The 89545-nt window shown below is 62.8% G+C and carries 72 protein-coding genes and 1 pseudogene (1 of these 73 only partly in view); 45 read left to right on the forward strand and 28 right to left on the reverse strand.

What is annotated here, in order from left to right:
- Positions 1-32: the 3' end of a DUF4337 domain-containing protein gene (locus F3J17_RS28205; protein WP_167067008.1), read on the forward strand. Its footprint begins 586 nt before the window's first position; the window shows 32 of its 618 coding nt (coding positions 587-618); its start codon lies off the left edge, out of view; it ends in the stop codon at positions 30-32.
- 43 nt (positions 33-75) lie between these two features.
- On the opposite strand, the gene F3J17_RS28210 is transcribed toward F3J17_RS28205, so the two are convergent.
- Both F3J17_RS28210 and F3J17_RS28215 read right to left on the reverse strand, forming a co-directional pair.
- Positions 76-549 carry a hypothetical protein gene (locus tag F3J17_RS28210; protein ID WP_167067011.1) on the reverse strand — a complete coding sequence of 158 codons (474 nt, stop codon included), beginning with the start codon at positions 547-549 and terminating at the stop codon, positions 76-78.
- Between the two features lie 148 nt (positions 550-697).
- Positions 698-1177: a DUF2501 domain-containing protein gene (locus tag F3J17_RS28215; RefSeq protein ID WP_167067014.1), complete on the reverse strand. Its 480-nt coding sequence runs from the start codon at positions 1175-1177 to the stop codon at positions 698-700.
- 287 nt (positions 1178-1464) lie between these two features.
- Between F3J17_RS28215 and F3J17_RS28220 the strand changes: the two genes are divergently transcribed.
- Both F3J17_RS28220 and F3J17_RS28225 read left to right on the forward strand, forming a co-directional pair.
- Complete coding sequence (locus F3J17_RS28220) at positions 1465-1917, forward strand: hypothetical protein (RefSeq protein ID WP_167067017.1); 453 nt, start codon at positions 1465-1467, stop codon at positions 1915-1917.
- A gap of 93 nt (positions 1918-2010) precedes the next feature.
- Positions 2011-3237: a transposase gene (locus tag F3J17_RS28225; protein WP_167067020.1), complete on the forward strand. Its 1227-nt coding sequence runs from the start codon at positions 2011-2013 to the stop codon at positions 3235-3237.
- A 271-nt stretch (positions 3238-3508) separates the two neighbouring features.
- Here the strand turns inward: F3J17_RS28225 and F3J17_RS28230 are convergent, their stop codons facing one another.
- Positions 3509-5038 (reverse strand): mannose-1-phosphate guanylyltransferase/mannose-6-phosphate isomerase, encoded by a 1530-nt coding sequence (locus F3J17_RS28230; RefSeq protein WP_167067023.1) that lies wholly within the window; start codon positions 5036-5038, stop codon positions 3509-3511.
- Positions 5039-5539: 501 nt separating this feature from the next.
- On the opposite strand from F3J17_RS28230, the gene F3J17_RS28235 reads away from it, so the two are divergent.
- The 10 genes from F3J17_RS28235 to F3J17_RS28280 all read left to right on the forward strand — a co-directional run bounded on the left by F3J17_RS28235 (position 5540) and on the right by F3J17_RS28280 (position 18534).
- Positions 5540-6919 (forward strand): undecaprenyl-phosphate glucose phosphotransferase, encoded by a 1380-nt coding sequence (locus F3J17_RS28235; protein ID WP_167067026.1) that lies wholly within the window; start codon positions 5540-5542, stop codon positions 6917-6919.
- 129 nt (positions 6920-7048) lie between these two features.
- A complete protein-coding gene (locus tag F3J17_RS28240) occupies positions 7049-8473 on the forward strand; it encodes a UDP-glucose/GDP-mannose dehydrogenase family protein (protein WP_167067029.1) in 1425 nt (474 codons plus the stop codon).
- Positions 8474-8504: 31 nt separating this feature from the next.
- A complete protein-coding gene (locus F3J17_RS28245; protein WP_167067032.1) occupies positions 8505-8954 on the forward strand; it encodes a low molecular weight phosphotyrosine protein phosphatase in 450 nt (149 codons plus the stop codon).
- Positions 8951-10126 (forward strand): polysaccharide biosynthesis/export family protein, encoded by a 1176-nt coding sequence (locus tag F3J17_RS28250; protein ID WP_167067035.1) that lies wholly within the window; start codon positions 8951-8953, stop codon positions 10124-10126. Before F3J17_RS28245 ends, F3J17_RS28250 begins: the two co-directional genes overlap by 4 nt.
- A gap of 51 nt (positions 10127-10177) precedes the next feature.
- On the forward strand, positions 10178-12406 hold the full coding sequence (locus F3J17_RS28255; protein ID WP_167067038.1) for a polysaccharide biosynthesis tyrosine autokinase: 2229 nt from the start codon (positions 10178-10180) through the stop codon (positions 12404-12406).
- Between the two features lie 17 nt (positions 12407-12423).
- The gene (locus tag F3J17_RS28260; protein WP_167067041.1) at positions 12424-13350 is read left to right on the forward strand and encodes a glycosyltransferase family 2 protein; all 927 of its coding nucleotides are present in this window, start codon (positions 12424-12426) and stop codon (positions 13348-13350) included.
- A 79-nt stretch (positions 13351-13429) separates the two neighbouring features.
- Positions 13430-14581 carry a glycosyltransferase gene (locus F3J17_RS28265; RefSeq protein WP_167067044.1) on the forward strand — a complete coding sequence of 384 codons (1152 nt, stop codon included), beginning with the start codon at positions 13430-13432 and terminating at the stop codon, positions 14579-14581.
- A gap of 101 nt (positions 14582-14682) precedes the next feature.
- A complete protein-coding gene (locus tag F3J17_RS28270; protein WP_167067217.1) occupies positions 14683-16113 on the forward strand; it encodes a glucose-6-phosphate isomerase in 1431 nt (476 codons plus the stop codon).
- Positions 16110-17324 carry a glycosyltransferase family 4 protein gene (locus F3J17_RS28275; RefSeq protein ID WP_167067047.1) on the forward strand — a complete coding sequence of 405 codons (1215 nt, stop codon included), beginning with the start codon at positions 16110-16112 and terminating at the stop codon, positions 17322-17324. The genes F3J17_RS28270 and F3J17_RS28275 overlap by 4 nt, the downstream gene beginning before the upstream one ends.
- A 52-nt stretch (positions 17325-17376) precedes the next feature.
- Positions 17377-18534, forward strand: a complete 1158-nt coding sequence (locus F3J17_RS28280; RefSeq protein ID WP_167067050.1) for a glycosyltransferase family 4 protein — start codon at positions 17377-17379, stop codon at positions 18532-18534.
- 69 nt (positions 18535-18603) lie between these two features.
- On the opposite strand, the gene F3J17_RS28285 is transcribed toward F3J17_RS28280, so the two are convergent.
- The 3 genes from F3J17_RS28285 to F3J17_RS28295 are packed head-to-tail and all read right to left on the reverse strand — an operon-like array spanning position 18604 to position 21737.
- Entirely contained in the window at positions 18604-19566 is a 963-nt protein-coding gene (locus F3J17_RS28285; protein WP_167067053.1) for a GDP-mannose 4,6-dehydratase, read from the reverse strand.
- Positions 19553-20596 (reverse strand): GDP-mannose 4,6-dehydratase, encoded by a 1044-nt coding sequence (gene gmd, locus F3J17_RS28290; RefSeq protein WP_167067056.1) that lies wholly within the window; start codon positions 20594-20596, stop codon positions 19553-19555. The genes F3J17_RS28285 and gmd overlap by 14 nt, the downstream gene beginning before the upstream one ends.
- A 43-nt stretch (positions 20597-20639) precedes the next feature.
- Positions 20640-21737 carry an acyltransferase gene (locus tag F3J17_RS28295; RefSeq protein ID WP_167067059.1) on the reverse strand — a complete coding sequence of 366 codons (1098 nt, stop codon included), beginning with the start codon at positions 21735-21737 and terminating at the stop codon, positions 20640-20642.
- A gap of 408 nt (positions 21738-22145) precedes the next feature.
- On the opposite strand from F3J17_RS28295, the gene F3J17_RS28300 reads away from it, so the two are divergent.
- Genes F3J17_RS28300 through F3J17_RS28310 form a run of 3 tightly spaced genes read left to right on the forward strand, consistent with a single transcriptional unit; the run spans position 22146 to position 28339 of the window.
- The gene (locus F3J17_RS28300; protein WP_167067220.1) at positions 22146-24329 is read left to right on the forward strand and encodes a hypothetical protein; all 2184 of its coding nucleotides are present in this window, start codon (positions 22146-22148) and stop codon (positions 24327-24329) included.
- A 39-nt stretch (positions 24330-24368) separates the two neighbouring features.
- Positions 24369-25835, forward strand: coding sequence for a flippase (locus F3J17_RS28305; protein ID WP_167067062.1), 1467 nt, complete (start codon positions 24369-24371; stop codon positions 25833-25835).
- Entirely contained in the window at positions 25832-28339 is a 2508-nt protein-coding gene (locus F3J17_RS28310) for a glycosyltransferase family 4 protein (protein WP_167067065.1), read from the forward strand. Before F3J17_RS28305 ends, F3J17_RS28310 begins: the two co-directional genes overlap by 4 nt.
- Before the next feature lie 118 nt (positions 28340-28457).
- Here F3J17_RS28310 and F3J17_RS28315 read toward each other — a convergent pair whose 3' ends face one another.
- Positions 28458-29570 carry an acyltransferase gene (locus F3J17_RS28315; RefSeq protein WP_240161191.1) on the reverse strand — a complete coding sequence of 371 codons (1113 nt, stop codon included), beginning with the start codon at positions 29568-29570 and terminating at the stop codon, positions 28458-28460.
- A gap of 315 nt (positions 29571-29885) precedes the next feature.
- Between F3J17_RS28315 and F3J17_RS28320 the strand changes: the two genes are divergently transcribed.
- Both F3J17_RS28320 and galU read left to right on the forward strand, forming a co-directional pair.
- On the forward strand, positions 29886-30029 hold the full coding sequence (locus F3J17_RS28320; protein WP_167067073.1) for a hypothetical protein: 144 nt from the start codon (positions 29886-29888) through the stop codon (positions 30027-30029).
- A 337-nt stretch (positions 30030-30366) separates the two neighbouring features.
- Positions 30367-31257, forward strand: a complete 891-nt coding sequence (galU, locus tag F3J17_RS28325) for a UTP--glucose-1-phosphate uridylyltransferase GalU (RefSeq protein WP_167067076.1) — start codon at positions 30367-30369, stop codon at positions 31255-31257.
- 73 nt (positions 31258-31330) lie between these two features.
- On the opposite strand, the gene F3J17_RS28330 is transcribed toward galU, so the two are convergent.
- Positions 31331-31846, reverse strand: a complete 516-nt coding sequence (locus F3J17_RS28330; protein ID WP_167067079.1) for a nucleoside deaminase — start codon at positions 31844-31846, stop codon at positions 31331-31333.
- A gap of 55 nt (positions 31847-31901) precedes the next feature.
- On the reverse strand, positions 31902-33002 hold the full coding sequence (locus tag F3J17_RS28335) for a BMP family ABC transporter substrate-binding protein (protein WP_167067082.1): 1101 nt from the start codon (positions 33000-33002) through the stop codon (positions 31902-31904).
- A 340-nt stretch (positions 33003-33342) separates the two neighbouring features.
- Between F3J17_RS28335 and F3J17_RS28340 the strand changes: the two genes are divergently transcribed.
- A complete protein-coding gene (locus tag F3J17_RS28340) occupies positions 33343-34941 on the forward strand; it encodes a S53 family peptidase (protein ID WP_167067085.1) in 1599 nt (532 codons plus the stop codon).
- 159 nt (positions 34942-35100) lie between these two features.
- Complete coding sequence (locus F3J17_RS28345) at positions 35101-36768, forward strand: peptidase S1 (protein WP_167067088.1); 1668 nt, start codon at positions 35101-35103, stop codon at positions 36766-36768.
- 21 nt (positions 36769-36789) lie between these two features.
- Here F3J17_RS28345 and F3J17_RS28350 read toward each other — a convergent pair whose 3' ends face one another.
- Complete coding sequence (locus F3J17_RS28350; protein WP_167067091.1) at positions 36790-37314, reverse strand: nucleoside 2-deoxyribosyltransferase; 525 nt, start codon at positions 37312-37314, stop codon at positions 36790-36792.
- Between the two features lie 282 nt (positions 37315-37596).
- On the opposite strand from F3J17_RS28350, the gene F3J17_RS28355 reads away from it, so the two are divergent.
- The 10 genes from F3J17_RS28355 to recD all read left to right on the forward strand — a co-directional run bounded on the left by F3J17_RS28355 (position 37597) and on the right by recD (position 55648).
- Positions 37597-38922, forward strand: coding sequence for an MFS transporter (locus tag F3J17_RS28355; RefSeq protein WP_167067094.1), 1326 nt, complete (start codon positions 37597-37599; stop codon positions 38920-38922).
- A 184-nt stretch (positions 38923-39106) separates the two neighbouring features.
- A complete protein-coding gene (locus F3J17_RS28360) occupies positions 39107-39970 on the forward strand; it encodes a transporter substrate-binding domain-containing protein (protein ID WP_167067097.1) in 864 nt (287 codons plus the stop codon).
- Between the two features lie 134 nt (positions 39971-40104).
- Entirely contained in the window at positions 40105-41346 is a 1242-nt protein-coding gene (locus F3J17_RS28365) for an FAD-dependent oxidoreductase (protein WP_167067100.1), read from the forward strand.
- 172 nt (positions 41347-41518) lie between these two features.
- Positions 41519-42781, forward strand: a complete 1263-nt coding sequence (locus F3J17_RS28370; protein ID WP_167067103.1) for an autotransporter strand-loop-strand O-heptosyltransferase — start codon at positions 41519-41521, stop codon at positions 42779-42781.
- 107 nt (positions 42782-42888) lie between these two features.
- Complete coding sequence (gene ugpA / locus F3J17_RS28375; RefSeq protein WP_167067106.1) at positions 42889-43770, forward strand: sn-glycerol-3-phosphate ABC transporter permease UgpA; 882 nt, start codon at positions 42889-42891, stop codon at positions 43768-43770.
- Entirely contained in the window at positions 43770-44615 is an 846-nt protein-coding gene (ugpE, locus tag F3J17_RS28380; protein ID WP_167067109.1) for a sn-glycerol-3-phosphate ABC transporter permease UgpE, read from the forward strand. Before ugpA ends, ugpE begins: the two co-directional genes overlap by 1 nt.
- 30 nt (positions 44616-44645) lie before the next feature.
- The gene (locus F3J17_RS28385) at positions 44646-45749 is read left to right on the forward strand and encodes a sn-glycerol-3-phosphate import ATP-binding protein UgpC (protein ID WP_167067112.1); all 1104 of its coding nucleotides are present in this window, start codon (positions 44646-44648) and stop codon (positions 45747-45749) included.
- A 229-nt stretch (positions 45750-45978) separates the two neighbouring features.
- On the forward strand, positions 45979-49581 hold the full coding sequence (recC, locus tag F3J17_RS28390) for an exodeoxyribonuclease V subunit gamma (protein WP_240161187.1): 3603 nt from the start codon (positions 45979-45981) through the stop codon (positions 49579-49581).
- Positions 49578-53414, forward strand: coding sequence for an exodeoxyribonuclease V subunit beta (recB, locus tag F3J17_RS28395; protein ID WP_167067115.1), 3837 nt, complete (start codon positions 49578-49580; stop codon positions 53412-53414). The genes recC and recB overlap by 4 nt, the downstream gene beginning before the upstream one ends.
- A 170-nt stretch (positions 53415-53584) precedes the next feature.
- A complete protein-coding gene (recD, locus tag F3J17_RS28400; protein WP_205194999.1) occupies positions 53585-55648 on the forward strand; it encodes an exodeoxyribonuclease V subunit alpha in 2064 nt (687 codons plus the stop codon).
- Between the two features lie 114 nt (positions 55649-55762).
- On the opposite strand, the gene F3J17_RS28405 is transcribed toward recD, so the two are convergent.
- The 4 genes from F3J17_RS28405 to F3J17_RS28420 form a co-directional block, all read right to left on the reverse strand.
- Complete coding sequence (locus F3J17_RS28405) at positions 55763-56188, reverse strand: organic hydroperoxide resistance protein (protein WP_167067121.1); 426 nt, start codon at positions 56186-56188, stop codon at positions 55763-55765.
- A gap of 339 nt (positions 56189-56527) precedes the next feature.
- Complete coding sequence (locus F3J17_RS28410) at positions 56528-57094, reverse strand: TetR/AcrR family transcriptional regulator (protein WP_167067125.1); 567 nt, start codon at positions 57092-57094, stop codon at positions 56528-56530.
- Between the two features lie 124 nt (positions 57095-57218).
- Entirely contained in the window at positions 57219-57854 is a 636-nt protein-coding gene (locus F3J17_RS28415) for a LysE family transporter (RefSeq protein WP_167067128.1), read from the reverse strand.
- Positions 57855-57955: 101 nt separating this feature from the next.
- Positions 57956-58666 carry a CerR family C-terminal domain-containing protein gene (locus F3J17_RS28420; protein ID WP_167067131.1) on the reverse strand — a complete coding sequence of 237 codons (711 nt, stop codon included), beginning with the start codon at positions 58664-58666 and terminating at the stop codon, positions 57956-57958.
- 188 nt (positions 58667-58854) lie between these two features.
- On the opposite strand from F3J17_RS28420, the gene F3J17_RS28425 reads away from it, so the two are divergent.
- The 4 genes from F3J17_RS28425 to kdgT all read left to right on the forward strand — a co-directional run bounded on the left by F3J17_RS28425 (position 58855) and on the right by kdgT (position 64295).
- Entirely contained in the window at positions 58855-59913 is a 1059-nt protein-coding gene (locus tag F3J17_RS28425) for an HlyD family secretion protein (RefSeq protein WP_240161192.1), read from the forward strand.
- A complete protein-coding gene (locus F3J17_RS28430) occupies positions 59849-61510 on the forward strand; it encodes an MDR family MFS transporter (RefSeq protein ID WP_167067137.1) in 1662 nt (553 codons plus the stop codon). Before F3J17_RS28425 ends, F3J17_RS28430 begins: the two co-directional genes overlap by 65 nt.
- Positions 61511-61529: 19 nt before the next feature.
- A complete protein-coding gene (locus F3J17_RS28435) occupies positions 61530-63017 on the forward strand; it encodes an efflux transporter outer membrane subunit (RefSeq protein ID WP_167067140.1) in 1488 nt (495 codons plus the stop codon).
- A gap of 243 nt (positions 63018-63260) precedes the next feature.
- Complete coding sequence (gene kdgT, locus F3J17_RS28440) at positions 63261-64295, forward strand: 2-keto-3-deoxygluconate transporter (RefSeq protein WP_240161188.1); 1035 nt, start codon at positions 63261-63263, stop codon at positions 64293-64295.
- A 6-nt stretch (positions 64296-64301) separates the two neighbouring features.
- Here the strand turns inward: kdgT and F3J17_RS28445 are convergent, their stop codons facing one another.
- On the reverse strand, positions 64302-64835 hold the full coding sequence (locus F3J17_RS28445) for a cytochrome b (RefSeq protein ID WP_167067143.1): 534 nt from the start codon (positions 64833-64835) through the stop codon (positions 64302-64304).
- Positions 64832-65890 (reverse strand): catalase family peroxidase, encoded by a 1059-nt coding sequence (locus tag F3J17_RS28450; protein WP_167067146.1) that lies wholly within the window; start codon positions 65888-65890, stop codon positions 64832-64834. The genes F3J17_RS28445 and F3J17_RS28450 overlap by 4 nt, the downstream gene beginning before the upstream one ends.
- Positions 65891-66101: 211 nt before the next feature.
- On the opposite strand from F3J17_RS28450, the gene F3J17_RS28455 reads away from it, so the two are divergent.
- On the forward strand, positions 66102-66494 hold the full coding sequence (locus F3J17_RS28455; RefSeq protein ID WP_167067149.1) for a GFA family protein: 393 nt from the start codon (positions 66102-66104) through the stop codon (positions 66492-66494).
- A gap of 53 nt (positions 66495-66547) precedes the next feature.
- Here F3J17_RS28455 and F3J17_RS28460 read toward each other — a convergent pair whose 3' ends face one another.
- The 7 genes from F3J17_RS28460 to F3J17_RS28490 all read right to left on the reverse strand — a co-directional run bounded on the left by F3J17_RS28460 (position 66548) and on the right by F3J17_RS28490 (position 74100).
- Positions 66548-67990 (reverse strand): NAD-dependent succinate-semialdehyde dehydrogenase, encoded by a 1443-nt coding sequence (locus tag F3J17_RS28460; RefSeq protein WP_167067152.1) that lies wholly within the window; start codon positions 67988-67990, stop codon positions 66548-66550.
- Positions 67991-68134: 144 nt separating this feature from the next.
- Complete coding sequence (locus tag F3J17_RS28465; RefSeq protein WP_167067155.1) at positions 68135-70294, reverse strand: phospholipase C, phosphocholine-specific; 2160 nt, start codon at positions 70292-70294, stop codon at positions 68135-68137.
- Positions 70295-70351: 57 nt separating this feature from the next.
- The gene (locus F3J17_RS28470) at positions 70352-70807 is read right to left on the reverse strand and encodes a hypothetical protein (RefSeq protein ID WP_205195000.1); all 456 of its coding nucleotides are present in this window, start codon (positions 70805-70807) and stop codon (positions 70352-70354) included.
- A gap of 303 nt (positions 70808-71110) precedes the next feature.
- Complete coding sequence (locus F3J17_RS28475) at positions 71111-71383, reverse strand: hypothetical protein (protein ID WP_167067157.1); 273 nt, start codon at positions 71381-71383, stop codon at positions 71111-71113.
- Between the two features lie 120 nt (positions 71384-71503).
- On the reverse strand, positions 71504-73063 hold the full coding sequence (locus tag F3J17_RS28480) for an MlaD family protein (RefSeq protein WP_167067160.1): 1560 nt from the start codon (positions 73061-73063) through the stop codon (positions 71504-71506).
- 116 nt (positions 73064-73179) lie between these two features.
- A complete protein-coding gene (locus tag F3J17_RS28485; RefSeq protein ID WP_167067163.1) occupies positions 73180-73380 on the reverse strand; it encodes a hypothetical protein in 201 nt (66 codons plus the stop codon).
- Between the two features lie 57 nt (positions 73381-73437).
- Entirely contained in the window at positions 73438-74100 is a 663-nt protein-coding gene (locus tag F3J17_RS28490) for a DUF3313 domain-containing protein (RefSeq protein ID WP_167067167.1), read from the reverse strand.
- A gap of 254 nt (positions 74101-74354) precedes the next feature.
- Here F3J17_RS28490 and F3J17_RS28495 point away from each other — a divergent pair, with 254 nt between their 5' ends.
- The 3 genes from F3J17_RS28495 (at position 74355) to F3J17_RS28505 (ending at position 75916) form a co-directional block, all read left to right on the forward strand.
- Positions 74355-74936: a TetR family transcriptional regulator gene (locus tag F3J17_RS28495; protein ID WP_167067170.1), complete on the forward strand. Its 582-nt coding sequence runs from the start codon at positions 74355-74357 to the stop codon at positions 74934-74936.
- 101 nt (positions 74937-75037) lie between these two features.
- Positions 75038-75367: a hypothetical protein gene (locus tag F3J17_RS28500; RefSeq protein ID WP_167067173.1), complete on the forward strand. Its 330-nt coding sequence runs from the start codon at positions 75038-75040 to the stop codon at positions 75365-75367.
- An 84-nt stretch (positions 75368-75451) separates the two neighbouring features.
- Positions 75452-75916 carry an RbsD/FucU domain-containing protein gene (locus tag F3J17_RS28505; protein WP_167067175.1) on the forward strand — a complete coding sequence of 155 codons (465 nt, stop codon included), beginning with the start codon at positions 75452-75454 and terminating at the stop codon, positions 75914-75916.
- A gap of 22 nt (positions 75917-75938) precedes the next feature.
- On the opposite strand, the gene F3J17_RS28510 is transcribed toward F3J17_RS28505, so the two are convergent.
- Positions 75939-76268, reverse strand: coding sequence for a DUF1330 domain-containing protein (locus tag F3J17_RS28510; RefSeq protein WP_167067178.1), 330 nt, complete (start codon positions 76266-76268; stop codon positions 75939-75941).
- Positions 76269-76697: 429 nt separating this feature from the next.
- Here F3J17_RS28510 and F3J17_RS28515 point away from each other — a divergent pair, with 429 nt between their 5' ends.
- Entirely contained in the window at positions 76698-76940 is a 243-nt protein-coding gene (locus F3J17_RS28515) for a hypothetical protein (RefSeq protein ID WP_167067181.1), read from the forward strand.
- 50 nt (positions 76941-76990) lie between these two features.
- Here the strand turns inward: F3J17_RS28515 and F3J17_RS28520 are convergent, their stop codons facing one another.
- Positions 76991-79138, reverse strand: a complete 2148-nt coding sequence (locus F3J17_RS28520; RefSeq protein WP_345891262.1) for a tetratricopeptide repeat protein — start codon at positions 79136-79138, stop codon at positions 76991-76993.
- Between the two features lie 255 nt (positions 79139-79393).
- On the opposite strand from F3J17_RS28520, the gene F3J17_RS28525 reads away from it, so the two are divergent.
- Complete coding sequence (locus tag F3J17_RS28525; RefSeq protein WP_167067184.1) at positions 79394-80389, forward strand: aldo/keto reductase; 996 nt, start codon at positions 79394-79396, stop codon at positions 80387-80389.
- Between the two features lie 70 nt (positions 80390-80459).
- Here F3J17_RS28525 and F3J17_RS28530 read toward each other — a convergent pair whose 3' ends face one another.
- Entirely contained in the window at positions 80460-81512 is a 1053-nt protein-coding gene (locus F3J17_RS28530) for an alcohol dehydrogenase (protein ID WP_167067229.1), read from the reverse strand.
- A 376-nt stretch (positions 81513-81888) separates the two neighbouring features.
- Between F3J17_RS28530 and F3J17_RS28535 the strand changes: the two genes are divergently transcribed.
- Positions 81889-82305 (forward strand): MarR family transcriptional regulator, encoded by a 417-nt coding sequence (locus tag F3J17_RS28535; RefSeq protein ID WP_167067187.1) that lies wholly within the window; start codon positions 81889-81891, stop codon positions 82303-82305.
- Positions 82306-82345: 40 nt separating this feature from the next.
- Complete coding sequence (locus F3J17_RS28540; RefSeq protein ID WP_205195005.1) at positions 82346-82501, forward strand: hypothetical protein; 156 nt, start codon at positions 82346-82348, stop codon at positions 82499-82501.
- Positions 82502-82586: 85 nt separating this feature from the next.
- Here the strand turns inward: F3J17_RS28540 and zwf are convergent, their stop codons facing one another.
- Together zwf and F3J17_RS28550 are read right to left on the reverse strand one after the other, a co-directional pair.
- Positions 82587-84062 (reverse strand): glucose-6-phosphate dehydrogenase, encoded by a 1476-nt coding sequence (gene zwf, locus F3J17_RS28545; protein ID WP_167067193.1) that lies wholly within the window; start codon positions 84060-84062, stop codon positions 82587-82589.
- Between the two features lie 253 nt (positions 84063-84315).
- A complete protein-coding gene (locus tag F3J17_RS28550; protein WP_167067196.1) occupies positions 84316-85641 on the reverse strand; it encodes an Nramp family divalent metal transporter in 1326 nt (441 codons plus the stop codon).
- A 429-nt stretch (positions 85642-86070) separates the two neighbouring features.
- Here F3J17_RS28550 and F3J17_RS28555 point away from each other — a divergent pair.
- The 3 genes and pseudogenes from F3J17_RS28555 to F3J17_RS28565 form a co-directional block, all read left to right on the forward strand.
- Positions 86071-87000: pseudogene (locus F3J17_RS28555) on the forward strand (beta-propeller fold lactonase family protein); the annotation flags it as partial.
- A 15-nt stretch (positions 87001-87015) separates the two neighbouring features.
- Entirely contained in the window at positions 87016-88023 is a 1008-nt protein-coding gene (locus F3J17_RS28560) for a sterol desaturase family protein (RefSeq protein ID WP_167067202.1), read from the forward strand.
- Between the two features lie 198 nt (positions 88024-88221).
- On the forward strand, positions 88222-89349 hold the full coding sequence (locus F3J17_RS28565) for a 3-deoxy-7-phosphoheptulonate synthase (RefSeq protein ID WP_167067205.1): 1128 nt from the start codon (positions 88222-88224) through the stop codon (positions 89347-89349).
- Positions 89350-89545: the final 196 nt, after the last annotated feature.

Here is an 89545-nt window from a genome sequence, read left to right on the forward strand (position 1 = left end):
TGATGGGCGCGCTCGCGTTCTTCGCGGGCTAAGCTTGATAAGCGTGTTAAACGCGCCGCCAGACGTCATCAAACCCTAACCGCCACATACGATGGCGGTCAGCAACAGCGGCACCACGGATTTGACCGTGGCGTCGCTGTTCGCCTCGCTCACACGCGTGCGCACCGAATCTGCGGGCGCCGATACCACCACGCCGTAAAGCGGCGCCTTGATCTCTTTGCCCGCGCCGCGCCGGAACAGGTCGTCATCGCGCGCATAGCCGAGCACAACATAAATCGGAAAGCCAAACGCGCTCATGCGACTGCCCTGGGCCGGGCGGAAGGCGTTGACCGAATTGGCCTCGACCCGGCTTGGCTTCGGGTCGATGGACTTTTCTTCAATCAGCGTCGAAATAAATTCATGCGGATTCGACGTGCAATCGAAGTGCTTGTCCTGATTCTGCTGGCTCTGTTGAGGTTGCGCGCCGAGCGGCTGGCAAAAACCCAGCAGCGTCGCGAGGGCGGCGAAGGCGGCAAAGAAGGGCACCACAGGGACTCGACGCTGTTTCATGGCAGTGACGATGGCAGTAACGGCTACCGCTTGAGTTCCACTGGAATCCATTCGACACCGAAACCCCGTTCCTGTTCAAGGGGGCGGCATACAAATTGCGCACTTCTGCGCCGCGCCGCCGTCCCTTTCGATGCGATTGATGCGGCCGTTACAGCATCGACTTCGCCTGGCTCAGGATCTTGTCGCATACCTGTTTGGTGGCGGCCTGCTTGAGCCCGCTGCCGGAGAGGTCGAGCTGCTGGCCGTCGCCGGCCGTGAGAATGCCGCCCGTGCCTTTTTCGTAGCCGCTGTCGGTGGTGGAGGCGCCCCCGGGCAACTTGCTGAGTAGCGAGTCTTTCACGTTGCCGGCCGTGTCCGCGTTCAGGTAATTGTTCTTGATGCAGAACTGCAGCAGGCCCGTAACGTTGCCCATGCTGTTCGAGGTGACGGAAGAGCCGGAAAGCGAACTGCCGAGCCCGCCCAGATTGCCGAGCGCGCCCGAGGTCGAGCCGCTGCTGCCACTCTGGTTGAGCAGGTTGCCGAGTTGGGCGTGTGCGGCATGCCAGGGCGCGAGCAAGGCGGCGCTCGTGGCAGCAATAGCGGCCGCGGCGATCAACGCGCGCGTGCCGCGCGAGGTGGATGTTTGCATACGACGAATCTCCGTGAAGGCCATGGCCTTCGTACTATAGACGGATTCGTTGCGTGGCTTTTTCTGGATGGCTAGGCGCAACACGACGAAGCCTGTACAAAACCGACGTAATTCGCACGCGTCATTTGCATGCGATGCAAACAGATTTGGGCTATGAGCAAATGCTGGCAGGATGAAACATCAGCGCGCCCGACGTATTGAATGCAATTCATCGTCGTGTCATTTGTTGCGTGCACAACGGAGTTTCGGGGCTGAGTTTCGAAAAAGGACGGACCGCGACGAAATGAGTGCGCGCAGTTGAAAGCGATGCAATTGAAATAATGAAATTGCGTTGGAGCGGTAAGGGCATTCAACTCAAGAGGGAAGGCGTCAGGGTCGGTCACGCGAAGCATGAAGTAACGCGCATTAACATGCCGATACGACGCTACAGCGGCGCATCAGTTGTCTTGCAGGACGCATACGATCAAGAAAATCCCTTGCTACAAGGGTTTTTATGGCGATTCGAAGAGGGATCACGCACTGTTTTGCAAGCGCGATCGGGCATATTTCACGCCATTCAAGACGTGACTTTGTTTCTAACCGTAACACTTATTACGGCCCTCCTCATTGGCTGGTTTCAGGTGGTATGCTTCCTGCACAAATTCTCCCTTGCACGAGTGAGACCACGTTTTTTGCGTCAATACCGTGAACACGCGCACTGCCTGAGTGCAGTCGGTGACGCAAAAGAACAAGTCATATAAACATATGGTGCAACCGAGCACGCCCACGCGGACATCAAGATCCGCGAGCGAGCTCCGTCACTGCAGCCCCGGTCCGGCTGCGTGGAGAACAGCATGAATTTCGAAGAACTGAGCGACGACGAGTGGATGGTTGTGTCCTCGCTCGTATCCGATGAACCGCCTATACGGCTCAACCGACGCGGCCGCCCGCGCGCGGAGCCGCGCGTCGTGGCGAACGCCGTGCTGTGGATCTTGACGACCGGCGAGTCCTGGTCGCGCCTGCCCGCACGTTATCCGTCCGGACCGACCTGCCGCCGCCGTTTCGAGGAATGGCACGTCAGCGGCACGCTGCTTGAGCTGGTGCAATTGCTTACGCAGCGCGGCCGCAGCTTCGTCTATGTGCCTGAGCCCGCTCAGGCACAGGCTGCGTCGAGCCCGCAGGCAACGCCTGCCGTGGCCGTCGTGGTGGAGGAAACCGTCGAGGACGACGGTCTGCCCGCTGTTTACTGGAAGAGCCCGGAAGCCTGGCAGGCGCCCGCATCGCTGGCCGATGCTACGCCGCTGGCCGCCAATCCGGCCGCTAATCCAATCGAGAGCATGACGCGTCAGCTCGCCCGTCTGGACGAGGCATTGACGCAGGCCCAGCATCGCACGCCCGCCGCCAGGGCAGGGCACGCGTCGCCCATCGTGCCGCCTCAGGCCGATTCCACCGCCCACGCCGCGCGCGTCAAAGCGCCCTCGGCTGCAGCGGTGCGCACGGTCGTTCCCGAAGAAAACTTCGAGTTTTCCGATGCCACGCCGCAGGTCGAGCAGATCGCGGAATGGCGTGGCTACGTGGTTTATTTGAGCGTGGAAACCGCGCGCAGTCGCACGCATCGCGGCATGTATCGCGCGGCTGCGGAAATCCTCAAGGATGGCAAGCGTGTCGAGCGTTCGGGCCTTGTCGGCCCCGCGTTCGACGATGCCGATGCGGCGCGTCACTATGCGTTCGACTGGGCGCGTCAGTGGATTGATCGCGAAGGCCCGCATCGGTCGAGCGGTGGCATTGAGGGTATCGACGGCGTCGATATGGACCCCGAAGATAAGGATCCGGGCGTCTCGTTCGCGCGCGCCTATGCAGAAAACGGCGCCGATAATGGCGGCGTGGTCACTCGTGCAATGCCCGTCGCAACCCCGGCTTTGGCGACCGCCAGCTCGCATGTCGTCACCAACGGCGTGCGCCATGCGCCGCTGCAACGCTATACCAGCAGTGCGCTGCGCGCGCCCGGCGATAGCCGCGAGGCTTCCACTGCCAACGATCGTCATCCGCACGCTTCGCGCTATAGAACGCATCTGAGCTAGGCGGCGGCCTGCTTCATCACCGGCCGCTGCTGTCGCCCTCGCTGTCCCGCTGTTCGCTGAACGTCTCGTTGACCGTTTTTCCCGCTTCATCTTTCCGCCCCAAGGTACGCCGTCAATCGGAATCGCTTCCGTTGCGGCGCAAGCCGTGGTGTCTCCGTCCATTTCATCGGGTGCGGGGCGCTCTCATGGGCGCTCCGTCACGCACTGACTGAATGCAATCCAGCACGCGCTCAAGCCCTTGCGGGCCTGAGCGTTTGCCTGGACGTTTTCTCTATTGCCGGCCGTATACATCCTCCAGACGCACAATGTCGTCTTCGCCGAGATACGAGCCCGACTGCACCTCGATGATTTCGAGCGGCATCTTGCCCGGGTTTTCGAGTCGGTGCGCCACGCCTAGCGGGATATACGCCGATTCGTTCTCCGAAACGATGAAGCGCTCCTCTCCGCGCGTGACGAGCGCCGTGCCACGCACGACGACCCAGTGTTCGGCGCGATGATGGTGCATCTGCAACGACAGGCGCGCGCCCGGTTCGACCACGATGCGCTTGACCTGGAAGCGCTCGCCGCTATCGACGCTGTCGTAGTGACCCCACGGGCGATGCACGAGACGGTGCGCAACAGCTTCGCTGCGTTTCGCTGTTTTCAGGCGCTGGACGATTTTCTTGACGTCCTGCGCGCGTGAACGGTCGGCCACGAGCACCGCGTCTGCGGTTTCGACCACCACGAGATTGTCGGTGCCCAGGCACGCGATCAGGCGTCCGTCCGAATGTGCGAAGGTATCGTTCGCGCCTTCGAACATCACTTCGCCTTGGGCCACGTTGCCCGCATCGTCTTTCGGGGCGACCTGCCAGACCGTGTCCCACGAACCGAGATCGGTCCAACCCGCCGAAAGCGGTACCACCACGCCGCTGGCCACGGACGTATCGCCGGACAACGGTTCCATCACCGCATAGTCGATCGAGTTCGACGGCGAGCGCGCGAAGCATTCGGGATCGACGCGGAAGAAGTCGCCATCGGCCTTGCCGTGTTCGACGGCCGCCGTGCAGGCCTCGTAAATTGCGGGCTGGAAGTGGCGGATCGCTTTGAGCCACGTGGAAGCGCGCACGATAAAGATGCCGCTGTTCCACCAGTAGCGCTGCGAGGCAACGTATTGCTGTGCCAGTTCGATATAGGGCTTTTCGACAAAACCATTCAGACGACGCGCGCCATCGGGCTCCTGCGTGGCAAGCGGCTCGCCCACATGGATGTAGCCGTAGCCCGTTTCAGGGCGCGTGGGCACGATGCCCATCGTCACGATCTGGCCATTGGCCGCGTGGCGCACGCCATCGGCTACCGCGGTCTGAAACGCTTCGAGATCCGCGAGCGCATGATCCGCGGGCATCACCACCATGATGCCGTCCTGCTGCGTCGAGGTCACGGACAAGGCCGCGATCGTCAGCGCCGGCGCGGTGTCGCGCGCGAGCGGTTCGAGAATCAGGCGCGCTTCCTTACCGGCCGCGCGAACCTGATCGGCGGTCGTGAAGCGATGTTCCTCGTTGCACACGATCATGAGCTTGTCGGCGAGCGTCACGCGCTCGGCGAGGGCGTCGAGACGTCCCGCCGTATCCGCGAGCAGCGACCGCTCACCGACCAGGTTGATCATCTGCTTCGGGTATTGCTCGCGCGACAGTGGCCACAGCCGCGAACCTGCGCCGCCGGCCAGCACCACAGGACACACCTGCAGCGCATTGCGCGCATCGCCGCGCGACTCTGCCTGTTGAGCCGCGCGTGCCGAGGCCGTTGCGGAACCCGTATCCGTCATCTCGCTCTCCTGAAAGGGGTTTCGGTTAAGCGATTTGTAGCACGCTTAAAATCGCAATAAATCGAGTCGTAAAGAAGAAAACGGAAAATATTCGAATTAAATTAAAAAATGATGACCCGTCATGAATGGGTTCGAATAAAAATAAAAAGAAAAATGTCCGCTATGACCGGAATGTTGCGAAATAAATCAGAGTGTATCGGGATCGATCCGGCAAATTTTTCCGCTCAAATGATGGGGTGGAAGGCTTGCTGGACGGCCTTCCCGGCAATCGTTGCCGAAAAAATCAGACAAAAATAAGGTCGTTAGCAACGAAACATTTGGAGATACTTTTTGCCCTTGCGCTCGCAATTTTTATAGCGCTTTATTAGGGTTTATTCGGATGCGCATTAGCAGTGCCGGAGCGATTCCGGTGCAGTTCCCTGATTTCCGCAGATTCCCGTAGCCGTGGCCATGATGCAAAACGCGTGGCTGCATTTCATTTTTTTAACCGAGGTGCCGGACATGCTGAGCGTTCTAGCCAGAATTATCGACGTTGCCGCGATCGCCGCCGGCGCGCTGCTTGCAGCGGCCCTGCACCACGGACGGTTCGCCACACTCTCCGATCCGGAAAGCGTGGCGCTCGCCTTTAATTGCGTGCTGGCAATCTGGATGTTTCCCGCCTTCGGCATCTACCAGTCGTGGCGCGGCAAGTCGCTCTATGTGCTGGCGGCGCGCGTATGCGCTGCCTGGATCGCGGTGGAGTGCACGGGCATTCTGCTGAGTTTCAGCGTGCACCGTGCCGATTCGCTTTCGCGTATCTGGCTCGCGTACTGGGTGGTGGCGTCGGTGGCCTTCCTGATCGTTTCCAAGGCGCTGGTGCACATGGTGCTGCGCAGCCTGCGCCGCGAGGGCTACAACCTCAAACAGGTGGCTGTGGTGGGCGGCCCGCGTTACGCGCGCTTTCTGATCGAGCAGATGAAGAGCCGTCCGGAAGCGGGCTTCCATCCCGCACTGGTGTACGACGAAGACAGCGATGCCGATGGCGATGCGCGTCTCGACGGCGTGCCGGTCGAACGCAACCTGCAGGCGATGCTCGAATTCGTGCGCGAGCACGACGTGCGCGAACTGTGGCTCGCATTACCGATCACGAAAGAGCGCACGATTCACCGCATCGTCATGGCAATGCGCAACGATTTCGTGAACATTCGTTTTATCCCCGATGTGCGCAGCCTGTCGTTCTTCAGCCAGCCCGTGGTTGATCTGCTGGGCGTGCCAGCGATCAATCTCGCCGCTTCGCCGGTAACGGATCTGAGCGTGCTGCCCAAGCGCGTGTTCGACTTCCTGTTTGCCGGCGCGGTGCTGGTTGCGCTCTCGCCGCTGTTCGCGCTGGTGGGGCTGGCGGTGAAGCTCACGTCGCGCGGACCGGTGTTTTTCAAGCAGCGCCGCAAGGGTCTCGACGGCAACGAGTTCGAAATCTACAAGTTCCGCTCGATGAAGGTGCATGCGGAAGTCGCGGGTCAGGTGACGCAGGCGCGCCGTAACGATCCGCGCGTGACGCGCGTGGGCGCGTTCCTGCGCCGTACCAGCCTTGACGAACTGCCGCAGTTCATCAACGTGCTCAAGGGCGAGATGTCGGTGGTGGGGCCGCGTCCGCACGCGCTGGCGCACGACGACATTTATAAGGATCTCGTGCGCGGCTATATGGCGCGCTATCGCATCAAACCGGGCATTACCGGCTGGGCACAGGTCAACGGTTTCCGTGGCGAAACCGATCGTGTGGAAAAGATGCGCGACCGTGTACGTTTTGACCTGCATTACATGCAGCACTGGAGCTTCGCGCTCGATCTGCGCATCGTCGCGATGACCATGTGGAAGGGCTTCGCTGGGCAGAATGCTTACTAAGTCATACTGAATAACGCGCTGAAAAAATCGAAAGCGCATTGAATTTGCATTGAGCATACCAGGCGCGCCGCGTGCGCATGTGGCCGCGGCCCTGGTAGACACCAACAGGCAATCACATTTGAGGTGGGCATGAATCTGACGATCATTGGCAGCGGTTATGTGGGTCTCGTGACGGGCGCGTGTCTGGCCGACATCGGCAACGACGTGTTCTGTCTCGACGTGGACCAGCGCAAGATCGATCTGCTCAATCAGGGCATCGTGCCGATTCACGAGCCGGGCCTGAAGGAAATCATCGAGCGCAACGTGCGCGCGCGCCGTCTCACGTTCTCGACCGATGTGGAAGCGGCGGTCGCGCACGGCGACGTGCAGTTCATCGCCGTGGGCACGCCGCCCGACGAGGACGGTTCCGCCGACCTGCAATACGTGCTGACCGCCGCGCGCAACATCGGCCGCCTGATGAACGGCTTCAAGGTCATCGTCGATAAATCGACGGTGCCGGTGGGGACGGCGGCGCTGGTGCGCGACGCGATCGCGTCCGAGTTGCGCAAGCGCGGCGAGAACCACATGTTCTCGGTGGTTTCGAATCCGGAATTCCTCAAGGAAGGCGCGGCCGTCGATGATTTCGCGCGGCCCGACCGCATCGTGCTGGGCTGCGACGAAGACGTGCCGGGCGAGCGCGCACGCGAGCTGATGAAGCGCCTGTACGCGCCGTTCAACCGCAACCACGAACGCACGCTTTACATGGACGTGCATTCGGCGGAATTCACCAAATACGCGGCTAATGCGATGCTCGCCACGCGTATTTCATTCATGAACGAACTGGCGAATCTGGCCGATCGCGTCGGCGCGGATATCGAAGCGGTGCGCCGCGGTATCGGCTCCGATCCGCGTATTGGCTATGACTTTCTCTATGCAGGCTGCGGTTACGGCGGCTCGTGCTTCCCGAAAGACGTGAAGGCGCTGATGCGCACGGCCGAAGATTTCGGCGAACCGCTGCAGATCCTGCGCGCCGTGGAAGCGGTGAACGAAACGCAAAAGCAGGTGCTGGCGCAGAAGATCGTGACGCGCTTTGGCTCGGATCTCACGGGGCGCACGTTTGGTCTCTGGGGCCTCGCATTCAAGCCGAACACGGACGATATGCGCGAAGCGCCCAGCCGCACGCTGATCGCCGAATTGCTGGCGCGCGGCGCGCGCGTGCAGGCTTATGACCCGGTTGCGGTAAAGGAAGCGCAGCGCGTGCTGGAGATGGATCTGCAAAAGACGCCTGAGCAGCTGGAACGTCTCGTCTATGCCAATGACGCCATGGAAGCCGCTAACGGTGCGGATGCGCTGGTCGTGGCCACCGAATGGAAGGTGTTCAAGGCGCCGGATTTCGAAACGCTCAAGGCGCAGCTGAAAACGCCAATCGTCTTCGACGGCCGCAATCTGTACGAGCCGCTGTCGCTGCAGGAACTCGGCATCGAATATCACGCCGTGGGGCGCGCAAGCGCCACGCAGGCAAGCCGTGCACGCGCCGAAGCAGTAACTTCGACGCAAACGCAAGTGACTGCGTAATCGAGCAGTCGAAACGAGGAGTCACCCGTCCATGTTCAACGACGTATTGATCGTCTGCCACGCGAATGTCTGCCGCTCGCCCGCGGCGGAGCAGCTGTTTCGCGCGCGTCTTCGCGAGCGTGCGGCCAGCCATGCAGGTGCGTTTCATTCGGCGGGTCTGCGCGCACGCGAAGGCGTGGACATGGACCCGGTGATGCAACGCCTGCTCGCGGAGCGCGGTGTAGAAGTGGGCGAACATCGTTCGCGCCGCCTCACGAGCCGCCTCGTGCGTCAGGCCGACCTCGTGCTGGTCACGGAGCGCCATCAGGTCTCCGAGGTCGAGCGTATCGAACCGACCGCGCGCGGCAAGGTGTACGCGCTCGGCAATTGGGAAAACTCGGACGTCGCTGATCCGCATGGCCAGGATGAAGCCATGTATCGCGACAGTCTGGAGTTGATGGATCGTCTGGTTAAGGGATGGCTGAGCCGAATATGCCAATGAGTAAACTCAATCTGATGAGCGCGCTGGCGCTGAGTGTTTTTGTTTCCGCCTGCGCAACCGCGCCCGGTAACTACCTCGACTCGTCCAGCCTCAAGGAGCAGCCGAGCAATCAGCCGCAGAAGCAGTACGACGTGCATCTGATCGACTCGCAGCTCGTCATGCGTCAGGCGCAGGAAGCCGTGGCCGCGCAACAGCGCGAACTGCCGCCGGCGAAATACACGTCGCCGACCGACTACGTCTACCACCTCGCGCCCCAGGACATTCTGGGCGTGACGGTGTATGACCATCCGGAACTGTCCACGCCGCAAGGCTCGACGTTCTCGACGGGCGGCAACACCACGCAGACCGTGGGGCAGGCGCTCACGCAGCCATACACCAATGCGCTGTCGGGGCAGTCCGATCCGTACGGCCAGACCATCGCCAAGGACGGCACCATCTACTTCCCGTTCGTGGGCCGCGTGATGGCCGCAGGCAAGACGCCTGGCCAGTTGCGCGACCAGCTTGCTTCGGGTCTGGGTCCGTACATCAAGAATCCGCAGGTGGACGTGCGCGTGCTCGCCTACCGTAGCCAGAAAATCCAGGTGACCGGCGACGTAAAGACGCCGGGCCCGCTTTCCATGAGCGACGTGCCGCTCACGCTCGTCGACGCCATCACGCGTTCGGGCGGCAGCACCGACAACGCCGATATCAACCGCGTGCGCCTCACGCGCAACGGCAAGCTCTATGTGCTGGATGCGAACCGTATGCTCGATTCGGGCGACGCGACGCAGAACGTGATGCTTCAGGACGGCGATATCGTCAATGTGCCGGATCGTTCGGATAGCAGAGTATTCGTGATGGGCGAAGTGAAAACGCCCACCCAGACCGGCATGATCCGCGGCAAGCTGACGATTGCCGATGCGCTCACGACCGCTGGCGGCATTCTCGATACCGATGCGAATCCGCGTCAGATCTTCGTGATGCGCAATATGAAGGACAACCCGGGCGAGCCGGAGATCTACCGTCTCGACATGACCAAGCCGGACGCGATCATGCTGTCTTCGCAATTCCAGCTCAAGCCGATGGATGTCGTGTATGTCGGTACGGCGGCCTCGACGACCTTCAACCGCCTGTTGCAGCAGATTCTGCCAACGGTGCAGACGGTCTTCTACCTGAAGCAGATCACGCGCTAAGGGCGTGAGGTCTTCCCTCCCACGCAACACGATTTAATACGGGATCGAAACGTGAGCATTCAAGCCAACAGTCAGGCGGCCCCGGCGGCCCGCACAGAGGAAGAGGACGTCGTCCTCGGCCAGTTGCTGCGCGTCATCATCGACGACATCGGCTGGCTCATCGCGATCGCGGCGGTGGTGGTCGGCTGCGCCGTGTTCTACTGCTTCGTCGCCAAGCCGGTCTATACGGCGGACACGCAGGTGCGCGTCGAGCAGGCCGATTACACCTCGCAGGCACTGACGCAAACGCAGTCGGGCGCCAACATCACGAGCGGCCAGCAGGGCTCCCTGCCGACCGATGCGGAAATCCAGATGATCCAGAGCCGCAGCGTGCTCGAACCGGTCGTCAAGCAGTTCAAGCTGAACTTCACGGTTTCGCCGGTCACGTTGCCGGTGGTCGGCAGCCTCGCGGCGCGTCTGGCGACGCCGGGCACGCCGTCGCATCCGTGGTTCGGTCTGGGCAGCTACGCATGGGGCGGCGAAGTCGCCAACGTGGATTCGATCGAAGTGTCGCCCGAGCTTGAAGGCAAGAAGCTCACGATGACTGCCCTCGACGACAACCGCTTCGTGATTTCCGGCCCGGATGGCGGGCGTCTGGTGGAAGGCACGGTGGGCCAGCAGGTGCAGGGCGGCGGCGTCACGATGCTCGTGAGCGAGCTGAAGGCACGCCCCGGCACGCGCTTCACGGTGGTCCGCATGAACGATCTGGACGCCGTCACGGGCTTCCAGAACGCGGTCAAGGTGCAGGAGCAGGGCAAGCAGACGGGCGTGATCGATATCTCGCTCGAAGACAACGATCCGGATCACGCTGCCCAGGTGGCGAATGCAGTCGCAGAATCGTATCTGCGTGAACACGTCGCCACCAAGCAGGCCGATGCAAGCAAGATGCTCGACTTCCTGCGCAGCGAGCAGCCACGCCTGAAGTCGGACCTTGAAAATGCCGAAGCTGCGCTCACCGCGTATCAAAGCAAGTCGGGCTCGATCAACGCCAGCGATGAAGCAAAGATCTATCTGGACGGCAGCGTGCAGTACGAGCAGCAGATTTCCGCGCTGCAATTGCAGATCGCTTCGCTGCAACAACGTTTTGGCGACCAGCATCCGGTGCTGATCGCGGCGCGCCAGCAGCTCGCGCAACTCCAGGGCGAGCGCGCCAAATACGACACCAAGTTCCGCGATCTGCCGGCCACCGAAGTGAAGGCCGTGCAGTTGCAACGCGACGCAAAGGTGGCGGAAGACATCTACGTGCTGCTGCTCAACCGTATCCAGGAGCTCTCTGTGCAGCGTGTGGGCACGGGCGGCAACGTGCATATCGTCGATCCGGCGATGCGTCCGGGCAAGCCGTCGAAGCCGAAGAAGCTGCTGATCATTTCGGCGGCTACGATGCTTGGCCTGATTCTGGGTACCGGCTTCGTGCTGATGCGCCGGAACATGTTCAAGGGCATCGTCGATCCGGACGTCATCGAGCGCAATTTCCAGCTGCCGGTCTATGGTCTCGTACCCCTTTCGCCGGAACAGGCGGTACTGGAAAAGCGTGCGCCGGTGCGTGGCGGTACGCGTCTGCGTGAAGTGCTCGCCAACGCTGCGCCGAAGGACCTCACGGTCGAAAGCCTGCGTTCGCTGCGCACTTCGCTGCAGTTCAGCGTGATGGACGCGCGCAATCATGTGGTGGCGCTGACCGGTTCGGTGCCGGGCGTCGGCAAGAGCTTTCTGACTGCGAATCTGGCGGTGCTGCTGGCGCACTCGGGCAAGCGCGTGCTGATGATCGACGGCGATATGCGCCGCGGCGCGCTCGAACGCTATCTGGGCGGCCCGCAGGAAAACGGCTTTTCCGAGCTGCTTTCTGGGCAGATTGCGCTGGACGAGGCGATTCGCGGCACCGAAGTGGATAACCTGCAATTCATTTCGTGCGGCCGCCGTCCGCCGAATCCGTCTGAATTGCTGATGTCGCCGCGCCTGGGCCAATACCTCGAAGGCCTCGCCAAGCGCTACGACATTTTGCTGATCGACACGCCGCCAGTGCTGGCCGTGACCGATGCCGCCATCATCGGCGGCCACGCGGGATCGACCTTCGTGGTGCTGCGCTCGGGCATGCATACGGAAGGCGAGATCGCCGATACGCTCAAGCGTCTGCGTAATGCGGGCGTGCGCGTGACGGGCGGTGTTTTCAACGGCGTGCCGGCGCGTGCGCGCGGCAGCTACGGCTATGGCTACGACGCGGTGCAGGAATACCTGAGCGCCTGATGAAGGAGGAACACGCGATGAAAGTGACCGTGCTCGTGCCGACGTATCGGCGTCCTGAGGATCTTGCGCGTTGTCTGTCCGCGCTGCTGTGCCAGCAGCGCGCACCCGACCAGATCGTGGTGGTGGCGCGTGCCGACGATGCGATTACGCATGCCTGTCTCGCCGAACACGTCACGCCGCGCGTGCTGAACGTGGACGTGGCGACGGTGGAAGAGCCGGGTCAGGTGGCTGCGCTCAATCGCGGTCTGGAAGCGGCGACGGGCGACGTGATCGCCATCACCGACGATGATGCTGCGCCGCGCGCCGACTGGGTGGCGCGCATCGCCGCGCATTTCGAGTCAGATGCGAAACTCGGCGCGCTGGGTGGCCGCGACTGGGTGCATGAGGAAGGCCGCATTCTCGACGGCGAGCGTGAACTGGTGGGTCGCGTGCAGCGGACCGGGCGCATCGTCGGCAATCATCATCTGGGCGTTGGCGAGGCGCGTGAAGTCGATCTGCTCAAAGGCGCGAATATGAGCTACCGGCGCGCGGCGATCGGCGATCTGCGTTTTGACCGCCGTTTGCGCGGCACTGGCGCACAGACCCACAACGATATGGCCTTCAGCATGGGCGTGAAGCGTGCGGGCTGGAAGCTCGTGTACGACCCGCTCGTGGCCGTCGATCACTATCCCGCACCGCGCCCCGGAGAAGATCCGCGCAACGCACAGACGCTCGCTTCGATCCGCAATGGCGCATTCAATTTCCACCTGATCCTGCGCGGCCATCTTGCGCCAATGCACCGAGAAACCGCCTGGTGGTGGTGGGCGCTGGTGGGCACGCGCGTTTATCCAGGCTTGTTGCTGACGGGTTTGAGCGCAGTGCGCTCAGGCTCGGCAGGCGCGGCGTTCGCGCGCTGGCGCGCGGTACGCGGCGGCGCGCGTGAGGCGCGCCGCGCGATGGCGTAAAAAAGATCGCCAGAAGTTTTCGCTTGCGCGTCGATGAAATGATCGACGCGAGCGCACACGAATTTACGGAGGACCCCGAATGAGCAGTACGAACGTCCACGTGCACCTGTTTTACGGCGCGGATCCGCGCCACTATCGTAAAGGCGAGAATATCGGCTCGCTGTATGGCTATCATCACGCGGAATCGTCGGAATTCGCGCTGAATTACGCGCAGGACGCACGCGAAGGCAAGCCGGTGCGTTTCGTGCGCCGTGCGCTCAAGGCGGCGCTTGGTTTCGATTTCATTCACGCATGGCGTAACCGTGAAGCCATGCTCAATTCGGATGTGATCTGGACGCATACGGAACAGGAGCATCTGGCCGTGGCGCTCGTGCTGCTGATGCAGGCGAAAAAGGGCGGAGCGCGTCCGCTGCTGCTCGCGCAAAGCGTCTGGTTGCTCGACCGCTGGCCGGGCTATGGCGGCCTGCGTCGTGCCTTCTACAAACGGCTGCTCGCGCGGGCCGATCGTCTCACCACGCTCGCGAGTGAAAACGCAGCGCTCTGCAAACAGTTTTTCGGCCGCGCGGCTACGCCGCTGCTTTACGGCCTGAATACCACCGATTTCCCGCTGTGCCCGCCCTCGCACTGGAAGCCGCATACGCCCGTGCGTGTGGCTGCCATCGGCAACGACCGCGACCGCGACTGGACCACGCTCGTGGCTGCCTTGCGCGACGATGCGCGCTACGAGGTGCGTATCGCCACGCGCCGTCGCATGCCCGCCTCCGCGCGCGCTGCCAACGTGGAGATCGTGCGCGTATCCGGCATCCAGCAACAGCATGCGCTCTATGACTGGGCCGATATCATCGTCGTGCCGCTGCGCCCCAATACGCACGCTTCGGGCATCACCGTGATGCTGGAAGCGGCCGCGCTCGGCAAGCCGATGATCGTCACGAAAGTGGGCGCGCTCGACGATTATTTCGACGACAAAGCCGCGTTCTATATCGAGCCTTTCAACGCGCAGCAATTGCGCGAGGCTGTTGACGCGCTGGTGGCAGCTCCCGCACGCACGCTGGCGCAGGCGCGCGAGGCCTGCGAGCAATTGAGCACGCGCGATCTCACTACGGAGAACTACGCGCGCCAGCACGCGCAACTCACGCGCGAAATGCTGCTCGAACGCGATCCGCGTACGCAGCCCGCTACGCCCGCAGCGATGGCGGCGAGCGCTACCGGCCAGATGCCGCGCGGGATGTGATCATGCGTGCGCCGTCCACCTTTCCCGGCTCCATGCCGCCTCCCGGTCCCGCTGCAGCGCCAGCGACGCAGCCTGCGCCGAAATCGGGCCTGCGTCGCGCGATGGGCCGCGATACGCTGCCGGTCATCGCGCTGTGGACGCTGACCGGGCTCCTGATCCTCGCGCATCAGGGCTCGGTGCTTACGCTCGCGTTTCCTGCACTGGCCATCGCTACGGGACTGTGGCTCTATTTTGTGAATCCGGTGCGCTATATCGGCTTCATGTGGTGGCTGTGGTTCCTGAGCCCCGAAGTGCGCCGTCTCGCCGATTACGGCAAGGGCGGCTTTACGCCCACCAGCCTGATTCAGGTCGCGCCGCTCGCGGTGACGATGATCAGCGGGCTCTCACTGCTGCGCTATTACCCCGTGCTTGCGCAGCGTCGTGGTCTGCCGCTGCTGCTCGCCTTGCTTGGCATCGGCTATGGCTTCGTGGTGGGTGTGGTCGCCAACGGGCCGGCCGCCGCCGTGTTCGATCTGGCGAACTGGGTCTATCCGCTGCTGATCGGATTCCACATTATGGTGCTCACGCGCAATTACGAGGAAACCCGCGACACCATCGTCAATACCTTCATCTACGGCATGTTCGTGATGGGCGCGTATGGTCTGGTGCAGTTTTTCATCATGCCGCCGTGGGACGCGATGTGGATGATCGGCTCCGATATGAATTCGCAGGGCGACCCCGTTCCGCTCGGCGTGCGCGTGTTCAGCACGATGAACTCTTCGGGGCCGTTCGCCTTCGCCATGATGGGCGCGATGGTGCTGGTGATGGCCGCGAAGCATCGCGTGCGCTGGATCGCGGCGGCATTCGGCTTCTTCTCGTTCGCGCTTTCGCTGGTGCGTTCGACCTGGGGCGGCTGGGCAATCGCCATGGTGATCCAGCTGATGAAGTCGAGCAACAAGGTGCGCCTGCGCATCATTGTGAGCGCTTTCGTGCTGGCGGGCGTGTGCGTACCGCTGCTGACGTTCGGACCGGTCGCCGACCGCATGCAGCAACGCCTGAACACGCTCGTGAATCTGAGCGACGACCAGAGCTACGAAGCGCGTAACCAGTTTTACGCCGATTTCGCCAAAACCGCCTTCACCGATGTGACGGGCGAGGGCCTGGGCGCAACCGGCGCATCGACCAAGCTGTCCAGCAGTAACGGCCAGCTCGGCCAGTACGGCAGTTTCGATAGCGGCGTGATGAACATTCCGTTCGTGCTCGGCTGGCCAGGCACGCTGATGTACATGTCGGGCGTGCTGTGGCTGCTCGCGCGCGCGGTGCGCGTGGCGCTGCGCATGCCCGAGGACCGCTACGTCTGCGCATGTCTGAGCCTGATGGTCTCGATCTTCGCGATGCTGGTGTTCACCAATTCGCTGGTGGGCACGGGCGGTCTGCTGCTGTTTTCCAGTGTTTTTTCCATTCTCAGCGCGGGGCATTGGCGCAGGATGACGCGGCGTCAGGCCAGCGCCATCACTCCAGACACTACCCCGACTACGGAGGTCTCCGATTGAGAGTCGCAATCGTCACGCATGTGGTGCGCCATAACGACGGCCAGGGGCGCGTCAACCATGAAATCGCGCGCGCGGCGCTCGACGAAGGTTTCGAAGTCACGCTGGTGGCTTCGCATGTCGCGCCCGAACTGCTCGTCCATCCCAAGGTGAAATGGGTGCGCGTGCAACCATCAAAGCTCTGGCCCACCAACCTGTTGCGTCAGCAGGTGTTCGCGCTCAAGAGTGCGCTGTGGCTCAAGAGTCATCGCAGTGAATACGACGTGCTGCACGTCAACGGCTTCATTACGTGGGCGCAAGCCGATGTCAATAGCGCGCACTTCGTGCACGGCGGCTGGGCGCGCAGCAAGTATTACCCGTTTGGCCTTACGCGTGGCGTGTGGTCTGCCTACCAGTTCATCTATACGCGTGCGAACGCGGTGCTGGAGCGCTGGGCATATCGTCGCTCGCGTGTGATCGCAGCGGTGTCGCGCAAGGTGGCGGACGAGATCATTGCTTCCGGCGGCAACCCGATCGAACGCGTGGACGTGATCTATAACGGCGTGGATACGCGCGGCTTCTCCGGTGCAACGCCCGATCGCGCGAAGTTCAAGCTACCCGCCGATAAATTCCTGCTGCTGTTCGTAGGCGATCTACGCACGCCGCGCAAGAATCTAGGCACCGTTCTGCATGCGCTCAAACAATTGCCCGAGCATGTGCATCTGGCGGTGGCCGGCTATCTGCCGGGCAGCCCCTATCCGGAGATGGCGCGCGAACTGGGCATCGATTCGCGCGTGCACTTTCTCGGCCTCGTGCGCGAGATGCCGGTGCTGATGAGCAGCGTCGACAGCTACGTGTTTCCTTCGCGCTACGAAGCAATGAGCCTATCGCTTCTGGAAGCGATGGCGGCGGGATTGCCGGTGGTGACGGCGCGCACGGCAGGCGGCGCGGAAATCATCACGCCCGATTGCGGCATCGTGCTGGAAGACCCGGATGACGCCACGGCGCTCGCAGGCGCAATCAAACAACTCGCCGACGATACGCCGCGCCGTGTTGCGATGGGCGAGGCCGCGGCGGAACTGGCCTGCGGTTTCGGCTGGGCGCGCATGGCGGAGCAATACATCGCGCTTTACCGCGAACTGGCGGGTGAAGCCGGCGCGACAGTGCGCAGCGACGCGTCCACACTCTCGCCGCTTTCGGGCGGCCAGCCTCTGCCGCGAGCAGAGACAACCTGATACTTCTATCGCCCGCACGGGTGCATAACAAGTTGCATAAAAAGGAATCGCGATGACGAAACATTCCATCCATTCGCTACAGATCGGCATGCACTGGTTCCCGGAGCGCGCTGGCGGTCTCGATCGCATGTATTACTCGCTCGTGGGCGCGCTGCCTGGCGCGGGCGTGCAGGTGCGCGGCGTCGTGGCTGGTTCGCCCAAGGTGGCGGAGGATAGCGGCGGCGCGATTCAGGGCTTCGGCTCGGCGGCACGTGCGTTGCCTTTCCGCTTGATGGACGCGCGTCGCGCCTTGCGCAGCGAAATCCGCCGCCATCGCCCCGATGTGATTTCGTCGCATTTCGCGCTGTATACCTTCCCGGGCCTCGACGTCACGCGCGGCATTCCGCAGGTCTCGCACTTCCAGGGACCGTGGGCCGACGAGAGTTTCGTTGAAGGCGCGGCCACCTTGAGTCAGCGCATCAAGCACTCGCTGGAACAATCGGTGTACGAACGATCGTCGCGACTGATCGTGTTGTCGAAGGCCTTCGGCGATATTCTGACGAAGCGCTACGCGATCTCGCCCGAGCGCGTGCGCATCGTGCCGGGTTGCGTGGATACGGCGCATTTCGATCCGGCCTGCTCGCAAGGCGAGGCGCGTCTGCGTCTGCAATTGCCGCAGAATCGCCCGATCGTACTGGCGGTACGTCGCCTCGTGCGCCGCATGGGTCTGGAAGATCTGATCGATGCAGTGAAGCAGGTCAAGCAGCGTCACCCGGACATTCTGTTGCTGATCGCAGGCCGTGGCCGCCTGGAGGCGGAATTGCAGCAGCGTATCGATGCAGCCGATCTCACCGATAACGTCAAGCTGTTGGGCTTCGTGCCTGACGCGCATCTGCCTTCGCTTTATCGCGCCGCTACGCTGAGCGTGGTGCCGACCGTGGCGCTCGAAGGTTTCGGCCTTATTACGGTGGAGTCGCTTTCCGCGGGGACGCCGGTGCTGGTCACGCCCGTGGGCGGTCTGCCCGAAGCAGTAGCCGGTCTCTCGCCGGATCTGGTGTTGCCGGAAACCGGCGCGGCGGCCATTGCCGAAGGCATCGATGCGGCGCTCTCGGGCCGTATCAAGCTGCCCGATGAAGAGGCATGCAAGGCCTACGCACGCGAGCATTTCGATAACGCCGTGATCGCGCGTCGCGTGGCCGATGTTTACGCCGAAGCCATTGCCGCGCACTAACGCGAATCGCGTGCTCAAATGAAATCGCCGCCCAAACGGGCGGCGATTCAATAAACAGGCAAGCAGGATTTAAAGAGGACGCAGACGTTCGCGTGCTTCCTCATACATCCAGCGCAGCGTTTCTTCAATCGACGTGCGCTCGCCTTCGCCTACCAAAGTGCGCAGTTTCGCATTCGAGCCAACGAGATGGCGCACTTCGTTGGCGCGCACGAAACGCGGATCGACTTTCACTTCGATGGCATAGCCTGCAATGCGCGAGAGCGTCGCCAGCAATTCGCCGAGCGTCCACCCCATGCCCGAACAGACGTTGACAGTCTTGCCGCGCGGTGCGACTTCAATGAGCTTTGCGTAAGCATCGACCACATCGCGTACATCGGAAAAGTCGCGGCTCACCTCGATATTGCCGAGCGAAATCGTGCGATCGCCGCGTGCGTAATGCTCGACGATCTTGGGCAGCAGGAAATCGGTGCTCTGGCCCACGCCCGTGTAATTGAACGGGCGCGCAATTACAAGCGGCAATTGCGCGTTCCAGCGCTTCGCCACATATTCCATCGCGAGCTTGCTCACGGCGTAATCGTTGGCGGGTTGCGGCGCAACCGTCTCGTCGATCACGCCTGGCGTGACGTTGCCATAGACGTTCGCGCTGCTGGCGACCAGCACTGCGCGCGGCACATGGCGCTGTTGCGCGAGCGTGTCCAGCAGATTGCGCGTGCCGACCACATTGACGACATAGGTACGCGCAACATCGTCATCGGCAACATTGGCGACTGCCGCGAGATGCACCACCACGTCGGGCCGCGCTGTTTCCACCGCGTGCGCGAGCGCTTCGCGGTCGAGCAGATCGGCGGCGAGCGGCGTGGCGTTACCCGGCAGATCGCCGATGTTGTCGGCTTCACCCGCGCGCACGGTGCCCCAGACCTGGTAGCCATCCGCAGCGAGGCGGGCCGCCATATAGCGGCCCGTGAAGCCATTCACGCCGGTGATGAGCGCGCGCGGCGCCGAGGCCGCGCTGGAAGAATCAGAACGTGTCATGTCGTTCGTTGCGTGCAAGGTCTGCCGTCACCATCATCTGGCAGAGCTGTTCAAGCGAGGTTTGCGGTTCCCAGCCGAGTTTGCTGCGCGCCTTGTCGGCGTTGCCGATCAGCAGTTCGACTTCGGCGGGGCGGTAAAAACGCGGGCTCACGCGCACCAGCGTGCGGCCCGTCGAGATATCCACGCCCGTTTCGCGTTCGGCGCGGCCCGACCATTCGAGCTGGTAACCGGCGGCGGCGAAGGCCATCGTCACGAAATCGCGCACGGTTTCGGTACGGCCAGTCGCGAGGACATAGGTATCCGGATCGTTGGCCTGCAGCATGCGCCACATGCCTTCGACGTATTCCGAAGCGTAACCCCAGTCGCGCTTTGCGTCCAGATTGCCGAGTTCCAGCACGCTTTGCTTGCCGAGCTTGATTTTGGCGACGGCATCGGTAATTTTGCGCGTGACGAATTCACGTCCGCGCAGCGGCGATTCGTGATTGAAGAGAATGCCGCTGGTCGCGAAGATATCGTAGGACTCGCGGTAATTGATGGTCGACCAGTGCGCGAACAGCTTGGCGATACCGTATGGGCTGCGCGGATAAAAGGGCGTGTCTTCGCGTTGCGGCACGGCCTGCACCTTGCCGAACATTTCGGACGTGGACGCCTGATAGAAACGCGTACGCGGATTGATCACGCGAATCGCTTCGAGCAGATTGAGCGCGCCGATGCCGGTGACTTCGGCCGTGGTGACGGGCTGATCGAATGAAACGCCCACGAAGCTTTGCGCGGCGAGGTTGTAGATTTCGCCGGCCTGGGCGCGTTCGAGCAGGCGAATCGTCGAGCCGGCATCGGTGAGATCGTGTTCGACGAGTTCGAGCGACGGATGATCGGTGACGCCCAGTTCGTTCATGCGCCAGAAGTTGACCGAACTGGTGCGGCGGTAGGTGCCGATTACCTGGTAGCCCTTGTCGAGCAGCAGTTTGGTCAGATACGCGCCGTCCTGGCCGGATACGCCGGTGATGATCGCTTTGCGTCGTTCGTTCATGGTTGTGCCTTTGAAGGTGCGAACATAAGGTGGAATCGGTCTTTCAGGACTGCGAGCTGGTGGCGTTCACGCTGCTTCTTACAGGGGAAACAGCGATCGCATCGCGACGGGCAGGGCCGCGCGTAAGGCGCTTTTCGAACAGGAACCAGCTCGCGCTTGCATAGACGAGCGTGATGGCGAGCGCGATAGCGGCGCTCACCGGGCGGCTGTAGTGGAGGGGCCACACCGCGTAGAGAATCGTGAGGTGAATCAGGTAGATCGTGTAGCTGATGGTGCCGATATAAACGAGCACCGGATGACTAAGCACGCGTTTGACGATGCCTTTCGATTGCAGCGCGAATACGACCGCGGAGGTGCACAGCACGAGCGACACGCTATAGAGCAGCGCATTCGACAGCGGCGTGTTCATGCCTCGGAAACGTGGGTAGTGCAGATGCAACCAGGCCAGCACGGCGAGCGCTGCAAAGAACAAAATCGCCGCCGGTAGTTTGAACGGTTCGAGCGCATTGCGGTCGCGTCGCACCAGCACCGCGAGCAGGGCGCCTGCCGCGAGCAGATCCATGCGAAACGGCGTGAGGTAGTAAATCGGCCAGTAAGTGGCGAACCAGGGCGTGGCGATGGCGCGCAGCACGGGCACGATGAAAATCAGCGACGCGGCCACCACGGCCAGCCAACGTTGCGGCAGCAACAACACGACGAAGGGCCAGAAGATATAGAACTGCTCTTCAACCGCGAGCGACCAGAGAATGTTGAGACTGTCATGTCCGCTCTGGCCGAGCGCGTCGCCGATATTGGTGGCGAAAAACGCATACCACGGCCAGTAATGCGCCCATCCCAGACCGAACAGCAGCGATGAAACAATCATCAGCAAAATGTACGGCGGCAGGATGCGGCGCACTCGGCGCGCATAGAAGTAGCTGAAATACGACTGCCCGCGCGACTTGCGCTCCATCAGGATGCCGGTGATCAGAAAGCCGCTCAGCACGAAGAACAGATCGACGCCCATCCAGAGCGGCGCGCGCAAGGCGTGCTGCGCGAATACGGCGAGCACGGCGATCGCCCGCATGCCGTCGAGCTGGACGATACGGTGAGCGTGTTGCGTGTGTTGTGGCGGTGAGCTGGCGAGGCTGTTAACGGTCATCGGTTATCCGGTGGTTTGCATGCATGCACAGTCCGATTGATTTTAGAAAGAATTTAATGGGCAAAAACGCGGTCAAAAAATCGAAATATATCGATATGTGAATTTGAAAATCGAATGGTTTTTCATTCGGTAATTTCGGCGAATCACAGAATCAGGCCGGAAAATCTTTCCGTTGCGAAGTGGCTGTGAACAACGCTTTCCCATGCGGAACGGGCGGTTGCTGCGCTGCGCCATTTATTTCGCATTTAAGTTGTAAGTCGTTCAAAAGACATCAAAAATCATTGAATTTTTTTGAATTATTTTCGGATTTTGTGGGGTCATTTTTCTTCGTGAATGTGCGGCATGATCCAGCCAGATTGCCGTCACCACGGAGGAATTGCCTTGCCGTTTCCGATTCCCGACCGCCGTATGCGCAGGGCGCTGGCGTTCGCCGCGCTGGGCGCGTTCGCCTGTACCTCGTCGGTGCAGACGATTGCCGCGCCGCAACTCAATGTGACGTCCTCGTGGATCGGTAACACCTATGGTTACGGGCAGGGGACGTGGATGCAGATCAACGTCACCGCGATTGCCGTTACGCCGGAAGGCAAGGTGTATACGGACGCGCCGTGGGACGAAAGCGGCGGCGAAATCAGCGCATATCAGGACGGCAAGGCACTCGGCTTTGCCGGCGGTACGCATGGTTGGGGCGGGCAGGGTGGGAATGCCGTGGCCGTGAATCACCGCTACCTGTATGCGGCGGTGGGCGTCGGCAATGAGAAGGGCCATCTGGTGGGCGGCGGCATCTGGCCGGATAAGGGCCGCCAGTGGTTTGGCATCACGCGCAGGCCGCTTGATGAGCCTAAGCGCGCAGCGGCCTTCCAGGCGTCGCCTCAGCCGCTTAATCCGCACGCGCAGCTTGCGGGCGCATTCCTGAAGATCGCCGATGTGCCGACCGGTACGCAACCGGGTATCGGCGGTCTCGCGGCGAGCGATTCGCTGCTCTATGTGAGCAATACGGCGATGAACCGCATTGAGGTCTACGATGCCAACTCGATGCAGCGCAAGTCGCAATTCGACGTGCACGAGCCCGGTCGCATTGCGATTGCCGGTGACGGCTCGCTCTGGGTGCTGACCGGCACCGCGACCGATCACGCGCCGCGTGTCGCGCATTATTCCGCCGATGGCAAGCCGCTGGTCGAAACCTTCGACCTTCCCGCTGATTCGATCGCTGTCGATCTTGCGGTCGATCCTTCACAACGCATTCTGGTGGCGGATAACGGTCCGCGCCAGCAGATCCTGATCTATTCGCGCAGTGGCAAGGCCTATACGCAGAGCGGCACGCTGGGCGAGCGCGGCGGCATTTTTTCGGGCGTGCCGGGGCGTCCCGGCCCGGGACGTTTCAATGGCCTGACCGGCGTGGGTACGGACGCGAAGGGCAATATTTACGTGTCGACCAACGGTATTGGGCCGCATCACGACACAATCGGCGCGGGTCTGGGCGCTACGCTCGAAAGCTATACGCCTGCCGGAAAGCGCCTGTGGAACCTGGAAGGGCTGCTGTTCGTGGATGGCGCGTGGATGGACCCGGCGCGGCCCAATAGCGTCTATACGGGCAACAAGCGCTTCGAACTCGATCTGTCAAAGCCGCCCGGCCAGGACTGGAAGTACGCAGGATTCCTCTCGAATCGATTCAAGTATCCGGACGATCCCGTTTTCCATACTGACCAATGGCCCGGTCTGCCGACCGCGCGTTCCTTGAACGGTCACACGTTCCTGTTCCTCACGGACATGTACGCGGACCACCTCAAGATTTATCGCTTCGATGCGCAGCGTGACGGCGAGGTGGCGATTCCCTCGGGCTTCCTCGCGGGGCGCGAGCGACCCGTTCTGCATGTGCCGAACGCGCCGCCGGGCGGTGACTGGATCTGGCGCGATACCAACGGCAATGGCGCGTTCGACAGCGACGAATTCACGCGCAACCCGGGCCGAGAAAAGCTGGGCGGTGGATGGGGCTGGTGGATCGACACGCGCGGCGACATCTGGCGTGCGCGCGACGAAAAGGGCATCTGGCGCTGGCGCTTTGGCGGGCTCGACGCCAAGGGCAACCCGATCTACAGCTACGACAAGCTGGACAAGTACGACATTCCCGCGCCCTTCACCGAAGTCCACCGCGCGATCTACGAGCCGGAAACCGACACGCTTTACGTGACGGGCTATACAGCCGATGCGCCACACGATCCCGGTTTCTGGAAAGAGGCCGGCCGCGTGCTGGTGCGCTACGACAAATGGTCGAGCGGCCATCCGGAGCAGCGCTACATGCTGCGCCTGCCGTGGGACCCGAAGGCGAAACCGCCGGTCACGCCTGCAGGGCTGACCGTGGAAGAGCGCTACATCTTCGTCGTGGAGCCCGCAGGCGGTGTCCACGTGTATGACAAGGATTCCGCGAAGGAGATCGGTACCTTTGGTCCCGGCGCGGAAGTGGGCAATACCTCGGGCTGGGTCGACGTGCCGTTCGGCATTACGGCGCATCGCCAGTCCAACGGCGAATACCTGATCTTCGTCGAGGAAGACGCACGCGGCAAGGTGCTCATGTACCGCTGGAAGCCGGCTTGACGCTGCTCTAGCCCGCAACCGCACGCTACAGGAAACCGCATGGATAAAGGCTTATTACGCAACGTCGCGATCAATCTGTTTGGACTCGTGCTGCCGACCTTCGTGTCGTTGGTCACGGTGCCGACGTACATCAAGATGCTCGGCGTCGAACGGTATGGCGTGATCGCGCTCGTGTGGACGCTGATTGGTTATTTCAGCGTGCTCGATCTGGGCATGAGCATGGCCGCGCAGAATCATATTTCGAAGGCCTACGCATCAAAAGACAGTGAGGCCTGCGAGCGCGTGTTCTGGAGCGCGTTCTGGCTCAACTTCACGACCGGCGCGATTGGCGGCTTGCTGATCTACACGGGCGGTGCGCTGTATACGGCGTATTTCACGCACGTCACGCCTGAATTGCGCCATGAGGTGTATCTCGCGCTGCCGTGGCTGGCGATTGCGATTCCCATTGCCAATGTGTCGTGGGTGTTTGCCGGTGCGATCAACGGCGCGGAGCGCTTTGGCATTTACAACACCAATCAGACGCTCGGCACCTTTCTGTTCCAGCTATTGCCGCTGGGGGCGGCGTGGGCCATCGCGCCGAATCTGCAAACGGTGCTGGCCGCTGCCGTGCTTGCACGCCTGTTCGCAGGCCTGCTGCTGGGCCGCTCCGCGTTGCGCGTGCTGGGCATTCGCCATATCCGTGGGCCGCGCTTCGATACCTCGAAGGCGTTGTTCAATTTCGGTGGCTGGATGCTGATCGCGAGCATCACGACGATGGTGGCCGATTCGCTCGATCGCATGATGCTGGGCGCGGGCCTGGGCGCGCGTTTCGTGACTTATTACACGGTGCCGCAGAACCTGGTTACGCGTCTGAATATGGTGCCGAACGCACTGGTGCGCACATTGTTCCCACGTCTTTCGGCACTGCGCCGCGAGCATGCGGACGAGATCGCGGCACAGTCGCTGCAATTCCTCAATGCCGTATTCACTCCGGTGGCGATTGGCGCAATTGTGGTGCTGGAGCCTTTCCTGAAGGTGTGGGTGGGCCCGGAGATCGCCGGGCATGGCGCGCCCGTTGGGCGCTTCCTGATCGTTGCCGTGTGGCTGATCGGGCAGGCCGGTGTGACGCGCATCCTGATCCAGTCGCAAAACAATCCCGCCGCCGCCGCGCGCGTGGGCCTGATCGAGCTGCCGCTGTTCGCGGGGCTGCTGTGGCTGGGAATCGACCGCTTTGGCCTGCCGGGTGCGGCGGCAGCGGTGCTGTTGCGCTCGCTGTTCGACTACGTGGTTCTGCTCTGGCTGTCGCGCATTCATAGTCGCGCGATCGTCGTCGATATGTTTGCACACCTGAGTTTTCTGGCTACCGCGCTGGCAATTGCGTGGTGGCTGCCGGACGCGTGGTATGCGATCGGCGCGGGCGTTGTCCTGGCCCTCGCCAACTGCGTCTGGTCGGTGGCCACCACGCCAGTCCTGCGTGGTTATGCCCGTTCCCTTCTGTTTCGACTAAATTCACGGAAAAGCGCATGAGTCACGAATTGATCGACGAAGCGGCGTCGTCCGAACGCGCCGCCGTGCCGCTGCAACGGCGCGAAAATACGTCCACCGCGCGCGGCGAATTGCGCGCCGTGAACACCACGGCTGGCAAGGGCACACCGGAGGTCGAGCGCGAAGCGCGACGTCAGCCGCGCGTCGCCATCGTGCACGACTGGCTCGTCACCTATGCGGGCGCCGAGCGCGTGCTGGAGCAGATCATCGACTGCTTTCCGGACGCGGACCTGTTCTCCGTGGTCGATTTCGTCGACGACAAGGACCGCAAGTTCCTGCGCGGCAAGCGCGCAACGACCTCGTTTATCCAGCGCTTGCCGAAGGCGCGCACTAAATATCGCGCGTATCTGCCGTTTATGCCACTGGCCATCGAGCAGCTCGACGTATCGGGCTACGATGTGGTCATTTCCAGTTCGCACGCCGTCGCGAAGGGCGTGCTCACCGGGCCGGATCAATATCACATCAGTTACGTGCACTCGCCGATTCGTTACGCGTGGGATCTCCAGCATCAGTATCTGCAGGAGTCGCATCTCACGCGCGGACCGAAGTCGATGCTCGCGCGGCTGATTCTCCATTACATCCGCAATTGGGATGTGCGCACCGCGAATTCTGTCGATCAGTTCGTGGCGAATTCCGAATTCATCGCGCGACGCATCCACAAGGTCTATCAGCGCGATGCGGAAGTGGTGTATCCGCCGGTCGACGTCGATTCGTTCGAACTCGAAACGCGCAAGGAAGATTTTTATCTGACCGCTTCGCGACTGGTGCCGTACAAGAAGATCGATCTGATTGTCGAGGCGTTTTCGCGCATGCCGGATAAGCGCCTGGTTGTGATCGGCGATGGTCCGGATATGCAGAAGGTGCGTGCGAAGGCTGGCCCGAACGTCGAGGTGATGGGTTATCAGCCATTTTCGGTGCTGCACGATCGCATGCGCCGCGCGAAGGCGTTTGTGTTCGCGGCGGAAGAGGACTTCGGCATTTCGGTGGTGGAGGCCCAGGCGTGCGGTACGCCCGTGATTGCCTACGGCAAGGGCGGTGCGCTCGAAACCGTGCGCGATACGGGTTCGCGTCCCACCGGCCTGTTCTTCGAAGAGCAGCGCGCGGAGGCGATCATTGCTGCGGTGGAAACCTTCGAGCGCGATCCCAAGCGTTTTCGCGCGGAGGATTGCCGCGCGAATGCCGAGCGCTTTTCTTCCGCGCATTTCCGCGATCAATTCTTTGCGCGCGTGGCGCGTGCGGTCCCGGCCATTGCAGCAGCAGGTCCGGCTTATCGGGATCCTCAGCGCATGCAGGAGGCGATCGATGCCACTGCACTGGAAAGCGCGCCGCGTGTGCTGGCGATCGACCAGAGCGGCGTGCTGGGCGGCGCGGAGTTGTCGCTGCTCGAAGTGGTGAAGGGTCTGCGGGCACGCATCGAAGTGCTGCTGTTCAACGATGGTCCGTTCCGTGAAGCGCTCGACGCTGCGGGAGCGCGCGTGGACGTGGTGGATTCGGGTGCGCTACGCAACGTGCGTCGTGACGCCGGTGCAGTGCCTAAATTCGGCGTGCTGGCTGGCGTGGCCGCGCTGGTGCGCGAGACGCGCCGCCGTGCGCGCGAGGCGGACGTGCTCTATGCCAACACGCAGCGCGCGATGGTGATCGGCGTGTTGGCCGGCAAGCTCGCGCGCAAGCCGGTGGTCTGGCATCTGCGCGATATCGTCAGCGACGAGCATTTTGGGCGTGTGCAGCGCGCGATCATCAAGGGTTGCGCGAAGCTGGGTCTCGCGCACGTGATTGCCAATTCACACGCTTCGGCGCAGGTGTTCGCCGATCTGACCAAGTTCGATTCAGACAAGATCGACGTGGTGCACAACGGCGTGGACGAATCACCGTTCCGTGCGCTCGCACGCGTGCCGAAGGATCAGTTGCGTGCGCAGATCGGTCTGCCGCAACGTGCGTTTCTGGTGGGCGCATTCAGCCGCCTCGCGCGCTGGAAAGGCCAGCATGTGTTGCTCGAAGCGCTGTTGCACGAGCCGCGCGCGCATGCCGTGTTCGTGGGCGCGCCGCTGTTCGGCGAGGACGACTATGCGCAGGAACTGCGCGATTTCGTCGTCAAGCACGAGTTGCAGGAGCGCGTGCATTTCCTGGGTTTCCGTCACGATATTGCGGCTTGTATGCGTGCGATGGATGTGATCGCCCACACCTCGATCACGCCGGAGCCGTTCGGCCGCGTGGTGGTGGAAGGGATGATGGCGCAACGTCCGGTAGTGGCTTCGCGCGATGGCGGCGTGAAGGAGATCGTCGAACACGGCAAGACCGGGCTGCTGTGCACGCCGGGCGACGCCGTGGCGCTGGCCGGGACGATCTCAGCGCTGCAGGACGACGAAGCCTTGCGTGAGCGTCTGGCGCGCAACGGTCTGGCGGTCGCGCGTGAACGCTTCGGCAAGGAGCAGTACGTGGAAGCCGTGGGACGCGTGCTGGACGGTGTCGTGACGCGCGCTCGCTAGGCACGCGCGAAGCAGGACTCAGGGAGAAGTGGGAACAAGCAGGGCAATAAAGACAGTGAGCAGTAAACAAGCGGGGCCGCCAGATGGGCGGCCCCGCTTGTTTTCGGATATCGGATCGTCAAGCAGCGCGCTTGCGCAGGCGGCTCGCGACGTTGAGCGCGGGACGCTCGAACAGGCGATAGAAGACCCACGCAACCGGCAATACCGCAAGCGTGAAGCCAAATGAAGCCCAGATCGACGTTTGCAGTTCGGAGCGGAACAGCCAGGAGCCAAGCAGTACGAAAAGCGGCAAATGGATCAGATAGAGCGAATAACTGAATTCGCCGAGCTTCGAGAATATCGGCATGAGCACGCCGCCCGATGCCAGCGGACGCGACAGCGCCTTGACGAGGTAGCAGGCAAACGCGCAGGCCCACAGCTGGAACGCGCCGTACTGACCAAAGTGGAATGCGACGCAACCGGCCACTGCGAACACCGCAGCGGCAACATAGGCGAAGCGGAAACCTTCGTAGCCTCGTAGACGCGCTTCGGCGATCCAGGCGCCGAGCATCCACGAGAACCAGTACGAAGTGAAGAACACAATGTCGTGCGGGGCGAGCGTCAACGCCGAAACCACGTTGATCACGGCCACGCCTGCGAGTACCGCGTTGAGGCCGACGAGGCGGCGCACCGCGAACAGCAGCGGATAGAGCAGATAGAACTGCACTTCGAGCGACAGCGTCCAGAGCGCGCCATTCGAGCCGTAAGTCTTACCGGCCACGCCTTGCAGCGAAAACAGATTGACGAGGAACGCCTGCGGGCCGATATCGAGAATCTTGTGGCTCACCGGTGTCATCGTGAGGCTGATCGAATCGGCCACGAAGGTTAGCGCAAGCGCCGCGAGCAGCACCGGATAGATCCGCACGAGGCGGCGCAGCCAGAATTGGCCGGCGTCGAGCCGGTAGTCAGGATTGGCAAGCAGACGTGACGCGCCGCTTCGATGAATGCAATAGCCGCTGATGACGAAAAAAATCGGCACGCCCGCTGATCCCCACGCAATCGGGAACGTGAGCCACGCGGCGATCGTGCCAGGGCTGGCCAGACTGGCGTGCATTTGATGAAAGGCGCCCATGCCGATCCACGTAACCTGCCGGCAGTGGAAATACGCTACCAGCAGGGCGGCAAAGCCGCGCAATGCATCGATCAGATGGTCGCCGGCGATGGCTGCGGGCCGCGCCGCGGCGGCAGGCATGGCAGATGCAGGCGGCAGGAGAGTTTCGAGTGCGGGATCGCTCATCTTGACAGGTCGCGTGATGTAGGCCGGGATGGCGTTCGTGGCTCTGAGGGGAGGCTAGTTCACGATCATAGGGATCTCGCGCGAGGAAATTATGCAAAAGTTTTTCAAAAAGTATTCACGGCGCTTATTGGGTGACGCGGTGACGGAAAGACAAAAATCGGCTGATCGAATCGAAATAGGGAAATAAAACCTTGTAACGCAAAAGCGATTTATTTGTTCAATTTGAACTGCTAGTTTTAAGGGGATCGCCTATGGTCGATGGAGATTTCGATGAACCTGCATTTGCTGGCCGGCATTGCCGTGCTATTGATACTCGTCGCGGTGTCGGCGTATCGCGAGGCGTTGCGCAACGAGCCTATCCGGCGCTCGCGCACGCAGGCGGGCCGCTTGCCGCCCGCCGATGAAGTCGAGTAGACTGCGCGGACATGACGCTGTCATTGCGCCGCTATTTCGAATCGATTGGCTAAATGTGTTGTGAGTCAATCGATATCCGGATCAGGAAATTCATGCCGATTATCCGGGGCGCATGGCAATAATTTCCGCTGTTCTGCCTGCTCCGCGCCATCGGTTTCAGATTCTGGATTTTTTCCATTTCTTTATTGCTGAAATGGAAATGCGGTAAAACAAAGCAGTACGAATCGCAACGATGCCGACGCATTCAATATAAAAACTGCCCAACAGAACCCTCGGGGACGCCGGCTTGCCTTGCTGCGAGACCGTTACTCAAACGATCGAACTGGGAATGGACATCATGCTAAAAGTAACCAAAGCGGTATTTCCTGTAGCTGGCCTCGGCACGCGCTTTCTGCCCGCCACCAAGGCCAGCCCCAAGGAAATGCTGCCGATCGTCGATAAGCCGCTGATTCAATACGCGGTAGAAGAGGCGATCGCCGCCGGCATCACCGAAATGATTTTCGTGACCGGCCGCAGCAAGCGCGCTATCGAAGATCATTTCGACAAGTCGTATGAGATCGAAGCCGAACTCGAAGCGCGCAACAAACAGAAGCTGCTCGACGTCGTGCGCAGCATCAAGCCCGCTAATGTCGATTGTTTCTACGTGCGCCAGGCCGAAGCGCTGGGTCTGGGCCACGCCGTGCTGTGCGCGGAAAAGCTCGTGCAGGGCAGCCCGTTCGCCGTGATTCTCGCCGACGATCTGCTGTACAGCCCGAAGCCCGTGATGAAGCAACTGGTGGACACCTTCAATCACTACCACAGCTCGGTGGTGGGCGTGGAATCCATCGCGCGTGAAAACAGCGCATCGTACGGCATCGTCGATGGCCGCGAGTGGGAAGAGGATGTGTTCAAGCTTTCCGGCATCGTCGAAAAGCCCGCGCCGGAAGTTGCGCCGTCGAATCTGGGCGTGGTGGGCCGTTACGTGCTGATGCCGACGATTTTCGACCATCTGCGCGCCCTCAAGCCGGGCGCAGGCGGCGAACTGCAACTCACCGATGCACTGCAATCGCTGCTCACGGATGAGCAGGTGCTGGCCTACCGCTACATGGGCACGCGTTTCGATTGCGGCAGCAAGATTGGCTATCTGAAGGCCACGGTGGAATTCGCGCTGCGTCACCCCGAGGTGAAGGACGAATTCGAAGCCTATCTGCAGAATCATCTGCCGCAGGCGCTCGCCGCAGCGGCTTAACAGCGGCTTAGATTACCCGGCAGATCTGATTACTGAAAAGCGGCGCGCGCTGAAAGGCGTGCGCCGCATACCATCAGGCGTGCGTTTGCCAGAACGCGCGCTGCACGCGCATCACGTCGTCCTCCACATCGGCTACGGGGCCGATCAGATCGACACGCTTCTGGCAGTGATCGAATACATAACGCGACGACACGCTCATCGTGGGATTTTCCGCGTGATTGCCGGTCGCTTCCAGCAGTCGTTCCTCCGTCATGCCGAATACCACGCGACCGATATTGGCCCAGTAGGCCGTGCCCGCACACATGCAGCACGGTTCCACTGAGGTATACAGCGTGCAATCCCACAGATAATCCGCGCTGAAATTCATCGCGGCGATACGCGCGAGCACGGCTTCCGCGTGATTGACGGTATCCACGTTGCCTTGCTCGATCAGCACGGTTTCGTGATCGGGGCCGACCAGGATCGCTCCGAACGGATGGTGGCCGAACGAGGCGGCGCGCTCGCCCACGGCCGCCGCGCGGCGCAGGTGACGCACGATCTGCTCGTGCGTAGGTGCGCTACGCGGGGCGGCGGGAGTGTTGCTGCTCATTGCCTGTCTCCTGCATGAATCGCTTTGTCGTCATGTTTAGCGCTTGTTTTCAGGCTTATTTCGGCACGGTGCCGTCTACGCCCTCGACGAACCAGTTCAGGCGCAGCAGATCCGCATCGCTCAGCGATTTTCCCGCCGCCACACGAATCGTGCCGCCCTGATCCTTGATCGGGCCTGCGAACGGGTCGAACTTGCCGGCGACGATATCGTCGCGCTTCGCGGCCAGCGCTTTTTGCGCGGTGGGGGAAACGGCGCCGGTATTGATATCGGCGAGATCGATGGCCTTTTCCTTCAGGCCCCACCAGACCGGCGCATTGGTCCACGTGCCTGCCATCACCTGCTGGACCAGATGCGAGTAATAGACGCCCCAGTTGCTCACGCAGGCGCCCAGTTGCGCGTTGGGGCCGAACTTCTTCATGTCCGAATCCCAGCCGAAGGCATGCACCTTTTTCTGCTCGGCGGTCTGCATCGTGGCGGTGGAATCGGTGTTCTGGATCAGCACGTCCGCGCCTTGGCCGATCAGCGTTTCGGCAGCCTGTTTTTCGCGGCCCGGATCGAACCAGCTATTGATCCACAGCACCTTCACCTTGGCGTTCGGATTCACCGAACGCGCGCCCATCGTAAAGGCGTCGATATTGCGTACGACTTCGGGCACCGGCACGGAGCCGACGAAGCCCAGCGTATTCGTTTTCGTCGTGTAGCCCGCCACGAGACCGGCGAGATACGCACTTTGATAGGTGCGTACATCGTAGGTGGCGAAATTCGGCGCTTTCTTGTAGCCGGTTGCGTGCATGAAGACGGCATCCGGATAATCTTTGGCGACCTTTAATTCGAAGTCCTGAAAACCAAAGCTCGATCCGACGATGATCTTGTTGCCTTTCGCGGCGAGGTCGCGGAACACGCGCTCGGAATCGGCGGATTCGGGCACGTTTTCAACGCGCGTGACCTTGATCTTGTCGCCGTATTGCGCTTCGACGGCTTTCACGCCCTGTTCGTGGGCGTAGGTCCAGCCGGCGTCGCCGGGATTGCCCAGGTAGACGAAGGCGACACCCACGGGCGGTGTGGCGGCGTGACCGATGCCGCTCGTGAGGGCGGCGAACAAGGCGGTGAGGACGGTGGCGCAGGCGCGCCGGACGCGCGTCTTGGGTGCTTTCATGGGTTCTCCGTAAGAGGCAAACATCGTGCGATGGGAGCCATCTTCAGGAGCCAAATATTGGGGAAATATTTGTTGCCGTTATCGTCGGTATAACAAACTTCATATGAAAGCCGAGTCCTCTAACGCGTCAAAGCCATAGTGATTCGAAGTCGGGCACGCGGTTTGCTCGCCCTAGTCAGTTTTGCGCGTATCGCACGGCCTGCAGGCCAGCCTGGGGCGATGCGCGTTGAATTGCCAGGCGTCGCCGGGACGCGCACGACCCGCGCGGCGCGTGGAACCTGCACAATCCGGCACATGCCTCGCTCGCGAGGGGGCGTGTGCCCATCAAGGAGAAGCGGCCATGACCAGGCATCCCGTGGCAGGCAGTGACCATCCCGTACCGGCCGGCGCTCAATGCGTCGGCGCGTGCGACCCCACCGAACATTTCAACGTCGTGCTGATCCTGCGCCGCCAGGACGAAGCGGGCTTTCGCGCGCTGGTGGACGGCATCACGGCGGGCGCGAAGGGCGCACAACCGGTTTCACGCGCCGACTACGAGCAGCGCTTCGGCGCGTCGGCCGCCGATGTGAAGCGCGCCGAGGACTTCGCCAGGGCGCACGGTCTCACGGTCGTGAAGGCCGATACCGGAGCGCGGCGCATCGTGCTCTCGGGCACGGTGCAGCAGTACAACGACGCATTCGGCGTCGATCTGCAGCGCTTCGAGCATCAAAGCGGCAAGCTCAAACAGCACTATCGGCAACCCGTCGGCCCGGTGCATCTGCCCGACGATATGCACGACATCGTCACGGCGGTCGTGGGTCTCGACAGCCGTGCGAAGGTGCAGCCGCATTTCCGCATCGAATCCACCTCGACCGGCGATAGTCCGATCCATGCGCCGATCCGCGCGGCGCGCGCGGTGAACAATTCCTTTACGCCCTTGCAACTGGCCGAGCTTTACGGCTTCCCCGATGGCGACGGCAAGGGCCAGTGCATCGCGCTCATCGAAATGGGCGGCGGCTACGCGCAAAGCGATCTGAAGGCCTATTTCAGCGCACTGGGCGTGACGCCGCCCAACGTGCAGGACGTCTCGGTCGATCAGACTAAGAACGCGCCCACTGGCGACCCCAACGGCCCGGACGGCGAGGTCACGCTGGACGTGGAGATCGCCGGCGCGCTCGCGCCCGCCGCGCTGATCGCCGTCTATTTCGCGCCGAATAGCGAGGCCGGTTTCGTCGATGCCGTGAGCGCCGCGTTGCACGATAGCCAGCGCAAGCCCACGGTCATCTCGATCAGCTGGGGCGCGCCGGAATCGTCGTGGTCGCAGCAGTCGCTGGGCGCGCTCAACGACGCGCTACAGACTGCCGTGGCGCTGGGCGTGACGGTGTGCGCGGCGTCGGGCGACAGCGGTTCCTCGGACGGCGTGAGCGATGGCGCGGATCATGTCGATTTCCCGGCATCGAGCCCCTATGCGCTGGGCTGCGGCGGCACGCATGTGACGGCGGCGAACGGGCGCATTTCGCGCGAAACGGTCTGGAGCACCGGCGACGATGGCGCGACCGGCGGCGGTGTCAGCATGACCTTCGCGCTGCCCACGTGGCAAAAGGGCCTGCGGCTCGTGCGGGCGAGCGGCGGGGCCGGCGCGCTGGTGCGTCGCGGCGTGCCCGACGTGGCTGGCGATGCCGATCCGGCCACTGGCTATGCGGTGCACATCGGCGGCGCGGATACGGTGGTGGGTGGTACCAGCGCCGTCGCGCCGCTGTGGGCCGCGCTGATCGCGCGCATCAACGCGAACGCCGGCAAGGCGGCCGGCTTCGTCAATGCGAAGCTCTATGCGCAAGCCGATGCCTTCAACGACGTCACGAGCGGCAGCAACGGCGACTACGCCGCCGCGCCGGGCTGGGATGCCTGCACGGGGCTGGGTACGCCCGTGGGTACGAAGGTGGCCGCCGCGCTCGCATAGCGCGTCCATCGGCGCGTTCGGTATAGCATCACCGTGGGCGCGCGCACGCGATGTCAAGACAATGCGGCGCAGCGCCCGGCAGTGCTGGCTTCCTGTTTCCGATGGTATCCGAGGCGCTTCGGAGGTTTCCGAAGCGAAACATGCGAGCAAGGAGACGACATGAACGACGAGGCGCATTCCACGAAAGGAAACGGCCATACGCCGGGACCGGCCGGCGGCAACGGCAAGCACCGCAGCCCGGCCGACCAGCCGTGCTTCGATCCCACCGCCTACGGCAACGGCCCCGACGACTTCGTCACCGACATGACCGAAAACGCGGCGATCACGCATCACGCAATCCAGATCGGCAGCGAAGTGATCGCTTATACCGCGACCGCGGGCCATCTCGTCACCGTGGACCCGAGCAGTTCGCAACCCAACGCCAAAATTTTCTACGTGGCATTCACCAAAGACGGCGTGCAGGCGCAGGATCGGCCCGTGACCTTCTTTTATAACGGTGGGCCTGGATCATCGTCGGTGTTCGTGCTGCTGGGCTCGTTCGCGCCCAAGCGCATCAAGACGTCGATGCCGGGCTTCACGCCGCCCGCGCCCTATACGCTCGAAGACAACCCGGACAGCCTGCTCGACCGCAGCGACCTTATTTTCATCAATCCAGTGGGAACGGGCTATTCGGCGGCGGTGGCGCCGCATCACAACCGCGACTTCTGGGGCGTGGATCAGGACGCGGATTCGCTCAAGCAATTCATCAAGCGTTATCTGAGCGCGAACGATCGCTGGAATTCGCCGAAGTTTCTTTATGGCGAATCGTATGGCACGGCGCGTAGTTGCGTGCTTGCGTATCGCCTGCATGAGGACGGCGTGGATCTCAACGGCATCACGCTGCAATCGTCGATTCTCGATTACACGCAAAGCGGCAACCCGATGGGCGCGCTGCCCACGGCGGCAGCCGATGCGTGGTATCACCAGCGTCTGGGTGTGAAGCCCGCGCCCAGGGATCTGGGTACGTTCGCGGCGCAGGTCGCGCAATTCGCGCGTACCGATTATCGGCTCGCGCTGCAGAAATTCCCCGATCCGAACAACAAGGCGCTGCCCGCCACGCTCAAGACGCTTTCGCAATACACGGGTATCGATACGCAAACGCTCGAATCGTGGAATCTGGATATCGCTGCCTACGATAGCCGCGGCAACTCGCTCTTTCTCACCTCGCTGCTCAAGGATAAGGGCATGGCGCTCGGCTCGTACGACGGTCGCGTAACGGCCATCGACACGGGTATCGCCGGCAATATCGATCCGAACTCAGGCGGCAACGATCCGACCATGACGGCGGTGAGCGGCGTTTATACGGCGATGTGGAACAGCTATCTGAACGAGCAGTTGAAGTTTCGCACCAACTCGTCGTTCACGGATCTCAACGATCAGGCCTTCAAGAACTGGGATTTCGGTCATATCGATCCAACGGGCGCGCAAAAAGGCCTGGATGCGCAGGGCAATATCATTCTCTACACGGCGGGCGATCTTGCTGCTGTGATGGCGCTCAATCCCGATCTGCGCGTGCTATCCGCGAATGGCTATTACGATTTCGTCACGCCGTTCTATCAGACCGTGATCGACCTGCAGCAGATGCCGCTGCTCGACCAGAAAGTGCGCAATAACCTGAGCGCGCGTTTCTATCCTTCAGGGCATATGGTCTATCTGGATGGCGCGTCGCGTACCGCGCTCAAGGCCGATCTGACGAAGCTTTATCAGAGCGCGGTGACGGATCGCCCGGCGATCGCCCGCATTCGCGCGTTGCAGCGTATGAGCACCATGAGCTCGATGCACCATTAATTGGAATAGGGCGGCGCGGCGCTAGTCGAGGCGACCGCGCGCCATCGCCTCCAGACACGCGCGCGCATCGCCCTGCACGATGCGCGCCGCGCAGGCGATCATCAGATTCTTTGGCAGATCGAAATCTTCCACCAGATAACCTCGCTCGCATACGCGTCCTTGCGGGCCCGGCTGCGAGGGCACGCGTTCGATCAGTGCGCCCTGATCGGTTGTGTAAGCCCAGATTTCCTTGCCGAGTGCAGCGGCGAAACCGATCTCGAAGGCCGTGCCCGAGTCCGGCTCGCCAGGCCCGCGGAAGTCAACGACATTGGCCATGACGATATCGGCGCTGCGAATGGCGTCGATATTGGCGCGATAGATCCACGCGGCCTGTCGCGGGCCGTCCAGATCGGCGGGCACCTGGGCATCGAGCGGATACAGGCCTTCGAAGCCGAATTCGGCGCAGGCGGCGACCAGACGCGCGCCATGTTCGACTGCATCGAGGCGAAACACGTCGAAGCCCGCGAGATAGACGCGCGGACGGCGCGGCGAAGTGGCAAGAGTCATCACGTGTGTTCCTCCAGACGAGTGTTTCGATACAAAGCGTGGATACCGTGAAATCCGAAAGCCGATTCTAGCGTGCGGCCACCGGGCTATGCAGATTGGGCGAAATTGCGACATTCTTACGAATGGTTGACAGCGCGGAAGCCGCGCCGCTACGATCATGCCGTTTGCATGCGGGCCGCGTGACCGGTAACATCCGCGCTTGCAGCGAAGCATCAGCGCACGTAGAACACGGAAAAATAGCGGCACCCACGCTGCGATTTTCCGGCAAACCATGTGGAGACCATGAATACAATCGCCAGCGGCCTGTCGAGCGCCGCACAACAGCAACTCGAATCCCGGGCCTATGCCAAGGCCACGTTGCGCCTGTTGCCCTTTCTTTTTCTTTGCTACGTCGCGGCCTATCTGGACCGCGTGAATGTGGGCTTCGCCAAGCTGCAAATGCTGAGCGATCTGCAATTCAGTGAGACCGTTTATGGCCTTGGCGCGGGCATTTTCTTCATCGGATATTTTTTCTTCGAAGTCCCGAGCAATCTGTTGATGCACAAGGTGGGTGCGCGCGTATGGATCGCACGCATCATGCTGACATGGGCCGTGATTTCGGCGGCCTCGTTGTTCGTCACCACGCCCACGCAGTTCTATATCGTGCGTTTTTTGCTGGGCGTGGCGGAAGCGGGCTTCTTTCCCGGCATCGTGCTGTATCTGACTTACTGGTTTCCCGCCGCGCGACGCAGCCGCATGAACGCCCTGTTCATGATCGGCATTCCGGTTGCGGGCGTGCTGGGCGGCCCGCTTTCTGGCTGGATTCTCGCGGCTTTCGACGGGCGCGATGGCCTGGCAAGCTGGCAATGGCTGTTTCTCATCGAGGCAGTGCCGTCGTTCGTGCTCGGCATCGTCACGCTGTTCTATCTGCCCAACAGCATTCGCGCGGCGAAGTGGCTGAGCAATGAAGAGCGCGCCGTGCTCGAAAAGAATATCGAACTCGATCAGGCGGGCAAGGGCCATGCGTCGGTGGCATCGGTATTCGGCAATGGCCGCGTGTGGCTGATGGCTGGCATCTACTTCTGCTGCATGATGGGGCTTTACGGTATCAGCTTTTATCTGCCGACGCTCATTAAGGCCAGCGGCGTGAAGAATGCGCTCGACGTGGGTCTGCTGACCGCCATTCCCTATGCCTGCGCCGTGTTCAGCATGTTGTTCGTGGCGAAGAGCGCCGACCGCCGCGGCGAGCGCCGCTGGCACTTTGCGATTGCATCGTTCGCTTCGGCGCTTGGACTGTATTTCAGTACGGTGTTTGCCAGCAACGTGCCGCTCGCGATGCTCGCGCTTTCCGTAGGCGCGGCGGGCATGCTCGCGACCATGCCGGTGTTCTGGGCCTGGCCGAGCGCGATTCTCGCGGGGGGATCGGCTGCGGCGGCAATCGGCATGATCAACTCGATCGGCAATCTCGCGGGATTCGTCAGCCCGTCGATCATCGGCTGGATGAAGGACGTTACGCATAGCACCAACGCCGGCATGTATTGCGTGGCGGCCGCGATGGCGCTGGGTGCTGTGCTCGCGCTGCTGCAGCCGAAGGCCATCGTCAACGGGCAAGCGAAGCGCAGCGCCTGATACGACGACACGATGATATAAAAGCAGCGGATGCGTCCGCTGCTTTTTTTTGTCCGGAATATTCGCGGATTGGTACGATTGGCACAGCACGCTAACATCGAACTCACAACGTTGAAATGGAACAGCGAGCATGAGGGAGCGAGACTGGAAACATGGGGCGTGGATCCTGGCTTCAGGGTTATGCATGTTGCTGGGCGTTGTGAATCCGGCACGCGCGCAGATCGCGCAACCCACGCTGGAGAAGATCCAGTCGGCCAATCGTATTGCCGTGGGGTATCGCGAAGCGTCCCTGCCATTTTCTTACCGTGATGCGAATGGCAAGGTGATTGGTTTTTCGCAGGATATCTGCAATCGCATCATCGCAGCGGTGAAAGTCAGGACGCAGCGGCCGAATCTCGAAGTGCGCTTTATTCCCGTGACGTCGCAGAACCGTATTCCGCTCGTGCAGAACGGCACCGTCGACCTCGAATGCGGCGTGACTACCCATCTGCGCGCGCGTCAAAGCCAGGTGACATTTTCGAATACCTTCTTCGTCGCGGGCACGCGCCTGCTCACACGCAAGGATTCGGGCATCCACGATTTCGGCGATCTCGTGGGAAAGAGCGTGCTCACCAATCAAGGCACGAATTCCGAGCGCATTCTGCGAACCATGAATCTGCACAAGCAGATGGATATGCGCGTGATCAGCGCGCGAGACTATGTCGAAGGGCGCGAGGTACTCGAATCTGGCCGCGTCGTCGCTTACATGATGGACGATGTGCTGCTCGCCGGTGTGCGTTCGTTGACGACGCATCCATCCGATTGGACCATTGTCGGCACGCCGCAATCCTGGGAGGCCTATGCATTCATGATGCGCAACGGTGACCCGGCCTTCCGGCAACTGGTGAACGATACGATGAGCGCGCTCATGAAGAGCGGCGAAATGGAGGCGCTGTATCGCAAGTGGTTCGAGCAGCCGGTTCCGCCGCATGGTGTGACGATTGATTTCCCGATGACCGGGCAGTTGCGCGCCCTGTATTCCGCGCCTGATGACCAGGCACTCGACTAATGACCGCTTCACGAAACCTATGCCGGCATATGCGGGCTTTTTTGGGGCTGGCTGCGCAGTCGTGAGATGATCTCGGTCCTGAACGAAGCGCGCCCGCGGGTGGCAGCGCAGCAATTGAACGACTGGGAGCGGACATGCAGGAACAGGGCAGCACGGTAGTGATCGTCGGGGCAGGGCACGCAGGCGGCAACTCAGCGGCCATGCTGCGCCAGTATGGTTTCGAAGGGCGCGTCGTACTGGTGGGCGAAGAGCCGGTGCCGCCTTACCATCGGCCGCCGCTGAGCAAGGCCTATCTCAAGGGCGAATCGGACGTCGAGCGTCTGTGGCTCAAGCCGCGCCAGTTCTACGAGGACCAGCGCATCGAGCTGAAGCTTGGCGTGGCGGCGCAGTCGCTCGACCGCGCCAGCCACACGCTCACGCTCGCCGACGGCACCGCGTTGCAGTACGACAAGCTGATTCTCGCGACCGGCTCCACGCCCCGCGCGCTGAGCGTGCCGGGCCACGATCTGGCCGGCGTGGTGGCGCTGCGCTCGCTGGCGGACGCCGACGTCCTGCGCGAACGCGTCAAGCCCGGCGAGAAGCTCGTGGTGATCGGCGCGGGTTATATCGGCCTGGAAGCCGCAGCGGCCGCGCGCCAGCTCGGCCACGACGTGACGGTGCTCGAAGCCGCGCCGCGCGTGCTGGGCCGCGTGACCGGCGAAGCGGTCTCGTCCTTCTATGAAAACGAACATCGCGCGCAAGGCGTCGATCTGCGCCTGAACGCGAAGATCGAGGCGCTGGTGGGCGAGAACGGCAAGCTCACCGGCGTGCAACTGGCGGGCGGCGAGATCGTGCCCGCCACGCTGGCGCTGATCGGCATCGGCATTGCGCCGAACGTGGCGCTGGCCGAGGCCGCTGGCATCTTCTGCGTCAACGGCGTGCAGGTGGACGACGACGCGCGCACGTCGGACGCGGACGTGTTCGCGATTGGCGACTGCGCAAGCCGTCCGCTCTCGCATTACGGCCGTACGGGCCGCCTGGAAAGCGTGCATAACGCGGTCGAGCAGGCAAAGCTGGCGGCATCGGCGATTGTCGGCAAGCCGCGTCCTGCGTGCGACGCGCCCTGGTTCTGGTCCGATCAGTACGATCTGAAGCTGCAGACCGTGGGCCTGCACGAAGGCTACGACGAGACGGTAGTGCGCGGCGATCCGGCGGCGCGCCGCTTCGCCGTCTATTATCTGAAGAACGGTGCACTGCTGGCGGTCGACGCCGTGGCCTCGATGCCCGACTTCCTGTGCGGCAAGAAACTCGTGGGCTCGGGCAAGACCCTCGACGTGGCCGCCTTGCGCGATCCGGCCACGGATATCGGCAAGTTCGCGGCGGCTACGCTGGCCTGACGCCAGCAAAGACAGGGCACGATCAGACTTTTCGCATGAAAGCTTGATCTGCATGCCGGGGCGCCCGGACAGGGCTGCACTATCATCGCGCACGCGGCGCGCCGGTGGCTTTCTCCCGGCGCGGCCGCTATCCGTCGGCGTGTTTGCGCCGCCTGCACGCGAGATCCGCACGATGAATACGCCCGGTCAGCCTGAATCCGCCCAGTCGCCCACTGAATTACCGAAAGTTTCCGATCGGCAACGCGGGCGCGCCACCGCCAGTTTTGCGCGCGCCGGCATGCCATCCACGCCGCTGCTGGCCGGCCCCGAGGGCATCCGCTTCGACTTCAACTACGGCTGCCGCGTGCAGGTGCCGGTAGCGGGCTGGCGCGTGCGTATGCACGATCTCGATACCCATAATCTCGTTTTCGATGCCACGCTTGCACAAGGCGAGGTCGCGGCCAGCCGTCGCAAATACTTCGTGCGCTTTCTGCTGGAGGTGTTCGACGGCGAACGCCGGGTGTTCTCGCATGCGTTCGATGCGCAAGGGCGGCGCGTCTGGATGACGCTCGGCTCCGGTGCGTTGGGCGACGCTATCGCCTGGGTGCCCGCCATCGAGGCGTTCCGTCAGCGGCACGGCGGCGAAGTGACCGTCGAGATGAAGCCCTGGCTGCATCCGCTCTTTACCGAAGGCTATCCGGCGCTGCGTTTCGTATCGGAATCGCCGCAGCAGGAGCCGCAGGCGGAGCATGACGATCCGATCTACGCGACCTACCGCGTCGGCTTTTACTCCCCCTATAGCGATCGCGATCATCAGCCGACCGATCCGCGCATCAGCAGCCTCCAGGATTCTGCTTCCTACATGCTCGGCGTACCCGCGGTGGAGCGGCGCACCAATATCGTGGTCGCCGACCGCGCGCGCATCGTGCCCGAGCGTTATGTCTGCATCGCGGCGCAGGCGTCGGCGCAATGCAAATACTGGAACAACCCGGATGGCTGGCGCATGCTCGTTGCGCATCTGAAGTCGCGCGGCTACCGCGAGCTGTGCATCGACCGGGACCGTGAATACGGCCTGCCGGGCGCGCTGAACACGATGCCCGAAGGCGCGGAAGACTTTACCGGCGAGCGGCCCTTGCAGGAGCGCGCCAGCCTCTTGATGCACGCGGACTTTTTCGTCGGGCTGGGCAGTGGGCTGTCATGGCTCGCATGGGCCGTGGGCGTGCCGGTGGTGATGATCAGCGGCTTTTCGCACCCGGGCGCGGAGTTTCGCACGCCGTGGCGCATCATTAATTTCCACGCCTGCAATAGCTGCTACAACGATCTCGCCTTCGAGTTCGGCGGCGATTTCAGCTGGTGCCCGCGCCACGCGAACGATGCGCTGCGCTATCAATGCACCACGGCGATCACGCCGGGCCACGTGATCCGCGTGGTGGACGATCTGATCGCCTCTCAGTAGACGCTTCGTTCATACGGCCTGCGCCGACTCTCGGCTAGAATGCTTGCGCGGCGAAAGCGCCGGCATTCGAGACGAAATTCGAAGTGAAATTCGAGGAGATCGACGCGATGGAACCACGCTCCCGTTTCGGCGCGAGCCTGTTGCCTTATCTGCTGATCGGACCCCAGCTAGCGGTCACCGCTATTTTCTTTCTCTGGCCTGCGGGCGTTGCGCTGCTGCAGTCCACTCAAGCCCAGGACGCCTTCGGCACATCGTCCGAGTTCGTCGGCTTTGCGAATTTCACGCGGCTCTTTCAGGACCCGCTGTATCTGGGCTCCGTCAAGACCACGCTGGTGTTTACCGTGCTTGTGACCGTGTGCGGACTGGCGCTGTCGCTCATGCTCGCGGGCATGGCGCATCACGTCACGCGCGGCAAGCGTTTCTATCAGACCTTCCTGATCTGGCCATATGCGGTTGCGCCGGTGATCGCTGCCGTACTCTGGGGTTTCCTTTTCAATCCGAGTATCGGTCTGGTGACCTACGCGCTCGCGCGCGTGCATGTGATCTGGAATCACGCGCTCAATCCGGGCCAGGCGATGACGCTGGTCGTGATTGCATCGGTGTGGCAGCAGATCAGCTACAACTTTCTGTTCTTTTACGCAGGCTTGCAGGCCATTCCGCAATCGCTGTTCGAAGCCGCGGCCATCGACGGCGCGGGGCCGGTGCGGCGTTTCTTCGGCATTGCCTTTCCCCTGCTGTCGCCCACCAGTTTCTTTCTGCTGGTGGTGAACGTGGTCTACGCGCTCTTCGATACCTTTCCGGTGATCGACGCGGCAACGGGCGGCGGACCCGGCCAGTCGACGCGCACGCTGGTCTACAAGATCTTCGACGAAGGCTTTCGTGGCCTCGATATCGGCAGTTCCGGCGCGCAATCGGTCGTGTTGATGCTGCTCGTGATCGGTCTGACGATCTTCCAGTTCCGCTTTATCGAAAGGCGGGTGCAATACTGATGGTCGAAAATCGCCGCTTCTTCAATCTTTTCTGTCACGCGATGCTGCTGCTTGGTGTCGCCGTCGTGGCGTTTCCCGTCTACGTGGCGTTCTGCGCGGCCACCATGAACGAGCAGCAGGTGTTTAGCGTGCCGCTTTCGCTGGTGCCCGGCACCCATTTTCTCGAAAACGTGGCGACGGTCTGGAAAACCGGCACTGGCAGTGCGGCTAGTCCGTTCGGCAGGATGCTGCTCAATAGCGTGATTACGGCGCTGATCATTTCGGTGGGCAAGATTGTGATTTCGATTTTGTCCGCCTATGCGATCGTATTCTTTTGCTTTCCATTTCGACGACTGTCGTTCTGGCTGATTTTCGTGACGCTGATGTTGCCGGTGGAAGTGCGCATCTTCCCCACGGTGCAGGTGGCGGCCACGCTGCATCTGACCAACACCTACGCAGGTCTCACGTTGCCGTTGATTGCTTCCGCCACGGCTACGTTCCTGTTTCGCCAGTTCTTTCTCACGCTGCCAAATGAATTGATCGAGGCCGCGCGCATCGATGGTGCGGGCGCGTTGCGTTTCTTCTGGGACGTGGTGCTGCCATTGTCGAAAACGAATATCGCGTCGCTATTCGTCATCACCTTTATTTACGGCTGGAATCAGTATCTGTGGCCAATTTTGATGTCGAGCACGGCGTCGATGACGACATCGGTGGTGGGCATCAAAAGCATGATCGCAAGCGGCGATGCCGCGACGCAGTGGCAACTCGTCATGTGCGCGACGATGATCGCCATGTTGCCGCCCCTCGTGGTGGTGCTGGCGATGCAGCGCTGGTTCGTGCGGGGACTGGTCGATGTCGAAAAATAAGCGGAAAACAGGCGTAAAACGGGAGAAGGCATGGCGGCGTTGAGCATGCGGGGCGTGACGAAGTCCTACGATGGGACGCAGCAGGTATTGCACGGAATCGATGTCGATGTGGCCGACGGTGAATTCATGGTGCTGGTCGGGCCGTCCGGCTGCGGAAAATCGACGCTGCTGCGCATGGTGGCGGGGCTCGAAAGCGTGACTGGTGGCGAGATCGCCATCGGCGGCAAGGTGGTCAACCGCATGGAGCCCAAGGATCGCGATATCGCCATGGTGTTCCAGAATTACGCGCTTTATCCGCATATGACGGTCGCGCGCAATATGGGTTATAGCCTCACATTGCAGGGGCTGGACAAGCGCGAGATCGAGGCGCGCGTGGCCGCGGCGGCGGGCATTCTGGAACTGGGCGCGCTGCTCGGACGCAAGCCGCGCGAACTCTCGGGCGGCCAGCGTCAACGCGTGGCGATGGGGCGCGCCATCGTGCGCGAGCCTTCGGTGTTTCTCTTTGACGAACCGCTGTCGAATCTCGATGCGAAACTGCGCGTGCAAATGCGCCTTGAAATCCAGCGTTTGCACGCACGACTGCGTACGACGAGCCTTTATGTCACGCACGACCAGATTGAAGCGATGACGCTCGCGCAGCGCGTGATGGTGCTCAATGGCGGGCGCGCGGAGCAGGTCGGCACGCCAGGCGAGGTCTACGACCGGCCCGCGTCGATGTTCGTGGCGAGCTTTATCGGCTCGCCCGCCATGAACCTGCTGCACGGGCGCGTGAGCGCGGATGGGCAGCGCTTCGAAACGGCGGGCGTGGGGCCGCATCTGCCGCTGCCGATCGGCGCACTGGCGAGCGGATTGCGCGCGCATCTGGAACCGGGACGCGAATGCGTGCTGGGCGTGCGTCCCGAGCATATGTACGACGGCGATTCCGCACCCGGCTCTGCAGTCGTTACGCTTGAAGTCGAAACCTGCGAACTGCTGGGCGCGGATAACCTTGCGCATGGCCGCTGGGGCAGCAACGAAGTGATCGTGCGCCTGCCACACGAAACGCGGCCCGCGCGCGGCGAGCGCATTGCGGTGCGACTGCCCGCGGCGCGCCTGCATTTCTTCGATTCCGCCAGGGGTATGCGTCTCGCCTAGGCCGACGATGTCGTAACATGTTGCCTTGGGCCGGCGCAGCGTCGGCCCACGCCGTGTTTCGCTTCGGAAAGCGGGCGCGGCGCGTTGAGTTTCTTATCGGCAACACACTCGGCAACAGTCCGGAAACTACCCGGCAACAGACACGACCAGGCGACATGGCCGCATCCCTCACGCTTCGATTTCGCCCACGCGGCGCGCATAGTCCATTCTCCGCGAACGGGAGCTGCAGTTGAGCGCGCGCGAACTGCCCACTGGGCTGATGCTCGTTCATGGCAACGAGCCGGAGCGCCTGCGCGATCTGATCGTGAACTGGATCAGCCAGCATCCGATCGCGCCGCTCGAAAAGGAAATGCTGCTGGTGCAGAGTAACGGCATCGCGCAGTGGCTCAAGCTCGCCTTCGCGGCCGACCCGGAGGACGGCGGCTGTGGGATCGCGGCGGCGCTGGAAATGTCGCTGCCTTCGCGTTTCCTCTGGGCCGTCTATCGCGCCGTGCTGGGCGAGGAGGCGGTGCCGGCGGTCTCGCCGTTCGACAAATCACGCCTTGTCTGGCGTCTCATGCGCATGCTGCCCGCGCTGCTCGACGAGCCGGGCTACGAGCCGCTCAAGCGCTTCATGGCGCACGACGAGGAGCAGCGCAAGTGCTTCCAGCTTGCGCAGCGCGTGGCCGACCTGTTCGACCAGTACCAGGTTTATCGCGCCGACTGGCTGGCCGCGTGGGCCGACCACGAGGACGTGGTGATCGACGCGCGCAACAACCGTATTCCGCTCGCCGACGACGCGCGCTGGCAGGCCGCCCTCTGGCGCGCCTTGCTGGCCGACGTGAGCGAACGCGATACCGGGGGTCACGCCCTCGCGCAGACCGGCCGCTCCACTGTGCACGACCTCTTCATGCAGCGCGCGCAGAGCTGGCAGGAAGGCGACGCGCGCCCGCGCGGGCTGCCGCGCCGCCTAGTGGTGTTCGGCATTTCGAGCCTGCCGCGCCAGTCGCTCGAAGTGCTGGCAGCGCTCGCACGCTGGAGCCAGGTGCTCCTCTGCGTGCATAACCCCTGCATGCACTACTGGGCCGATATCGTCGCCGATCAGGATCTGCTGCGCGCGCGCCATGCTCGCCAGCGCCGCCGCGCGGGTGCGCCTGCCGTACTCGACGATTCGCAATTGCATCTGCATGCGCAACCGCTGCTGGCGGCCTGGGGCAAGCAGGGCCGCGACTTTATCGGTTTGCTCGACGAATACGACAGCGACGAAGCGCGCGAGACGTACACGCCGCATTTCACGCGCATCGGCCAGCGTATCGATCTGTTCGACGGCGGCGAGGCGCATACGCTGCTCCAGCAGTTGCAGGACGATATCCGCGATCTGCGGCCCTTGCCCGAGACGCGCGAGCACTGGCCGCCCGTCGATCCGCAGGTGGACGATTCGATCCGCTTTCACGTCGCGCATAGCGCGCAGCGCGAAGTGGAGATTCTCTACGATCGCCTGCTTGCCGCGTTCGCTGAGGATCCGGCATTGCGACCGCGCGATGTGATCGTGATGGTGCCCGATATCGAGGTCTATACGCCGCATATCCAGGCCGTATTCGGCCTCGTGGATGGCGACGATCCGCGCTACATTCCGTTCAGCATCGCGGATCGCGCGCAGCGTGCGTTCGATCCGCTGATCGGCGCTCTGGAAATGCTGCTGTCGCTGCCGCATGCGCGCGTGACGGTTAGCGATGTGCTCGATCTGCTCGAAGTGCCGGCCGTGCGCTCGCGCTTTGGCATCGACGCCGAAGACGTGCCGACGCTGCGCAACTGGATCGACGGCGCGAATATTCGCTGGGGCCTGCATGCGCAGCAGCGCGCGAGTCTCGGGCTGCCGCCGGGCGATGAAGATAGCGCGCCCAATAGCTGGATGTTCGGGCTGCGTCGCATGTTGCTGGGTTACGCGGCGGGCGACCGCGCGGGCGCGTGGCGCGGCATCGAACCGTACGCGGAAATCGGCGGTCTGGATGCCGCGCTGCTCGGGCCGCTCACGCGCCTGATCGATGCGCTCGACGACGCCTGGCGCACGCTCAGCGAACCGGCCACCGTTGAAGACTGGTGCGTGCGTCTGCGCGCGCTGAAAACCACGTTCTTCGCCGCCGACGAGGGCGAGGACGCCTACACGCTGGAGCGCCTCGACACGGCCTTGCAGACGTGGCGCGAGGCCTGCGACGAGGCGGCGCTCACGCAGACGCTGCCGCTTGCGATCGTAGCGGAGAACTGGCTGGGCCAGCTCGACGGCGGCGGCCTCGCACAGCGCTTTTTTGCGGGCGCGGTGACGTTCGCGACCTTGATGCCGATGCGGGCGATTCCATTTCGCATCGTTTGCCTGCTGGGCATGAACGACGGCGATTATCCGCGCAGCCGCACGCCGCTCGACTTCGACCTGATGCGCCGCGATTATCGTCCTGGCGACCGTTCGCGCCGCGAGGACGACCGTTATCTGTTTCTCGAAGCGATGCTGTCCGCGCGCGATCATCTGCATATTTCGTGGGTGGGGCGCAGCGTGACCGACAACACGCCGAGGCCGCCTTCGGTGCTGGTTGGGCAGTTGCGCGACCATCTGAAGGCGGGTTGGCGGCTCGAAGACGACGTGGCGGATAAATCGCACAAACTCGTCGACGCATTGACGATCGAGCATCGGCTGCAGCCGTTCAGCGCCGAATACTTTCCGGCCGATCCGCAGGACGCAGCGCTCTACACGTTTGCGCACGAGTGGAGCCGTCCTGCGCCGCTTGCCAATGCAACGCAGGCCGACGCGGTACTGCCAGCGCCGGAGCGCGACGAACCGCTTTCGATCCGCGAACTGGGCGAATTCCTGCGCGACCCCGTGCGCAGCTTTTTCCGGCAGCGCTTGCGCGTGGGCCTGGAAATGCAGGACGAAGCGAGCGAGAACCACGAGCCGTTCGAGGTTGACGCCTTGCAGGCGTGGCAGTTGCAGGACGAACTGATTCGCGCGCAGTTGCGGGCGATGGAGCGCGGTGAAGACGACCTCGATGCCGTGGCGCGCGAGCGCCTCGAACGCATGCATCGCAGCGGCGACCTGGCGGCGGGCGGCTTTGGCGAAGTGATCGGCGAAGAACTGCTCAAGCCGATGGAGGAACTGTTCGGCGAATATCGCAAGGCGCTCGCGCGCTGGCCGACGCCGCTATCGCATCAATACGAAATTCGTCTCGATCTGCCGGATGCGGGGCGTGACGGCCGCGCGCTCGACCTGCTTGACTGGATCGACGACGTGCGTGAAGGCGAGGGCGGCGCGCTCGGGCGCGTGATTCTCGACGCCGGTACCCTCATCAAGGACAACAAGTATCGCGGCGACCGTCTGGTGGCCTATTGGGTGGCGCACGTCGCCGCGCAACTGGCGGCGGGCGAAGTGACGACGATGATCGTCAGCAAGGTGGGCGTGGCGGAATTCGCGCCCGTGTCGCCCGATGTTGCGCGCGCGTGGCTGCTGGCATTGATGGCGGCGTGGGATGAAGGTTCGCGTCGGCCTCTGCCGCTGGCGGTCAAGACCGCCTTCGCGTGGCTGCGCAAGCTGCCCGTGGATTTTGCCGCGGATACCTCGGCAATTCCCGCCGAGGCGTGGGACGCGGCGCGCACGGCTTTTGAAGGCGCAGTGCGCCTGCCAGGTGAGCGCGACACGAATCCTTATCTGCGCAGGGCGTTCCCGGATTTTGACGCGCTCATTGCCAATGACGAATTCGTTGCGTTAGCAACTTCGTTGCTGATGCCGATACAGCGTGCGCCGCTGTCGTCGTCGAAGAGTAAGCGCACGGCCAATGCTGCCGATACGGTTGGAGAAAACGCATGACCCCGGCAGACGACATGATCGCCGATGTGCTGGAGCCGCTGCGCTTTCCGCTTTATGGCAGCCGCCTGATCGAAGCGAGCGCGGGCACTGGCAAGACCTTTACGATCGCCATGCTCTACGTGCGGCTCGTGCTTGGCCATCACGGCGCTAGCGAGCCGCACGACGGCTATGACGAGGATGGCGAAGCGGCAGTCGAGCAGGGCGGCATGCGCCCGCTCACGCCGCCTGAAATTCTCGTCGTGACCTTTACGGACGCCGCGACCAAAGAACTGCGCGAGCGCATTCGCGCACGTTTGATCGAAGCTGCCGATTATTTCCGCGCGCTGCCCGACGAAGTGCCGTTTCGCGCGCCGGGCGTGGATCTTCTGCATGATCTACGCGAAGCCTACGCGCCCGAACAATGGTCTGGTTGCGCGCGACGCCTGCAACTGGCGGCCGAGTGGATGGACGAGGCTGCGGTGTCGACCATTCACGGCTGGTGCAATCGCATGCTCAGTGAGCATGCATTCGATAGCGACAGTCTCTTCTCGCAGACGCTGGAAACCGACCAGACCGAACTGCGCGCCGAAGTCGTGCGCGATTACTGGCGCACGTTCATGGCGCCGCTCGACGCACAGGGCGCGGGCGAAGTGCGCGCGTGGTTCGCGAGTCCCGATGCGCTGCACAAGGCGATCAAGGCCCTTCTCCCGTACGCCGAACAACTGCCCGACGCCGGCGCGCCCGCCGCGACTTTACTCGAAGCGCGCACGCAGGCGCATGAAGAACTCGAAGCGCTGAAAGCGCCGTGGCGCGAGGGTATCGATGAAGCGCAAGGCTTGATCGAGGCGGCGCGTGAAAAGAAGCTGTTTGACGCCAAAAAACTGAATACGCGCAATTGCGAAAACTGGTTCACAAAGCTGCGCGAATGGGCCAACGATCCGCAAAGCGCGCATCCCGGCTTTAAGGACGACGCTGCGGTGTGGACGCGTCTGACACCGGATGGTCTCGCGGAAATATGGAAGGAAGGCAAGCCGCCTTCGCACCCGTGTTTTACGGCGATGGAAACCTTGCTGGATTCGCTGGGCGCGAAGCCCGAAGCAAAGCTGCCTGTTCTGTGTCACGCGGCGCGCTGGGTCGCGCGGCGTTTCGAGGAAGAAGAGGCTCGCCGCTCGCAGATGGGCTTCGACGATCTGCTTACGCGCTTACTCGCCGCGCTGAAAAAGCCGAACGGTACGCGCCTAGCCGAGATCATACGCAAGCAGTATCCGGTCGCCTTGATCGACGAGTTCCAGGACACGGACCCGGTGCAGTATCAGATATTCGATTCGGTCTATGCGATCGAGTCGAACAACATTGAGACGGCAATCGTCTTGATCGGCGATCCGAAGCAGGCGATCTATGCGTTTCGCGGCGCGGATATCTACACCTATCTGCGCGCGCGTCGCGCCTGCGAGGGGCGGCTCTACACGCTCAAGAAGAATTTCCGCTCGACGCGCGCGATGGTCGATGCGGTCAATCGCTGTTTCGAGGCGGCGGAAATACGCCCTGAAGGCAGCGGCGCATTCCTGTTTCGCGGCGGACAAGGCGAGGCAAACGCGTTGCCGTTCGTTGCCGCCGACGCGAATGGCCGTCCCGATGAGCTTGTCGCAAACGGCAAGCCACTGGCGGCGCTGAACGTGTGGTGGCTGCCGGGCGCGGACGACGGCAAGGCCATGAGCAAAAGCGCGTATTTTGCGAGCATGGCGGCAAGCTGCGCGACGGAGATGGTGCGTCTGCTCAATCTGGGCCAGATGGGCGCGGCCGGCTTCGAAGGCGAAAATGGCATGAAGCCGTTGCGGCCCGCGCATATGGCGGTGCTCGTCAACAACCGTGACGAAGCGCGGGCGATTCGCGAAGCGCTGGCCGTGCGTGGCGTACGCAGCGTATATCTCTCGGATCGCGATTCGGTGTATCGCACGCCTCAGGCGGAAGAGTTGCGTTACTGGCTGGGGGCATGCGCCGAGCCAGACGATGGCCGGCTCGTGCGCAGCGCCCTTGCGACGGCGTCGCTGGGGTTGAGCTGGAGCGAACTGGACGCGCTCGGCCGCGATGAAATTGCCTGGGAAGCGCGCGTGCTGCAATTCCGCGGCTATCGCGAAGTCTGGCGCAAGAAGGGCGTGCTGCCGATGCTGCGCCGCTTGCTCAACGATTTTCACGTGTCGCAGCGCTTGCTGGGCGAACACGCGGCGGCGGGTCTGAACGGCGAGCGTGCGCTGACGAATCTGCTACATCTGGCCGAATTGCTGCAACAGGCGAGCACACAGCTTGACGGCGAGCATGCATTGATCCGCTATCTCGATGAGCAGCGCGAGGACGAAAGCGCGGGCGGCGGAGGCGATGCGCGTCAGTTGCGTCTGGAAAGCGATGCGGGACTTGTGCAGGTAGTGACGATCCACAAATCGAAGGGCCTGGAATATCCGCTGGTTTTCCTGCCGTTTGCATGTGCGCATCGGGCAGTGAAGGCCGACGACGTACCGTTCAAATGGCACGATCAGGATGGCGAACTAAAGGTTACGCTGGAACCCGAGCCTGCCGTATTGACACAGGCCGATCGTGAGCGTCTGGGCGAAGACCTGCGCAAACTCTATGTGGCGCTGACGCGCGCATGCTACGCGACATGGATTGGCTATGCGCCAGTGCAGAACGTGGAAGGGAGCGCGTTCGGCTATCTGGTGGGTGGCGGCGCGGCGTTGCCGGCTGAACAGACCGACACGTTGCTCGAAGCGCTGCGCGGGCCGTGCCACGATATTGCTATGGCGACGGCGCCTGTGGCCGGCAACGAAGTCTTTGCGACGCAAGGTCCGAGCGCAGCTCGCGGAAAGGCTCGCTCTTTTCCACGTCGCACACGCACGCCGTGGTGGATCGCGAGCTATTCGAGCCTCAAGACGGTGGAGGGTGCGCACGACGCGTATGCGACAAAGCTCGAAGACGAGGAGCGCGCCGCGCCCGACACGCGCGGCGAAGACGTATTCCTCGAACTGCTGGGCGCAAGTGCGCCACAAGACGACGAGTTCGACGCCAACGCACTCGCGCCCGCGGGTGCGCCGATGCATGGTTTCGAGCGCGGCGCCGACGCAGGCAGTTTTCTGCACGAATTGATGGAGTGGGTGGCGAACGAAGGCTTCGCGGAGATCGCTGACGAATCCGCACATGTGCGTTTGCGCGACATGATCGCGCGGCGCTGCAGCGTGCGCGGCTGGGACCGATGGATCGACACGCTGACACAGTGGATGCTGTCCTTCATTAACACACCGCTGAAACTGCCTGATTTCGAGGGCGAACCGGTCTCGCCGTTTTCGCTGGCGTCGCTCAAAAAATCGGCCTATATGGCGGAAATGGAATTCTGGGTGGCCGCGCATCGCGTGGATACGCTTGAACTCGATGCGCTTGTTACGTCGCTGACGCTCGACGGGGCCGATCGCCCGCTGCTGGATTCAGCCCGTCTGAACGGCATGCTCAAGGGTTTTATCGACCTTGTTTTCGAGCATGAGGGCCGCTATTACGTGGCCGACTATAAATCGAACTGGCTTGGCCCGGACGACGCTTCCTACACCGTGGAGAAAATGCGCTCGCAGATCCTGCATTCGCGTTACGAGCTGCAATATGCGCTCTATCTGTTCGCGCTGCATCGCTTGCTGAAGTCGCGCTTGCCCGACTATGACTACGACCGGCATATTGGTGGCGCGGTCTATATGTTCCTGCGAGGTGGGAATTCACCGAGTCAGGGAATGCACTGTGAACGGCCGCCTCGCGAGTTGATCGAAAGCCTAGATGCGCTGTTCTCGCATCACGGCACGCTGGAGGGCGCAGTATGACGAAGCGACGCACGACGACGACCGCGGGGCCGAAAGATAGCATCGGCGTGACGGGGGATCTGTTTGCGCAACTGGAAGCGCAAGACGAAGCTGTGGCGCTCGAACCAGTCCATGCGGTCGAAGCTCAAAAAACAGTTGTACGCGCAACGTCTCAGGAGTCGGCGGCACAGATGCTTGCCACCTTGGAGCGTTGGGTCGAACGGGGCTGGCTACGCGCGCTCGACGGTGCGTTTGCGCGTTTTCTGCTTGAGGAGACGCCACACGCGCCGCCGTTGCTCTTGCTTGCGGCGGCGCTGGCCAGCCATCAGTTAGGGCGCGGGCATGTGTGCCTCGATTTGCAGGCCACGCTGGAAGATCCGGCGTTTGCCTTGTCCTTGCCGCCCGACGGCCCGCAGGTGCTGACCGACGAGCCGCCTCAACCGCCAGCGGAAGTACTCGCGGGCGTGACGCTCGAAGACTGGTTCGCGGCGCTCGACTTTCCCGATCTGGTGAGCGCAGAGGAGGGCAACACGCCGCTGGTGCTGACCGGAACGCGCTGCTATCTGCGCCGTTACTGGCAATACGAACAGGACGTGCGTGCAGGCATCGAGGCGCGTCTGGCGCAGCGTGCGCGCATCGAGGCGGAGTTGCCCGCCGAAGCGGCGCGCGTGGCGCTCGATGCACTGTTTGCGCCGCGGGAAACCGCGAATCCCAATCCCGCTAACCAGACCAGGCGCGCGGACTGGCAAAAGCTCGCCTGTGCGCTCGCGGCACGCAGCGCCTTTAGCATCATCACGGGCGGACCTGGCACAGGTAAGACCACCACTGTGGTGAAGTTGTTGGCACTCCTGCAAACTTTGGCGCTTGGCGGCAAGGTGTCGGCGCGGCCTTTGCGAATCCGTCTTGCTGCTCCAACGGGGAAGGCGGCGGCGCGCCTGAACGAATCGATCGCGGGTGCGGTCGCGCGTTTGCCGTTCGATGCTCTTGCGCAAGGCGTGGACGCGCAGGCGTTGCGTAACGCGATTCCCACGGCTGTGACTACGCTCCATCGGGTGCTCGGCACGCGCCCTGGCAGCCGGCGTTTTCGTCATGATGCGGCCAATCCGCTGCCCGTCGATGTGCTGGTGATCGACGAAGCCTCGATGGTCGATCTGGAAATGATGGCGGCGGTGCTCGATGCCTTGCCGCCCACGGCGCGTCTGATCCTGCTTGGCGACAAGGACCAGTTGGCGTCGGTGGAGGCGGGCGCGGTGCTGGGCGAGCTTTGCGATCGCGCACGCGAAGGCCACTACACCGAGGCAACGCGCGCGTGGCTGGAGGCCGCGACGGGCGAGCGCATCGACGCCGCGATGCTCGACGCGCATGGCACGCCGCTCGATCAAGCCGTGGCGATGCTGCGCCAGAGCCATCGTTTCGCATCGGAAAGCGGCATCGGCGCACTTGCCGAACTGGTGAATACCGGTGACGCCACGGGCGTGGCGAAGATCTGGCGGCACGGCTACGCGGATCTCGCGCGCCTCATTTGCCCCGCGCACGACGACGCATCGCTGCGCGCGCTGATCGTCGACGGAAACGTGGGCGAAACGCACGAGGCACAGCGCCGCGGTTACCGCCACTATCTGGAAACGATGCGTAGCACGCGTCCCGAGCCCGGTGCAGCGCCCGAACAACTCGTCGAGTGGGCGGCGGATGTCCTCAAGGCGCATACGGAGTTTCAATTGCTCTGCGCCTTGCGGCGCGGCACGTGGGGCGTGGAAGGACTGAACAGGCGCGTGGCGCGGCTGCTGCAGGAAGAAGGCCTGATCGAGCCGCTGGGCGACTGGTATGCGGGGCGACCCGTGCTGGTCACGCATAACGACTACGAACTGGGCCTGATGAACGGCGATATCGGCATTGCGCTCGATTTGCCGGTTGAGGCTGGGATGCCGCCGGTGCTGCGTGTGGCGTTTCCTTCGGGAGACGGTACGGGCGGCGTGAAGTGGGTGTCGCCTAGCCGCTTGCAAGGTGTGGAGACCGTGTTTGCGCTAACGGTGCACAAATCGCAGGGCTCAGAATTCACACACGCGGCGCTCGTGCTGCCGGACACCTACAGCCCTATATTGACGCGCGAACTCGTTTATACGGGCATCACGCGCGCGCGGGCTTTCCTGACGCTGGCCGTGCCGGAAGGACGCTCGGTGCTCGACCGCGCGGTGGTCGCCAAGGTGCAACGTGCGAGCGGTTTGATGGCGGGTCTTGCCCGCGACGCACAGTGAACGGACCGCAGTTTCCGATCCGATATAGAGAAAACGCGTCGGGTGCCGGGTCGGGCCCTGACCTGGCCCGCTCCGTCACCATCCGACGCGTTTGATCCTGTTTCCGCTGCGTCCTTAGACGATCGTCAGCGTCACGTCGATGTTGTTGCGCGTGGCGTTCGAGTACGGGCAGACGATGTGTGCCGCGTCGACCAGCTTTTGAGCGGCAGCGCGGTCCAGGCCCGGCAGCGAGATGCGCAGTTCGACCTGGATGCCGAAGCCGTTGGGGATCTGGCCGATGCCCACGTGGCCGTTGACCGAAACGTCAGCCGGGATCGCGATCTTGTCGCGCGCCGCCACGAACTTCATCGCGCCGATGAAGCAGGCGCTGTAGCCCGCTGCAAACAGCTGTTCCGGGTTCGTGCCGTCGCCGCCTGCGCCGCCCAGTTCGCGCGGCGTGGTGAGCTTGAGGTCCAGGTTGCTGGCGGGCACCACGGCGCGGCCGTCGCGGCCTCCGGTTGCGGTGGCTTCGGCGGTGTAGAGGACTTTTTCGATCGACATGGTGGTTTCTCCAGTGTGGGCAATGTTGCCAGGAAACTGCGGTGATAAATCGTTAGTCATCCAGACCGATAGCGGTCTTCGCGACAGGTGCTTGACTGCGTAACTTCGACGATAGCGTTCGATCGTGGCGTCTGCGTGATTGTGATCGGATCACCATCGTCTTGCTTCAAATACTATCTATCACTAGATAGATATAGGGCGACGACATCAGCATACATTAGTCTCTGTCTGACTTCGCGTCCCTTAACAAGGCTATCTATCAGAAGATAGATAAACCGTTCTGCAAAAAGGCGGTGAACCGCCTTCCTTGAATCTTTTACGCCAGTCGCCCTGCAATGCTCAGGGGGCGACTTTCCACATGGCCTCGACGTCTTCCAGACGCGTCTTCGTGTGAAACAGCCGGCTTGCCAGCACACTGCCTTGCAACGCGGCGAACAGTGTACGCGCCGCGCTTTCCGGCTTGCCGCGCGCCACCAGCGTGCCTTCCTTGACACCTTGGGCCAGCACCTTTGCCAGCCACGCCTCGTTGGTGCGAAAGAACGCCTGCACAGCTTCGCGCACGGCTTCCGGCAGCGTCTCGATGTCGGCGGCCAGCATGCCGCACAGACAGATCTGATTGCCGTCACCCAGCGTCTTGCCGAAGAAGCGCGTGTACATCGCGAGCTTCTGGTCGGCCGGCAACGCCGGATCGACCGCTTGCAGCGCCTGCATGACTTCCTCGCTGTACTGCTTCACCGCCTCCAGCACCAGATCGTCTTTCGACGGGAAGTAGTAGTGGATGCTCGACGTCTTCACGCCCACGAGTTCAGACAGATCGCGATAGCTAAACCCGTTGTACCCCCGCAGCATCATCAACGTGATGGCGTGGTCGAGAACCTGTTCGCGTACTGTCAACTTCGTGTTCATGGGCTCTAATTTATCTACTGGAAGGTAGACTGTCAAGCGCTGTCTGGAAATTTTTGTTTCGCGGCTGGGTTTCCTTTGGGAAACGGGCGGCTGGATGCCGCCCGGGACAAGAATTCAGACGGCTTCAGAGACCACGATGGCCGGCGCTGACAATCAGGCGCAGGCCCAGCGCGGCGATCGCACCGGCGGCAACACGATCGATCCAGCGCTTCGCACGCAGATAGAGATCGCGCGGACGCTGGCTCGAAAAGCTGAGCGCGACCACGGTGTACCAGCCCGTCTCGATCGCGAAAACCAGCGGCGGCAGGGCGAAATAACACCAGAGCGGCGGATGTTGCGGCAGCAAGGCCACGAAGATACTGCCGTAGGCCACGGCCGTTTTGGGATTGCTGAGTTGGGTCGTCAGGCCGGTCCAGAACGACTTGCCCGGATGCGCAGCCTGAGTTTCGCTCTTGCCCATCGACACCGGCTGGCCAGCGCCGCGCCAGATGCGCGAGGCGATGTAGAGCAAATAGACGCCGCCCGCAATCTTGAGCCCCGCATAGAGCCAGGCAACCGTGGCGAGCAAGGTATACAGCCCGGCGAGCGCGATGCCCGCAAAGCAGATCGCGCCGATACCCATGCCGAGCGCGGTCGCCACGCCATCGCGCCGCGACAGCCCAATCGAATTGCGCGCGACCATCACGAAGCTGGGTCCGGGACTCATCGCACCGAGCAAAACGGCGGCGAGGATGCTGACAACGGCGGTAGTGGGGGACATGGCGACCTTGGGTGGGCGGAAGGGGTCTTTAACAGTAGCACGCGTTTCCGATACGGCATTAAACGCCTTTCAATTCTCTTATCGGAAACGCGTAGCTGCCTTCACGTCTTGTTGCGCTGTCGGCTCCAGTGCTCCAGCAGCACACGTGTCTGCTCGCAGACGCTGGCCTTCAGAAACTCGGCTTTCTCACGATCGATCTCGTTCCATTCGAGCGTCGTCAGCGCCGAGCGGCGCGCGATATGGAACACCAGCAATTGCCCATAGAGGCTGAACATGCGCACGGTGGTCAGCGTGTCGTCGGCGCGGCTGCCGGTGATGCGCGCCAGCAGTTCGACGTTCACGGTATTGAGCGGCGTACGCACGCGCTCGCGCAGCACTTCCGAGCCGACTTCCGGTTCGCCGCCGCCTTGCTCGCGCGCGAAGAACAGGCGTTGATCGGGTTCGCTGCTCTTGATGAACGTGCGGTCGGCTACCGCGCGCTGGATGTCGAGGAAGGCTTCAATCAGCGCTTCGGTGTCGCCGTTGCGTTCCAGCACGGCACGCGCGCGCAGCACGGCGGGTTCGAATGCTTGCCAGGATTCGTCGGCAATTGATTCGGCGCACGCGCGGTAAAGCCCTTCCTTGTTTTCGAAGTAGTACTGCAGCGCGGGGGCATTCACGCCCGCGCGGGCGGCGATGTCGCGTGTGGAAGCGCCTTCGAAACCATGCTGCCCGAACAGGCTGATGGCGGCTTCGATGATCTTGCGGCGGGTTTCGTCTCCGCGCGCATAACCGCCCGCCGAGGGGCGGCGCAGTCGTTTTGGTTCGTTCATGTCATGTGGGGTTGCGGCTTGGCTGACGAAAATATAACACTTGACAGAATTTTTCCGGGTGGAATAATTTTGCCAACTGGAAATAATCTTTTACTGGGGTTGTGAAAATCATGTCAACGACTGCGGGAGCGCCCGGGCGCGAAGTGCCGGGCGACGCCGTTTCGCCGGAGAAGCGTGGCAATAAACGCATGGTGCTGATCGGTCTCGGGCTCGGGGCGCTGGTTGCCGCCGGCGTCTGGGGCGGTCACTGGTGGCTCGTGGGCCGCTTCATCGAAAGTACCGACGATGCCTATCTGCAGGCGGATAGCGTGACCGTCGCGCCGAAGGTCAGCGGCTATGTCACCGACGTCTATGTCGCCGACAACCAGACCGTGAAGGTGGGCGATCCGCTCGTGAAGCTCGACGCGCGCCAGTATCAGGTGGCGCTCGATCAGGCCAACGCGACCATCGACGCACGCGCCGCCGACATCCAGCACGCCGATGCGCAACTCGCGCAGCAGCGCGCCAACATCGCGCAGGCGCAGGCCCAGCAGGAAGTGGCGCGTGTGAGCTTGCGTCACGCTCAGGACGAAGTTGCGCGCTATACGCCGCTCGCGGCGACCGGTGCGGAAACCACCGAGCGTCTGGCTGAACTCAAGAGCAACCGCGACCAGGCGCAGGCAACCCTGGCCGCCGATTCCGCCGCCGTCGAAGCGCAGCGTTCGCAGGTCGCGGCACTGACGGCGCAGCAGGCGCAGGCGCGTGCGCAGCTTGAAGCGGCGCGCGCCAGTGCGGCGCAGTCGCAACTCGATCTGGACAATACCGTGGTCAAGAGCGCGCTCGCTGGGCGCGTGGGCGATCGCACGGTGCGCGTGGGGCAGTACGTGCAACCGGGCACGCGCATGCTGACGGTCGTCCCGGTGCAGAAGACTTACCTCACCGCGAACTTCAAGGAAACGCAGATCGGCCGCATGCGTATCGGTCAGCCGGTCGAGCTGTATGTCGACGCATTGCCGGGCCACACGCTGCATGGCGTGGTGGACAGTTTCTCGCCGGGCACGGGCGCGCAGTTCGCGCTGTTGCCGCCGGAAAACGCTACGGGCAACTTCACGAAGATCGTGCAGCGCGTGCCGGTGCGTATCCGGCTCGATACCGGTCCTGAAACGCGCGGCGTGCTGCTGCCGGGCATGTCCGTGACCGTCGATGTCGATACGCGTTCCGCGCGCGACGACGATCGCCGTATCGACGCCGAGAACCATCGTGGCTGATCCGGCAAGCGCGGCAACAGGTACGACCCCGGCGCCGCACCCGCACGGCGAGCGCGCCAGCGCCGCCGACTGGATCGCCGTGGCGGCAGGTGCATTGGGCGCGCTGATGGCGACGCTCGATATCTCGATCACGAACTCGGCGCTGCCGCAGATTCAGGGCGAAATCGGCGCGACCGGCACGGAAGGCACGTGGATTTCCACGGGCTACCTGATGTCCGAGATCGTGATGATTCCGCTTGCGGCCTGGCTCACGCGCGTATTCGGACTGCGAAATTTCCTGCTGGCGAATGCGGCGCTCTTTATCGGCTTTTCGATGATGTGCGGCTGGTCGGGCACGCTCGGCCTGATGATCGCCGGGCGCATCGGCCAGGGCTTCACGGGCGGCGCGATGATTCCCACCGCGCAGACCATCATCCGCACGCGGCTGCCGCTTTCGCAGTTGCCGGTCGGCATGACGGTGTTTGGCTTGATCGTGCTGCTAGGCCCCTTGCTGGGTCCCGTGCTGGGCGGCTGGCTGGCGGAAAACATCAGCTGGAGCTGGTGCTTCTTTATCAATCTGCCGGTGTGTATCGCGCTCATCACGCTGCTGATCGTGGGGCTGCCCAAGGACAAGCCGCATTGGGAAGCCTTTCTCAAAGCCGACTGGCTGGGCATCGTGGGCCTTGCCGTGGGTTTGAGCACGCTCACGGTCGTGCTCGAAGAAGGGCAGCGCGAGCGCTGGTTCGAATCGCACATGATCGTGACGCTGACCTTTGTCTCGCTGGCGGGCATGGTGCTGATCGGCATTTCGCAGTTCGTGGCGAAAAAGCCCATTTTGCGGCTGTCGCTGATGCGCAATCCGCGTTACGCCAGTGTGATCGTGATTGTGTCGGCGGTGGGGGCGGGTCTTTACGGCATTTCCTATCTGCTGCCGCAGTTCCTCAGCATCGTGGCGGGCTACAACGCCGAACAATCCGGCGCGATCATGCTGCTGTCCGGCTTGCCCGCGTTTCTGGTGATGCCAATCCTGCCGCGGCTGCTGGGCAAGGTGGATTTCCGCGTGCTGGTGGTGAGCGGTCTGCTGCTCTTTACGCTCAGTTGCATGCTCGATATTTCGCTGACCGCGCAGAGCGTAGGCCACGATTTCGTCTGGTCGCAGCTGATTCGCGGCGTGGCGCAGATGCTGGCGATGATGCCGCTCAATCAGGCTTCGATGGCGGCGGTCGCGCGCGAAGACTCGGGCGATGCGGCGGGCTTGTACAACATGGCGCGTAACCTGGGCGGCTCGATTGGTCTTGCGATCATCGGCACGCTGATCGACCGGCGCGAGACCTATCACACGGCCGTATTGCGCGAGTCCCTGAGCGGCAATTCGCTGATCGGGCAGGAGCGTCTCGCTTCGGGCGCGGCGAACTGGTTCGCGCAGACCGGCGATATGGCGTACTCGCAGATGCAATCGCTCGGCCAGATCGCTACGCAGATCCAGCAGCAATCGACAGTCATCACGTACTCCGAAACATTCTGGGTGCTCGGCATCGCGCTCGCTGCCTGCGTGCCGCTCGCGCTCCTGCTCAAGAAACCGCAGCCCGGCGTGAAGGCGCCGTCAGCCGGCCACTGATGCTTCATTTTCCCGACTCATGACGGCAATTCGCTCGTATCAACTCACATTCCGATCGGCACTCGCGCCGGTCACGGCGCTGGCGGCCGCCTGCGCGCTTGCCGCTTGCACCGTTGGCCCCGACTATCACGGCGCGCCGGCGGTGGCGCCCGAGGCGGCCAGCGCAGCCACCTTCGTGCGCACGCCCGCACAGGGCGTCACGCCCACGCGTGCGCCCAGCCAATGGTGGCTGGCGTTCAACGATCCGCAACTCAATGCGCTGATCGCCGCTGCTTTCGAACATAACCCCGACCTGCGCGCGGCCCAGGCGCGGCTGCGCGAATCGCGTGCGCAACTGCAGACGCAGCGCGCTGCGGAAATGCCGAAGGTCTCGGCTGCCGTCGCCGCGCCGCGTATGCGCGAGCCTAGCCTGAGCGCGTTTTCGCAGTCCGATGGCAGCAGCAGTTCGAGTTCGGGCGGCGGTGGCCCGCTGCAGTTCTACACCGCGGGCTTCGATGCCTCGTGGGAAATCGATCTGTTCGGCGGCACGCGTCGCGCGGTGGAAGCCGCGAGCGATGAAGCCGACGCCGTGCAGGCCGATCTCGCCGATGCGCAGGTTTCGCTCGCCGCCGAAGTGGCGCAGGCCTATATCGATCTACGCGACGAGCAGCAGCGTTTGTTGATCGCGCAACGAACTGCTGAGTTGCAGCAGCAATCGCTCACGCTCACTGAGCAGCGCCGCGCCGGTGGTACCGCTGCGGACGTGGATGTCGAGCGTTTGACTACGCAGGTCGAAAACACGCGATCGACGATCACGCCGCTCGCGTCGCAAGTGGAAATATCGCTCGATCAGCTGGCGGTGCTCACGGGCAAGGCCCCTGGCGCGCTCGATGCCGAACTGGCGACGCCGCAAGCGTTGCCGGTGTTGCCCGCATCGGTGCCGGTGAGCGATCCGGCCACGATGTTCGCGCAACGTCCCGACATTCGCGCCGCCGAGCGCCGTCTGGCGTCGAGCAACGCGCAGATCGGCGAGCATGTGGCCGATTTTCTGCCGAAGCTCACGCTGTTCGGCGACCTGGGCTTCACGGCTGCAGACCCCGGACATCTGCTGCGCAAGAACAATTTCAGCTGGGTGGGCGTGCCTTATCTGCAATGGAATCTGTTCGACTTTGGCCGCACGCTAGGCGCGGTGCACGGCGCAGAAGCGTCGCGCGACGAAGCCGAAGCGCGTTATGAAAAAGCGGTGCTGGCCGCACTGCAGGACGCGAACGGCGCGCTTTCGCGCTACGGTTATCAGCGCGAGCACCTCGTCACGCTGCAGAAGGTGCAGGATTCGGCGCAACGCTCGGCGGTGCTGATGCGTCAGCGTTATCGTGCGGGAACGTCGACGCTCGTCGATCTGCTGGACACCCAGCGTTCCGAATTTCTTGCCCAGCAGGACGTGATCTCGGGGCAGGCCGAGTTGCTCAAGGACTTCATCTCCATCCAGAAGAGCCTGGGTCTGGGCTGGCGCAGCAACGCAAGCTAATTGCCTTGCATGAAGGGATGCGATGCAACGCTGCATTCGCGCTCCCTGACTCAAATAGTGAGAAATTCCCGTGATTTAGCGGGTAAACGCTGAGCGTCGCCACGAAAAAAATCAAAACGCCACTTCTTTAGCGCTGCTACTATTTTTCCGAAGAAAGCATCCCGAGACTGACCGGGCGCGCTGCATGCCTTGCTTTGTGTCTTTAGCGACCCGGCAGCCGGACATGAAGTCCAAGGAGGAGGCATGAAGCTGAAGAAGGCCATCGACCGCATACCCGGCGGTCTGATGCTGGTGCCGCTGCTGCTCGGCGCCTGCGTTCATACGTTCGCGCTAGGCGCGGGCAAATACTTCGGTTCGTTCACCAACGGCCTGATTGCGGGCACCGTGCCCATTCTTGCCGTGTGGTTCTTCTGCATGGGCGCCACCATCGATCTGCGCGCCACTGGCACCGTGCTGCGCAAATCCGGTACCTTGCTCATCACCAAGATGGCGGTGGCGTGGATCGCTACGCTGGTCGCCGCTCACTATCTGCCTGTTGACGGCATCAAAAGCGGCCTTTTTGCAGGGCTTTCTGTGCTTGCGATTACCACGTCGATGGATATGACCAACGGCGGCCTCTATGCGGCGGTCATGCAGCAATACGGCACCAAGGAAGAAGCGGGCGCGTTCGTGTTGATGTCGATCGAATCGGGGCCGCTCGTCAGCATGATCATTCTGGGCGCAACTGGCGTGGCGTTTTTTGAGCCGCGTCTATTCATGGGCGCGGTGTTGCCGTTCTTCATCGGCTTCGTGCTGGGCAATCTGGACCACGATCTGCGCGAGCTGTTTGGCCGCTGTGTGCATCCGCTGATTCCGTTCTTTGGCTTTGCGCTGGGCAACGGTATCGATCTCAACGTGATCGTCACGAGCGGCTTTTCAGGGGTGATGCTGGGGCTGGGCGTGATCGTTGTGACCGGCATTCCCCTGATTCTCGCCGATCGCCTGCTCGCAGGCGGCAATGGCGCGGCGGGGTTAGCCGCATCGTCCACGGCGGGCGCGGCGGTGGCGAATCCCGCGATCATCGGCGAGATGATCCCGCGCTTCAAACCGCTCGTGCCCGCCGCAACGGCCATGGTGGCAACCGCGTGCCTCGTCACGGCGATTCTCGTCCCGATCCTCACGGCGTTGTGGGTGCGCCGAAGGAGCGCGCGGGAGGCGCTGCGCGAAAGTCTGGCGGATGCCTTGCCCGACGATTTCATGGGGCCGCAGCCCATTACGGGCCGCGACGCTCACGTATAGCGGCGATCAACCTCGCGCCATGCTCTCAAGCACGCCATCGCGTCGAATCAGCCCATGAAACAGCGCTGCGCCCAGATGCAGCAGCACGACCGCGAACAGCAGCATGGCGAGCCACGTATGTGCCGCGCGCAGCAATGCGTAGAGCGCGACGCTATGCGGTGCGATAGCCGGTAGGTGCAGCGCCCCTGCGAGCACGACGGGGTAACCGGCTGCGGACAGCATGGCCCAGCCGATCAGCGGCATCGCGATCATGAGCGCGTAGAGCACGAGATGCGAGGCGTGCGCGGCGACGCGTTGCCACGCGGGCATATCGCTGGGCAGGGCGGGCGTGCCCCGTGTGAGCCGCACGACTACACGCACAATCACGAGCACAAGGAAAGCGATGCCCAGCGGCCGATGCAGCGCAATCAGGCTGTTATGAAGCTGCGAGACGGTGGCAACCATGCCCACGCCAACGAACAGCATCGCAACGATCAGGACTGCCATTGACCAGTGCAGCAAGCGGGCGAGGCCGCTGAAATGCGCTTGAGCGGGTTTCATTGCTGGGCTTCTCCGTGTGCATGAGCGAGCGCCGCTTCTTCATGCGTGCGGCGGTTGAACGAGACCGAATAGGCGGCGGAGCGCGCGGCGAGCAGCGGATCGTCCGAGGGCTTCAGTCCATCGGGCAACACCGTCGGGTCGTAATTGACGTCGCGGCAGGCGCCTGCGCGTTGTGGCGTGGCCTGCCGCAGCACGAGCGTGCCCGCATCGATCTGCTCGCGCGAGGCCGGCCATTGCTGCGTGGCATCGCTAGTTTGATCCTCGGGCGCAGCCACGGTGAGCACGAGATGCCAGCGCAGCGGGCCTTGCGCGAGCCGCGCTTCGAGATCGTCGGCGAGGAAGTCGGGATTACGTTTCTGATCGGCCGATTCAGCCTCGTAAGGCGTTTGCGGCACCATCTCCCACCGTACCGCATGCGTATTGCCGTTGGCATCCGTGGCGATAAATGCGTTGATGCTCCAGAACGCGGTGTTTGCGAAGCTCGATGAAGGCGGATGTGCCTTAAGCCACTGGCGAAACGGCAGGGTTTCCGGATTGGCGCTAAAGAAAGCATCGAGCTTCGCGGGGTCGGGCTTGCCGGTCTTTGGATCGGGCTTCGAGGCAACCAGTTGCTGATAGAACTGATTCGGTGTGCGAACCACAAAAACCGGCGCGGAATTCATGCCAGTGCGCCACTGTTCTCCGTCGTTCAACTGAAACAGCAAGGCCATGCTGCGCACGGGTATGCTGGCGTCGGGCGCGGACGGATTGCTGCCCGGAATCGCGAAGCGGCCGATCACTGGCGTCTCGCCCGGCGCGAACACCGCCGCGCGCGAGACCTTTGCGCCATTGCCATTGCTCTCGAATTCGCCTTCCACGCACAGGCCTTTGGCGTGATTGCGCCGGTATCCTGCGTGGATGCCATAGTTCGATTCGAAGGTATTGACGATGTGGGGCGCGTCCACGCGTTTGGGCGTCAGCCAGCCCGCCGTCCATGCGAAGGCGGCGGCCGTGCAACCGATCACAGCCGCGATGGCGGCAAGCCGGCATGGCACGCAGATATCGGCGCGACTCATGATGCGCCTCCGCACCGCACGCTGGCGCGTGTGAGTCGCATGAGGATCGGCGAGCGTGGATAGAGCGAAGCGCGTTGGGGCATGATCGGTCCTGTCGAGGGTCGTGGTGGCCGTTACAGGCGTCAACAGGGTGAAGGCGCGTTCTATTCCCTGCGCATGCAAAGAAAGTGAAGCTGTAAGGCGAGCGCAAGAAAGCGCAAAGGAGCCGGCGATGCTGAAAGGGGGCTGTTTGTGCGGCAAGATCCGCTATGAAATCACGGGCGAGCCGATTGGCACGACCGCATGTCATTGCGCGGATTGCCGCCGCGCATCGGGCGCGCCGTTTGTCGGCTGGATGAGCGTGGCGCGCGATACGTTCAGGTTCGTTGCAGGCGCAACAAAAACCTACGCATCGAGTAAAGGCGTGGAACGGGGTTTTTGCCCCGAGTGCGGCACGCCACTTACCTATCGCAGCGTGGCGTATGCCGACGAAATCGATATCGCGACCGGTACGCTGGACGAGCCCGGCGATGCGCCGCCCGAGGATCATACGTGGACGTCGCAACAACTCGGCTGGGTGCGGCTGGCGGACGGATTACCCAGTTATCCGCGCAGCCGTTCATGAATGAAGTTCAGGCGATCAAGCGGGGCCGATGCGGCGCGCGCCGCATCGAACGATCAACGATGCTCGGTGACGAACTTGGTCACGAGGTACGGCTCCATCGCTTCGGTGCCGCCTTCCGAACCGTAGCCTGAATCCTTCACGCCGCCAAACGGTACTTCGGGCAGTGCAAGGCCGTGATGGTTGATCGACAGCATGCCGGTCTCGACGTCTTCCGAGAGCGCTGCCGAAGTCGCGCTCGAACGCGTGTACGCGTAGGCGGCGAGACCATAGGGCAGGCGGTTCGCTTCCGCAATCGCTTCTTCGTAGGTGGAGAAGCGCGAGACCAGCGCGAGCGGGCCGAACGGCTCTTCATTCATGATGCGGGCGGAAAGCGGCACGTCGGTCAGCACAGTCGGCGCGAAGAAATAACCTTCGCGGCCGATGCGTTCGCCGCCGGTATGCACCTTTGCGCCCTGTTCGCGCGCGTCGGCTACGAGGCGTTCCATCGCGGCGAGGCGGCGATCGTTCGCGAGCGGCCCCATCTGCACGCCTTCGGCCAGACCATTGCCGACCTTGATCGTTTTCGTAGCCGCGACGAAGTGTTCGAGGAACTCGTCGTAGGCCGCGTCCTGGACCATGAAACGCGTGGGCGAAATGCAGACCTGACCCGCGTTGCGGAACTTTGCGCCCGCGAGCAGTTTGGCGGCGCGCGGAACGTCCGCATCGGCGAATACGATGGCCGGCGCGTGGCCGCCCAGTTCCATGGTGGCGCGCTTCATGTGCTCGCCAGCCTTCGCCGCAAGCAGCTTGCCTACCGGCGTCGAGCCCGTGAACGAAATCTTGCGGATGGCCGGATGCGCAATCAGATACGACGAGACCTCGGCGGGCACGCCGAATACCAGGTTGAGCGCACCTTGCGGCACGCCCGCATCGATAAAGACCTGCACGAGCGCCGCGCAGCTTGCGGGCGTTTCCTCCGGTCCCTTGAGCACGACGGTACAGCCCGAGGCAAGCGCCGCCGAGACCTTGCGCACCGCCTGATTGAGCGGGAAATTCCACGGCGTGAAGCAGGCGACCGGACCCACCGGCTCGCGCGTCACGATCTGGCGGACAGCATCCGTGCGCGAGGGCACCACACGGCCATACGTACGGCGGCCTTCTTCAGCGAACCAGTCGATAACGTCTGCGCCTGCGAGCGTTTCACCCTTGGCTTCAGCCAGCGGCTTGCCTTGCTCGCGCGTCATGATGGCGGCGATCTCGTTTGCGCGTTCGCGCAGCAGGTCGGCGGCGCGGCGCATCGTCTTGCTGCGTTCGAGCGGCGAGACCTTGCGCCATGCGCCAAACGCGCGCGCGGCGGCATCGGCGGCGTCCGAGAGGTCCTGCTCGCTCGCGAGGCTCAGGCGTCCGATCTCCGCCTCGGTGGCGGGATCGATCACGGCAATCGTCTTCGCGCCGGCGCGCCATGCGCCATCGACGTAAATCTGGGTATCCGGATAAGGCTTCACGTTCGAAGTCATGATGGGACGATCCTCTTCAACGGTTGGGGGCGGGGGCCGTCTATTCTGCCACCGCTGCGCGCGCTTTGCAGGAGACGCAAATGACAAGGGCCTTCGATATGCTCGAAGGCCCTTGACTCAAGCGCTATTTAAAGCGCTTTCGCTTCAGCTGATCTGCGTGATGGGCGCAACGGCTGCCGGATCGCTGATACTCGGGCGGCCGGTTTCGACGTGACCGGCGTAGCGGCGCGCGAAAGTCGAATCATCGGGGCTGGTGACCGTGAGGTCGTACCAGTGATGACTCGACGCGAGCACCCACGGTTCCTCGATACGCGCATTGGCGGGCACCACCACGAGGCGCTCGCGCGCGCCGTAGGCGTTGTCCGTCACCGTGAGGCGTGCGATGCCGCCGCCGTGGTTGGTGAACTTGAGGAACAGGTTGCCGTTCGCCACGTCGTATTGCGCCGAGACTTCCGGCTGCGGCGTGCCGTTATGCTTGCCGAAGAACCCCTGCACCGACGAAGCCGCCGATGCCGAAGAGCTTGCCGCCGTGCCCGAGAAGCGGCGCACGAAGCCATTCGGGCCATGCACCTCGAAGGCGTAGACGCCGTTCGTCACGCTCAGATCCCACGTGTCGTCGAGCGACTTGCCCGCTTCGACCGTATAGCGCCACGGACCATCGGTGCGATTCGTGCCGTACACATAGAAGTGCGCGCCCTGGCGGCCCTTGTTTGCGAAGGTAATCGAGAGCGTCTGCTTCGACGGATCGACGTGCGCGTTCACGTGCAACTCGTAGGGCAGCGCGCGGGCATAGCGCACGCCCGGTTCCTGCGCGTCGATCGGACCCGGCGTGGCGGGCACGGTTGGCGCCTTGTTCGCCGAGCACTGGTTGTCGGCTTGCGACATATAGTTGCTCGTGTCCGGCAGCGAAGGCATCGACGAATCGGGCGTGCGGAAGTCGAACGCCGTGGTGAGGTCGCCGCACACCGCGCGACGCCATGCCGTGATGTTCGGCTCATGCACGCCAAAGCGCTCTTCGATAAAGCGGATCACCGAGGTGTGATCGAATACCTGCGAGCACACGAAGCCGCCCTTGCTCCACGGCGACACGATCGTCATCGGCACGCGCGGGCCGAGGCCGTAGGGCAGGCCGTCGGCGGTGTACTTGCCGCCGCGCCCCGGATTGACGACATTGTGGATTTCGCCATCCACGCTTACCGTCGATTTACCCTGGGTCGACGTGGTGGGCGGTTGCGGCGGCACGATGTGGTCGAAGAAGCCGTCGTTCTCGTCATACATGATGAAGAGCACGGTCTTGCTCCATACTTCGGGGTTCGAAGTAAGTGCGTCGAGGATCTGCGAGGTGTACTCCGCGCCGTAAGCCGGCGTGTATTTCGGATGCTCGGAGAATGCGGCGGGCGGCAGCAGCCAGGACACTTGCGGCAGCTTGTTCGCGAGCACGTCGTTCTTCAGATCGGCAATAGTACGCGCCGTCTGCGCGCGCTGATAAAGCTCCGAACCCGGTTGCGCGTTGATGAAGTTGGCGAAATTCTGCAGGATGTTGGTCCCGTAGTTGCCATTCATCGGATCGCTGCCGTTGGTGCCTTGCTGATAGATCTGCCACGTGATGCCAGCGGCCTGCAGGCGTTCGGGGTAGGTCGTCCACGAGAGCAGTTGATACGCGGGCGGCACATCGCCGTCCACATAGTCGTTGTTGTCGAGCAGCGGGCCGCCCATCGTGCCGGTCGGATCGACCATGCCCGTCATCAGATACGAACGGTTCGGGTGCGTCGGGCCCGGCAGCGAGCAGAAATAGTTATCGCAGACGGTGAACGCATCGGCCAGCGCGTAATGGAACGGAATGTCCGCGCGCATGTAATAGCCCATCGTCATATCGGTCTTGTACTGCGGCCACTGGTTGTACAGACCGTTGTTGATGGCGTATTGCGTCGGATACCACGAGTGGTCGAGATCGCCCACGCATTGCGCGCTGGTCGTCTGCGTATCCAGGTGGAACGGCAGCACCGGCTTGGTGGCGTCTTCCTTCGACGGCTGATACCAGACCGGCTGGCCGCCCGGTAGCGGGATCGGCAGGCGGTCGTTATAGCCGCGCACGCCGCGCAGATGGCCAAAATAATGGTCGAAGGAGCGGTTCTCCTGCATGAACACGACGATGTGCTCCACATCGCGGATCGAGCCCGTGCGCGAGAACGCCGGAATGGCGAGCGCGTTACGGATGGACTCGGGCAGGACGGTCATCGCTGCTGCGGCGGCGCCGGAGGAAGCGACAGTCTGCAGGAAACGGCGACGGCTGTTTGACGTCATTCTTGTTCACCTTTCTGCTTGTTGGATGAGTGTGTGCATAAGCACACGAACGGTGTATTACTGACGCGTCGTTGCGGTACTGCGGGAATCGGTGCTGTCGGTGGTGCTGTTGTCCGCGCTGTTGCCCGCGCTGGTGCTGGCTTGCGGCGGCTCGTCGCCGGGGGCATAGCTCATGACCGGCGCGACCTGCTGGCTGTCGGCGGCGAGGCTCGCCTGCACGCTTTGCACGGGATCGCTTGCGTAGGCGTAGCTGGCGGGGTTGGCGGCGTCAGCGGGCGCGGCGGTGCCGATGCTGCTGGCGAGCGTGGCGCTGCTTGAGTTGTTTGTGCCGCTTGAGCCGGCGTCTGCGGGAGCCGGTTGAAGTGCCGCGTTGTTCTGTTGCTGGCTCGGCGCGCTGGTCGTGTCAGACGCAGCCGACGATCCCATTCCCGGCCCGCACGCGGCGAGCGAGATGGTTGCTAGCACAACGGAAATCACGATTGCCGGTGACGGCTCGAACAGGCGTCTTTGCATGTGCGCTTGCACTCCGATGATCGGGTCGGCGCACAGTTTCTACGGTCTCGAAGAAAGAATTGTGAAACGCGTGTAAACGTTTGCGGACGATGATTTTTCTTATGCAAACGTTTTTAAAGCGAACGAAACAGGGTAAACAGTTGGTGTCGAAACCATGTCAATTACAAACTGTTTCTAATTCGTTCGAGCAGGTAAGTTTTTGGTGAAGGCAGGTCGAAACGCCGAATTGAAAGGCTTTTGAAAAAACAAGGCCGACGGAATCGTCGGCCTTTCAGGGGAACTGGATCAGGGAATACGGCGGTTTCAAATGGTGCGTTGGCCCAGCGCCTCCTCCACGATGCGTCGCCCGACGCTGTAGCCGCGCATCAACGCGTCAACCTCGGTCACGAACCAGCGGTCGCCAATGTCGGTAAGACGCATTTGCGGAAAGCACGGCTCCTGGCGGTCCGATTTGTAAATCGACACCATGGCGATGTAGCCGCTGTCTGCCATCCGCATTTTGCGCAGCACCGGTACTGAAATCGAATCGGTGCTGACTCGAATCGCATATCCCATGTAATCGTAATTGCGTTCCATGCCTGTGTATTCTCCGCGCATATCCAACACTTTTCTGGTTAACGAGCACCGCCAGAAAAAGTTGATAGCAAGAGATGTGCCCCGATTTCTTTAAATGATCGAACGTCTTTCTTTGCCTTTCTAAGGGGCGCCAGTTCGAGTCGGCGAGCCTTTTCCCCAGACAATTGATTCTGGATGCCGTTCCAGATAGTCGGCCAGCGCGTTAACGCTGACGAGCGTTCGTTTTAGCTGCGCCATGGCCCGATGAACATCCGACTGCAATGGGGAGTCCGCTTGCAGCGTCGCACGTGCCGCCGCGAATGACTGCTGCGCGGTGATGAGCGTGGCCTGCGCTTGCGGCACGACTTCGTCGTTGATCGTTTTGAATAGCGTATCGGCGCTTTTCAGCGAAGCGTCCAGGTGCGTTCCTATCTGATCGAATGGCACGCGATCGAGTCTCGAAACGATGCTGCTCAACTGATCCTGCAATTCTTCGATGGCATTGGGCACGGTGGGCAATTCCACCGGACCGCGCGCGACGTCGATATGAACGACCGGCGCGTGAGGGAAAAAATCGAGTGCGATGTAGCGCTGTCCCGTAAGCGCATTGCCCATGCGCAGTTGCCCGCGCAGACCTTGTTCGATCATTTTGCGCAGCAATGCGCGGCCACCGGAACTGTCGCCTTGCCCAAGTGTTTCCCGATAGCGGCGTCCCAGCCTGAATGGATAGAGATTGACGGTGGCGACCATGTCAAACACGCCGTCCGCGATGTTGCGATCGGCGTCGATCCGTACGACTTCGCCAAGTACCACGCCGCGAAAATCGACGGGCGCGCCCACGGCAAGGCCGCGTAACGATTCGTGAAAGCGCAGGCTGACGGGTGCGGCGGGGCCTTTCGCCGTCGCCACTGCATCGGCGAAATCGTCGTTGAGCGTGAATGCACTGTTCGAACGCGTGCTGACGTTGTCCACTAACTCTTCTGGAGAATCGAATTGCACGCCGCCATTCAGGATCGCCGCGAGCGACGGGGTATCCAGTCGTAGGCCGGTTGCGTTCAGGCGCACGTCGACCGCGCCCGTGCGCCACCAATGCGACGATCGGGTGACGTAACGGTCAAAAGGCGCGCTGACGAAAACGTCGATATCGACTTCTTCGCCTTGCTTGCGCAAGGTGTAGCCAAGGACACGGCCCACCCGGACGCGCCGAAAATAAACCGGGGAGCCGGCTTCAAGCGAGCCGAGCGACGTCGCCAGCAATGCGAATTGCGTGCCTTCGAGCGAAGACGAAACAACAGGAGGCGTATCCAGCCCGACGAAGCTTCGGCATACGGCAGTCGAGCGACCGGGTTCTACGGCGATATAGGGGCCGCTTACCAGCGTACCGGGTTCGGTCACGCTGCCCGCGTCGATGCGCGGGCGCACCACCCAGAAGCGTGCGCCGCACGCGGAAAGCCGCCTGGCGTTGCCTTCAAGTCGCACGATTGCCGTGACATGCGAGCGATCTTCGGAGAGACGGGTGGATTCCAGTCGTCCAACCTCGACGCTCCGGTAGCGCAGCCGGGTTTTGCCGACCTGCAAGCCTTCGCCTGTCGTGAACGTGATGCAGAGTTCCGGGCCGCGCAACTGTGCGATATACGCGAGCGCGCCCAGAATCGCCAGGAGCACAAGCGCAGCTAGCCACCAGGCGCGCAAGAACTGCATACGCCCCATCTATAGATTTCCCGTCACGATATCGCGCAAACAGCCAAACAGGCGGCGAAGCTTCGGCTTCAGCCGCGATAGCGCGCGCCGTAAGCTTCGCCGCGCTGCGTCGGCATTCATGGCGTGAAACCCAGAATCAGCGTCAGGTAAGCGAGGCTGACGGCCACACCAGCGATCGTGCCGAAGTAGTCCCGCGCGCCCGGCCCGTAGAGCAGGTGCGCCGGAATCCCCACGACCAGATACGCGACGATAAAAAGAATCGTGATCGTCAGCGGCGGATGTCCCACGGCAATAGCGGTCTGCACGAGCCGATTCATGATCAGTCATCCTGAATAAATGGGAAAAATTCCGCCGCTGATTCGAGCTTGCCCGGCTTAATGCAGTTGCGCGACCAGCGCTTGCGCACCCTTGTCGAGACCGGTCTTCGCGGCGCTGAGCGAGCCGAAAGCGGCGGGCAGATTCATCGCGTTGGGATACTGTTTGGCGATATAGGCTTTCAGGAGACGGCCGTCGCTGCTGTCATACACCTCGACGGCATAGGAGACCGAGCCGCTAAACGCGCCTTGGCCGCCGCGCACGGCCTGAACGCCGTTGTACAGATTGCCGGCGATATCGAAATGCATCGCCTGGCCGACGAGCGGCGTGGTGCGCTGCGCGCCCGTCAGCGTGATCTTGATGCGCAGTACGCCCGCTCCCGGCTGGCCATTCAACTGGAAGCGCTTGCCCAGATTCTCGGCGAACGTCTTTTGCGCGTAGCTGGCGAGCACTGACTTGTCTTCGTCTTTCATGTCGCCGAATTGCGCGTCGGCGCCTTGATAGACGCTCACGGGATCGAGGACGACCTGCGTGTAACGCGACCACACCACGGGCGCGGCATAGGCGAACGGCACCTTGGCGCGGTCGTCGCCCAGATTCGGCTGGAGCTTGTGGGCGGCGTCGATGCCGGAGTAGGCGACCGGCTGCACGCCTGCGCAAGCAGCGAGTGCGAGGGTCAGCGTGGCGGCGGTCAGGCAGGCGGTAAGTCGTGGGCCGAACATGTGAGTTTCCTTTGGTGAATTGCGCGCACGGATGGCGGAGTCGCGAGAGAGCATGGTTTTCCCAGCGGACGCAGCGTAACGCCAAACGCATAGAATGTAAACCGTCTACCCGGTTTGTTTTTGAGGGGCTGGTCGGCTAAGATAGCGCCTGCAACGCTGCGCGCAGGCCGCGCGACGGCGATTTTCAGTCCAGACCCATTCCAGATGCAGCGACTCGCCGGTCAGCTGCACGGCAGTCAAGCAATCAATTCGATATGGATAACCCGACTCGCTCAGAGCTTTCGCGCAAAAAAGCCATCGCCGCCGCGCTGGCGATTCTGACCAGAGAGGGCGTGGGCGCGCTGACCTTCGATTCGCTGTCGCGTGAAAGCGGCATCAGCAAAGGCGGCTTGCTGCATCAATTCAGGACGAAGCAGGGCGTGCTCGAAGCGCTGCTCGAGCATCAGCGCAGTGAGTTTCTGGAGATTGGCGCCGACTATATGAACGGCGAAGGGCGCGACAAGGCCGAGCCGACGCTGGCCGCGCAGATCGCCATTTTCCGCCAGGCCTTGAACCAGCCGCATTCGGTCGCGCGCGCGATGCTCGCCGTGATGGTGGAGTCGCCCAGCATGCTGGAAGCGAGCCGCGACCGCGACGGCGAGGTGACGAAATCGATCGAAAAAGAAGCGGCGGATCATGATCTTTCGCTGCTGCGCTATTTCGCGGCCAGCGGTATCGCGTTCAATCTGCTGATCGGACTGACTGAACTCGACGATGCCACGCGCAACCGGCTGTTCGACCGCTTGCAGGATGAAGATGGCTGGAAGGCGTTGCAGACGAAGAAGAAAGGGAAATGAACCGGCGGTGCGCGCGGCTGCGGGTTTCGGCCTGAAATACCGATCCCGCCGCCGCATTCAGGTACGATGGGAAGATGATGCACACCACCCTGGGGCCGCTCATGGACACATCTTCTCGCGAGTCGCACGATATTGCCGTCGAAGCACTTTCGACGCTATCGGAGTATCTCGAACGCTCGCTGGATAAGGGCGCCAGTCTGATCGTGGTGCGCTCCCAGCCCGACCGCAGCGATATCTATCTGGGCGATGCAGGCGAAGCGCAGGAAGAATGGACGCGCTGCGGTTTTATCCGCAATTCGCTGGTGGCGGAGATCCTTGGCGCGACCCAGGCGGGACTCAACTCATTGTCGATCGACGGGCAGACCTACCGCTTCGTACGCACGTTTACGCAGGTCGCCGAGCACGGCGCGATCGTTTTTTCTGCGGCATAAAGCGCCGCAGAAAAACAGTATTCCGAACCATTTTCGACGACGATCCGGGGCGCACCCATGCGTCTGTGACAAGGAGAAGACCTGGTGCTGAAGAATCTCGATCCGCTGCTCAGTCCCGACGTGCTGCATGCGCTCGCCGCGATGGGACACGGCGACGAAGTCGTGATCTGCGACGCCAATTTTCCCGCCGACGCCGTGGCGCGCGATTCGGTGTTGGGCCGTTTGCTGCGTCTGGTTGGCGTGGATTCACCGCGCGCGGTGCGGGCCGTGCTTTCGGTGCTGCCGCTCGATCGTTTCGTCGATCATCCGGCGCTGCGCATGGAAGTGGTCGGCGATGCGCATACGCTGCCCGCCGTGCAGCGCGAGGCACAACGCGAGGTCGATGATGCCGAAGGCCGCGCGGTGCCGTTCGCTTCGCTCGAACGCTTCGCGTTTTACGAGCGTGCGCGCCGCGCCTACTGCGTGATCGCCACGGGCGAGGTGCGCGGTTACGGCTGCTTTGTCTTCAAGAAGGGCGTGCTGCTGGCGGCAGACGCGCCGCACGCATAGCGTCCGCTCATCTCAAGCACGTTCACGCCGCGCGTTCGAGCACCTCGGTCGCGCGGTGCGGCTGTGCCACCTGATCGACGAGAAACACGTCGCCTCGCGCGTGCCGCGTACGCAGCGGCAAGATCGCCTGATAGGCCGGGGAGCGATACCACGCGCGCGCCGTCTCTCGGTCGGCGAATTCAATCACGATCAGATCGCCGCTGAAATGGCCTTCGAGCCGTTCCACGGGCCCGCCGTGCAGGATAAAACGGCCGCCGAATGGCGCGAGCGTCGCGTCGATTTTCTCCAGATACTCGATGATGTCGGCGCAGAGATCGACTTCGTGTAGGTGGCCGATGGCATAGGTCGTCATGATGCTCCTCGCTGGGGTGATGCCCGTGTAATGGGCTAGTAGCGAGGATAGGACGGCGCGCAAACCCGATCGATTACCTCAGAAGTCATGCGCCCCGTTGAAATGTTGACGTAACAAAATCGTCACATGAATCGGTGCTTCAAGTATTTTTTAGCGCGCTGCAAAAAACACTTGCCAACGCTAGGGGAAAACCCTAGAATGAATTCGTCTCCTCCATGTCTCCTCCTGATATGGATTCAGCCCGCCCAATTAGGCGGGCTTTTTCTTTTCCAGCGCCGGAATTCGCGCAGGCGCTGCGGCCCGCTCAGGGTCTTGCCTGATCTGCGGGTTCCGTAGAACGCCAGGCATCGAGAGTAAAATAAGTGGATTGGCGCGCCGCACGGGTCACCGTGTGAGACGCCGAATAGACAACGCCTCTTCAACGCTCCGATGAAACCGTCATCCGCGCAGGAACCCAAGCAAAAAGCCGAGGAGAAAAGCCGGCGCAAACCGCCGCCGCCCTGGCTGCTGAACACGCTGACCGCGCTCGTGGGCATTCTCACGCTCGCGCTGGGTGTGGGCTGGCTGATCCGCAGCTGGATCGTCGATATGGAGATTCCTTATTTCGCGATCCCGCTCGTGATGTGTGTGCCGGTGATCGTTGCTGTGGCGTTCCGCAACTTCTGGGACTGACGCGCGGCGTCGGCCCAGATCATCACCGCTCATTATTCACCGGCCTGCGCTCAGGAGGCCGTGCCAAACCTTTCTTCGCACGCCTGCCGCACGCGCTCGATCGCGCTGCTCCAGGTTTCCTCGCCCGCCTGGCGGAAAATTCGCACATTGCCCGGATACCAGGGCGAATCTTCGCGCGTGTCGAGCCAACGCCAGTCCACATCGCGGCGCGGCAGCATCACCCAGCACGGTTTGCCGAGCGACGCGGCCAGGTGAGCCGTCGAGGTATCCACGCAGATCAGCAGATCGAGCTGCGAGATGATGGCCGCCGTATCGACGAAATCCGCCACGTCGCTGCCCAGATGCAGCAAGGGCTGATCCGATCCCACTTTCTCTGCCGCGTGCGCGTCGTCTTCGCCCGCGCCTTTTTGCAGGCTCACGAATTTCAGGCCCGGCACGCTCCAGAGCGGTGCGAGCGCCGCGAGTGAAGGAATCGAGCGGTTGAAGTCGTTGTGGTGTTTGGGATTACCGCGCCATACCAGACCGACGCGCGGGCCTGCGCCCAGCGTGGCCAGACGTGCGCCCCAATGTTCGACGCGAGCGGGATCGACGTTGAAGCGGGTCGGCTCGGGCGTGGTTTCCAGTGTCGTGCCCATGCGCAGCGGCAGGCTCAGCGGACTGGCCCAGTAATCGAACTCCTGCGCGCGCTCGGTGGCTTCGGCGTGCGTGAGCAGCGTGTCGATGCCTTCGACGCCCGCCAGGATGCAGTGCAGCGCCTCGACGCCGCCAAACGCCACCCGTGCCGCGCCCTGCGCCTTGAGCAGGCGCGCATAGCGCGAGAACTGGATCATGTCGCCCAGACCGTCCTCCTGCCACAGCAGCAGCGACTTGCCGACGATCGGCTCGCCTTGCCAGTGCGGGCAGCTCAGCATGCGGCGCGAGGCGTAATGCACGAAGCCATTGTTTTCGTAGCGGCGTTCGTAGAGTTGCCAGCCTTCCTCGTAGTGGCCCATGGTGATGAGCAGGGTGGCCAGGCGAAACAGCGCGTCGCCGTAATCGGGTTCGAGTTCGAGCGCCCGGCGGTACGCCGCCACGGACGCGTCCAGCGCGCCCTGTTCCTTGAGCACGCTGCCCATGTTGAAGTGCGCGAGCGCCAGATCGCCGTTCTGCGCGAGCGCATGCGCAAAGGTTTCGTGTGCTTCGTCGATGCGATCGAGCGCGCACAGCACGGAACCGAGGTTGTTGAAAATCTCGGCGCGGCCCGGCGACAGGCGCAGCGCGACGCGATAGCTGGTTTCGGCTTCCGGATAGCGTTCGAGTCGTTGCAACGCGACGCCCAGGTTGTAGTGCGCCTCGGCGTGATCGGGACGCAGCATGATGGCCTTGCGGTAGAACTGCTCGGCTTCGGCGTAGCGCTGCAGGTCGGTCAGCACGCAGCCCAGGTTGTTGAGCGCTTCGACGTAATCGGGGCGGATCTGGATCGCCAGACGGCAGGACAGCTCCGCCTCGAGGTAGCGGCGCTGCGCCTTGAGCAGCGCGCCGTAGTTGTTGAGCGCCTCGGGATAGTGCGGCTCGGCGAGCAGCGCCTGGCGGTAAGCCTCTTCGGCTTCTTCGATGCGGCCCCGCTCGCGCAGCACGTTGCCCAGGTTGTTGTGCGCGCGCGCGAACTTCGGATTGAGCGTAAGCGCGGCGCGATAAGCCGTTTCGGCCTCGTCGTGGCGGCCCAGCTCGTGCACCAGAATGCCCAGGTTGTAATGCGCGTCGAGGTGGCCCGGCTGGCGCGCGAGCGCCGTGCGATAGGCGTTTTCGGCCTCCAGGTGACGACCGAGCCGGTGCAGCACGATGCCCAGATTGCCGTGCGCGTCGGCATGAACCGGGTTGACCTCCAGCAGGCGACGCCAGACCGTCTCGGCGGCGGCCAACTGGCCCAGCGCCGTGAGCATCGCGGCGAGTCCGTGATAGGCCTCCTCGAATGCCGGGCGCGCCGCGATGCAGCGCTGCCAGAGCGCATGAGCGACATCGGCCTTGCCCGAGCCCATCGCGGCGAGCGCGGCCAGATTGAGCGCATCGACGCGTGCGGCATCTTCCTCGCCCGCCGGGCTGCCGACGAGAGGCGCGAGCATCTCGAACGCATCGGCGAAGTGGCCTTGCGCGCATAACGCGCTGGCTTCCTGCTGGCGGTCGGGATGAAGAGGCGTATCGGTCGTCGTCGAAGTCACGGTGAGGCCGGGGAGAATGGTGGACGGTGAAAGCTTAAGGCAGCGCGGGCAAGGCCAACGGGCCGATTAGAGCCGGCCGCGTGCGCTTATTCCGGCAATGGAGCCTTCAACGCGGTTACGTTGCGCGGGCCGCCTCGGTGTTTTCAGTGCTTTCGGCGCTGTAAGGCGCTGCGGCCGCGTCCGGCTGCTTCGGGCGGTCCGCGCTATGCTTTGCGCAGGCAACGTCCCGAACTGTCCATCAAGAAGGAGCATTGGATGCAATACCGTCGTTTTGGCCAGACCGGCCTCAATGTCTCGCGTCTGTGTCTTGGCACCATGACCTTCGGCCTGCAGACCGAAGAAGAGGTGTCCCGCCTGATTCTCGACAAGGCCGCCGACGCTGGCATCAATTTCATCGACACGGCTGACGTCTACCCGCTAGGCGGCGGCGAAACCCACGCGGGCCGCACCGAGGAAATCGTCGGGCGCTGGCTCAAGGGCCGTCGCGACCGCTTCATCCTGGCGACCAAGGCGGTGGGCAAGGTTGGACCGTCGCCGTGGGATCAGGGCGCTTCGCGCAAGCATCTGCTGGACGCCATCGACAACTCGCTGCGGCGTCTGAATACGGATTACGTCGATCTCTACCAGCTGCATTCCGACGACGCCAATACCCCGCTCGACGAAACGCTCGAAGCGCTCGACATCATCGTGCGCGCGGGCAAGGCGCGTTATATCGGCGTGTCGAATTTCCTGGCTTATCGGCTCGCGCGTGCTTTGGGCCGCGCCGATGTGCTGCGCGTGGCGCGCTTCGTCTCCGTGCAGCCGCGCTACAACCTGCTGTTTCGCCAGATCGAGCGCGAGTTACTGCCGCTCGCCGGTGAGGAAGGGCTGGCCGTGATTCCCTACAACCCGCTCGCGGGCGGCCTGCTCACGGGCAAATACCGCCACGACAACACGCCGGGCGAGGGCCGCTTTTCGCAGAGCGTGGGCGTGGCGGGCGCGATGTATCAGGACCGCTACTGGCATCAGCGCGAATTCGACAGCATCGAACAGTTGCGCGCCATTGCGGAGGAAGCGGGGCAGTCGCTCACGACGGCGTCGGTGGCATGGGTGTTGGCGAATCCGCTGGTGACATCGGCGCTCATTGGCGCGAGCCGACCCGAGCAACTGGATGCGTCGATTGCCGCTGCCGAACTCGAACTCGCGCCGGAACTGAAGGCCAAACTCGACGAAGCGAGCTTTGCCTATCGCATGGGTGATGCTGCGCGCTGATATTCGGTTGGGTAGGTATCCGAAATAATTTCTCTGGAAATAAGGCCGCGTTTACCGCGGCCTTATTGCATTACGGCACCATCACCTGCCGTCCCACCACCTTGCCTTGCGCCAGGGCTTCGAGCGCCTCATTCACTTCGCCAAGCGGCCGAGGCGTGACTGACGACGGCTGCATCTTGCCCGCACGCATCAGCGCCACGAGTTCGCGCAGCTCGGGCAGCGAGCCCACATAGCTGCCTTCGATCTTGAGCGGGCGCATGGGAATGATGGGCAGCGAGAGCGTAATGTCGCCGCCCATCAGGCCGACCACCACCACATGGCCGCCGCGCGCGGACGCATCGAGCGCGAGCTTCACGGTGGGCGTCGCGCCGACCAGATCGAGCACGGCGCGCGCGCCGCCGCCCGTGGCTTCGGCGATCTGTTTGACCGCATCGCTTGCGCGCGCATCGATGGCGGCGAGCGCGCCGGCCTTGAGCGCCGCTTCGCGCTTGGCAGCATCGACGTCCACCACGACCGAGCCTTTTGCGCCGAGCGCCTTGAGCACTTCGATCGCCATCATGCCCAGCCCGCCCGCGCCGATGATCACCACCGGATCCTGATGAATGCGCTCGCCGAACTTCTTCACCGCGGAATACGTGGTGACGCCCGCACACGCGAGCGGCGCGGCCTTCACCGGATCAAGGCCGCCGAGATCGACCAGGTAACGCGGATGCGGCACGATCACGTAATCGGCAAAACCACCGTCGCGCATCACGCCCAGCGATTGCGGCTTCATACAGATGTTTTCTTCGCCGCGCTCGCAGGCCGCGCATTTTCCGCAGCCGATCCACGGATGCACGACAGCCACCGTGCCCGTCTTCACATCGCCGGCTTGCGGGCCAGCCGCGACCACTTCACCGCAGATTTCATGGCTTAGCGTAAGCGGCAACTTGATGCCGCGATCGGCGAGCGAGAGCTTTTTGCCGCCGCCCAGATCGTAATAGCCTTCCCAGATATGCAGGTCTGAGTGGCACAGGCCCGCGGCCTGCACCCGCACCAGCACTTCGGTGCCCTGCGGCTGTGGCGTGTCGCGTTGGACCAGTTCGAGCGGCTGACCGTGACCGGTCACGCAATAGCAACGCATCTGCATCTTTGTCTCCGTGAGTGTTGTGTAGAGCAGGCTGGCGATGTCGGTTTCCTTCGCATCATAGCGCGGTTAGGCAAATAAATCGTCCGATCGTTCGATTTTCATGAGGGCATAACCGAAGCGCATGACTGGACCTTGCCGTCATGTCGAGGTCACCCCTTGGTCACCCAGCAGTCACAAAAAATGCGGGTCGCGTACCATGACTTTCCCGTTGTGTTCCTCGCTGAACGAATTGAGGGCACGCGCAATAAACCCACGTTAATTGAACTCGCACCCCATAGTCCTATCGAACGTATTCGAAAAGTGCCTGAAATCAGGACTCAATAATGTCGAATTCGTTGCATAGCTAACGATAACCGGTTATCCTGTCTCCATGTTCGATCAGTGTCTCTACTTCAACACCTCGGCGCTTGCGCGTCGTCTGGAACGCGAGTGGTCCGAAGCGTTCGAACCCTTCGATCTCACGCCGCCGCAAGGTTTCATGCTGCGCGCGGTGCTGGAGCGGCCGGGCTCGCTACAGCGTGAGCTAGCTGATCTGCTGTCCATCGCGCGGCCCACGGCGACGCGCGTGCTCGACGGTCTGGAATCGCGCGGTTACCTCGAACGCCAGCGCACCGACGGCGATCAGCGTGAAGTGGCGATCGTGCCCACGGCGCAGGCCGTGGCGATTCGCGATGCGCTCAATCACGCCAGTGCGCAAGTGACGGGCCGCATCAAGCGATCGCTCGGCGGCGAAGCCTTCGTGGACACCGTGAGTCGCTTGCGCACGGCGCGCGCGACGCTCGGCTAGCGGGGCATCTTTAGTTCTGGAGTTTTTCATCATGCGGCGCATGGCTGCTTTTTTTATTTCGACGTGGCTCGCAGCCGCAATTCTTTTTTTGGGTCGCCATTCGGTGCCGATGATGGCGCTCAGCGGCGTGGTGGTGTTCGCGGGGCTCGACCTGTTCCGGCCCGATCATCGCGAAAGCACGCCCGAGCGGGAATAAAAAACGCCGCGGGGCGCAAGGCCACGCGGCGTTTCGATATTCAGCAGGACGGACGATCTTTCGATCATCCGTTTTATAGCCTGAATCAGGCCTCTTCAGCCCACGACATATTCTCGCGCGCGAGCAGCGCCGACGATGCCGCCGGGCCGAACGTGCCCGCCGTATAGGTGCGCGGGCGATCGTTCAATTCCTTCCAGCCATCGAGAATCGGCTCGACCCACGTCCATGCGGCTTCGAGTTCGTCGCGGCGCATGAAGTGCGTGAGGCGACCGCGAATCACGTCGATCAGCAGACGCTCGTAGGCTTCGGCGCGACGCTCCGGAATGGCTTGCTGCAGGTCCAGATTCAGGCTCACCGGCAGCATGTTCATGCCGCTGCCCGGTTCCTTCGCGAGCATCTGCAACTGGATCGATTCTTCCGGCTGCAACTGGATCACGAGACGGTTGCCGTAATTGCGCGGGCCGCTCGGGAAGATCGAGAAGGGCAGATCGGCGAATTCGATCACGATCTCCGACTGGCGCTTTTGCAGACGCTTGCCCGTGCGCAGGAAGAACGGCACATTCGCCCAGCGCCAGTTGTTGATGTGCGCGCGCAGGGCCACAAAGGTTTCGGCCTTGCTGTCCGCCGGCACGTTGTCTTCTTCCAGATAGCCCTTGACCGGCTGGCCGTCCACGGCGCCCGCGGCGTACTGGCCGCGCACCGTGTCGCGCGCGATATCGGCGAGCGACATCGGACGCAGCGAGCGCAGCACCTTGAGCTTTTCGTCGCGCACGGCGTCCGGGTCGAGCGACACGGGCGGTTCCATCGCCACGATGCACAGCAGTTGCAGCAGGTGGTTCTGCACCATGTCGCGCAGCGCGCCGGTGTGATCGTAGAAGCCCGCGCGGCTGCCCACACCCACGGTTTCCGCCACCGTGATCTGCACGCTGCGAATGTACGGCGCCTGCCACAGCGGCCCGAAAATCGGATTGCCGAAGCGCAGCACCATCAGGTTCTGCACCGTCTCTTTGCCCAGGTAATGGTCGATGCGGTAGATCTGCGATTCCGCGAAGTGGCGGCCCACCGACTCGTTGATTTCCTTGGCCGAGGCCAGATCGTGGCCGAGCGGCTTTTCAAGCACGACGCGCGAATTCGCATCGACGAGACCGACGGCCGAGAGGTTGTCGCAGATCGTCGTAAACAGTTCAGGCGAGGTCGACAGATAGAACGCGCGAATCGCGTGCTCGCGCGAGGCCGCCTTCAGGCGCAGATAGTCTTCCTGCGCGTTGACGTCGATGATGACGTACTGGAACAGGCTCAGATAGCGGTCCCACGCTTGCGGGTCGAAGGCCTTGGCGTCGATGAACGGACGCGACTGCTCTTCCATGAACTTGCGATAGTCGTCGATCGTCCAGTTCTTGCGTCCGACGGCGATGATGCGCGTTTCGGCCGGCAGATTGCCGTGCAGGTGCGCCATGTAAAGCGCGGGGAGCAGTTTGCGCGCGGCCAGGTCGCCGCCGCCGCCGAAGATGATCATGTCGACGGGCTGGTCGGGCGCGGCTTGGGCAGGCTGATTCGTCATGGCAGGTCGCTCGGGTTGTGGCGCTGATGTGGCGATTTGTGGCGCAGAGTTGCGAAGTTTGCGCTCGCCGCAGGCGGCAAGCGCGGTGAAAGAGGCTAATGTTGCATGGTTTCCCGCAAGTTTGCACGCATGACGGACGAAGTCACCGCTGCGAGGCGGGCTATTGAACGATTCGAGCAGGCAGGACGCGCAATTTGAGCGAATCGCTCGCATAGGACATGTTGCGCTGCACGCTTCGCGCTGGCCTCATCGTTCAAGCGAGGCCCGGCACATTCACGCCGAAGGTTTGCGCAAGCAGCAAGGCGTTGAGCGCAAGCACGGCCGCTGCTCCCACGATGGCCAGCATGGCGAGCAGCGCGCGATTGCGATATTGCCCCATGACATCGCGCCGGCAGGTGAACCAGACGAGCGCGGCCATCGGAAAGGGCAGTGCGAGACTCAACACCACCTGACTGACGACGAGCGCTTCGGTTGCGTTCACGCCCAGTCCCACAACGACGAAGCTCGGCGCCATCGTCACGAGGCGGCGCAGCCACAGCGGAATCTGAAAGCCCACGAAGCCCTGCATGATCATCTGGCCCGCGAGCGTGCCCACCACCGAACTCGATATCCCCGAGGCAATCAGCGAGACCAGGAAAATCGCCGCGGCCGCCACGCCGAACAGCGGTGCGAGTGCATGCCAGGCGGTCTCGATTTCCGCGACATCGGCGTGACCGAGATGAAACGCCGCCGACGCCATCATCACCATCGCCATGTTGATCAGCCCGGCAAGCGACAAGGCCACGATCACCTCGACGTTGGAAAAGCGAAGCAGGCGCGTGCGTTCGGTATCGTCGCGCGGCTGCACGCGTGCCTGCGTGAGGCCCGAATGCAGAAACAGCGCATGCGGCATGACCGTCGCGCCGACAATGCCTACCGCGATCGTCACGGCCTGCGCATCGGGCAAACGCGGCGTGGCCAGACTGTGCGCGACTTCCCGCCACGCAACCGGCGTGATGAAAAGTTCGAGCAGATAACACAGCCCAATCACGCCGACGAGCCCGCCGATCACCAGCTCCAGCGGCCTGAATCCGGCGCGCTCGAAAAACAGCAAACCGTAAGTGACCACCGCCGTGATCGCCATGCCCGCAAGCAGCGGCACATGAAGCAGCAGCGCGAGCCCGATCGCGCCGCCCAGAAACTCGGCGAGATCGGTGGCCATCGCGGCAATTTCGCTGACGATCCACATGCACCAGACGAGCGGGGCGGGCAGACGCTCGCGACAGAGTTCGGCGAGATTGCGCCCGGTGACGATGCCCAGTTTCGCGGAAAGCGCCTGAAACAGCATCGCGACGAGGTTGGCGAGCACGACGATCCACAGCAGCGCATAACCGTAGCGCGCGCCCGCCTGGATATTGGTGGCGAAATTGCCGGGGTCCATGTAGGCGACCGAGACGATCACGGCTGGCCCCGCGAGCGGCAGCAGCAAGGCCGCGCCGCGTCGACGCCCTTCCAGCGCTTCGCGCACCTTGCGCGCCGTGCTGGCGGATAGACCGTCGGGCGCGTCATGCAGGCTGTCTTCGCGAGTCCGATGTTGCATCTGCGCCTCGTTGGGGAAGGCGGCTAGTCGTCAGGGCCGGAACACGGCGCGGCCGCGGAGCGTCCGCAAGAAGCGGCAATACGGCGCATGCGAAAACCGTGTCGGAAAACGCCTCATCGCGTCATCGGAAAACGGCCCTCGCGCGTTAACGAGACGTTCCGCGCGCGCGATTGGCGGGCTGCTTTACAGTCCGCTTCAAATCACTTTTGCTGCCCGGTTTCAGCGAGGTTTCGTCTGGCTTTCGCCCGCGTTGCGGCGCACCAGTCTCTATCTCAGCACAAACCGGCCCTGCGCGTGCTCACTCCGGTTTTGCACCGGTTATCTTGCCCCTACGAAATGCCAGAATTCCCGACCTTCAGCCTTACCCGAAACCCGAGACGCGGCCTTGCAGCGGCGCTGCTCCTCGGCGGTTTTGTGTGCAGCGCGCTTGCGCATGCCGATGACAAAGTGATCGTGCTCGACTCCGGCGAGGCGCAGCTCTCGCTGATCGACGAAGCGAGTCGCACCGTCGTGGGCACCGAGCCCACCGGCAAGGAGCCGCATCACCTGATGATCACGCCCGACGGCCAGTCGCTGATCGTCGCCGATTCGGTCTCGAACGACCTGATGTTCCTCGATCCGCACACGGGCAAGGTGCAGCGTCGCGTCGAAGGCATCGAAGATCCGTATCAGCTCGGCTTTTCGCCCGATCACAAGTGGTTCGTGACGGCGGGCCTGCGTCTGGACCGCGTGGACGTCTACAGCTACAACGGCCATGACGTGACGATCGCCAAGCGCATTCCGCTGGCGAAAACGCCTAGCCACATCACCTTCTCGTCGGACAGCAAGATCGCCTACGTGACGCTGCAGGACACCGGCGAAGTCGCGGCAATCGATCTGGCCTCGCAGACCGTGCTGTGGAAACTGCATATCGGCAACACGCCCGCAGGCCTGTGGATGACGCCCGGCGACAAGTATCTGCTGGTCGGCATGACGGGCGAAGACGATGTGGCCGTGGTCGATCCGCACACGCACACGCTGGTGAAGAAGATCCAGACGGGCCGTGGCGCGCATAACTTCCGCAATCTCGACGACGGCAAGCATGTGGTGGTGTCGAATCGTGTGGAAAGCACCATCAGCATTCTCGATTACACGACGCTCACCAAGGTCGGCGACATCACGGGCCTGCGTCCCGGTCCCGACGATATGGAACTTTCCGCCGACAAACGCTATCTGTGGGTTACGTTCCGCTTCGCGAAGCACGTGGGCATCATCGACCTCACGACGCGCCAGCTGATCGACACGATTGCCGTGGGCCGCTCGCCGCACGGCATCTATTTCGCAAACCGTGCGCCCGTCGTGGCGCCGAATCCGGACTGACGACCGGGAGTTTCGATGCTTGATACGCTGCTTTCGCAGGCCGACAACCTTGTGTCGTGGCTGCAAACCCTCCTCTACGTGGACGTGGTGCAGCCGATCTTCTACAAGGTCGGTCTGATGGGTTACGACGAGGACACTTACGACGCGCTCTATTGGGTGATCGTGGGCGCACTCGAAATCCTGCTGACTTACGTGCTGCTGCGCCCGCTCGAAGCGCTGCGTCCGCTAGAGGCGTGGAGCGATCGCAAGGCGCTGCGCGCGGACGTCTGGTACACGTGGATCGCCAAGCTCGGCATTCTGAATATCGCGTTTTTCTTCTTGTTCACGCCGCTGTTCAATCACTGGCAGAGCTTGATGGCGATCTACGATATTCCGAACATCGACATGGATAGCCTGTGGCCCGGCGTGACGGACAAGCCGTACGTGTCGTTCGTGATCTATCTGGTCGTGCTGGATTTCGCGGGGTACTGGTATCACCGCTGGCAGCATCGCTTTGGCGTGTGGTGGGAATTGCACGCGGTGCATCACAGCCAGCAGCAGATGTCGCTGTGGTGCGACGACCGTAACCACTTCCTCGACGATATCGTGCAGGCGGCGTTCTTCGCGGCGATTTCGCTGTTTATTGGCGTGCCGCCTTCGCAGTTCGTCGTGTTGATCGCGGTGAGCAACTTCCTGCAGGCGGTGCAGCACGTCAACGCGCGGCTGGTCTATGGTCGCGTGCTGGAGCGCATTCTGGTGAGCCCGGCATTCCATCGCCGCCATCACGCGATTGGCTACGGCCACGAAGGCACGCGTTATGGCTGCAACTTCGGCGTGCTGTTTCCGTGGTGGGACATGATGTTCCGCACGGCGTCGTGGAACCCGGAGCTCGAACCGACCGGCATCCGCGAGCAACTGCCCGCGCCGGAAGGCCGGGGCGTGAACTATGGCGAGGGCCTGATCGCCCAGCAATGGCTCGCGTTCGTGCGTATCGCGCGACGGCTGGCGGGCAAGGGCTATCCGCTGGGCGGATCGGCTAACTGATCCGGCTTGTTCGGAGCAGCAAAAGAGGCGGCGCGATGCCGCCTCTTTTCTTTTGTGCGGACGTTTTTCACGAGCGCCGCGAACGCGCGCCGATTCGAGACGTCGCCGCGAGTGCGATAATCGTCGTTTATTCCCGCTTCTTCCCCCATACACCGCGCGACTATCGCAGCGCCCGGGCGACCGCCTGAGGAGAACATCTTGAGCCGTATCGACAATCCGCAGCACGACCAGGAAGTCGGCGTCGCCGACGCGACCCAGGACACCACCCGTATCGACGATGTGCGGATCGGCGCGGTGCGTCCGCTCATCTCGCCCGCGCTGCTGCTCGACGAACTGCCGGTGCCGCAGGCCACGCAGACGCTGGTGGAAACGTCGCGCGCACAGATCGCCGACGTGCTGGCGCAGCGCGACGACCGTCTGGTGATCGTGGTCGGCCCGTGCTCGATCCACGACCACGATCAGGCGATTGAATACGCGAAGCTGCTCAAGGTGAAAGCCGATGCGCTCAAAGACGATCTGCTGATCGTCATGCGCGTGTACTTCGAAAAACCGCGCACGACGGTGGGCTGGAAGGGCTATATCAACGATCCGCGCCTGGACGGCAGCTTCCGCATCAATGAAGGCCTGCGCGCAGCGCGCCAGCTGCTGCTGGAAATCGATGCGCTGGGCCTGCCCACCGGCACCGAATTCCTCGACCTGCTGAGCCCGCAATACATCGCCGATCTGGTGGCGTGGGGCGCAATCGGCGCGCGCACGACCGAAAGCCAGAGCCATCGGCAACTGGCTTCGGGCCTGTCGTGCCCGATCGGCTTCAAGAACGGCACGGACGGCGGCGTGCAGGTGGCGGCGGACGCCATCGTCGCGGCCAGCGCGAGCCACGCCTTCATGGGCATGACCAAGATGGGCATGGCCGCGATCTTCGAGACGCGCGGCAACCAGGATTGCCACGTGATCCTGCGCGGCGGCAAGAGCGGGCCGAACTACGACGCGGCATCGGTGGCGGCGTGCTGTGCGGCGCTGGCAAAGGCGGGGCTGCGCGAGGAAGTCATGATCGACTGCTCGCACGCGAACTCGAACAAGGCGCATCAGCGTCAGATCGAGGTGGCGCGCGATATCGGCGAACAGTTGGCGGGCGGCGAAAAGCGCATTGTCGGCGTGATGATCGAGAGCCATCTGGACGAAGGGCGTCAGGACCTGAAGCCGGGCGTGCCGCTCAAGCGCGGCGTGTCGATCACCGATGCGTGCATCAGCTGGGCGCAGACGGAGCCGGTGCTCGACGGTCTGGCCGAAGCGGTGCGCGCGCGGCGCAAGACGCTAGCGGGCTGAAATGACGCCCACGTGTCTCAAATAACTTTTTGCGCATAAAACAACGCGCGGCGGACTGGAAAGTCCGCCGCGCGTTTTTGCTTTCGAGGCTGTGTTTTAAGACTGCGCGGGACGAACTTGCGGAGCGACCGGCGTCTGGCTGCCTGGCGTTGCGGGCTCATCGCCCGCGCCGCGCACCTGCGACACCCACGCCACG

Origin of the sequence: Burkholderia sp. Ax-1719 (genome assembly GCF_011753055.1) — a bacterium.
Lineage (GTDB): Bacteria > Pseudomonadota > Gammaproteobacteria > Burkholderiales > Burkholderiaceae > Paraburkholderia.

Bases quoted from the DNA above. Each gene is read 5' to 3' on its own strand.
- F3J17_RS28495 (WP_167067170.1), top strand. From the start codon at position 74,355: ATGGATAACCCGACTCGCTCAGAGCTTTCGCGCAAAAAAGCCATCGCC.
- F3J17_RS28480 (WP_167067160.1), bottom strand. From the start codon at position 73,063: ATGCAGTTCTTGCGCGCCTGGTGGCTAGCTGCGCTTGTGCTCCTGGCG.
- F3J17_RS28335 (WP_167067082.1), bottom strand. From the start codon at position 33,002: ATGAAAGCACCCAAGACGCGCGTCCGGCGCGCCTGCGCCACCGTCCTC.
- F3J17_RS28485 (WP_167067163.1), bottom strand. From the start codon at position 73,380: ATGAATCGGCTCGTGCAGACCGCTATTGCCGTGGGACATCCGCCGCTG.
- recB (WP_167067115.1), top strand. From the start codon at position 49,578: ATGACCCCGGCAGACGACATGATCGCCGATGTGCTGGAGCCGCTGCGC.
- F3J17_RS28560 (WP_167067202.1), top strand. From the start codon at position 87,016: ATGCTTGATACGCTGCTTTCGCAGGCCGACAACCTTGTGTCGTGGCTG.
- F3J17_RS28525 (WP_167067184.1), top strand. From the start codon at position 79,394: ATGCAATACCGTCGTTTTGGCCAGACCGGCCTCAATGTCTCGCGTCTG.
- F3J17_RS28315 (WP_240161191.1), bottom strand. From the start codon at position 29,570: ATGCCTGCCGCCGCGGCGCGGCCCGCAGCCATCGCCGGCGACCATCTG.
- F3J17_RS28455 (WP_167067149.1), top strand. From the start codon at position 66,102: ATGCTGAAAGGGGGCTGTTTGTGCGGCAAGATCCGCTATGAAATCACG.
- F3J17_RS28300 (WP_167067220.1), top strand. From the start codon at position 22,146: ATGCGCAGGGCGCTGGCGTTCGCCGCGCTGGGCGCGTTCGCCTGTACC.
- F3J17_RS28435 (WP_167067140.1), top strand. From the start codon at position 61,530: ATGACGGCAATTCGCTCGTATCAACTCACATTCCGATCGGCACTCGCG.
- F3J17_RS28305 (WP_167067062.1), top strand. From the start codon at position 24,369: ATGGATAAAGGCTTATTACGCAACGTCGCGATCAATCTGTTTGGACTC.
- F3J17_RS28360 (WP_167067097.1), top strand. From the start codon at position 39,107: ATGTTGCTGGGCGTTGTGAATCCGGCACGCGCGCAGATCGCGCAACCC.
- F3J17_RS28215 (WP_167067014.1), bottom strand. From the start codon at position 1,177: ATGCAAACATCCACCTCGCGCGGCACGCGCGCGTTGATCGCCGCGGCC.
- ugpA (WP_167067106.1), top strand. From the start codon at position 42,889: ATGGAACCACGCTCCCGTTTCGGCGCGAGCCTGTTGCCTTATCTGCTG.
- F3J17_RS28425 (WP_240161192.1), top strand. From the start codon at position 58,855: ATGGTGCTGATCGGTCTCGGGCTCGGGGCGCTGGTTGCCGCCGGCGTC.
- F3J17_RS28320 (WP_167067073.1), top strand. From the start codon at position 29,886: ATGAACCTGCATTTGCTGGCCGGCATTGCCGTGCTATTGATACTCGTC.
- F3J17_RS28285 (WP_167067053.1), bottom strand. From the start codon at position 19,566: ATGACACGTTCTGATTCTTCCAGCGCGGCCTCGGCGCCGCGCGCGCTC.
- F3J17_RS28250 (WP_167067035.1), top strand. From the start codon at position 8,951: ATGAGTAAACTCAATCTGATGAGCGCGCTGGCGCTGAGTGTTTTTGTT.
- F3J17_RS28295 (WP_167067059.1), bottom strand. From the start codon at position 21,737: ATGACCGTTAACAGCCTCGCCAGCTCACCGCCACAACACACGCAACAC.
- F3J17_RS28225 (WP_167067020.1), top strand. From the start codon at position 2,011: ATGAATTTCGAAGAACTGAGCGACGACGAGTGGATGGTTGTGTCCTCG.
- F3J17_RS28240 (WP_167067029.1), top strand. From the start codon at position 7,049: ATGAATCTGACGATCATTGGCAGCGGTTATGTGGGTCTCGTGACGGGC.
- F3J17_RS28500 (WP_167067173.1), top strand. From the start codon at position 75,038: ATGGACACATCTTCTCGCGAGTCGCACGATATTGCCGTCGAAGCACTT.
- F3J17_RS28510 (WP_167067178.1), bottom strand. From the start codon at position 76,268: ATGACGACCTATGCCATCGGCCACCTACACGAAGTCGATCTCTGCGCC.
- F3J17_RS28280 (WP_167067050.1), top strand. From the start codon at position 17,377: ATGACGAAACATTCCATCCATTCGCTACAGATCGGCATGCACTGGTTC.
- F3J17_RS28270 (WP_167067217.1), top strand. From the start codon at position 14,683: ATGGGCCGCGATACGCTGCCGGTCATCGCGCTGTGGACGCTGACCGGG.
- ugpE (WP_167067109.1), top strand. From the start codon at position 43,770: ATGGTCGAAAATCGCCGCTTCTTCAATCTTTTCTGTCACGCGATGCTG.
- zwf (WP_167067193.1), bottom strand. From the start codon at position 84,062: ATGACGAATCAGCCTGCCCAAGCCGCGCCCGACCAGCCCGTCGACATG.
- F3J17_RS28330 (WP_167067079.1), bottom strand. From the start codon at position 31,846: ATGAGCAGCAACACTCCCGCCGCCCCGCGTAGCGCACCTACGCACGAG.
- F3J17_RS28430 (WP_167067137.1), top strand. From the start codon at position 59,849: ATGTCGATACGCGTTCCGCGCGCGACGACGATCGCCGTATCGACGCCG.
- F3J17_RS28245 (WP_167067032.1), top strand. From the start codon at position 8,505: ATGTTCAACGACGTATTGATCGTCTGCCACGCGAATGTCTGCCGCTCG.
- F3J17_RS28465 (WP_167067155.1), bottom strand. From the start codon at position 70,294: ATGACGTCAAACAGCCGTCGCCGTTTCCTGCAGACTGTCGCTTCCTCC.
- F3J17_RS28550 (WP_167067196.1), bottom strand. From the start codon at position 85,641: ATGCAACATCGGACTCGCGAAGACAGCCTGCATGACGCGCCCGACGGT.
- F3J17_RS28355 (WP_167067094.1), top strand. From the start codon at position 37,597: ATGAATACAATCGCCAGCGGCCTGTCGAGCGCCGCACAACAGCAACTC.
- F3J17_RS28460 (WP_167067152.1), bottom strand. From the start codon at position 67,990: ATGACTTCGAACGTGAAGCCTTATCCGGATACCCAGATTTACGTCGAT.
- F3J17_RS28365 (WP_167067100.1), top strand. From the start codon at position 40,105: ATGCAGGAACAGGGCAGCACGGTAGTGATCGTCGGGGCAGGGCACGCA.
- F3J17_RS28420 (WP_167067131.1), bottom strand. From the start codon at position 58,666: ATGAACGAACCAAAACGACTGCGCCGCCCCTCGGCGGGCGGTTATGCG.
- galU (WP_167067076.1), top strand. From the start codon at position 30,367: ATGCTAAAAGTAACCAAAGCGGTATTTCCTGTAGCTGGCCTCGGCACG.
- F3J17_RS28350 (WP_167067091.1), bottom strand. From the start codon at position 37,314: ATGACTCTTGCCACTTCGCCGCGCCGTCCGCGCGTCTATCTCGCGGGC.
- recD (WP_205194999.1), top strand. From the start codon at position 53,585: ATGCTTGCCACCTTGGAGCGTTGGGTCGAACGGGGCTGGCTACGCGCG.
- F3J17_RS28370 (WP_167067103.1), top strand. From the start codon at position 41,519: ATGAATACGCCCGGTCAGCCTGAATCCGCCCAGTCGCCCACTGAATTA.
- F3J17_RS28310 (WP_167067065.1), top strand. From the start codon at position 25,832: ATGAGTCACGAATTGATCGACGAAGCGGCGTCGTCCGAACGCGCCGCC.
- F3J17_RS28515 (WP_167067181.1), top strand. From the start codon at position 76,698: ATGAAACCGTCATCCGCGCAGGAACCCAAGCAAAAAGCCGAGGAGAAA.
- F3J17_RS28410 (WP_167067125.1), bottom strand. From the start codon at position 57,094: ATGAACACGAAGTTGACAGTACGCGAACAGGTTCTCGACCACGCCATC.
- F3J17_RS28475 (WP_167067157.1), bottom strand. From the start codon at position 71,383: ATGGAACGCAATTACGATTACATGGGATATGCGATTCGAGTCAGCACC.
- F3J17_RS28415 (WP_167067128.1), bottom strand. From the start codon at position 57,854: ATGTCCCCCACTACCGCCGTTGTCAGCATCCTCGCCGCCGTTTTGCTC.
- F3J17_RS28210 (WP_167067011.1), bottom strand. From the start codon at position 549: ATGAAACAGCGTCGAGTCCCTGTGGTGCCCTTCTTTGCCGCCTTCGCC.
- F3J17_RS28385 (WP_167067112.1), top strand. From the start codon at position 44,646: ATGGCGGCGTTGAGCATGCGGGGCGTGACGAAGTCCTACGATGGGACG.
- F3J17_RS28535 (WP_167067187.1), top strand. From the start codon at position 81,889: ATGTTCGATCAGTGTCTCTACTTCAACACCTCGGCGCTTGCGCGTCGT.
- kdgT (WP_240161188.1), top strand. From the start codon at position 63,261: ATGAAGCTGAAGAAGGCCATCGACCGCATACCCGGCGGTCTGATGCTG.
- F3J17_RS28450 (WP_167067146.1), bottom strand. From the start codon at position 65,890: ATGAGTCGCGCCGATATCTGCGTGCCATGCCGGCTTGCCGCCATCGCG.
- F3J17_RS28265 (WP_167067044.1), top strand. From the start codon at position 13,430: ATGAGCAGTACGAACGTCCACGTGCACCTGTTTTACGGCGCGGATCCG.
- F3J17_RS28530 (WP_167067229.1), bottom strand. From the start codon at position 81,512: ATGCGTTGCTATTGCGTGACCGGTCACGGTCAGCCGCTCGAACTGGTC.
- F3J17_RS28405 (WP_167067121.1), bottom strand. From the start codon at position 56,188: ATGTCGATCGAAAAAGTCCTCTACACCGCCGAAGCCACCGCAACCGGA.
- F3J17_RS28490 (WP_167067167.1), bottom strand. From the start codon at position 74,100: ATGTTCGGCCCACGACTTACCGCCTGCCTGACCGCCGCCACGCTGACC.
- F3J17_RS28230 (WP_167067023.1), bottom strand. From the start codon at position 5,038: ATGACGGATACGGGTTCCGCAACGGCCTCGGCACGCGCGGCTCAACAG.
- F3J17_RS28340 (WP_167067085.1), top strand. From the start codon at position 33,343: ATGACCAGGCATCCCGTGGCAGGCAGTGACCATCCCGTACCGGCCGGC.
- F3J17_RS28445 (WP_167067143.1), bottom strand. From the start codon at position 64,835: ATGAAACCCGCTCAAGCGCATTTCAGCGGCCTCGCCCGCTTGCTGCAC.
- F3J17_RS28540 (WP_205195005.1), top strand. From the start codon at position 82,346: ATGGCTGCTTTTTTTATTTCGACGTGGCTCGCAGCCGCAATTCTTTTT.
- gmd (WP_167067056.1), bottom strand. From the start codon at position 20,596: ATGAACGAACGACGCAAAGCGATCATCACCGGCGTATCCGGCCAGGAC.
- F3J17_RS28235 (WP_167067026.1), top strand. From the start codon at position 5,540: ATGCTGAGCGTTCTAGCCAGAATTATCGACGTTGCCGCGATCGCCGCC.
- F3J17_RS28260 (WP_167067041.1), top strand. From the start codon at position 12,424: ATGAAAGTGACCGTGCTCGTGCCGACGTATCGGCGTCCTGAGGATCTT.
- F3J17_RS28470 (WP_205195000.1), bottom strand. From the start codon at position 70,807: ATGCAAAGACGCCTGTTCGAGCCGTCACCGGCAATCGTGATTTCCGTT.
- F3J17_RS28345 (WP_167067088.1), top strand. From the start codon at position 35,101: ATGAACGACGAGGCGCATTCCACGAAAGGAAACGGCCATACGCCGGGA.